Source organism: Bilifractor sp. HCP3S3_D3, assembly GCF_052063915.1.
In the GTDB taxonomy this organism is placed as follows: domain Bacteria; phylum Bacillota; class Clostridia; order Lachnospirales; family Lachnospiraceae; genus Bilifractor.
This window is the reverse complement of the sequence record NZ_JBQHWP010000005.1, coordinates 1-115,343: the sequence shown is the minus strand read 5'-3', so window position 1 is coordinate 115,343 and position 115,343 is coordinate 1. Positions and strand designations below refer to the sequence as shown.

Annotated in this window: 91 protein-coding genes, 3 tRNA genes and 1 riboswitch (1 of these 95 running past the window's edge); of the genes, 10 read left to right on the top strand and 84 right to left on the bottom strand. The window is 49.9% G+C overall.

From position 1 onward, the window contains the following. From ACTNDI_RS04505 to ACTNDI_RS04480, 6 genes are all read right to left on the bottom strand, one after another. On the bottom strand, positions 1-1,590 hold the 5' portion of the coding sequence (locus ACTNDI_RS04505) for a VanW family protein (protein ID WP_441099562.1). It extends 84 nt beyond the left edge of the window; the window shows 1,590 of its 1,674 coding nt (coding positions 1-1,590); the start codon lies at positions 1,588-1,590; its stop codon lies beyond the left edge, outside the window. 63 nt (positions 1,591-1,653) lie between these two features. Next, the gene (locus ACTNDI_RS04500) at positions 1,654-2,619 is read right to left on the bottom strand and encodes a PfkB family carbohydrate kinase (protein ID WP_441099561.1); all 966 of its coding nucleotides are present in this window, start codon (positions 2,617-2,619) and stop codon (positions 1,654-1,656) included. A gap of 348 nt (positions 2,620-2,967) precedes the next feature. Then, a tRNA-Gly gene (locus ACTNDI_RS04495) sits at positions 2,968-3,039 on the bottom strand. A 119-nt stretch (positions 3,040-3,158) separates the two neighbouring features. Beyond that, entirely contained in the window at positions 3,159-3,929 is a 771-nt protein-coding gene (locus ACTNDI_RS04490) for a nitroreductase family protein (RefSeq protein ID WP_441099560.1), read from the bottom strand. Between the two features lie 235 nt (positions 3,930-4,164). Beyond that, a complete protein-coding gene (rlmD, locus tag ACTNDI_RS04485; RefSeq protein ID WP_441099559.1) occupies positions 4,165-5,427 on the bottom strand; it encodes a 23S rRNA (uracil(1939)-C(5))-methyltransferase RlmD in 1,263 nt (420 codons plus the stop codon). 151 nt (positions 5,428-5,578) lie between these two features. After that, positions 5,579-6,445, bottom strand: a complete 867-nt coding sequence (locus ACTNDI_RS04480; protein WP_441099558.1) for a putative manganese transporter — start codon at positions 6,443-6,445, stop codon at positions 5,579-5,581. A gap of 299 nt (positions 6,446-6,744) precedes the next feature. Here ACTNDI_RS04480 and ACTNDI_RS04475 point away from each other — a divergent pair, with 299 nt between their 5' ends. Continuing rightward, positions 6,745-8,073 carry an MBOAT family O-acyltransferase gene (locus tag ACTNDI_RS04475; RefSeq protein ID WP_441099557.1) on the top strand — a complete coding sequence of 443 codons (1,329 nt, stop codon included), beginning with the start codon at positions 6,745-6,747 and terminating at the stop codon, positions 8,071-8,073. A 100-nt stretch (positions 8,074-8,173) separates the two neighbouring features. Further along, entirely contained in the window at positions 8,174-9,661 is a 1,488-nt protein-coding gene (locus ACTNDI_RS04470) for a DHHW family protein (protein WP_441099556.1), read from the top strand. Between the two features lie 171 nt (positions 9,662-9,832). On the opposite strand, the gene sdaAA is transcribed toward ACTNDI_RS04470, so the two are convergent. From sdaAA to ACTNDI_RS04315, 31 genes are all read right to left on the bottom strand, one after another. Then, positions 9,833-10,702 carry an L-serine ammonia-lyase, iron-sulfur-dependent, subunit alpha gene (gene sdaAA / locus ACTNDI_RS04465; protein ID WP_441099555.1) on the bottom strand — a complete coding sequence of 290 codons (870 nt, stop codon included), beginning with the start codon at positions 10,700-10,702 and terminating at the stop codon, positions 9,833-9,835. Between the two features lie 90 nt (positions 10,703-10,792). After that, positions 10,793-11,464 (bottom strand): L-serine ammonia-lyase, iron-sulfur-dependent subunit beta, encoded by a 672-nt coding sequence (sdaAB, locus tag ACTNDI_RS04460; protein WP_441099554.1) that lies wholly within the window; start codon positions 11,462-11,464, stop codon positions 10,793-10,795. Positions 11,465-11,611: 147 nt separating this feature from the next. Then, positions 11,612-12,538 carry a homoserine O-acetyltransferase MetA gene (metA, locus tag ACTNDI_RS04455; protein ID WP_441099553.1) on the bottom strand — a complete coding sequence of 309 codons (927 nt, stop codon included), beginning with the start codon at positions 12,536-12,538 and terminating at the stop codon, positions 11,612-11,614. A 112-nt stretch (positions 12,539-12,650) separates the two neighbouring features. Further along, positions 12,651-14,654 carry an NAD-dependent DNA ligase LigA gene (ligA, locus tag ACTNDI_RS04450; RefSeq protein ID WP_441099552.1) on the bottom strand — a complete coding sequence of 668 codons (2,004 nt, stop codon included), beginning with the start codon at positions 14,652-14,654 and terminating at the stop codon, positions 12,651-12,653. 115 nt (positions 14,655-14,769) lie between these two features. After that, positions 14,770-15,510: a pseudouridine synthase gene (locus ACTNDI_RS04445; protein WP_441099551.1), complete on the bottom strand. Its 741-nt coding sequence runs from the start codon at positions 15,508-15,510 to the stop codon at positions 14,770-14,772. 148 nt (positions 15,511-15,658) lie between these two features. Continuing rightward, positions 15,659-16,516, bottom strand: a complete 858-nt coding sequence (locus tag ACTNDI_RS04440) for a hypothetical protein (protein ID WP_441099550.1) — start codon at positions 16,514-16,516, stop codon at positions 15,659-15,661. A gap of 218 nt (positions 16,517-16,734) precedes the next feature. Further along, positions 16,735-16,807, bottom strand: a tRNA-Arg gene (locus ACTNDI_RS04435). A gap of 552 nt (positions 16,808-17,359) precedes the next feature. Continuing rightward, a complete protein-coding gene (locus ACTNDI_RS04430; protein ID WP_441099549.1) occupies positions 17,360-18,244 on the bottom strand; it encodes a DUF5688 family protein in 885 nt (294 codons plus the stop codon). 336 nt (positions 18,245-18,580) lie between these two features. Then, entirely contained in the window at positions 18,581-19,144 is a 564-nt protein-coding gene (gene efp / locus ACTNDI_RS04425) for an elongation factor P (RefSeq protein ID WP_441099548.1), read from the bottom strand. A gap of 80 nt (positions 19,145-19,224) precedes the next feature. Further along, entirely contained in the window at positions 19,225-19,794 is a 570-nt protein-coding gene (locus tag ACTNDI_RS04420) for a YqeG family HAD IIIA-type phosphatase (protein WP_441099547.1), read from the bottom strand. Positions 19,795-19,798: 4 nt separating this feature from the next. Then, a complete protein-coding gene (locus ACTNDI_RS04415) occupies positions 19,799-21,160 on the bottom strand; it encodes a citrate/2-methylcitrate synthase (protein WP_441099546.1) in 1,362 nt (453 codons plus the stop codon). A 113-nt stretch (positions 21,161-21,273) separates the two neighbouring features. Next, positions 21,274-22,488, bottom strand: a complete 1,215-nt coding sequence (locus tag ACTNDI_RS04410; protein ID WP_441099545.1) for an aminotransferase class I/II-fold pyridoxal phosphate-dependent enzyme — start codon at positions 22,486-22,488, stop codon at positions 21,274-21,276. Between the two features lie 255 nt (positions 22,489-22,743). After that, positions 22,744-23,262 carry a transposase gene (locus tag ACTNDI_RS04405; protein WP_441099544.1) on the bottom strand — a complete coding sequence of 173 codons (519 nt, stop codon included), beginning with the start codon at positions 23,260-23,262 and terminating at the stop codon, positions 22,744-22,746. Between the two features lie 56 nt (positions 23,263-23,318). Then, positions 23,319-23,768 carry a transcriptional regulator NrdR gene (gene nrdR / locus ACTNDI_RS04400; RefSeq protein WP_441099543.1) on the bottom strand — a complete coding sequence of 150 codons (450 nt, stop codon included), beginning with the start codon at positions 23,766-23,768 and terminating at the stop codon, positions 23,319-23,321. Between the two features lie 286 nt (positions 23,769-24,054). Then, the gene (locus ACTNDI_RS04395; protein WP_441099542.1) at positions 24,055-24,534 is read right to left on the bottom strand and encodes a COG2426 family protein; all 480 of its coding nucleotides are present in this window, start codon (positions 24,532-24,534) and stop codon (positions 24,055-24,057) included. Positions 24,535-24,765: 231 nt separating this feature from the next. Beyond that, on the bottom strand, positions 24,766-25,662 hold the full coding sequence (locus ACTNDI_RS04390) for an undecaprenyl-diphosphate phosphatase (RefSeq protein ID WP_441099541.1): 897 nt from the start codon (positions 25,660-25,662) through the stop codon (positions 24,766-24,768). Positions 25,663-25,776: 114 nt separating this feature from the next. After that, on the bottom strand, positions 25,777-29,001 hold the full coding sequence (gene carB, locus ACTNDI_RS04385; RefSeq protein WP_441099540.1) for a carbamoyl-phosphate synthase large subunit: 3,225 nt from the start codon (positions 28,999-29,001) through the stop codon (positions 25,777-25,779). Continuing rightward, positions 29,001-30,158, bottom strand: coding sequence for a carbamoyl phosphate synthase small subunit (locus ACTNDI_RS04380; protein ID WP_441099539.1), 1,158 nt, complete (start codon positions 30,156-30,158; stop codon positions 29,001-29,003). Before ACTNDI_RS04380 ends, carB begins: the two co-directional genes overlap by 1 nt. A gap of 487 nt (positions 30,159-30,645) precedes the next feature. Further along, positions 30,646-30,729, bottom strand: a tRNA-Leu gene (locus ACTNDI_RS04375). A gap of 211 nt (positions 30,730-30,940) precedes the next feature. After that, positions 30,941-31,642 (bottom strand): flavin reductase family protein, encoded by a 702-nt coding sequence (locus tag ACTNDI_RS04370; protein WP_441099538.1) that lies wholly within the window; start codon positions 31,640-31,642, stop codon positions 30,941-30,943. 160 nt (positions 31,643-31,802) lie between these two features. Then, positions 31,803-33,341 (bottom strand): UDP-glucose--hexose-1-phosphate uridylyltransferase, encoded by a 1,539-nt coding sequence (gene galT, locus ACTNDI_RS04365; RefSeq protein WP_441099537.1) that lies wholly within the window; start codon positions 33,339-33,341, stop codon positions 31,803-31,805. Between the two features lie 219 nt (positions 33,342-33,560). Next, complete coding sequence (locus tag ACTNDI_RS04360; RefSeq protein ID WP_441099536.1) at positions 33,561-35,978, bottom strand: alpha-galactosidase; 2,418 nt, start codon at positions 35,976-35,978, stop codon at positions 33,561-33,563. Between the two features lie 181 nt (positions 35,979-36,159). Next, on the bottom strand, positions 36,160-37,536 hold the full coding sequence (locus ACTNDI_RS04355) for a glycoside-pentoside-hexuronide (GPH):cation symporter (protein WP_441099535.1): 1,377 nt from the start codon (positions 37,534-37,536) through the stop codon (positions 36,160-36,162). Positions 37,537-37,556: 20 nt separating this feature from the next. Beyond that, positions 37,557-39,035, bottom strand: coding sequence for a DUF6937 domain-containing protein (locus ACTNDI_RS04350; RefSeq protein ID WP_441099534.1), 1,479 nt, complete (start codon positions 39,033-39,035; stop codon positions 37,557-37,559). A 15-nt stretch (positions 39,036-39,050) separates the two neighbouring features. Then, positions 39,051-39,743: a TetR/AcrR family transcriptional regulator gene (locus ACTNDI_RS04345; protein ID WP_441099533.1), complete on the bottom strand. Its 693-nt coding sequence runs from the start codon at positions 39,741-39,743 to the stop codon at positions 39,051-39,053. Positions 39,744-40,062: 319 nt separating this feature from the next. Beyond that, the gene (locus ACTNDI_RS04340) at positions 40,063-41,160 is read right to left on the bottom strand and encodes a LacI family DNA-binding transcriptional regulator (RefSeq protein ID WP_441099532.1); all 1,098 of its coding nucleotides are present in this window, start codon (positions 41,158-41,160) and stop codon (positions 40,063-40,065) included. A 302-nt stretch (positions 41,161-41,462) separates the two neighbouring features. Further along, positions 41,463-42,269 carry an NAD-dependent protein deacylase gene (locus ACTNDI_RS04335; protein ID WP_441099531.1) on the bottom strand — a complete coding sequence of 269 codons (807 nt, stop codon included), beginning with the start codon at positions 42,267-42,269 and terminating at the stop codon, positions 41,463-41,465. A 259-nt stretch (positions 42,270-42,528) separates the two neighbouring features. Beyond that, on the bottom strand, positions 42,529-43,272 hold the full coding sequence (locus tag ACTNDI_RS04330; RefSeq protein ID WP_441099530.1) for a PrsW family intramembrane metalloprotease: 744 nt from the start codon (positions 43,270-43,272) through the stop codon (positions 42,529-42,531). A gap of 90 nt (positions 43,273-43,362) precedes the next feature. Beyond that, a complete protein-coding gene (locus ACTNDI_RS04325) occupies positions 43,363-43,635 on the bottom strand; it encodes a hypothetical protein (protein ID WP_441099529.1) in 273 nt (90 codons plus the stop codon). A 184-nt stretch (positions 43,636-43,819) separates the two neighbouring features. Next, a complete protein-coding gene (locus ACTNDI_RS04320; protein WP_441099528.1) occupies positions 43,820-45,196 on the bottom strand; it encodes an alanine/glycine:cation symporter family protein in 1,377 nt (458 codons plus the stop codon). A gap of 228 nt (positions 45,197-45,424) precedes the next feature. Further along, a riboswitch (glycine riboswitch) is annotated at positions 45,425-45,524 on the bottom strand. Positions 45,525-45,830: 306 nt separating this feature from the next. After that, on the bottom strand, positions 45,831-46,106 hold the full coding sequence (locus ACTNDI_RS04315) for a GNAT family N-acetyltransferase (protein WP_441099527.1): 276 nt from the start codon (positions 46,104-46,106) through the stop codon (positions 45,831-45,833). Positions 46,107-46,434: 328 nt separating this feature from the next. On the opposite strand from ACTNDI_RS04315, the gene ACTNDI_RS04310 reads away from it, so the two are divergent. Then, positions 46,435-46,776, top strand: coding sequence for a helix-turn-helix domain-containing protein (locus ACTNDI_RS04310; protein WP_441099526.1), 342 nt, complete (start codon positions 46,435-46,437; stop codon positions 46,774-46,776). A 117-nt stretch (positions 46,777-46,893) separates the two neighbouring features. Here the strand turns inward: ACTNDI_RS04310 and ACTNDI_RS04305 are convergent, their stop codons facing one another. The 18 genes from ACTNDI_RS04305 to ACTNDI_RS04220 all read right to left on the bottom strand — a co-directional run bounded on the left by ACTNDI_RS04305 (position 46,894) and on the right by ACTNDI_RS04220 (position 67,768). Then, complete coding sequence (locus ACTNDI_RS04305; RefSeq protein ID WP_441099525.1) at positions 46,894-48,408, bottom strand: sodium-dependent transporter; 1,515 nt, start codon at positions 48,406-48,408, stop codon at positions 46,894-46,896. After that, positions 48,395-50,131 (bottom strand): 4-alpha-glucanotransferase, encoded by a 1,737-nt coding sequence (malQ, locus tag ACTNDI_RS04300; RefSeq protein WP_441099524.1) that lies wholly within the window; start codon positions 50,129-50,131, stop codon positions 48,395-48,397. The genes ACTNDI_RS04305 and malQ overlap by 14 nt, the downstream gene beginning before the upstream one ends. Positions 50,132-50,344: 213 nt before the next feature. Continuing rightward, entirely contained in the window at positions 50,345-50,761 is a 417-nt protein-coding gene (gene atpC / locus ACTNDI_RS04295; protein WP_441099523.1) for an ATP synthase F1 subunit epsilon, read from the bottom strand. 90 nt (positions 50,762-50,851) lie between these two features. Then, positions 50,852-52,240 carry a F0F1 ATP synthase subunit beta gene (gene atpD / locus ACTNDI_RS04290; RefSeq protein ID WP_441099522.1) on the bottom strand — a complete coding sequence of 463 codons (1,389 nt, stop codon included), beginning with the start codon at positions 52,238-52,240 and terminating at the stop codon, positions 50,852-50,854. A gap of 59 nt (positions 52,241-52,299) precedes the next feature. Beyond that, positions 52,300-53,289, bottom strand: a complete 990-nt coding sequence (gene atpG / locus ACTNDI_RS04285) for an ATP synthase F1 subunit gamma (RefSeq protein WP_441099521.1) — start codon at positions 53,287-53,289, stop codon at positions 52,300-52,302. 29 nt (positions 53,290-53,318) lie between these two features. Next, positions 53,319-55,133, bottom strand: coding sequence for a F0F1 ATP synthase subunit alpha (gene atpA / locus ACTNDI_RS04280; protein WP_441099520.1), 1,815 nt, complete (start codon positions 55,131-55,133; stop codon positions 53,319-53,321). Between the two features lie 4 nt (positions 55,134-55,137). Beyond that, a complete protein-coding gene (locus ACTNDI_RS04275; RefSeq protein ID WP_441099519.1) occupies positions 55,138-55,623 on the bottom strand; it encodes an ATP synthase F0 subunit B in 486 nt (161 codons plus the stop codon). A gap of 184 nt (positions 55,624-55,807) precedes the next feature. Next, positions 55,808-56,020 carry an ATP synthase F0 subunit C gene (gene atpE, locus ACTNDI_RS04270; protein WP_441099518.1) on the bottom strand — a complete coding sequence of 71 codons (213 nt, stop codon included), beginning with the start codon at positions 56,018-56,020 and terminating at the stop codon, positions 55,808-55,810. 196 nt (positions 56,021-56,216) lie between these two features. Next, positions 56,217-56,963, bottom strand: coding sequence for a F0F1 ATP synthase subunit A (locus ACTNDI_RS04265; RefSeq protein ID WP_441099626.1), 747 nt, complete (start codon positions 56,961-56,963; stop codon positions 56,217-56,219). Positions 56,964-57,249: 286 nt separating this feature from the next. Continuing rightward, a complete protein-coding gene (locus ACTNDI_RS04260; protein ID WP_441099517.1) occupies positions 57,250-57,927 on the bottom strand; it encodes an endonuclease III domain-containing protein in 678 nt (225 codons plus the stop codon). A 129-nt stretch (positions 57,928-58,056) separates the two neighbouring features. Beyond that, positions 58,057-60,474, bottom strand: coding sequence for a leucine--tRNA ligase (gene leuS, locus ACTNDI_RS04255; protein WP_441099516.1), 2,418 nt, complete (start codon positions 60,472-60,474; stop codon positions 58,057-58,059). 249 nt (positions 60,475-60,723) lie between these two features. Then, complete coding sequence (locus ACTNDI_RS04250; protein ID WP_441099515.1) at positions 60,724-61,428, bottom strand: hypothetical protein; 705 nt, start codon at positions 61,426-61,428, stop codon at positions 60,724-60,726. A 17-nt stretch (positions 61,429-61,445) separates the two neighbouring features. Then, positions 61,446-61,619, bottom strand: a complete 174-nt coding sequence (locus ACTNDI_RS04245; protein ID WP_441099514.1) for a hypothetical protein — start codon at positions 61,617-61,619, stop codon at positions 61,446-61,448. Between the two features lie 137 nt (positions 61,620-61,756). Next, entirely contained in the window at positions 61,757-62,038 is a 282-nt protein-coding gene (locus tag ACTNDI_RS04240) for a hypothetical protein (protein WP_441099513.1), read from the bottom strand. Between the two features lie 105 nt (positions 62,039-62,143). Next, entirely contained in the window at positions 62,144-62,743 is a 600-nt protein-coding gene (locus tag ACTNDI_RS04235; RefSeq protein ID WP_441099512.1) for an AAA family ATPase, read from the bottom strand. Between the two features lie 60 nt (positions 62,744-62,803). After that, the gene (locus ACTNDI_RS04230) at positions 62,804-64,789 is read right to left on the bottom strand and encodes a TRAP transporter permease (protein WP_441099511.1); all 1,986 of its coding nucleotides are present in this window, start codon (positions 64,787-64,789) and stop codon (positions 62,804-62,806) included. Positions 64,790-64,861: 72 nt separating this feature from the next. Continuing rightward, positions 64,862-65,836 carry a TAXI family TRAP transporter solute-binding subunit gene (locus ACTNDI_RS04225; RefSeq protein ID WP_441099510.1) on the bottom strand — a complete coding sequence of 325 codons (975 nt, stop codon included), beginning with the start codon at positions 65,834-65,836 and terminating at the stop codon, positions 64,862-64,864. A 63-nt stretch (positions 65,837-65,899) separates the two neighbouring features. After that, positions 65,900-67,768, bottom strand: a complete 1,869-nt coding sequence (locus tag ACTNDI_RS04220) for a serine hydrolase domain-containing protein (RefSeq protein ID WP_441099509.1) — start codon at positions 67,766-67,768, stop codon at positions 65,900-65,902. Positions 67,769-68,066: 298 nt separating this feature from the next. Between ACTNDI_RS04220 and ACTNDI_RS04215 the strand changes: the two genes are divergently transcribed. Then, positions 68,067-69,047, top strand: coding sequence for an SDR family NAD(P)-dependent oxidoreductase (locus ACTNDI_RS04215; RefSeq protein ID WP_441099508.1), 981 nt, complete (start codon positions 68,067-68,069; stop codon positions 69,045-69,047). A gap of 319 nt (positions 69,048-69,366) precedes the next feature. Here ACTNDI_RS04215 and ACTNDI_RS04210 read toward each other — a convergent pair whose 3' ends face one another. The 14 genes from ACTNDI_RS04210 to ACTNDI_RS04145 form a co-directional block, all read right to left on the bottom strand. Next, entirely contained in the window at positions 69,367-70,968 is a 1,602-nt protein-coding gene (locus ACTNDI_RS04210; protein ID WP_441099507.1) for a xylulokinase, read from the bottom strand. A gap of 111 nt (positions 70,969-71,079) precedes the next feature. Beyond that, entirely contained in the window at positions 71,080-71,781 is a 702-nt protein-coding gene (locus ACTNDI_RS04205; protein ID WP_441099506.1) for an L-ribulose-5-phosphate 4-epimerase, read from the bottom strand. 160 nt (positions 71,782-71,941) lie between these two features. After that, the gene (locus tag ACTNDI_RS04200; RefSeq protein ID WP_441099505.1) at positions 71,942-73,036 is read right to left on the bottom strand and encodes a GntR family transcriptional regulator; all 1,095 of its coding nucleotides are present in this window, start codon (positions 73,034-73,036) and stop codon (positions 71,942-71,944) included. A gap of 150 nt (positions 73,037-73,186) precedes the next feature. Further along, the gene (araA, locus tag ACTNDI_RS04195; protein WP_441099504.1) at positions 73,187-74,623 is read right to left on the bottom strand and encodes an L-arabinose isomerase; all 1,437 of its coding nucleotides are present in this window, start codon (positions 74,621-74,623) and stop codon (positions 73,187-73,189) included. A gap of 829 nt (positions 74,624-75,452) precedes the next feature. Beyond that, positions 75,453-77,156, bottom strand: coding sequence for a diguanylate cyclase (locus ACTNDI_RS04190; RefSeq protein ID WP_441099503.1), 1,704 nt, complete (start codon positions 77,154-77,156; stop codon positions 75,453-75,455). A 6-nt stretch (positions 77,157-77,162) separates the two neighbouring features. Beyond that, positions 77,163-77,336 carry a hypothetical protein gene (locus ACTNDI_RS04185; RefSeq protein ID WP_441099502.1) on the bottom strand — a complete coding sequence of 58 codons (174 nt, stop codon included), beginning with the start codon at positions 77,334-77,336 and terminating at the stop codon, positions 77,163-77,165. A gap of 418 nt (positions 77,337-77,754) precedes the next feature. Further along, complete coding sequence (gene pflB, locus ACTNDI_RS04180; protein WP_441099501.1) at positions 77,755-80,019, bottom strand: formate C-acetyltransferase; 2,265 nt, start codon at positions 80,017-80,019, stop codon at positions 77,755-77,757. Between the two features lie 84 nt (positions 80,020-80,103). Continuing rightward, positions 80,104-80,865, bottom strand: coding sequence for a pyruvate formate-lyase-activating protein (gene pflA / locus ACTNDI_RS04175; protein ID WP_441099500.1), 762 nt, complete (start codon positions 80,863-80,865; stop codon positions 80,104-80,106). A 222-nt stretch (positions 80,866-81,087) separates the two neighbouring features. Continuing rightward, the gene (locus ACTNDI_RS04170) at positions 81,088-81,801 is read right to left on the bottom strand and encodes a Crp/Fnr family transcriptional regulator (RefSeq protein WP_441099499.1); all 714 of its coding nucleotides are present in this window, start codon (positions 81,799-81,801) and stop codon (positions 81,088-81,090) included. A 415-nt stretch (positions 81,802-82,216) separates the two neighbouring features. Continuing rightward, positions 82,217-82,612 (bottom strand): flavodoxin family protein, encoded by a 396-nt coding sequence (locus ACTNDI_RS04165; RefSeq protein WP_441099498.1) that lies wholly within the window; start codon positions 82,610-82,612, stop codon positions 82,217-82,219. A gap of 136 nt (positions 82,613-82,748) precedes the next feature. Then, positions 82,749-84,245: a glycoside hydrolase family 32 protein gene (locus ACTNDI_RS04160; protein WP_441099497.1), complete on the bottom strand. Its 1,497-nt coding sequence runs from the start codon at positions 84,243-84,245 to the stop codon at positions 82,749-82,751. A 240-nt stretch (positions 84,246-84,485) separates the two neighbouring features. Next, complete coding sequence (locus ACTNDI_RS04155) at positions 84,486-86,159, bottom strand: extracellular solute-binding protein (RefSeq protein WP_441099496.1); 1,674 nt, start codon at positions 86,157-86,159, stop codon at positions 84,486-84,488. 43 nt (positions 86,160-86,202) lie between these two features. Beyond that, complete coding sequence (locus ACTNDI_RS04150; RefSeq protein WP_441099625.1) at positions 86,203-87,120, bottom strand: carbohydrate ABC transporter permease; 918 nt, start codon at positions 87,118-87,120, stop codon at positions 86,203-86,205. Positions 87,121-87,133: 13 nt separating this feature from the next. Further along, the gene (locus ACTNDI_RS04145; protein WP_441099495.1) at positions 87,134-88,048 is read right to left on the bottom strand and encodes an ABC transporter permease; all 915 of its coding nucleotides are present in this window, start codon (positions 88,046-88,048) and stop codon (positions 87,134-87,136) included. Positions 88,049-88,832: 784 nt separating this feature from the next. Here ACTNDI_RS04145 and ACTNDI_RS04140 point away from each other — a divergent pair. Genes ACTNDI_RS04140 through ACTNDI_RS04130 form a run of 3 tightly spaced genes read left to right on the top strand, consistent with a single transcriptional unit; the run spans position 88,833 to position 91,290 of the window. Continuing rightward, positions 88,833-89,918 (top strand): LacI family DNA-binding transcriptional regulator, encoded by a 1,086-nt coding sequence (locus ACTNDI_RS04140; RefSeq protein ID WP_441099494.1) that lies wholly within the window; start codon positions 88,833-88,835, stop codon positions 89,916-89,918. Continuing rightward, complete coding sequence (locus ACTNDI_RS04135; RefSeq protein WP_441099493.1) at positions 89,915-90,628, top strand: YesL family protein; 714 nt, start codon at positions 89,915-89,917, stop codon at positions 90,626-90,628. The genes ACTNDI_RS04140 and ACTNDI_RS04135 overlap by 4 nt, the downstream gene beginning before the upstream one ends. Beyond that, positions 90,625-91,290 (top strand): hypothetical protein, encoded by a 666-nt coding sequence (locus tag ACTNDI_RS04130; RefSeq protein ID WP_441099492.1) that lies wholly within the window; start codon positions 90,625-90,627, stop codon positions 91,288-91,290. The genes ACTNDI_RS04135 and ACTNDI_RS04130 overlap by 4 nt, the downstream gene beginning before the upstream one ends. 3 nt (positions 91,291-91,293) lie before the next feature. Here the strand turns inward: ACTNDI_RS04130 and codB are convergent, their stop codons facing one another. Both codB and ACTNDI_RS04120 read right to left on the bottom strand, forming a co-directional pair. Further along, complete coding sequence (gene codB / locus ACTNDI_RS04125; protein ID WP_441099491.1) at positions 91,294-92,559, bottom strand: cytosine permease; 1,266 nt, start codon at positions 92,557-92,559, stop codon at positions 91,294-91,296. A gap of 73 nt (positions 92,560-92,632) precedes the next feature. Continuing rightward, positions 92,633-93,715 carry a hypothetical protein gene (locus ACTNDI_RS04120; protein WP_441099490.1) on the bottom strand — a complete coding sequence of 361 codons (1,083 nt, stop codon included), beginning with the start codon at positions 93,713-93,715 and terminating at the stop codon, positions 92,633-92,635. 580 nt (positions 93,716-94,295) lie between these two features. On the opposite strand from ACTNDI_RS04120, the gene trpS reads away from it, so the two are divergent. Both trpS and ACTNDI_RS04110 read left to right on the top strand, forming a co-directional pair. Continuing rightward, complete coding sequence (gene trpS, locus ACTNDI_RS04115) at positions 94,296-95,429, top strand: tryptophan--tRNA ligase (RefSeq protein ID WP_441099489.1); 1,134 nt, start codon at positions 94,296-94,298, stop codon at positions 95,427-95,429. Between the two features lie 367 nt (positions 95,430-95,796). Then, entirely contained in the window at positions 95,797-97,164 is a 1,368-nt protein-coding gene (locus ACTNDI_RS04110; protein ID WP_441099488.1) for an MATE family efflux transporter, read from the top strand. A gap of 104 nt (positions 97,165-97,268) precedes the next feature. Here ACTNDI_RS04110 and ACTNDI_RS04105 read toward each other — a convergent pair whose 3' ends face one another. From ACTNDI_RS04105 to ACTNDI_RS04055, 11 genes are all read right to left on the bottom strand, one after another. Next, complete coding sequence (locus ACTNDI_RS04105) at positions 97,269-98,186, bottom strand: ketopantoate reductase family protein (RefSeq protein ID WP_441099487.1); 918 nt, start codon at positions 98,184-98,186, stop codon at positions 97,269-97,271. Positions 98,187-98,240: 54 nt separating this feature from the next. Beyond that, complete coding sequence (locus tag ACTNDI_RS04100) at positions 98,241-98,657, bottom strand: EamA family transporter (protein ID WP_441099486.1); 417 nt, start codon at positions 98,655-98,657, stop codon at positions 98,241-98,243. A gap of 291 nt (positions 98,658-98,948) precedes the next feature. Beyond that, a complete protein-coding gene (locus ACTNDI_RS04095) occupies positions 98,949-100,229 on the bottom strand; it encodes a Gfo/Idh/MocA family protein (protein ID WP_441099485.1) in 1,281 nt (426 codons plus the stop codon). A gap of 164 nt (positions 100,230-100,393) precedes the next feature. Further along, positions 100,394-101,233 carry a sugar phosphate isomerase/epimerase family protein gene (locus tag ACTNDI_RS04090; RefSeq protein WP_441099484.1) on the bottom strand — a complete coding sequence of 280 codons (840 nt, stop codon included), beginning with the start codon at positions 101,231-101,233 and terminating at the stop codon, positions 100,394-100,396. 27 nt (positions 101,234-101,260) lie between these two features. Next, on the bottom strand, positions 101,261-102,334 hold the full coding sequence (locus tag ACTNDI_RS04085; protein ID WP_441099483.1) for a Gfo/Idh/MocA family protein: 1,074 nt from the start codon (positions 102,332-102,334) through the stop codon (positions 101,261-101,263). A 265-nt stretch (positions 102,335-102,599) separates the two neighbouring features. Then, complete coding sequence (locus ACTNDI_RS04080; RefSeq protein ID WP_441099482.1) at positions 102,600-103,043, bottom strand: C-glycoside deglycosidase beta subunit domain-containing protein; 444 nt, start codon at positions 103,041-103,043, stop codon at positions 102,600-102,602. A 12-nt stretch (positions 103,044-103,055) separates the two neighbouring features. Beyond that, positions 103,056-103,928 (bottom strand): sugar phosphate isomerase/epimerase family protein, encoded by an 873-nt coding sequence (locus ACTNDI_RS04075; RefSeq protein ID WP_441099481.1) that lies wholly within the window; start codon positions 103,926-103,928, stop codon positions 103,056-103,058. Positions 103,929-104,118: 190 nt separating this feature from the next. Further along, positions 104,119-105,510: an MFS transporter gene (locus tag ACTNDI_RS04070; protein ID WP_441099480.1), complete on the bottom strand. Its 1,392-nt coding sequence runs from the start codon at positions 105,508-105,510 to the stop codon at positions 104,119-104,121. Between the two features lie 280 nt (positions 105,511-105,790). Continuing rightward, entirely contained in the window at positions 105,791-108,181 is a 2,391-nt protein-coding gene (locus ACTNDI_RS04065) for a GH39 family glycosyl hydrolase (protein ID WP_441099479.1), read from the bottom strand. A gap of 6 nt (positions 108,182-108,187) precedes the next feature. Continuing rightward, positions 108,188-109,204 carry a UDP-glucose 4-epimerase GalE gene (gene galE / locus ACTNDI_RS04060; protein ID WP_441099478.1) on the bottom strand — a complete coding sequence of 339 codons (1,017 nt, stop codon included), beginning with the start codon at positions 109,202-109,204 and terminating at the stop codon, positions 108,188-108,190. Positions 109,205-109,501: 297 nt separating this feature from the next. After that, the gene (locus ACTNDI_RS04055) at positions 109,502-110,683 is read right to left on the bottom strand and encodes a galactokinase (protein WP_441099477.1); all 1,182 of its coding nucleotides are present in this window, start codon (positions 110,681-110,683) and stop codon (positions 109,502-109,504) included. 318 nt (positions 110,684-111,001) lie between these two features. Here ACTNDI_RS04055 and ACTNDI_RS04050 point away from each other — a divergent pair, with 318 nt between their 5' ends. Next, positions 111,002-111,862 carry an AraC family transcriptional regulator gene (locus ACTNDI_RS04050; protein WP_441099476.1) on the top strand — a complete coding sequence of 287 codons (861 nt, stop codon included), beginning with the start codon at positions 111,002-111,004 and terminating at the stop codon, positions 111,860-111,862. A 41-nt stretch (positions 111,863-111,903) separates the two neighbouring features. Here the strand turns inward: ACTNDI_RS04050 and ACTNDI_RS04045 are convergent, their stop codons facing one another. Together ACTNDI_RS04045 and ACTNDI_RS04040 are read right to left on the bottom strand one after the other, a co-directional pair. Continuing rightward, positions 111,904-114,543 carry a heavy metal translocating P-type ATPase gene (locus tag ACTNDI_RS04045; protein ID WP_441099475.1) on the bottom strand — a complete coding sequence of 880 codons (2,640 nt, stop codon included), beginning with the start codon at positions 114,541-114,543 and terminating at the stop codon, positions 111,904-111,906. Positions 114,544-114,675: 132 nt separating this feature from the next. After that, positions 114,676-114,987 carry a metal-sensing transcriptional repressor gene (locus tag ACTNDI_RS04040; protein WP_441099624.1) on the bottom strand — a complete coding sequence of 104 codons (312 nt, stop codon included), beginning with the start codon at positions 114,985-114,987 and terminating at the stop codon, positions 114,676-114,678. Positions 114,988-115,343 lie beyond the last annotated feature (356 nt).

The window sequence follows — 115,343 nt, the reverse complement described above, 5'->3', positions numbered from 1 at the left end:
TGCCTGAATAGCCTGCAGCGTCTCACTGTCAGCGTTTTCTGTACCGATTGTATAGGTGAACGGCATCATCGAATAGCTGCTGCGATTTACCAGTTCTTCCGAATCAAGCTGCCCGTTGATGTAGATTTCCTTGTAGAGCTCGGCCTCGACGCCCTGTATACCTCCGGATACCGTAATGCTTCCGTACGGTTCGGAGCTGTCGGTCTCGTATTCCGTCTCCACATCCGTCGTGCTGATCGTCCTGCTCTCGAAAGATATCGTCCGGTCAGCATCTCTCGTCTCCTGACCGTAAATATTGAAGGTCAGATAGCCGTTTTTTGTCACCGCCTGGATATAGATCGGCGCGGATGTATTATTCTCAAAGCGGAAGTCCATCAGTCCCTCGGAAATCGACGCATCCAATCCTGGTTCGACATATGATACCAGATAGGAGTGGTTATGCCGTTCCGTCACCTTGAGCTCAGCTGCCAGAACCGCGTCGTAGAGCGTCGTCGTTGTCTGACACACTCCTCCTCCATAAGACTCTACAACTTTGCCGTTTTCATAGGTGTCACCCGGCAGGAATCCATATTCCTTTGTGGTAGGGCCGATGACCTTCTCCGCGGAAAACTCTTCGCCCGGATACAATACCGTTCCGTTGATATGCTCCGCAGCAAGCCTCACATTGGTATCATGGTTCGTATCCCCGGTCTGAAAACCGGTCGTAGCGCTTCCCAGAAGATCTGTAATCTTCGAAAGCTCTGCGGACTTGTCCGCATATTCGGTTGTGCTGTACTCCAGTGTAATGCCGCCCTCACCGCCGTGCCAGTCGCTGGCAAAATAGTCCATGATTTTCTGAACCGATGCCTTATTGTTCAGTGCTACTCCGGCCTTCCCGGGTGTGAGCGTAAAGGTGTTGTCATCGTTTAAGACAACGCCGTTTGACTGCGGGCTGCAGTTCAGTGCATTGGCATTTTTCGCGAGCACCGTGCTGACATTAGACCGGGACACCGCAAAATCCAGGTCGAGAACAATCGGTCCGTCCTTTTCAAGCTGCCTCTCCGCCAGAAAACGTTTGAAGATGTTGCCCTTTTTACCGATCGACAATGCCTCATCGACGACATCTTTATTCGTATATGTAAGCCCGAGCGCTCCGGCCGTTGTCCGCACCTGATTGTCTCCTGCGTGCAGAACAATGACATCATCCGAGAGCTCCTTCAGCCTTGTCTCGACAGCCTTTTCCATCTGACTTCGCGTCATATTTGTCACATTGATGTTGTCGATATAGATTCCGTATTTCTTCTGATTGCCATTTCCGGAATTGTCATTTCCGGAAGAAACGGACCGGATTGCTGTTCCCGAGGAGGAAGCTGTCACCGCCTCTGTTCCCTGCAGATTTTCAGCCGAAGACGAAGAAACGGCCACCGCATTTAAGGTGTCCGCTCCCGTCTCCCCTGTATTGTCTGTATTCTCCGCAGCCATCGCCGGGAGAACAAGTGTGACAATCATCAGAAGTGCCAGAATGATGGCGATCACGCCGGCAATCAGCCGGCGTTTCCGCTCCATCCTTTCCCTTCTGTCTGTTTTCTTATGTTCGGTTTTTCTACTCATTCGCACACGCAGTCTTCTGAAAATGAAATGTAATTGTCTGCATCAGATGAAAAGGCAGCCGCATTAGAATTTATCCAGCTTCAGGTTAAAGATCTGCAAAACATCTTTCTTTTCGGGCATTGCGGGAATCGCGCCGCGCTTTTCCACGCAGAGACCGGCTACAATGTTCGCAAATCTTATGAACTCTGCCGCCTGCTCCTGATCGAGATCCTCCGGTCTGATCTTGAACTCGGCAAATCTTGAGAGAAGGCCTCCCCAGAAGGAATCTCCCGCGCCTGTCGTATCGACAACCTTTCTGGTCTGAGAAGGTGCCTTTACCACAAAATTCTTCGTGCGGAGCATCGCTCCGTCCTTACCGAGAGTTACCACGACGCACTTCACTCCTTCATCCAGAAGTGCTCCGGCAGCATCATACGGATCCTCGATATCCGTCAGAAGCTTTGTCTCCTCATCAGACAGCTTCATAATATCCACATACTTCACCACGGAACGCATCTGAGCCTTGGCTTCTTCCTCGCTCTTCCACAGCGGCGCACGGTAATTCGGATCATAGGATATGATCGCTCCTGCCTTCTTTGCCTGCTCTACGGCAAAAATTGTCGCGCTCCTTGCAGGTTCATTGGTGAGTGACAGGGACCCGAAATGGAAGATCCGTGTCTGGTTGATAATGTCCATATTGACCTCGTCCGAGCGGATCATGGTGTCAGCTCCGGGCTTTCTGGCAAACGAAAATTCACGGTCACCGTCATGAAGCGTCACAAACGCAAGCGTTGTGAAATAATCAGGGTCAATTCTCAGTCCCTCTGTATTGACATGATTCTCGTCCAGCGTCTTCTTGAGGAGACGTCCGTGCATATCATCTCCGACTTTTCCGATAAAGGCGGTTTTCATGCCAAGCCTGGAAGCCGCAACCAGAACGTTAGCCGGAGCTCCTCCCGGATTCTGCTCAAACAGTGTCCTACCCGCCTCACTGGTGCCGCAAGGCGTAAAATCAATCAGTAATTCACCCATCGCTGTAACGTCGTACATAGAATTCTCTCCTCTCGATATCTGAATTATGAAGCAACATTCATACGATATACCGCACGATAATCTTTCTTGAATAGAATCGACGCGGAAGTGCCTGGTGCGCATTGCTGATAGACAGCACATGCTGTGCCGCTATTCTTTTTTATAATAGCATAAAAAAGAAGAAGCGCATAGACGATTTCGCGCGTTCGCCGTGTTTCACACCGCTTCACGCTCATACCTGTTGTCGTCGCTAATGTTCTTGCCCACTGGTGAGCAAGCTCCCCGTGGGCCAAGAACATTGCGACTGGACTTATACAGTAAAAGAGCTCCGAAGACCTGTATGAAAGGCATCCGGAGCTTTTGAGCAGCGCGAGACGGGATTCGAACCCGCGACCCCAACCTTGGCAAGGTTGTACTCCACCCCTGAGCCACTCGCGCACTTACTTATTTAAATATCAGCTCGTTTCTTCAAAACTGACGATATTGAGGATACAATAACTGTATCCATTTGTCAATAGATAATTTTATTTTTTATCTTCAGGTATTTTATTTTTTCTTCAGGATCTCATGATGGCACTCAGAACATATTGATTGTTCGGAAAGCTCTTCTGTGTGATGTTCTCCAGTCGGATCAGATCTACATCCAGCCAGAGTTCTTCTGCGGTAATCATAATATTGGCGAACATGATTCCGAAGTTTACCTCCTCCCACCGGTACTTCTCCAGATTGTCCGCCTTGTGTTTCTTCGTAAAAACGTGGATCCTGTCGTCGAAAACCACAAATCTCCAGGGCTGAATATTCATCGAGGAGGGAGCATATCTCGCCGCTTCAAGGAGCTGCTTCATCCACGAGCGGGGGACTTCCTTGAACACGCACAGCTCGTCCAGAGGCAGCCTTTTTGCATCCCCCCTGCTTCTGACCGGAGATTCCTTGCTTTTTCCAAAGGCAAGAATTCCGATTAGTTTCATGTTGCCTTTTTGCTGCAGACTGCCCGGAACCGCTGTACTTCCGACGAAGCATGCACCCAGTCCTTTACAGCACAGATACAGATTCATCTGTTCCATGAGGTATCCCATATTCATCTGGCATCGTGCCGTATCCCTCGAATAAAAGAGCATATAGTAAGGCGCCTTTACCCGGTGAAGCTGACGGATATGAAAGGATTTTCTGATGTTTTCACAGATCAGGATATCTGTCTCAAAATCTCCAAGCAGATTGGGCAATTCCGCATAGTGAGAACGGATTTCATTGAGCAGGCCCTCCTGCAGCGGCTCAAATATATATTTATGAACGGATTTTCTTACAAATATTGCTTCGTACAGATTCATGCCCATCACCCTGAACAAATAACCAAAAATATTATATGTAACATAATTGTAACATATTAATTTATAAATTCAAGGGCAGACATGATTTTTTAAATGTCGGGCAGACATCATTATTTTCAATGTCAGTCACCTGTGGCAGCTGCGAGAATTGCCAATACCTTAAAATTGCGGGAGGGCGAAGCACAGGGCTATCCTCAGCCCATACAGGATATTGCGTTGTTTTTAGCATGGTGTTTTACTGCTGCAGTGCCACCACGGTTTCTATTGATCCGCTCCACGCAAACATATCCACCGGATATGCCTCACCTGCACGGTAACCGTGTTTTCTGAAATACCGCAGATCTCTGGCAAGAGTCTCCGGGTTGCACGAGATATACACAATCCGTTCCGGCTTCATGGAGGATACAGCATCTATGAAGGTCTCGGTACTGCCCGATCTGGGAGGATCCATGAACAGGACATCCACCTTCTCTCCTGCCGCTGCCATCCGCTCCAGAAATCTTCCTGCGTCATCCTGGTAGAACCGGATATTCCGGACTCCGTTCATTCGTGCGTTATACCTGGCGTCACGCACGGCATCCGCATTCAGCTCCACGCACGTAACTTCGCTCGCGCTGCCCGACGCCGCGATTCCGATCGTCCCGATCCCGGAGTAGGCGTCAAAAACCTTCTCCCTTCCAGTCAAAGCAGCCAGCTCAATTGCCTTCCTGTAGAGCACCTCTGTCTGAATCGAATTGATCTGATAGAAGGAAGACGGAGAGATCCGGAATTTCTTCCCGCACAGAATGTCCTCGATATATCCCTTTCCATAAAGGACAATATTCCTCTCCCCGAGAACCATGCTCGTATTTTTTTCATTGAGATTCAGCACGATTGATGTAATCTCCGGGTGCTCCTTCCGGAGAGCCTTTACAAAATTATTCTTCGAGGGAAAAATCGGAGATGTCACTACCAGAGTCACCAGAATCTGACCGGTCTTATGTCCGACCCGCACCATTACATGGCGGAGCAGTCCATATCCGGAATTCTCATTGTAGATGGTGATCCGGAAAGAAGGTGCCAGTCTCCGGATCGTCCCGATGATGCGGTCGGCTCTCTGGTCTTCGATCAGGCATCTCTCGACCGGAACGACATGATGTGTTCCCGCCTCATAAACTCCGGATACGATGCTCCCGTCCCTCTTTCTCTGAAATGCAGCATTAACTTTATTTCTGTAAAAATAAGGATAGGACATACCGACAATCTTCTCTGTCCGGGCAAGTCCCTCCAGTTCTTTTCTCACCCGGTTTTCCTTTACTCTCAGCTGCTCTTCATATGTAACACTTCTGAACTCGCAGCCTCCGCATTTCCTGTAAACCGGGCATTTCAGAAAATCCGCCTCGTCTGTCTGCGGTTCTGCATCTTTTTGATTCATCTTTGCAGCCGCCTTCTGGCCTCTCAGATATGGCTTCTGATTCTCTGGATTCCGGTCTTTCTTATTTATTTTCTGATTCTTCATAGCAGCTTCTTTCTGTGTACGATACCATCTCTGCACTTCACTTCAGGCGCAGATGACAACGCAGCCGTTTCCCGGTATTGATGATGTTTTCCGATATTACTAAGGTTTCTCCATGCAACTGACGTTTCTCAAACGGCAGCCGGTTCGCGTCTCAGAAGACGATCCCGAGCCGGTCGATCACAAGCCCCCAGAATACGCCAATGAGATAGAGCGCAATTGTGATTTTGATATTATCCTTCATATGCCTGCGGTCCGAGCGGAACAGAATCAGAAGCCCGACGCCGGCGCCAATCAACAGGCCGGTCATCATCTGACCGGAGGTCAGGATTCCCTTCAGATAGAGCTCGGTAATTGTGACGGAAGCCCCGCAGTTCGGAATCAGACCGATCAGTCCGGAAAGTGCTACACCCAGCAAAGGTTCCCCCGACAGAAAGGCACCGACTCTTTCTTCTCCGATTCCTTCAATTGCAAACCCCGCCAGAAAGGTGATAATCAGGATGAAGATGGTAATCTCTATCGTATGCAGGAAAGCCGATAGAAAAATATTTCCCTCCTCGCAGTGGCAGTTGTCCTGCTCGCAGAGATCATGAATGTGACGGTCCGTCCGCGGATGTTTTCTCCGATAGACCCGGAGAAAGGCATCAACAATCAGACCGGAAATCGCGCCCAGAATGATCTTTGTCCCGATCACAGATACAATCGTCTTGATATTTACCTGCTCCGAGATAAAGATGGGAAGCATTTCATCAGACGTTGAGAGAAAAACGGCGAGCAGCGTTCCAACGGTGATCACCCCGCCGGAGTACATGCTTGCCGCGGCTGCAGAAAATCCGCACTGCGGAATTACTCCGGTGGCAGCGCCGACGATTGGTCCGAGACGACGCGCACGCTGAAGCATGGAGATGGTTTTCTCCTGTGCTCTTTCCTCCAGCCATTCCATCAGGAGATACGTGATATACAGAAATGGAATCAGTTTCAGTGTATCAGTCAATGTATCTTTCAGTACATCCAGCAGCATGATATCCTCCGTTGTCTACTTGACACATATCTGTTTCCATCATAAACTAGCAATGCGGAAAAACCGCCGATGGAAACGCAATTTTCATGCCCTCCAAGAGGGCATCCGCAACTCATATGACACAGCACATGGATTAAGATATGATCAGGTGATTTATGACATTTTCCAGTATGTTTTTTATCCTCGGCTTCCTGCCGGCATTTTTTCTAATTTATAAGATATTTCCGAAGCAGTCAAGTAGAAACGTCATACTGCTTCTTTTTTCTATCCTCTTCTATCTGTTCGGCGGCCTTCGGTTCTTGATTCTTCTGATTGCTGAGGCGTTCATCGGATGGGTCTTCGGTCTCCGGATTGAAAAATCCGCTGGAAAAAAAAGACTGCAAAGCGGTCTTCTGGCGATATCGGTTCTGATTTTTCTTGCGATCCTCGGCGGCTTCAAGTACACGGATTTTGTATTTTCGAATCTCAACGAGGCTTTCGGAGCCAGACTGACTGTGCCCTCTGTCGCTCTTCCGCTCGGCATCTCCTTCTATACATTTAAGCTGATTTCCTACGCTGCAGATGTGTATCATGATAGAGTATCTGCTCAGAAAAGCTTTCCGGTTTTTCTCACCTACGTGATCTGTTTTCATACCATTCTGCAGGGACCGATTGTCCGTTACACGGATATGCGAAAGGAGCTTGATCACCGCATCATGGACCGCCGCACCTTCTCCGAAGGTATGTACCGGTTTTCTCTTGGTCTTGCCAAGAAAACCATTCTGGCGGATCATATGGGAACACTCGCCAATCAGCTTTTTCCGGCCTCACGGGGAATCGCAGCGGTTTCCCCCGCCTCTGCCATCCTCGGCTCAATATGCTTTACCCTTCAGATGTATCTGGATTTCTCCGCGTACTCGGACATGGCGATCGGCCTTGGCAGGGCTGTCGGATTTCACTATAAGGAGAACTTTAACTATCCCTATATTGCCACATCTGTTAAGGATTTCTGGCGCCGCTGGCATATCTCACTGTCTTCATTTTTCCGGGACTACGTCTACATCCCGCTTGGCGGAAACCGCAGAGGCTTTGCCAGACAGACCTTCAATCTCCTGGCAGTCTGGCTTCTCACCGGTCTGTGGCATGGCGCGGACTGGAACTTCATCCTGTGGGGACTCTATTATTTTGTGTTTATTTTTCTCGAAAACCTTGTCGCCCGGCTTCGAAAAGGCAGAGCAGAGAACAGCGATGACACCAGCCATGCCGCGCCGTCGATTCCCGCCAGAATTCTCGGACATCTGTATACGATTCTGGTGTTCAATTTCGGATGGGTTATTTTCCGGTTCACAGACTTCAAACAACTGAAGACAGCGCTATCTCATTTTCTGAACTGGTCCTCGGGCTGGCAGGATGTCTCCATTCTTCTCACGGTGAAGAACAACCTGTTCATCCTGATACTCTGTGTTCTGGTATCAACCCCGCTGTTTTCCACTCTCTCCCATCGGGCAGAGATCCGCATGCAGGAAAAACGTGTGTCCAAAAATGGCTTCTATGCCGTACGGCTTGCCTTCGCCGGTATCTGTTTTGTACTGGCGATCTGCGCACTTGCGGGAGCGACTTATCATCCCTTCCTGTATAACCAGTTCTGAGAGGCTTGCATTCATGACGAATCATCTGAAAGACTTGCATTCATAACGAATCATCTGAGAGACATGCATTCATGACGAATCATCTGAGAGGCTTGCATTCATGAAAAATCAAAAGAAAAAAGGAAAAGAAAAAGATATACATAACTATCTCAAAAAGAACGTCCGCTGTCTCAGGCGCTGGCAGAAGCTGTACTGTGCAGCCTTCTGCGTCGGCTTCGGCGTGTTCGGCATTCTCGGTCTCAATATGGATCTTCGCCCGAAAATCTCTCTTCTGGAAAAAAGAACCCTTGCGAAGTTTCCTCAGGTTTCTTTCTCCGGCATCTGGAACGGAGATTTTTTCGATGAACTCGTGACCTGGTACTCCGACACCTATCCGACACGGGACGCCATGCTGACCGTAGACTCAGAGATTGAGAACTGGTACGGAATCCGCGGAACCGCTCTATACGGAACCGCATCGGGCTCAGCTGCGGATGCGATCCCGGACACATCCTCGGTCAGCCTCGCCCCGATTGTGGAGCAGAGCTCAAACGAGGAAAACATCACCAATGATCATTCCATCTCCTCCGATTCCCTTTCATCAACACAAAGCCGGTCATCTTCCGCTTCTTCCGCAGACGCCGGATCATCCCGTCCAACCGACACTCCTTCCACAGCGGCACAATCCACGGAGAAGGACGGGACCATTCACGAAGTACCGGACGCGGTCGGTCAGGTCTACATCACCGGAGACCGCGGATTTGATATTTACTATTTTAATCAGGAAAATGTGGATGCTTATGCCTCAATGATCAACACGGTAAAATCCCGCGTCGGTCAGCAGGTGAACCTTTACGATATGATTATTCCGACCGGATTCGGTGTGGATCTCAGTGAAGACGTTCAGAAATCTCTCGGAGGATCCAGTCAGAAGGACGCCATCAGTTATGCCTACGACCGGATGGATCCCTCTGTGAAAAAGGTTTCGGTATTTGATACCCTTGTCAGCCACAACTCCGAGTATCTGTATTTCCGGACTGACCACCACTGGACCTCACTCGGCGCATACTATGCGTATCAGGAGTTCTGTAAGGCGAAGGGAATTACTGCACATAAAACCAGTGATCTTCAGGAGAAGGATTTTCCCGGCTTCATCGGCACCTACTATTCTCTGAGCAACCAGTCCTCTGCTCTTGGGAATAATCCTGACACTGTACAGGCATGGATTCCGAACGGAACAAACGAGATGACGTACACCGATCAGAACGGAAACTCATATTCGTATCCGATTGTGGCGGATGCAAGCACCTTTTCATCAGAGAATAAATATCTCGCCTTTATCGCAGGCGATCAGCCCTATGAGGAAATTCATAATCCGGCAATTACCGACGGTTCCTCCTGTCTCATTCTGAAAGAATCCTTTGGAAACTGCTTTGTGCCGTGGCTGGTAGATCATTATCAAAACCTGTATGTCATTGATTACCGCTATTACAACGGCAATCTGACACAGTTCGTACCGGATCATCAGATACAGGATGTCATCTTCCTCAACAATACCGAAGCGGTCACTGCAGACCGGGCAGCGATGATGCTCAATCTGTTCCCGTGAATGCCTGATTTCGTATTTCTGTGCATTCACCGGATCTCGCCATTGTACCATCCTGAAAGAATATAAGCTGTCTGCTTCACCTTTCCTTCGATTTCAAGATTTCATACAGGTGCGTGGCTAACCGGAAAGAATGCAAATTGTCTGCTCCTGCATTTCATATGCACTCAGATCTCAGATACCATGCAGACGTTCTCTGATCTTCTGCCCCTCCGGAGTTGCAGCAAGCCCGCCTCTTCCGGTCTCCCTGAGCTCGGAAGGAAGGCTTCTCCCGATACTCTTCATCGCGTCTATCACCTCATCCGGCGGAATACGGCTTCGGATTCCCGCCATGGCGAGGTCGGCGGATGAAACGGCATTCAATGCTCCGATGACATTCCGCTTCACGCACGGCACCTCTACAAGCCCTGCAACCGGATCACAGACGAGCCCGAGAAGTGAGCTCAGAGCGATTGCGCTTCCATGGATAATTGCCTCTGACGAGCCTTCAAGCAGATATACAGCCGCGCCGGAGGCCATCGCGGAGGCGGATCCGATCTCCGCCTGACAGCCGCCTTCGGCACCGGCAAGGCAGGCTCTCAGTGCGATGACTCCTCCGATTCCCGAAGCTACATACAGAGATTCCACCATTTTTCGATCCGGAAAGTGGTATTTTTCCTGCATCGATATCAGGACTGCCGGTACAACACCGCATGATCCCGCCGTCGGTGCCGCTACAATCCGCTTCATACAGGCATTTGACTCTGCCACCCTCAGCGCCCGTTCCATAACCTTTCCGCAAAAACCTCCGACGATGCTCTCCCCGCCCTCATGATACCGGCGCAGCTTCTGTGCGTCAGTTCCGACCAGGCCGCTCGCGGAATACAGATCCGGATCATAGTTGGTATCCGAATCCCGCATCGCGGTGTAGATTTCCTCCATTTTTTCCATGGATCCCTCTTCTGAAATTCCTTCCTCTCTGCAATCGTCGAGAATGACTGCCTTCCAGAACGGAATCTGCTGTTCACTGCAAACCTTTGCAATCTCTTCTAGTGAATGATACAAACTTCTCCTCCCCTTGCCTATGCACGAATCTGCTGCCCTGCATCCGAGCGTTCTCTGTTCTCTATTTCATCCGGAGACGGGATAACACTCTTAATCCCCCTCCTGCAGACTGTAATAAGTTACCTTCTCGATCCCCTCCAGATGTTCCAGCCATTTCAGCGACTCACGCGGAATTTCCTGGTCGCATTCAATGACCATCACCGCATGGCCGCCTCTTCCCGAGCGATAGAGCTGCATCGTCGCGATATTCACGGACTTATGCTCCAGCATACTGGTCACCTCTGCTACATGGCCGGGCTGATCCAGGTTGTGAACGATCAGTGTCGGAAGATCTCCGCTGAAGTTTGCCTCCAGTCCATCGATCCGGTTAATCATGATCCTTCCGCCACCGATCGAAGACGCCTGAACCTCCAGCTTCCGTCCGCTCTCCGACGTCAGATTCAGAAGAACCGAATTCGGATGTGCGTCTTCTCCCAGATCGATCGCTCCGAAACGGTATCTCAGTCCCTCCTCTTCTGCAATCCGGAAGCTGTCCGGAATCCGGCTGTCATCCACCGCGAAACCCATCAGGCCGGCGACCAATGCCTTGTCGGTTCCGTGTCCCTTACCTGTCGCCAGAAATGATCCGTGCAGCAGAATCTCCGCATCGGTGATTTTCTCTCCGGTCAGCTTCCGGCAGACATTTCCGATCTTCACAGCGCCTGCGGTATGAGAGCTGGAAGGTCCTACCATCACGGGCCCTGTAATATCAAAGATGTTCATTTCCTTCCTCCTGTCTGTGTGATGCTGTGAACATCTGATCCTGTCTCATGTTCTGCGTCATGATAAACAGTAATCCGTTCTTATATATACAAAAAAGCACGGGAAATGATGCAGCAATAGCAATCACTGCATTCCCGTGCTCCTCCGTTATCTGAAATCCGGGGTGCCGTACATATCGTACGGTGTTACCTGATATACATAATAATTGATCCAATTCGCGTAAAGAGCCGCAGACGTCGCCCTCCAGGTCAGCAACGGCTTCTTCTCCGGGTCATCGTCCGGATAATAGTTCTCCGGCATGGCGATATCCATTCCTTTTGCCAGATCCCGCTTATACTCCCGGTCAAGGGTCATACGGTCATACTCCGGATGTCCCTGTACGAAGACCTTCCTTCCGTCGTCTGCCATTCCAAGGAAAAAACCGGCCTCATCCGAATCCGTGAGAACGGTAATCTCCGGGTGATGCTGAAGTTCATCCATCGGAATTTCGGTGTGACGGGAATGCGGGCAAAGGAACACATCATCAAAGCCTCTGACCAGCGGAATCTTGCGCTTATGAATCTGATGCTCGAAGAGGCCGAACATCTTGTGGTCGAGAAGCCTTTTCTGAATCCCGTAGAAATGATACATCGCCGCCTGTGCGCCCCAGCACTGATACATGGTTGAAGTCACATGCTTTTCAGACCAGTCCATGATCTCACAGAGTTCATCCCAGTAATCTACTTCTTCAAACTCCATCAGCTCAACCGGCGCGCCGGTCACAATCATCCCGTCATAATACTCTCTGCAGATATCCTCAAACGTCACATAAAACTTCTGAATATGACTGATCGAAGTATTCTTCACGTGATGAGAGGCAGGAACCATGAAGGTAATATCAATCTGAAGCGGTGAATTTGACAGACAGCGGAGAAGCTGAAGCTCCGTATCTTCCTTCAGCGGCATCAGATTCAAAATCAGGATCTGCAGTGGACGGATGTCCTGGTGTATTGCGCGGTCCTCATCCATGACAAATATATTCTCTTTTTCAAGAACCTCCTTGACGGGAATATCATTCTGAATCTTAATAGGCATATGGAATCCTCTTTTCGTATATACAATTGCTGCATCCTGCGTCCACAGGGCTATAGCGATTACATTTTCTGGCAGTCATATGCGTATATTATACGCTTTCTCCATATAACGTTCAAGACAGCATCGCGAGCAGTCCCGCCTCATCGATGACAGGAACACCGAGCGCCTGTGCCTTCTCCAGTTTGCTTCCCGCGGCTTCTCCGGCTACCAGATAGCTCGTCTTCCTGGATACGGAACCTGTGCATTTTCCGCCGTTTTTCTCAATCAGGGCCTTTGCCTCTGCCCTTCCGAGGGTCGGGAGTGTTCCGGTCACTACGATGGTGAGACCGGCAAGCTTGTCCGTGGTATCTTCTTTCTCCATTTCCATTTTTAGGCCATAGTCCGAAAGTCTGTTCAGGATCTTCTGATTCTCTTCGTTTGAGAAGAAGTTCACAATATCCCGCGCTGTCGTTTCGCCGATATCCGGAATCTGTACAAGGTCATCTTCTGTTGCTACCTCCAGTTCCCTGATGCTCCGGTAATGCTTCATCAGTTCGCGGGCTGTTGACCCGCCTACATTGCGGATTCCGAGTGCGGTCAGAAGTCTGACGGGGCTGTTGGATTTGGATTTTTCTATGGCTGCCAGAACCTTATCCGTATTTTTTTCCTTGCCGATAATTCCCTTTTCGATCAGCTCGTCCCGATGCTGCTTCATGCAGTAGATGTCGGCGTAATTCCTGAGATAGTTCTCCTTCACAAGCTCATCCACCAGTGTCTCTCCGAGACCTGTAATATCCATGCAGTTTCTCGAGGTGAAATACGAAATCGTGCGCGTCAGCTGCGCGGGACAGGAGGGATTCACACATCGGATATCGGCCGTATCCTCCTCACGGATCAGCGGCTGTCCGCAGATCGGACAGAAGCGGGAGGCCTGATAGACCTGTTCCGGTTCTGTGATGCATCCCGTCAGTTTCGGAATAATATCTCCGCTCTTCCGGATCTTGTATACGCCTCCGATTCCGATTTTCATATCACGGATATAATCCTGATTGTGCAGCGTAACCCGTGATACGCTGGTTCCGCACAGCCTTGCCGGCTTTCCCGTTTCCTTGTCATATACATGGCCGATGAAGCCGATCTTTCCGGTTCTTCCCACAGTTTCTTCGATGGATTCCATCACGACGGGCCGCTCTTCCGGCGGATATTTATAGGCAATATGCCCTGCGGAATATTTGCTTCCCGCCGGGAAATCCGACCGGTATGCGATCTGATCAATTTTTACAACCGCGCCGTCAATGTCATAGGGAAGCTCGTCCCGCATCTCACCGATGCGTGTGATCGCCTGAAGCACTTCTTCCGGGCTGCTGCACAGCGTGTGACTGACGGTTTCGATCTTTCTCTCCGAGAGCCAGTCCAGCGCTCTGTCGTGACGCTCCATCAGTTCTGCCGGGCCATCCTGCACATTAAAAATAAACATGCGAAGACCACGCTTCTTCGTAATGGAAGGATCGAGCTGCCGAAGGGTTCCCGCCGCCAGATTCCGTGGATTCGCCGCGATTTTCCTGCCGTTTTTTTCCTGTTCTTCATTAAAGCGTTCGAAATCCTCATGGGTCATATAGACCTCTCCGCGAAGCTCAAGATAGTCATAGGGCGCACGGATGGTTTTCTGTACACTCGGAATCACTATGGCATTTGCCGTTACATCCTCGCCGGTGAATCCGTCGCCGCGGGTCTCCGCGGTCTCCAGACGCATAGTTCCTGCTCCGTTACCCCGGTATCGGAGCGTCATCGACAGGCCGTCGATTTTCTGTTCAACGGAAAACTGGGCGTCCGGATGCACAGTCAGCACCTTCTTCACCCACTCCGTGACATCCTCATAGTGAAAAACATCCTCGATCGAAAGCATCGGTACATTGTGGACAATCTTTACGCCCGCTTCCCTTTTTGCGACTCCGCCGATAATCTGAGACGGCGAATCCGGCGTAATCCATTCCGGATGTTCTTCTTCGGCTGCCTTTAATTTCTGCATTAGCTGATCATATTCATAATCCGTTATCTCAGGCTCGTTGCGGTTGTAATACAGATCCATGTGATGCATGATCGTCGTCTTCAGTTCATTATACTCATCAAAACTCATTTCTCACCTGTTCCTCCGGGATAATCCCTGTCCATACCTGCCGTTCCTGCCTGTTTCTCGGGAATCCTTCCGCCTGTCCATGCATGACGCCCCTTCCCGGTTCTGCGCGATCATTTTACCTGACCATGTCTGCCGTTCCTGCCCGTTTCTCCGGAATAGCCCCATTCAGTGTTGCTTTCAGCTCGCGGATCTCATCCGGCGTCATCTCATCCAGATCACCCGGCTTCATCTCTCCGATCCGCACATTGACGACCCGGATACGCTTTAGGCTTTGAACGCCGTATCCGCAGTACTTGCACATGCGGCGGATCTGCCGGTTCAGCCCCTGGGTCAGAATGATCCGGAAACTGCGCCTTCCCGTCTGTTTCACCCGACACGGTCTTGTCGTAACCCCCAGCTCAGAAAGATAGATGCCCCCGCGCATTCTGTCCAGAAAATCTTCCGTAACATCCCTGCTGACCGTTACTTCGTATTCCTTTTCATGGAAATTCCGCGCTGTCATCATTTCCTGGATCAGGTCTCCGTCATCCGTCAGAATCAGGAGGCCCTCGGAATTCTTGTCCAGCCTTCCGGCATAGGTAACACGCCGCGGATACTTCAGATAATTTCCCAGGTTGTTCTTTTCTCTGGATTCGAAGGTACACACAATTCCCGTCGGTTTATAGAACTTCAAATAGATCTTGTCCATCGGCAGAACAGCTCTTTTCCCGTCGAACATGACACGATCTCCCTCTTCTACCTGTGACCCCGGTGCAGCTTTTTTCCCATTGATAGAAACATGACCGGCTTCCACAAGCCGGTCTGCTTCACGGCGCGAACATATTCCGCACTCACTAAGATATTTGTTGATTCTCATAAATTACTCCAAATACAGCCGGCCCGGAGATGACTCGCAAAAAAATCCGGAACCGGCTGTATGAATATATATACGGGTGCTCCGCAGCCACAGCGCGGAGCACCTGACTTTATATATATTCTGGCGCCCCGACCGCGGGGCATTGTCGTTATTGAGTATCTGTCGTTGTGTCAGTGGCTGTATCTGCTGTGCCACTATTTTCCTCTTCCGTTCCGCTGTTTCCTGTGGAATCCGTGCCATTATCCCCGGAGCTATCCTCCGCTGAAGCTGAACCTGCATCTGAACTGCTGTCTGCCGCACTGGAGCCGAGCGTTGAGATATAGTTCTTGAGGTCTTCATTCGCGTTGACAACTGCGTCATACTTGCTCTGAACATCGGCGATCAGCGCCTTTGCGGATTCTGTGGATGCGGCGTCACTCATCGCCTTCTGAATCTCCTCTGAGGAATCATCCGAGATCACAAGCTTGCCGCTGTCATCAGGTGCCACATAAAATTCGGAAAGGCCGGGAATAGTGTCCGCATAGTCCTTGTACTTGTAACTGTATTCCACAAAAGCAATGTAAGTGCCTTCAGAAGGACCCGGGTACGAATATGTCGTAATATTCGAATACGACTCGATCGTTCCGCTGTTTCCGCTGGAAATCAGATCCCCAAAGTATGTCTGAACTGCGGCGTTTACGTCTCCGGAATCCTTCTTAAGTGTGTCCGTACCGGAAGAAGAAGAACTTACAGAAGCTGATCCCGAGCTGACGGCCGGTGTTACGCTGTTGTTCTCAGAAGATGAATCCGCGTCGGACGCGGTTGATGAGACGGACTGAACTGCCTGTCCCGTGGCATTCTGCGGCTGCTCGTTTCTCTTAAGAATCCCACGTACGAGGAAAACAAGCACGATAATGACGACGACGATCGCCGCAATTAGTTCGATATATCTCAGACGGTCCGAAATCCATTCCAGAACAGGATTATATTTACGTTTTGGTTTTCTGTTTCTATTATTTTCTGACATAAAACAGTACTCCTTCTGTGAATTGCGGGAGTGCGCAGTACAGAGCGATCCGAAGCCTGTATGCCTGTAAAACATTTACAGAACTATTGGTGCCGTTCATAACCCTGCTGGTTCCATAAGCTCTTAAAACCGCGCAGCAGACTGCATATCAGTTATCTCCGTTACAGGTATAAGAAAAGCCGGGTAAATGTCAAGACATCTATCCGGCAGTTCCTTCGCGCGTCTGGAGGGATTCGAACCCCCGCCACACGGTACCGGAAACCGTTGCTCTATCCCCTGAGCTACAAACGCATTTCAAATTTCCGCAACAAAAAGATTTTAGCACATAGAACTGCAAATGTCAAATTACTGTATAAGCTCTTCGAAAACGCAGACAGGATCGTCACGCGCGAAGCGTGTGTAAGAGACTGTATGCGATTTCGAAGGCAACAGGTATGAGCACGAAGTGACGCGCGAGCGGCACGGAAGTGCGAATACCTGTAGGATTGCGGGAGTGCGGAGCACGGAGCAATCCGTAGCTTATACAGTATGTGTCACGACTTACTGTATAAGTCCAGTCGCAATGTTCTTGGCCCACGGGGAGCTTGCTCACCAGTGGGCAAGAACATTAGCGACGACAACAGGTATGAGCATGGAGCGGTGCGAAGCAACGCAGGAATGCTCATACCTGTTAGCGGCACGGAAGCTGCGAAGCAGCGAAGTGACGCGGGGACTTATACAGTTTGTGGCATACTGTATCTCGAAAACGCAGACAGGATCGTCACGCGCGAAGCGTGTGTAAGAGACTGTATGCGATTTCGAAGACAACAGGTATTTTTTACTCTTATGGAAAGCACATTTCCGTCACGCCCGATACATTCTCGCTTCGGGCTTCTTGTACAGATACACATGATCCGACAATACATCCTGTTCTTCGACATTCGTCTGATTGATGTCGCAGACCATCCGGTTCAGCTCTGATGTCCGGTAAATCCCGTCATCCGGCAGAATCAGGCATTCATGAATGCTGCTCGGGATGATAAAGTAGTCGCTGTCCAGTCTTTGAGCAATATGATTCGTCACATCCGGAAGCGCAATACACACCGCTCCATACATCCGGGACTGATTCGTCAGGAGATACAGGGGAGTCTCAGGAACCTCCCCCTCGCTGCACCTCAGATCCTCTTCCAGAATTTTTACCAGCGGCTGAAAAAGGATCTCACTATGTTCTGCCGTCGCAGCCATGGCATCCTTCATGACCTGGTCCGCGCTGATTCCCCAGATCTGCAGATGTTCATTCCGGATCTGAATCATGCAATCCGGGTAATCCGGCACGCTCAGATCATATACACACGTTATTGCCAAATCCATCCAGCGCAGATGGGGCACCTCGCAGAGATGCTCCCGGTTCTTCTTCTCACTGATCAAATGACACCGGAGATTCTTCTGCACCTCGTCATAATTCTGAAAAAATCCCGAGGGCAGCTTCCGGTATACACCACTCATTTTCTCACGTTCCTGAAGGATGAGATTCACGATATGCCGAATGGAAACTCCGGTTTCCCACATGTCGTAATAATCTTCCAGGTACTGCATCGGCTGAGGCCGGTCCGTACTGTCCCGCAGAACAAGCGCTCTCCGCCTGACTCCATTGTTTTTGCGGACTTCACAGACTCTTACATCCGTACTGTCAGCAGAGTCCTCCTTCATCTCGTGTACCAGAAGCTGTTCAAACTCATCGTAGCTCATAAAAATTCCTCCTTAAATAAAATTTATGTGTGGAATGTTCTATCTTTTGGGGATTTGTGAAAAGGGATTCCAATACAAAGGGAATCAGAAATGGAAAGGTAGAAAAAAGGCAGAAACCCGGATACGGAACTGAAAAAGAATGAAGAAAGAAAAAATGAAAAAAGAATACAAATAATTTAAAAATTGAGAATTGGATAAGAGAATAAGAATTAATAATATCAGAAGAGAAGTAATAACATCAGAAGAAAAGATAAGCTCCGCGCAGGCAGCATATCTGCCATGCGCGGACACGACTCCGGCTGTCGTCGGGGCAGCAGCGGAATCTATTTATCTGATTCAGACACGTTTGAGGTATTCGCCGGTTCTGGTATCGATCTGGACTTTGTCGCCCTGGTTTACAAACAGCGGTACATTGATCTGTGCTCCGGTCTCAACAGTGGCCGGCTTTGTAGCGCCCTGAGCAGTGTTTCCGGCAAATCCGGGCTCTGTCTCTGTGATCTCAAGCTCGACAAAGAGCGGTGCCTCTACTGCAAATACATTTCCATTGTAGGAATTCAGCTTTACGACCTCATTCTCTTTTACAAACTTCAGAGAATCACCTACCGTCTCGCTGTTTACTGCAATCTGATCAAAGGTCTCGGGATCCATGAAGTAATACAGATCTCCATCATTGTAAAGATACTGCATGTCATGCCGGTCAATTCTCGCTGCCGGGAATTTCTCGGTCGGACGGAATGTCTTCTCTACAACGCCGCCATTAATCACGTCTTTCAGTTTTGTTCTGACGAAGGCTGCTCCCTTGCCCGGTTTTACATGCTGAAACTCAATTACCTGGCAAACTTTTCCTTCGATTTCAAGGGTCATACCATTTCTAAACTCACCAGCTGCTACATCTGCCATGTGATGTTACCTCCTTATTTACCTGCGTGTCATTTTTTGCAATAGACCGTGATTTATTATATATAATTTTTACCTGATTTTCAACATTTTTTTTGGATGCCGTCTGTTCCCCTGTCACGCGCATACGCCTTCAGAACAGGCTTTTCCAAAAACCGCTTCAGCACGATCTGGATCTCCTCCTTCGGATCGATCGGATTGACAAGAATGCAGTACATCCCCGCTCGTCTGGCTCCCCAGACATCTGTAAAGAGCTGGTCTCCGATGAAGATCGTCTTGTCGGTCGGAACCTGAATGATTTCGCAGGCCCTGCAGTATCCCTTCACGGAAGGCTTGTTCGCCATGCAGAGATAATCCGACTCCACGTCAGCCGCAAAGGGAGCAACTCTTGATTTGCGGTTGTTTGAGATCAGGCAGGTCCGGAATCCCATCTCATGAAGCCTGCGAAACAGATCGATTGCCCTTCTGTCAGCAGGCGCGCCGTGCGGGACAAGGGTATTGTCAATATCGAAGGTCACTCCCCGGTATCCTTTTTCATACCAGGAGGCAAAATTGATATGATACGCGGAATCCAGCCATTCATCCGGATAAAATTTCTTCAAAAATCCATGGTTTTTCATTCTGCGTGCGTACCCTTCTCTCTTTCCCTGCATTTTCTTATTTTCTCTCATCGAGAGGAATGTATTCGCCGTTCGGACAGATGTTCATATAAGCCGGACGGATGATCTTATCTACATTGATCAGCTCCTCCAGGCGGTGCGCACTCCATCCGACAATTCTCGCGCAGGCGAAAATCGGTGTATACAGCTCAAGCGGCAGGTCCAGCATGCTGTAGACGAAACCACTATAGAAATCGACATTTGCGCTGACGCCCTTGTAGATATGGCGTTCCTCCGCGATGACCTCCGGAGCAAGCTTCTCTACCATTGAGTACATGATATAATCCTTGTGTCTGCCCTTCTGATCCGCAAGCTTCTCTACGAAGGATTTCAGGATCTGTGCACGGGGATCGGAGATCGAATACACCGCATGTCCCATTCCGTAAATCAGACCCTTTTTGTCAAACGCTTCCTTATGAAGGAGTTTCTTCAGGTATTCCCTGATCTGATCCTCATCAGTCACATCTCTGACATTCTTCTTCAGATCCGCAAACATCTTCACGACCTTGATATTGGCGCCTCCGTGCTTTGGTCCCTTCAATGACCCCAGAGCCGCCGCGATGGTCGAATACGTGTCTGTACCAGAAGAAGTTACTACATGAGTCGTAAAGGTAGAATTATTTCCGCCGCCATGCTCCATATGAAGAACCAGGGCAAGATCCAGAACCTTTGCCTCCAGCTCAGAATATTTTGTGTCCGGACGAAGCATCAGAAGGATATTCTCCGCCGTCGACAGCTTCGGCGACGGATTGTGAATATAGAAGCTTTTCCCCTTGATATAGTGATTATATGCATGATAGCCATATACCGAAAGCATTGGGAAGACAGCAATCAGATTCAGGCACTGACGCAGAACGTTCGGGAGTGAAATATCGTCTGCGTTCTTGTCGTAATAATAAAGCGTCAGGACACTTCTCGAGAGTGTGTTCATCATGTCCTTTGCAGGCGCCTTCATGATGACATCCCGGACAAAATTCTTCGGAAGTGAGCGCTGATTGGCAAGGAGAACGCAGAAATCATCCAGCTCCTCTTTTTTCGGAAGTCTTCCGAAAAGCAGTAGATACGCCGCCTCCTCGAACCCGAAGCGGTTTTCACGGAGGAAGCCCTCCGTAAGATCATGGATGTTGATTCCCCGGTAATATAATTCTCCGGGACAGGGAACCCGGTTACCGTCAATATTTTTAAAGGATACAATATTTGAAATATTGGTCAGACCTGCGCGGACACCCTGACCGTTCACATCACGCAGTCCTTTCTTAACATCATACTCTGCGTAGAGTCCTTTTGCGATTCCTGTATTCTCCTTGCATTCCTCTGCAAGTTCCACAATCTCCGGCGTGACCTTCGTCTGAAAACTCATCCTTTTTACTCCTGTTCTCTGTTGTCATTGATTCATGGAAAACTTTCCCGCAAACCGTTTACCCGCTCTCTGCCATTCCGGTCCCCGCAGAACTACACTGCTGTCCGGATTTGTTACTGATGATAATACTGAAGGAATTCCTCAAGCTTCGCACACGCAGACCGCAGCGTCCTTCTGTGCGGCAGATATACAATCCGGAAGTGATCCGGCGCGATCCAGTTGAATCCGGTTCCCTGAACGATCAGCACCTGCTTCTGATAGAGGAAATCATAGGCAAACTTCATGTCATCGGTGATGTTGAATTTCTCCGTGTCAATCTTCGGAAAGATGTAGAACGCAGCCTTTGGCTTTACAACGCTGATACCGGGAATATCCTTCAGCAGATTGTACACACACTCTCTCTGTTCGTAAATTCGTCCTCCGGGAACCAGATATTCCTCGACGCTCTGATATCCTCCAAGAGCGGTCTGGACGATCGACTGCGCCGGGACATTAGAACAGAGCCGCATATTGGACAGCATATTAATGCCTTCCAGATAATCTTTTCCCATCTCAAGATTCCCCGAGAAAACCATCCAGCCGACGCGGAAACCCGCGATCATATGGGATTTCGAAAGGCCGGAGAAGGTCACACAAAAAAGATCCGGCGCCAGTGAAGCGATGGAAGTGTGGCCGATGCCGTCCATGACGAGTCGGTCATAGATTTCATCACAGAAAATGATGAGCTGATGCTCACGCGCGACTCTGACAATCTCCTCCAGGACCTCCTTCGGATAAACGGCTCCCGTCGGGTTATTCGGATTGATGATGACAATCGCCTTGGTCTTGTCGGTAACTTTTTTCTCGATATCCTCAATGTCCGGATACCATTCTGACTGCTCGTCACAGATGTAATGGACAACCTTGCCTCCCGCAAGCGTCGCGCAGGCTGTCCACAGCGGATAATCCGGAGCCGGAATCAGAATCTCATCTCCATCCTCCAGAAGTGCCTGAAGAGCCAGATTGATCAGTTCGCTGACACCGTTGCCGGTGTAAATGTTCTTGATTTCAACGTTCGGAATTTTCTTCAGCTGACAGTACTGCATGATCGCTTTTCTCGCGGAAAAAAGGCCTCTTGAGTCAGAATATCCCTCACAGTCTGCGAGGTTGCTCATCATATCGTGGATCACCTCATCCGGAGCTGTAAAGCCGAAGGTCGCCGGGTTGCCGATATTCAGCTTCAGGATCTTCTTTCCGTCCTCCTCCATGCGGGCCGCCTCTGCAACAACCGGGCCGCGGACATCATATAACACATTATCCAGCTTTGATGATTTATTGAACTGTCTCATAACTGTACCTCCCCAGATGAATATGTACGGGCAGTCAGCCACATCCGCTCATACATAGTATGAAACGGTGGGGCAAACGCCGCGACAGACCGGCAAAGCCGGTCACATGTAGCAGCTGCACGGGTTGTGAAGCAACGGAGCAACTGTCTTTATATATCTCATGTCATTCTATATATTGTGGCGCTAATTCCCGTCATTTTCAATTTCAATCAGAATATATTGTAACATTTACACTCAATTCTTGCAACGCGCACCTTATACACGTTGTGGTGCTCCGCCTGCTGCCCGCTTCTTTTCCCGGATCCGTCTCAGAAGTGGATTAAGCCTCGGGTCCGGACTGTTCACCACAAGTGAGATCAGCTCCTTCATATATGTGCCGAGAAGATCCTCACCTGTTTTTTCCGTGTTTGCCTCATTTCTGGCCCGGAACCGCCGGAATGTATTGGTGCTGAACGGCTGGCTGTCATAAACCGTCGTGTGCAGGGCGTACTGAAATCTTATATCAAAATTCAGCGTCTCAATCATCTCATCATCGGTCATGTCCAGCAGTTCCTCCAGCAGCATGCCTCCCAGCACGATATTGACCGGGGTATTCGGTCTCGGGCTCCTGTCACTGTAGAAATCCGCAAATTTTCGTTCATCGATTTTTGGAAAAATATCATCCCCGAACGGTTTTGCCCAGGAACGATCCAGCAGCTTCTTCTCCCGTTCACTCAGATGATTCAGGGAATCGACAAACGAGAGCTGCTGATATGTATTTTGTACAAATGCCATGTCTTCGGGCCTTTCGTTTTCGATCGCAGAGAAACAGGTCCAGAACTGTTCCCGCGTTACTTCAGCAGTTTCTTGAGTTCTTCCATAAAGGTGTTCACATCCTTGAATTCACGATATACGGACGCAAACCTTACATATGCCACAGGATCCAGATTCTTCAGTCTTTCCATGACCATGGTTCCGATCTCGTGGCTTGAGATTTCCTTGTCCTCACGGCTGTAAATCTCATTTTCTACCTGATCTACAATGTCATTCATCTGCTTGACAGAGACCATCCGTTTTCTGCAGGCGAGCATGATGCCGTTGTACAGCTTGTTCCGGTCGTAACGTTCCCGCGTCATGTCCTTCTTGATCACCATGACCGGAATGTTTTCAATTTTTTCATAGGTGGTAAACCGCTTGCCGCAATGATCGCAGACCCTTCTGCGCCGGATGGAATTATCCTCCTCCACTGGTCTGGAATCAATGACTCTTGTGTTATCCTGATTACAATATGGACATTTCATCTGTATTCCCTCAAAAATCCGGGATTGCGAAAGTGCACAGCACAGGCAATCCGAAGCATATCCAATTTGTGACGCAATTTCACCCTGGTTGTTTCACTGTTCCCATTTATCCGCTGCAGGAATGATGCCAATCCGGAAGAACGACAGACAATTACATATCGTTCCCATTTCTTCACATCTGGCACGTCAGAGATAACCTTGTCCTGCCTGACTCATATCATCCCGCAATAAATCCTGCCGCTCCGCGTACGTACGGCCACTCCGCAAGAGTTACGCCCGTCTCATATCATCCCGCGATAAGCCCTGCCGCTCCGAGAACACCTGCCGACGCCAGCCCCATGATGATTCCGGCAAGCAGAACACCGAGCATTACGGCCACAACGCTCTCCTTGAATCCCATGTCCAGAAGGCTCGCAGCCAGTGTGCCGGTCCACGCGCCGGTTCCCGGTAGCGGAATGCCAACGAAGATAAAAAGCGCGGCGAACAGACCCTTTCCTGCTTTTTCCTTCAGCTTTTCACCGCCTTTTTTCCCTTTCTCCAGGCAAAAGGTGAAAAATTTACCGATGTATTTCTTATCCGCGCCCCATTCCAAAATCTTCCTTGCAAAGAAATAAATGAAAGGAACCGGAACCATATTTCCAATCACCGCGATGATATACGCATGAAGGAGCGGAACGCCCATCTTTGCGGCGACGGGGATTGCTCCTCTGAGTTCAACGATCGGAACCATTGAGATGATAAAAGTAATGAGATATTTTCGGAACATTGCTTTCTCCTGTACGCAAAATCTTTCTGCATTCTATACTTTGTCTCTTTTTCCCCGGATCCGGATGAATAAGGATCTTCTTTTTTCCCCTAAATCCGTATTACTGTCTGTGGTACATTTTCCCGATCCGTATGTATAGCTTTGTCTTTTTCCGGACTCCTTATGAGTATCTGTTATTTTTTCCAGAGACGCGCATGGCTATCCGTGTCTCCTTTTAAATTCCTTCAAACATCAGATGACACCTGCAATTCCGAGAAGAATCACTATGGCGCCCAGTACAATCCGATACCAGCCGAACACCTTAAAGTCATGTCTGCGGATGTAATTCATCAGGAATTTGATGACAAAAATCGATACCACAAAGGAAACGACACAGCCGAGCAGGAGCACCGCAGCTTCCATCGCCGTAAAGGCGAGTCCAAACTTCGCGAGCTTCAGCACGGAAGCGCCAAGCATCGTCGGAATGGCCAGATAGAAGGTGTATTCCGCCGCAGTCGTTCTGGACAGTCCGATCAGAATGCCCCCAATGATTGTGGCGCCGGAGCGCGATGTTCCGGGTACCATAGCCAGGCACTGAAAGATTCCGATAAACAGGGCATCTTTGAAAGAAATCCGGCTGATTTTCGATACTCTCGGTTCCTTATTTTTGTTGCGGTTTTCGATGAGGATGAACAGAACACCGTAGATAATCAACATCGCGGATACCACCTGCGGGTTGTACAGATGCTCATCCATCCAGTCATTCAGAGGAAACCCGATGATGATCGCGGGTATTACCGAGACAATGATCTTCAGCCAGAGCACGATCCTGTCCATGTAGATGTACCGATCCGCAAATTTCTGAAAGCTTCCCGCAGCGCCTTCTGTCTGCGGACTGGAAAACTGCGTCTTCGACGGAGCATTCTTCGATGTGTGGAAGGGCCAAAGTTTTTTAAAATAGATTACAACGACAGCCATGATCGCGCCAAGCTGAATGACGACATCGAACATACTGACAAAGGACTTGCTCATTCCGAGATTCAGAATCTTCTGGAAGATAATCAGGTGACCGGTACTGCTGATCGGGAGCCACTCAGTAATTCCCTCCACGATACCCAGTATAATCGTTTTTAACAGTGTAATAAACATTTTTTCCTTTTCCTTACTCTTATTGTATAAATTCGTCGAAAACGCGGACACTGCCATAAGACAAAGGAATCCGGTCTTTACATCTTCAGTAAAAACCGGATTGTCCTCTGACTCTTATTTGTTTCTGTTTCCTCGTTTCAGAATCTTTGCGATATCGATCAGATCGAGCGTCTTGATATCCGTATTCTCCAGAGATGTCGCCAGCGCTCTTGCCGTATCTACTGCGGTGATGACATTTACGCCGGTTTCGATGGCATTTCTGCGGATGACAAATCCGTCTCTGGAGTGCTCCGCGCCCTGTTCCGGTATATCGATGACCAGATCAATCTTATGTCCGAGAATCAGATCCATGAGGTTCGGACTCGGCTGTTCGATTTTATTAACCGGAACTGCATGAACTCCATGTTCTGTCAGGTATTTCGCAGTTCCCCGGGTTGAGAAAATCTTATATCCGAGATTTTCAAATCTCTTGATGATCGGAGTGATCTCTTCCTTCTCGCTGTCGCGGACGGTGACGATCATGTTCTTGTATTTCGGCAGACGGACGCCTGCACCGATGAATGCCTTGTAAAGAGCTTCGTTGAAGGACTTCGCGATGCCCAGACATTCTCCTGTGGATTTCATCTCCGGTCCGAGGCTGATGTCCGCGTCCCGGATTTTTTCGAAGGAGAAGACGGGCATCTTGATTGCCATATAATCCGCCTCCGGCTGAAGACCAGGCTCATATCCGAGCTCCCGGATCTTGTGGCCGAGAATCACCTGCGCCGCGAGCGGTACGATCGGAATACCTGTGACCTTGCTGATATAAGGAACCGTGCGGGAGGATCTCGGATTTACCTCAATCACATATACCTCGTTCTTGTAAACAATAAACTGGATGTTGATCATTCCGAGAACGTGAAGGGCATTCGCGAGCTTCCGGGTGTCGGTTTCAATCTTCTTCTTGATCTCTGCCGAAAGATCTTTTGCCGGATACACAGAGATACTGTCTCCGGAGTGAATGCCTGCCCGCTCGATATGCTGCATGATGCCCGGGATCAGGATATCCTCGCCGTCGCAGACCGCGTCGACCTCGATTTCTGTTCCCGCCAGATATTTATCGACCAGAATCGGATGCTCCTGCGTATAGCGGTTGATAACACCGATGTACTCACGGATATCATCGTCGCTGATCGCAATCTGCATGCCCTGTCCTCCCAGTACATAGGAAGGACGCACAAGAACAGGATAGCCGAGCTCGTTGGCGACCTTGACTCCCTCTTCCGCAGTAAATACCGTGCCGCCCGAAGCTCTCGGAATGCCGGTCTGCCGAAGGATCTGATCGAACCGCTCCCTGTCTTCCGCAGCATCTACATCAGAGGCGGAGGTGCCGAGAATCGGGACTCCCATCTTCATCAGCGCCTCTGTGAGCTTGATGGCCGTTTGACCGCCGAACTGCACAACCGCTCCGTCCGGATGCTCGACGTTTACAACGTTTTCCACATCTTCAGGTGTAAGCGGCTCAAAATAGAGCTTGTCCGCGATATCGAAGTCAGTGGAAACGGTCTCCGGGTTGTTGTTGATGATGATGGTTTCATAGCCTTCCTTTTCAAACGCCCAGGTGGCGTGGACAGAACAGAAATCAAACTCAATTCCCTGGCCGATTCGGATCGGTCCGGAACCGAGTACGAGAACCTTCTTTCTGTCTCCGCTGGAAACCGCCTCATTCTCACCGCCGTAAACGGAGTAGAAGTAAGGAGTCTCCGCGGAAAATTCCGCGGCGCAGGTATCAACCATTTTGTATGCGGCGGTAATTCCCGCCTTTTTGCGCATCTCCTTAACTTCTGCTTCGGAAACAGATCCGTTCAGCTTCGCGATCAGGTAATCCGGGAACTCCATCCGCTTTGCCTCACGCAGGGTCTCCACGTCCAGCCTGCCGCTCTTCAAAGTGTTCTCCATCTCTACGAGTCTGGCAATCTTGTCAATAAACCAGATATCAATCTTTGTAATGGAGTGAATGCGGTCATACGGTACGCCCCGCCTTACTGCCTCCGCGATTCTCCAGATCCGCATATCATCGATGATCGACAGATCGTGGATCAGCTGATCCTCCGAAAGGCCGGTGAAATCGTAACTCATGAGAGAATCCACATGCTGTTCCAGGGAACGGATTGCCTTCATCAGTGCTCCCTCGAAATTCGTGCAGATACTCATGACCTCGCCGGTTGCCTTCATCTGTGTCGTCAGCGTACGCTTTGCCGTGATGAACTTGTCAAACGGAAGCCGCGGGATCTTGACAACGCAGTAGTCAAGCATCGGCTCGAAGCTTGCGAAAGTTTTCTTCGTGATGGCGTTCGGAATTTCATCCAGGGTATAGCCGAGGGCGATCTTCGCCGCGACCTTCGCGATCGGATAGCCGGTTGCCTTTGAAGCAAGCGCGGAGGAACGGCTCACACGTGGATTTACCTCGATGACACAATACTCGAAGCTGTCCGGGTTCAGGGCGTACTGCACGTTGCAGCCTCCGGTGATTCCCAGCTCGGTTATGATGTTCAGCGCAGAGGTACGGAGCATCTGATACTCCTTGTCGCCGAGCGTCTGTGAAGGAGCAACGACAATGGAATCGCCGGTGTGAACACCGACGGGATCAATGTTCTCCATGTTGCAGACCGTGATGACGTTTCCCGCGGAATCGCGCATCACCTCATATTCGATCTCCTTCCATCCGCCGATGTAGCGCTCAACAAGCACCTCGTGCACGCGGGACAGCCGGAGTCCGTTAGCCAGAATCTCACGCAGCTCATTCTCATCGTGAGCAATTCCGCCGCCCGATCCTCCGAGCGTATACGCGGGACGCAGCACTACAGGATAACCGATTTTCTCCGCAAACCGGATGCCATGCTCCAGGCTGTGAACGACCTCTGAGGCCGCTACCGGCTCGCCGATTTTTTCCATCGTGTCCTTAAACATCTGACGGTCTTCCGCCTTCTTGATCGTCAGAGAGGTGGTACCGATCAGACGGACATGGTTTTCCTTCAGAAAGCCACGATCTTCCAGCTCCATGGCAAGGTTCAGTCCTGCCTGGCCTCCCATGGTCGGAAGAACACTGTCCGGTTTTTCCTTCAGGATCAGCTGTTCCACTACCTCAACGGTCAGCGGCTCAATGTACACCTTGTCCGCGATATCTCCGTCCGTCATGATGGTAGCCGGGTTGGAGTTCAGAAGCACAACCTCGACACCCTCCTCCTTCAGAGAACGGCAGCACTGTGTACCCGCATAGTCAAACTCCGCAGCCTGTCCGATAACGATAGGGCCGGAGCCAATTACCAGTACCTTCTTTATACTCATATCCCTGGACATTACTGGTCACCTCCCATCATTCTGATAAACTTGTCAAACAGATACGCGGAATCCTGCGGGCCGGGGCATGCCTCGGGATGGAACTGCGTCGTGAAAATGTTCTTGCCCTTGTAGCGAAGGCCCTCATTCGTTCTGTCATTTACATTCACATAGGCCGGCTCCGCAATCTCCGGATCCACCGTGTCCGTATCGACGACATAGCCGTGGTTCTGCGAGGTAATATAGACCCGCCCGGTTTCCAGATCCTTCACGGGGTGATTTCCTCCCCTGTGTCCGTATTTCATCTTCTTTGTGTTGAAGCCGGCAGCAAGCGCCATCAGCTGATGGCCCATGCAGATCGCGTAGATCGGCACATCCGACTCGTAAAGCTTCCGGACCTCACGGATCTCATCCGGACAGTCCTTGGGATCTCCGGGACCGTTTGTCAGCATAATTCCGTCCGGATGACCGGCCAGAACCTCTTCCGCCTTAGTCCAGGCAGGATACACCGTGACATCACAGCCTCTCTGATTCAGAGAACGGATGATATTGTACTTCACACCGAAATCCATCAGCGCAACCTTATAGGTGCGTCCGGTGCGTTTTCCGCTTACCGGAGCTTCTGGATCCGCGTCCTTATAGGCAGGGCTGGTAATTCCTCCAACAACGGTATCCGTCGCCGGCCAGAACTCCTTTTCTGTACAGGTAACCTCTTCCACCTCATTTCCGGTTCTGTATGCCCGGATCTGTGGAAGAACCTCCTCCGGAACAACATCGGGGTCTGTGGTGATCATTCCATTCATCGTGCCGGACTCACGAAGGATCTTCGTCAGAGCACGGGTATCAATGCCTTCGATCCCGGGGACATTGTAGCGCTTCAGAAATGCCTGAATGGTGTCTTCTTCCCGGAAATTGCTGGGGACCCTTGATAATTCATGAACGATAAATCCATCCATATAGGGTCTCAGAGACTCCTGATCCCGGTAGCAGATCCCGTAATTTCCGATCAGCGGATATGTCATGCAGACAGCCTGTCCCGAGTAAGACGGGTCAGTCAGAACCTCTTCATAACCGGTCATAGATGTATTGAAGACGATCTCGCTTATGACAGTCTTTCTGGATCCTATACTTTTCCCTGTAAATACATGCCCATCTTCTAGAATCAAATAAGCTTTCATTTGCGTGCTCCTTGTTCAATCCGTAGCCTCTACAGTATGTAACGCTCCGCCTGCGGGGCATAAGCCTTTTCCTTACGCGGACAGCCTGCCGCCGATGGCCGCACTGCGGCCTTTTGCGGCGAGCGCAGCGATACGAGAGATCACCGGCATAACGCCTGTTGTCTCGCTGCATAGTTCTTCTGCCCGATTATAGCACAGGTTTCCATATCTTTCCTCTTAAAATTGCGAAATTGAGAAATTCATGGACGTCTGACATTCATCTTGACCGGTCGTACCGGACGCATGGTCCCGGACACATGGTGCCGGACACATGACATTCCTCCAATCTCAAAAAAACGAACCGCAGGGATTTCCGCAAAAGAAAAGCCACGGGAACACGAATATGTGCTCCTGTGGCTCTTCTGTTCATTCTTCTGTGATCAAAGTAACTGGCATCAATTTATGACCGGCCTCATCTTTCATTTCCTGTTTTCGGGCAAAAAGAAAGTGCAGGAAGCGGGACTTGAACCCGCACAGTATTGCTACCACAGGCACCTGAAGCCTGCGCGTCTGCCAATTCCGCCATTCCTGCATCTGCTGATATTCAATGTCGTGTGCGTTTTCTGTCGCTCACAACGATGTTTATCTTATCAGACCTTCTTTCGATTGTCAACTGTATTTTAAAATTTTTTTGTAACTGTATTTTAAAATTTTTTTGTAACTATTCATCACATCTCGAAAAACGCAGGCACCCGGGATTAGAGTGCTGAATCTTTACCATTTTTATCTTTTAACTTTTTACTTTACTGACTGACGTTCCGCTGATTTGCCTTCCGCTGATCTGCCTTCCGCATTTTCTTTGTCCTCTTTCTGACTGTCTTCTTCCTGACCGAGTACCCGAAGCTTCCCAGCTCTCTCCCAAGCTCGTAGTATTTCCCGTGCGAGTAGGCGGTGAGTCCGGTTTTCTCCAGATGGAAACTGCCTTTTTCATCCATATACCGGCTGTCTGCCTGGATACAGACAACTTCAGCGAGGAACATATCATGGGTTCCAAGCTCCAGAACCTGTTTTACCCGGCACTCGATATTGACCGGAGATTCCTCAATGACCGGCGCCTGTACCCGGATTCCTCTGCCCGCAGTAAGGTTGCAGGCTTCGAACTTATTCAAATCTCTCCCGGATCTGACGCCGCAGAAATCAGCCGCCCTTACCAGCCGGTCTGTGGTCAGGTTTACGACAAACTCCCCGTGTTCCTTGAGAAGATGCCAGGAATACCGGCTGCGCCGCACGGATATCGACAGCATCGGAGGGTCGGAACACACGGTTCCGGCCCAGGCGACGGTTATAATATTCGGAATTCCAGCCGCATCGTAAGAGGCTATATCTGATTTATCCCGATAATGCCGGTCTGTTTCTCCCGACACTTCGCCGGCTATACTGATCATGACAGCAGGCACGGGATACAGAAAATTGCCGGGCTTTTCAAATACAATTTTTTCACTCATGACAGATACCTCTTAACTTTTACAGATGCTTCTATCCTTTACAGATGCCTCTTATCCTCTACCGGATTCTCGAAGAGACGCACCCCAGCCAAAACCCTCCTGGATGAGAATGCGGAAACAGCTTCTCGGATCGTCTTGGAATCGTCTGTTTCCCGGCCTCTTACAGCGCCTGAATAAACCGGTCAAATGCCTCCTGTCCTTCCGCTGTTCGCTTGAATACACCGGCATCTTCCAGAACAAGCATGAACACCTTTCCGATTTCTTCCTTCAGAATGTCGTCGATATTCGTCTCATTGACCGTGCTGTGACGCTTCATGATCTGTTCCGCCCAGTCTGCATGCTTTGACAGCTCCTCATCTGCGCGGATATTTCTTCCTTCAAGTATTGCTTTCCTGAGATCTGCCATCTCCTTCTTCAATCTTGCGGGAAGCACAGCGAGACCCATAACCTCGATCAGACCGATATTTTCCTTCTTGATATGATGAAGCTCCGCATGCGGATGGAAGACGCCGAGCGGGTGCTCCTTTGTGGTGATGTTGTTCCGGAGGACCAGATCCAGCTCGTAATCCTCTCCCCGTTTTCTCGCAATCGGCGTGATCGTGTTGTGAGGCGTCCCGTCTGTCTCTGCGTAGATAAAGACTTTTTCATCCGTATATCCTCTCCATGCGGTCAGGATTCTGTCCGCGAGCGCAATGATGCGTTCGGTGTCCGGACCGGAGAGCCGAATACAGGACATCGGCCATTTCACAATTCCCGACTTCACATCCTCAAATCCGGCCACGGAAAAGCTTCGTTCTACCGGTGCCTTCGCCATCGCGAATTCATAATGGCCGCCCTGAAAATGATCATGACTCAGAATGGATCCTCCTACGATCGGAAGATCTGCATTCGAGCCGACAAAGTAGTGCGGGAACATCTTCACAAAATCGAAGAGCTTGCAGAAGGTCGCATGCTCAATCTTCATCGGAATGTGCCGGGAGTTAAATACAATACAGTGTTCATTATAATACACATACGGGGAATACTGGAAGCACCAGTCCGAATTCTGTATGGTTACCGGAATGACCCTGTGATTTTCTCTGGCGGGATGATCCGGTCTTCCGGCGTATCCCTCGTTCTCCCTGCAGAGCTGGCATTTCGGATAGCCTGACTGCTTCGCATTTTTCGCCGCCGCAATCGCCTTCGGATCTTTTTCCGGTTTGGAGAGGTTGATCGTAATATCCAGATCTCCGTACTCCGTTGGAACCTTCCACTTCATATCCTTCGCGATACGATATCTGCGAATGTAATCCGTATTTCTGGAAAAATCATAGCACCAGTCTGTCGCCTTGACCGGTGAATCCTCATACAGCTTCCGGAATCTGCGGATCACTTCAGAAGGTCTCGGCGTCAGGCATCCCATCAGACGGGTATCAAATAGATCGCGATAGACGATGCTGTCCCCTCCGGTAATTCCCCTCGACACCGCGTCGTCGGTCAGCTCCTTCAGCGTCTCCTCGAGCTCTGTTCCCGCTGCAATCCGCTCCTCATTCAGAGTAGACGCATAGGCGATCACCTCTTCCCGGCTGCCCTCATAGCTGTCCCTTTCGAGGTTCATCAGAATCTGATTTACCGTGTAAATGATATCATCCTCTTCAATCAGGCCGGTGTATAATCCATATCCTGCCAGCCGCGTTATTGCATTGTCAACATCACTCATATCTTCCTCCGTTCTGCAGGCATTTCCTGCTGTTCCGATCATTCTTCGTATATATACGCATCTGCTGCCCCGGGCAGACCGAATCGCATACTAACCTCGCCATCATTCTTCACATGTATATGCATCTTCTGCCTGAAACATTGATTCTCGTCTTCCTTCCGGTCACATATATCGACTTTATTCTTAATTGCCACAGATTGTATTTATTTCCGTTTCCGATTATCTGGACGTTTGTTCCTCTTCCATGAAATACATTCTGGAGTTAAAGTCGGCAAAATATCTTGTATTCTCGTTGTATCCGGTTCCGCAGTAGGCGCCCTGAAGCTTCACACCGGCCTTCATCAGTACGGCGCCGTTCGTCTCGATCTCCTCCTGCTCACCGGGCATGGTGACAAATCGGGCGATCATGTTCTGAAGAACCGATCCCTGACGCACGTGCACCGGTGCCGCAGTATTGATCAGATCTCCGAAATCCCGGATATCATGGCGTTTCGCGATATTGTAGAAATGATACCGGCTTCTTTCGTTCAGTCCTCTCGCGCGATACATTTCAAACGGATGATTTGCCTCCGTCAGCTTCTGAAACATCATGCCGACGCCCCGTTTCCGGTCTGCAGAAACGACCGTCCACTCAACGATATTGTCAAACCGTCCGCGGTAAAAATCACCGAACTGAAAGACTTCGCGCCATTCCTTATAAAGCGCGATCTGTTTCCGGATTTCATCCAGTTCCTTCTTCCCCAGGTCATTCAGGTTGAGCTCATATCCGAGTGTACCGAAGGCGGCGACGTTGAACCTGGTGTCGAGCGGAGTCTCGCGCAGTGTCTGATGATTCGGACTTGCGGAAACATGTGCAGTCATCACGGAAGCCGGATATCCATAGCTGTAGCCCTGCTGAATTCTCGTCCGCATGACTGGATCCGTGTCGTCGCTCGCCCAGATCTGCGGGAAGTAACAGAGTGCGCCGAGATCAAACCGGCATCCTCCCGCGGCACATCCCTCGAAGAGAATCTCCGGGAATTTCTCCGTGAGAGCCTTTGCCAGACGGTAAAATCCACAGATATACCGGTGAGCGGTCTCTCCCTGACGCTCCGGCGGAAGAGCGGGTGAATAGACGTCAGACATGATGCGGTTCATGTCCCACTTCACATAGGATATCTTGCCGGAAGAGAATACCTCGCTCATCTTTGCGATCAGATAATCGACCACCTCCGGATTCGCCAGGTCAAGAACCATCTGATTTCTCCCCTCCGAATGCGGCTTTCCCGGTATCTGCATCGCCCAGTCCGGATGTGCCTCGTAGAGCCGGCTCCTGCGGCTGATCATCTCCGGCTCCACCCAGATTCCGAACCGAAGCCCGAGCTCCTCCATTTTTTCCGATATCTGCTTCAGGCCTCCCGGAAGCTTGGATCTGTTCACGTCCCAGTCTCCAAGAGAGCAGTCATCTCCGTTCCTTTCTCCAAACCAGCCGTCATCCATGACAAAAAGCTCGATTCCGACGTCCTTGCCAGCCTTTGCCAGACGAAGCAGACGATTCTCATTGATCTTGAAGTAGGAAGCCTCCCAGCTGTTCAAAAGGACCGGTCTCGCCCTATGCTTCCAAACTCCGCGGCTGATATGTTCGCGGACAAAATGATGCATGGAAAGGCTCATACCTGTGTATCCCTCGTCCGAACAGGTCATCACCGCCTCAGGCGCCTCGAACTCATCTCCCGGTGAGAGGATGAACGAAAAATTCTGCGGATTGATTCCCGACACAAACCGGGTCTTTCCAAAGGAGTTTACTTCCGCCGCTTCATAATGATTGCCGCTGTAAATCAGATTCAGCCCGTAGCACAAACCCGAGGATTCCGTCGTGTCTTCTCTGTGCAGCATCACAAACGGGTTGCTGCGGTTGGAAGAAGAACCGGCATTGGAAGAATTCACGATTTTTCCGGAGACAACCGGCACGTCTGACCGGTACATTTCCCTCGCCCATGCGCCATGGAAAGTGCTCATGATATATCCGCTGTCCTCAAAATCAAGCTGCATGCTCATCAGACGATTCAGAACCACTGCCTCATCGCTGTCGTTAACGATCCGGCTCGATCTCGTGATAACATCACAGTCTTCAAATACATAGTAATGAAGCTCAAGACGCAGATCGTATGACGCATCCTTCAGCGTAAGAATCAGATGGGAATAACGCCTGCCGCAGAAATTCTCCGTACACTTCTGCTCCTGCCCCTCCCGGCTTCCGAACAATGAGCCCGGAAGCGTGTGAAATTCCGGTTTTTCGTCGGTAATCCTCGCTTCCTCAAACAGAAAGTCCGAAGTCACGCTTCCGTCGGCATGCGTGATCTCCAGAAACGGTTCCCGGATATCTCCCTTCCCGAGAGATGACATCTCCAGACGCAGATCCTCCAGGGTGAGATCCATATGCTCCTGATCGTAAGAGATCATATTGCCTGCCGGAAATGCCCTTTTCTCTTCCAGACATTTCGCATCCTGCAGCAGCTCCTCATCTGTCTTCTCTGAAAAATCCCCCAGTGAGGGGCCGTAATACAGATGTTCCAGGTGTCCGCTGGGCAGGGCCTGAAAAACATAAGTTGTCTTTAGTGTTCCGAGCATGAATACGTTCTTTATCTTTCTGATCATCAGCATTTCCTCTCATAAATATACAGACAGGTGCAGGGTCTTTTATCTATTATTATCTATGATCTCAGCATATCCTTCAATGTAATTATGTTGCAAAACGATGTAAAAAAAGACCACCGCCGCACATTCTTATTCGTGCAGGCGGCAGCCCTTTTGTTCCGCTTTTCTGAACGAAACACAGCTATCTTAAATTTTCCTGCTTCTGTTTGCGGAGCGTGCTCATCACCTCCGCCATTTTTTTGTCACTCAGCCTGTAGAAGCCCCGGAACAGCAAAAAGGCAACGACAAGAAGAAGTGCCGATGGAACCGTCATCCACAGCCGGAGCCCTCCGAGGGTCGCTGCGCTCTGCGCGGCTGCCTCCGTGTCAAGTCCGATCCACTCAATGGCCAGCCCTGAAATAAATGCCGCAATACCCGATGCCAGCTTCACCGTGAAGGTCTGCATAGAGAAAATTACGGATTCCTCCCGTTTTCCATTTTTCGCCTCACCGTAGTCTACGGCGTCTGACAGGAAGATGGTCAGCATTACATTCAGCACACCGTAAGATGCATAGACCAGAATGCCCGGAACAAGCAGAACAATCCATGACCCTTTATAAATCCCGCTGAACGCAAAGGCAAGCAGTATCAGGAAGCCGGCGATCTGAAGCACAATCGTAACGGAAAAGAGTTTCAGTTTTTCCATCTTTCTGCGGAAAACCGGAACAAGCATCATGAAAATCACCTGTGCGAGAAAACATCCGGCCGTGAATATACTGTATACATCGGTGTTTCCAAGGTCGAACTGGAAGAAATACAGGATCAGATTTCCAACGATATCGAGTGCCAGATAGACCAGAATCACCGCCGCTACGACACAGAGCGCCTGGTCGTTGCGGAAGAGGGATCCAAACATTTCGCCAATCGAAGCAGATTTCATCTCCTCCGGTTTTTTCTCCGGAACATTTTTCACAAATACGATCTCTGATACCAGAAATACCACTGCGATAATGAGTGCCCAATAGCGGAAGCCGATCCGGTATCCCGCAAGCGCCGTCGTCCCGGACAGCACCGGCACCACGATCATTGTGAGAACGGTAGGAATCGCGTCACCGATTCCTGAGCTTGATCTCGCAAGGGAAGAAAGCTGCTCCCTGTCCTTACCCGGCTCTGTGATCGCCGGAATCATGGACCAGAAAGGAATATCCATCAGTGTGTATGTGACGCCCCAGGCGAGGTAAATCAGCGTCAGCCAGATCTTCATCGAGCCCGGCTTCATGCTGTCCGGCACTGCGAAAAGCGCATAGACGGTCAGCGCGTTCAGTACCGTTCCGGACAGAATCCAGGGGCGGAAACGCCCCCATCTCGTTCTCGTCTTTGCAACCACGATTCCCATGATCGGATCGTTCAGCGCGTCAAAGATTCTGGCGCCCATAAGAACCGCTCCGATGAACGCACTGCTGATCCCGAGCACAACATTGTAATAGTAGAGCAGATAGCTGTTCACCAGCATATATACGATATCCTTGCCAAAAGCGCCGAAGCAGAATGCCGCTTTGTTACGTATCGTCAGTTTCATTTCAAACCCCCATTTCTTTTTCAAATTCCACGCTTCAGATTCACAGCCGTTCTGACTGCCCGGTACGCGCCGTCATAGATCCCCGTCTTCTTATTCGCGATGATATTCGTGCACATATCCTTCAGAAGCACATCATCCTCCAGGAAAAGATCTGTCATCTGAAGAATATGCGGAAGATCCCGGCATTCGAGTGTTCCGTCTCCGATCTCCGCAGAGTGGATGGCGCCCCATTTTTCATGTCCCCCGATTCTGCGGATGAACAGCTTCGGCACCGGATAGAAGGAGAGCTCGCTCGGCTTTGTGACCAGAACATCACAGCTTCTCATCAGAAGGTTGGTACAGTACACCGCCTCAAAAATATTTTCATGCCAGAAAGCGTGGACACCCCCGATCGCATCATCCGAAAGAGCTGTCGACGCAAATTTCTCTGTTTCCTTCCAGTTGTTGAAATGTTCCTCCGAGACCTGCGCGAGCCCGCTCACTTCGCCACACAGCTCCTCCCATACATTCCGGTAGTCTCCGACATTGATAAAAAGCGCCGCCTTCTTCTTTCGGATCACCGGAAGCAGGTGCCGGATGATTCCGGCAAAAATCTCCTTCTGGGCGCCCGCTCCTCCGATTGTCAAAAGGAACCTCATCGGCCTGCCATCGTCCTTTCTGCGGATTCTTGCGGCGCAGTCCTCTTCAATATTCCGTACAAGCTCATCATCCACATAATGTCCGGTGTAGATCAGTGATTCCGGCGGCATGGGATGGAGCACCCGGTTCCCGTCCATACCATTCAAAATCCGGTATCCCTGATATGCCTGATGTGTCTGTATCGTGTGAACGCTGCCCTCCGCCAGATGAAGCGCCATGGGCCAGTTGTCCGGTATGGCATTTACGACATATTTCATGCCTGCGTGAACCGCTGCCTGCGCCGGCCACACATGTGTACCGATCACCGGGATCTCTTTCGGAATATTCCGGAACACCGCCGCCATGATTTCAGCATTTTTCTGATCGGAGGCATTGTAGGAAAGCTTCCGGAAGCCCTCATAATTCAGCGGCTCCCAGATGACCTTATTGAACAGCCTGCTCTTCTGGGACAGCCTGGAGCCCATGGAATACAGGTCGTTCTGCGCACGGATCACCTTTGTGCAGGCTGTCTGCGGATACGAATTCAGATCCATCCAGTATGGCTTGTATCCCATCGCATGCGCGCAGGAAGCCATCGCCATAGAAATCCTGTAGTGTCCGAATCCCATCCGGATATTGCCGACGATGATTCCCTTTCCGGTGTCAAATTCCTCCTCTCCTGCAAGATCGTCCTCCGGCAGACAGATGTCGCTCACGCCGAGCGACTCACCGATGTAACGATTTTTCCGGATAATGGTACGATAAGACGCATTTGCGTCATCTCCATACTTTCTGGCGTACCTTTTCCCGGAAGCTTCCGCTTTCCGATAGTCCCGCTCACGTATCCGGTTTCCAAATATTTCTCTTGATTTGTCTTCCATGACTGCCTCCTCCGATTACGGATCGCGGATCACAATTCCCTTTACCAGAATATCCACGACCTCCTGCAGCGCCGCGTGATAAGTTAACCCGTTCTCAATCAGAATATCTCTTTCAAAAAACTGCTCCAGTGTTGCCTCCATCATTGTCTGAAAAACCGGTATAGAAAATCTCCGGATTCTTCCCTGCCGCATGCCCTCTTTCAAAAGCTCCACAGTCGATTCCCATCCGCTTTCCAGCCGCTCCTTCAGATGCCGGTAAACAGACGGATACTTGTCACGCAAATCATAAAGCTGACGAAAATCCACATTCTGATAACGATCCGGCATGACACCGAGAATCTTCCTCACCCTGTTGACAATGTCCATCTCCCGGTCTTCATACACCTTCTGCTCATCTTCCTTGATCGAATCAAAGATGTAATCCACCATCTCATAAAGCAGATGCTTTTTGTCCGGAAAATAGACGTAAAGGGTTTTCTTGCTGCGATGCAGCTCCTTCGCGAGATCATCCATCGTAAACTTCATTCCCTTCCGGTTAAAAAGCCGCAGCGTTGTCTCCAGAATGTCTTCCCGAATATCCTGATCGGCGCAATTCTCTTCTGACAAAACATCATCCGAAGCTGCAGCATCTGTACTCATCGGTTTCGTCTGCTCTGTCTGCTCTGTCTGCTCTGTCCGCTCTGTCTGTTCCGTCTGAAAATCAATCACGTCCGGGACCTCCATATCTTCGACAAGATGTCGGAAACTAGATTATCTGTTTCAGTTTCCATGGGCTCATTTTACCACTTTACCCGCAAAAAAATAAGAAACTATTTATACAAAAATAGTTTCCTATATTTGTGCGAGTTGCATGCTCCCACAGATGCATTTATTTTGTTTAACGAGATAAAACACGCTGCGCGAGTTTTATCTCGCTATCGCGACGCTCGCCGCACACGAATACTTCGCATTCAGCTGCGGCTCACTGTTCGCGTAAATACCAGCAGACGCTCCTTCCTTACGGCGGGGCGCCTGCTCATTCAGGGAATTAATTTCTGTAACGGATATCCCGGACGGTCTCGCCCACCAGAAGCCTTCCCTTCACTCCGATCTCTTCAATAATGCTTGATTTGCGGTTAACCACCATTTCAATCAGCTTCTGCGCCGCAAGCCTTCCGATGCCCTCCGCATCCTGACGATATGTGGTGAGGGCCGGCTCCATGATCTGCCCGACGTCGATTCCGTCGTAACCCACGGCGCTCACATCCTGCGGGATCCGGTATCCGAGCTCACGCAGCACTCTCCGTCCTCCAATATAAGAAAAATCATCTGAAAACATGATGGCTGTCGGCTTATTCCTGCTGTTCATGATCTCCTTCACAATTTCGTTGTTAAATTTCGGGTCGTTGTATCTCCCGTCATGAACCGAGACTTCATCCTCGTCGACTCCAGACTCCTTCAGTGCCCGGTAAAAACCCGCCAGCCGTTTCTGTGTGACAAGCGTATCTTCTCCGTGAATAAAGGCAATCTTTCTGTGCCCATGGTCGATGAGATACTTCGTAAGCTCATAACCGCCTTCTTCATTATCTGACATCACGCAGCTGTGATTCTTCACCTGATAATCAATAGTGATAAATGGGATCTCGCTTCTCACCAGCTGAATGATCCCCGGCGCGTGAAAATTCACATTTGCGATGAGAATACCGTCGCACTTCCGGTAGCGCACATGCTGAAGAAAGGAGTCCCCGACCATCTTCTGGCTGATGAACGTGATATCATAGCCCAGACGCTCCAGTTCCTTCTTTGCGCTGTTCAGAATCACTGAAAAAAAAGGATGCATGAGTCCGGACGATGTATCATCCTCAAAAACCACACCGATATTATGCGAAATATTCGTCCGAAGCAAAATGGCAGAGGGATCCGGGTGATAATCCATTTCCTCCGCGATTCGGCGGATTCTCCGGGATGTCTCCATGGAAACATCCTTGTAACCGTTCAGCGCCTTACTGACCGTAGCGACGGATACCCCGCACTTCTTTGCGATATCCCGGATCGTCACCGGCCGCTTCGTCGCCGCATCGTCCCTCTCTTCTGTAATATCGGCATTCCCCTGCTGTCCATCTGATGAATACGTTCTGTCTGCCATCTTCTGTACCTGTTCTTTCTGATCCTGTCCCGATGAACCTGAAGTTTCAAGTGAATCCTGTGATTCACACCCTTAAACGTCTGCTGTGATTCACACTCTTACACGTCTGCTGTGATTCTTTCCCACTCCATACCAGCTTTGCAGCGTTCCTGATGCTGTGTAATCACTTACACGACTGGTTTACTTTTTCCATTCCATACCCTTATTATATAGAATATTTTGGAAAAAGCCACATGAATCAGAAATTTTTATCAGATTTTTCTTATGTTTGTCATAAAATCTGCTATAAACAGACGATACAATCAATTTCCGCAGTGACTCAGAACCTTTCCAATACTGTCATGAAAGACCAGATCCGCGTCCCCGTCGCGCACTGTCCTGTCGCGATTGATCAGAACGAGGTATCTGCCGCTGAAATAGTCCAGAAGTGAGGCTGCCGGATATACACTCAGGGAGGTGCCTCCCACAATCATCATGTCCGCCTCCCGGCAGGCTCGCTCCGCATTTCTCCACGCATCCTCCGGCAGCATTTCCCCGTACAGGGTTACATCCGGCCTTACGATCCCCGTGCAGCCCGGCTCGGTGCATCTCGGGACCGGTTCCTTGCTTCGGAAGATGTAATCCGACGGGTATCGCTTATGACACCGATCACAGTAATTTCGAAGTGTTGAGCCGTGAATCTCATACACCTTTTTGCTTCCCGCCTTCTGATGAAGCCCGTCAATGTTCTGCGTGATCACACAGTCAAGTTTCCCCTCCTGCTCCATTTCCGCCAGTTTTCTGTGCGCCGCATTCGGCTCGATCCCTTCGACATTCATCTTCTGCCTGTAAAATTCGTAAAAAACCTCCGGATGCTGATACAGACAATCGCAGCTCAGAAGGTATTCCGGTGTGTAGCTGTCAAATTTCACATCGTGCTGATTATACAGACCATCCTTGCTTCGGAAATCCGGGATTCCGCTCTCGGTCGACACACCCGCGCCGCCGAAAAATACAATGTGCCGGCTTGCGCGGATCATCTCATTGAGCGCGTCATACTTCTGCTCCTCACGAAGTCCCGACAGATAACGGACCCGGTCGGATCTTTTCTCATATTTATCGATATACATATCCACACCCCTTTCTGTAGTGTTAATGATTTTCCTTAGGCTTCAATATCTGATGTCTCTGAAAACGCATTCTATCTGTAAAACGCATCCCGTCTGTGAAAATGCATCCTGTCTGGGAAAACGCAGCCTGCCTGGGAAAACGCATCCTGCCTGGGAAAATGCATCCTGCCTGTGAAAATGCATCCTGTCTGGGAAAACGCATCCTGCCTGGGAAAATGCATCCTATCTGTGAAACGCCGCGCAGTGAATCTGCCCGCTGTCAAAAAAATCTGCGGTGATAATATACGTTCTCGTCACGGGACGACTCTCTGCGTACCAGCAGGAAGCACACCAGATAAATCACGACGACCACAATGCCAAAGACAAGCGTCGAAGCTCCCGTTCCGAGCATCGCGCAGGTATCATAGATGCCATGAAGAAAAACGGCCAGAATGTACCCGGTCACGATGCACAGAACCTGACGGATATGATGTCCCTCCGCCTGCTGAATCTTCGCTCTGCCGTAAAAAATTCCAAACAGAACACCAAAGCTCATATGCCCCGGAATTGCCAGAACCGATCTCCCGACCAAAACACCCGGTCCATACCCCATTTCGTAGATAATATTCTCCATCGCGGCAAAACCCAGCGACGCAAAAACCGAATAGACAATTCCGTCAAATCTGTAGTTAAATGCCGGGTTTTTCCAGGTAACCGCCGCCATCAGGGCATATTTTGTGCCTTCCTCGACAACGGCGACGACCAGAAACGCCATGACCGCAGTGTACGCTATTCCTGACGGATTCAGAGAGGACCGGTCCAGGAAATAGCTGCCGATTCTCTCCAGAAGCATCGACAGAAAGGCAGCAACAATGCCCATGAAGATCAGACGGATCAGAAGCCCGACCGGTTCTTTCTCTACCCTGTCCTGCCGGTACACATAGATCAGAAGAATCAGAGCAGGCAGGACCGCGAGAAAAAGATACAAAAAGAAAACGTACATTGCTGGAAGCAGCAGAAACATAAAAAGCCCCCTTTCAAATGGTATTTTCTATTATTATACCATCCGTCCGGGGGATTTCCATATTCAACTATTTGTGAGGCGCCCGCCCTTTCAGTAGCGATACCCGTCGAGTGTTGTCGTGGTCTGTCTGTCATGATGCTCTGCGTTCTCAATCAGCAGATTCAACTCAACCTCCGTGCCGATAAAATCCTGCACATCGCACTCATAGATGGAATTCTCTGTTCTCATCATGAAAAGGCCGTCATCGTAAGCCATGGAAATCACCGGTGAAGTATGAATAAACGTCCCGTCATCATACTTCCGGCTGCCGCTTACACTGCCAACCAGATCCTTTTGTATCATCTTCCAGCTTCTCAGTCTCATACATATTCCCCTTAAATCATACTCCCTGAATCTCACCAAAAACTTTATAACATTATTCTACACCAATTTCATGACAAAAGTGTGAACCTCTTCGAAAATGCAGACAAGCTGCCTGCCGCGAAGCGAGTGAGGGACTGGATGCGATTCCAAGGGCAACAGGTATGAGCACAGCGCTGAACTTTTCTTACAGATCTTTATGTGTGAGCATCGTTCCGTGTGCCATCTTCGCAACCGCCCCGGAAAGCGCAATCAGCGCGATCAGGTTCGGCAGCGCCATCAGCCCGTTAAACAAATCCGACAGATTCCACACCAGCTCTACCTTCAGGACTGACCCGATCAGGATGAAGATAACGACAATGACAGCGAAGGGCTTCACAGCCTTTGAGCCTATCATGTACCTGATGTTCTGCTGCGCGAAGAAGAACCAGCCGATGATCGTTGAGAACGCGAAGAAAAACAGACAAATTGCCACAAACTTCGAGCCGAACTCTCCGAATCCCGTACTGAACGCAGCCTGTGCAACCGGTGTACCGGTGATATCACCCGCGTACGGAATGGAATTGCCAAGAACACCGGATGAAAGAATAACCAGCGCGGTCATGGTAAGTACGACAAAGGTATCGATGAACACACCTACCATAGCGACTTCGCCCTGATCCTGAGGTTTATCAACCTGTGCCTGCGCATGCGCGTGAGGAGTGGAGCCCATACCTGCCTCATTGGAGAACAGTCCGCGGGCTACACCAAGCCTCAGCGCCTGACGAACTGTGATTCCGGCACCGGCTCCGACAACAGCCTGCGGTGTAAAGGCTCCGACAAAGATCGATCCGAGCGCCGGCAGCAGATTTCTGTGGTTGATAATCAGAACAATCAGGCCGCCGACAAGGTAAAGCGCCGCCATGATCGGAACAATCTTTTCCGTAAAGGACGCAATACGGCTGATTCCGCCGATAAAAATAAATCCAGCTATCACGGCGATGATAATACCCATGATCAGCTTATTGGCACCGAAGGCAGTGTGAAATGCGTCGCTGATGGAGTTGGACTGCACCATATTGCCCATGATGCCGAGCGCAAGGATGATCATGATCGCGAAGAACGATGCGAGGAACTTTCCAAAACCGTTCTTGAATGCCTTACGGATATAATAAACCGGACCTCCGATGATATTGCCCTGATCATCACGGGATCTCGTAACCTGAGCGAGGCAGGCCTCTCCGTAGATCGTTGCCATTCCGAAGAATGCCGCAAGCCACATCCAGAAAATTGCTCCGGGGCCGCCTCCGACAAGTGCCGTCGCACATCCGGCAATATTGCCCGTTCCAACCTGTGCCGCGATTGCCGTCGCAAGTGCCTGGAATGAACTCATGCCATCCTTCCCGGCCTTTTCGCCATGCAGAGAGAAGTTGCCAAAGACACGGTTCCATGCTCTTCCAAAATGACGGACCTGAACAAATCTTGTCCGGAACGAGAAATAGATTCCCGTACCCACAAGCACGAACAGAAGGAGAAACCACACCTTATCATCAATAAGTGCCACAATACTGTTGAGAGCGTCCATTTCAAATCTCCTTTAAGATTAATCTCTTTACCTGCGTATCTGTATCAGAAATAAGGAGACTCCCGGGCAGCACTCATGGCGAAGAAAAAGCCCCAACCACCAGCCGGTACGACCGGCAATGTGAATTGGAGCACTTTTTGCTGAAAAAACTGCCTGGCTGCGGCTTTCATCATCCGATGCGCGGCGACGCACAGATGACGGTATCTGAAAATACAGCCCGGCCGGTTCATCAACAACTCTGTCCTTTTGCCTGAGAGATTCCATATCTGCTTTGCGCAGATACTTTGCACCTTCGGCACCCTTGAAGGGTTTCTCCAGAGTCCACTCCGTTTTTAGTCTTCGTCCACACGACACCTGAGAGTTTTACTCCTTCGGCAGGTCCTCTGACACAGTCTATACTAAAAGAATTCCTGTGCCGGATTCCGCTTTTCCTAAAAACATCTACGTAAGTATTAAATTTGAGTAAACTATAACATGGATATCCGATACCGTCAACAAACCGGTTTATGATTTTTTAAGATTTATCGCGGCCGGTTTATCCGGGCAGTTTTTCCCGGATCATTTAATCCCGGGCGTTTTTTCCCGGATCATTTCATCCCGGGCGGTTTTCCCCGGATCATTTTATCCTGACCGGTCAGACTACAAGATCCGCGTACTCCGGTCTCTGCATTCTTTTCTTTGCGTACGAACAGAGCGGAAGAATTTTCACCCCGATCTTTCTCGCGTTCTGCGCCACCTCATCGACAAGCTTCCCCGCGATCCCATTCCCATTATACAAAGGGTCTACCTCTGTGTGTTCAATCACCCAGCGGTTGTCAGATCGTGTGAACGTGCACTCACCCACCTCGTGATCTCCTTCATATGCCGCCGCACGATTTCTGTAGTTTTCAAATCTGATGGTAAGTTCCATGACTGTCTCCCTTCTTATAAAATAAAAATGCAAATTCTTTGTTTATTCTTCTCTTAAAGATAAACATCCTGCCCCATGATGCACTCTCTTTTCCAACGCTTTTAAAAAAAAGGGTTCTAAAGAGCGCATTTTTTCAATATTATATGAAAATAGTATATTTATTTATCCCTACAACGGTGGTAGAATTAGGTGGTCATTGAATTGTTCGTCAGTTTTTTACATATGGGCAATATTTTATATTTAATACCAGGAAAAGCATTGTATATTTCAAATATATAATGTTTGCCCAAGACATATGCAGCATCCATCATTTACGGAGGAACTTTTTATGAGTAAGGAAACCGAAAATGCTTTTGACTTTGAAGACCTGGGTCGGAAAGTTAAAGAGCTTCGGATTAAAAACGGTCTGACACAAAACCAGGTTGCCTCTGAACTTCACGTAACCCCGGGATACATCAGCAACGTTGAAAACAACCGGACGGCGATGTCCCTTCGCGTATTATCCTACTACGCAAAACTGACCGGAATCACACTGGATTCTCTTGTCGGGAAGATCGAACCCGAATATCGCACCACAGCTCTCGATAACGAACTTCTATCCATTATTTCAAGATATTCCGACGAAAAGAAGCAGAAAATTCTGGACATTCTTAGAATCATTGACCGATAAGACTGACCGAACCGTTGACTCAGAAAAAGCAGTTGCCTGCCTGGCGGCTGCTTTTTCTGTTTTTTCTGTGTCTGATGACCATAGAAGCCGGCGCAACGGAAATCAGCTGTGACCGTTTCAGCCGGCAGTCTTCTTTCTTGAAAACGCGCAGAAGAAAATAAAGAGCAGAAACAGGACGGCGACGCACATCCATCCGGTCAGCACAGCGGTTCCCATCGGCGAGAACATGTCGTAATATCCCTTCAGGTAGATGACGATGATGATCACAGGCACAATAAAGGTGATATATGTTCTGAGTTTTTTCGGGAATTTTCTCCCCTCTCCCGCGTCTGCCTCCTGAATGAAATGATCCCATCCCCATCCGCTTTTCCGGGTGCAGAAAAGCACAAAGGCCAGACTGCCCAGCGGCAGAAGATTATTGGAGACGATGAAATCCTCAAGGTCCAGAATATGTGTTCCCTCGCCGAGCGGCTGAAAGGATGACCATATATTGTAGCCGAATACACACGGCAGGCTGAGAAGCACGACAAGGACAGCGCTGATGATGACGCTCTTCTTTCTCGTCCAGCCGAACAGATCCATATCAAAGGCAATAATATTCTCAAATACCGCAATAACCGTGGTCAGCGCCGCAAACGACAGGAAAACGAAGAAAAGCGCACCCCAAATTCTTCCTCCCGGCATCTGGCTGAACAGATTCGGTATGGTGAGGAAGATGAGACTTGGTCCGGCATCCGGCTCGATCCCATAGGCAAAGCATGCCGGTATGATAATGAATCCCGCCATCAGCGCGACAAAGGTGTCCAGCGCCGTGATCGTGACTGCTTCTCCCGTCAGGCTTCTGTCCTTATTCAGGTAGGAACCGAAGATCAGCATGGCTCCGATTCCGATGGACAAGGTGAAGAACGCCTGACTCATTGCAGCGAAGATGACGTTTCCGACACCGCGCTCCGCCATGTTCCGGAAATCCGGCACGAGGTAGAAGGCGATTCCCTTCGCCGCACCCTTCAGGAATATCGAGTGGACAGCAAGCACTACCATCAGAACCATCAGGCAGGTCATCATGACCTTTGTCACCCGCTCCACCCCGTTTTGAATTCCAAAATAACAGATCACAAAACCGATAAGACACACCAGAATTGTCCAGAAAGCCATGCCAGGCGCGTTGGAAAGCATCGCGGCATAATCGGATTTTATTCTGGCACTGTCCGCGCCGGCAAATGTACCCGTGACATGAAGATAGCAGTAATAAAGCATCCATCCGGCAACGGTTGTATAATACATCATCAGCATATAGCTTCCGATGATACTGATGTATTTCAGCCAGTGGAACCTCGATCCTTTCTGCTCAAGTGTCTCAAAACATCTCGCCGCGCTCTTCCGGCTCGCACGTCCGACCGAAAATTCACAGATCATGACTGGAATTCCGAGGATTAGGAGAAATACCAGATAAATCAGGATAAAAGCTGCTCCGCCGTACTGCCCGCAGAGATAGGGGAATTTCCATACATTTCCGATTCCGATTGCACAGCCTGCAGAAACCAGGATGAAGCCGATTCTGGAGCCGAATTTTTCCCTGTCGGATTTGCTGCTTACATTTGACATACCGTCAATCCCTCTACTTTCTATCATTCTGTCCGTCTGTAATCTTCGGCTCGGTCTTTGGCAGCCGTCCGTAGATCCTTGCGAGGTTGTGGATGCTGACCGCCAGAGCGTCTGACAGATAATTCGGCGCGAGCCTCCACTGCCAGTTGGTTCCCTGCGAGCCGGGTGTATTGATCCTGGCCTCACTTCCCTTCACGAGATAATCCTGAAGCGGAACAATACAGGTGTCTGCCGGCGATCGATATGCCTCGCGGATAAAATCCCACACAAATGCTCCGTAATCGGTATTCTCCGAATGAATAAACTGTCTGGCAAAATCCCGGTCATGATCCGGCGCATGTTCCACCCAGTCCAGAATCGTCGTGTTGTCGTGTGTGCCAGTGTAGACGACGCAGTGGAACGGATGATGGTAGGTCAGATACCAGCTCGACTCTGATCCGTCAAATGCGTACTGAAGGACCTTCATCCCCGGATAGCCGCTGTCCTTCAGAAGCTGTTCATTCTCCGGGGTAATCGTACCAAGATCCTCGGCTATCAGCGGTACCTCTCCGAGAGCCTTCTTCATCTCCCGGAAAAAGCTCATGCCCGGTCCCTTCTTCATGATGCCATTTTCAGCCGTCTCATCTCCGTAAGGGATTTCGTAGTAATTCGAAAAGCCATGAAAATGATCAATCCGCAGGATGTCAAACAGCTCCATATTCGCCCGGATCCTGCGGATCCACCAGGAATAGTGGTCCTTTCGGCCTCTCTCCCAGTCGTATACAGGATTTCCCCACAGCTGGCCTGTCACGGAAAAAGCATCCGGCGGGCATCCCGCAATATATTCCGGTTTCAGATCGCGGTCAAACCGGAATACCTCCGGATGGGCCCACGCATCCGCACTGTCCATCGAAACATAGAACGGGACATCCCCGATAAATTCTATTCCTTGTTTCCGGGCATAACGGTGAAGCCGCTCCCATTGTGTAAAGAACTCGAACTGAACAAAACGGAAGAAAGAGATCTCATCCTGAAGCTCCTTTTTCGCCCGGCTGAGTGTGTCCGCCCTGCGCTCCTTGTAACCGTCGTCCCATTCCAGCCAGCTCTTTCCCTCGAACTTTTCCTTGAGCGCACAGTACAGACAGTAATCGTCCAGCCAGTACGATTCTCTCTCACAGAATTCGGTATACTTTTCATACAGGCTCTTCTCAGGGAGTACCGTATTCTCTGATTTCATATCCACCGCTGAGGCTGCTGCATCCGCAGCTCCTTCTGTCGCAGGTCCTGCTGGATCCGTGATGTTCTCCGCCGCTGCTCCCGCAGTGCCGGCCGACATAACCGTATAAGCTGCAGCCGTTTTGTTCTGAACGTCTTTGATTTCTTCCGTCCGTTTTTTTGAGTCGAGAAGACGCTCACAGAAGGCCGGATACGCCATCCGAAGTGCCCTGCCCCGGTTTGTATAAAGTGCGCCGTAATCAACACGCTCCTGATTCTGTCCAAAATCCAGACAGCGTACATCAGCTTCTCTCAGAAGCCCATCCTCGATCAAAGCTCTCAGATCTACATAATTCTGATTTCCCGCAAACGCTGAAACCGGCTGATAAGGTGAATCTCCGAAGCCGGTCGGGCCCAGCGGCAGCACCTGCCAGTAGCTCTGCCCGGACTTTTTCAGAAAATCCACAAATTCATATGCCTCCCTCGAGAAACAACCGATTCCGAATTCAGACGGTACCGAAAATACAGGAAACAAAATACCACATTGACGCTTCATACCCTACTCCTTCCCCGTTCACATATTGTTTTATTATAATATAAAGACAGGGCAGGTGTACACCTGCGGGACCATTTTTGTTCATTTTTCCGAAAAAATCATAATCATGAAAATACCCCCTGCAAAGCGTTTCCGCTCCTGCAGGGGATATGCGATATCTTATATCTGTTTTGTTTCCCGGTGCCGCACCGGTCTCCCGTCGCGATTCCATGATCAGTTGATATACTTGTCCTTAAATTTCAGACGTGAAAGAGCACGCGCCATGGAAGCCTGTGTCATCTTATATTCACGCAGACTCTGCTTCTGACGCAGACGCTCCTTCGCCCGCTCCAGCGCCTCCTCGGCACGCCGCTTGTCGACCTCATCCGGGGACTCGCAGGTGTCAACCAGGATCGTTGCGCGGTTATTTGCGAAAATCATGGAGCCGTTACCGCAGACAGCCGTTACCTTATTGCCGTCTGCCGTCGTAAAATCAATCTCCCCGGGCACGATCGCAAGCATAATCTGCGAATGGTGCGCAAGGAAACCTTCCCTCCCGTCAATGGTGGGAACCTTCAGACTTGTAACGTAACCGCCGTAAAAGGCCTTATCCGATGCGATGACTCTGAGATAATATTTGGCTTCTGCCATATTACACCTCAATCTTATTCCTGACGCATCAGCGGAGCGGGCGCGGAACTTCCGCCTCCCTCTGCCTGCTGATGCATGTGCCGGATTCTCTTATGCTTCCTTCTTTGCATGCTCCGCGACATCCTCGATGCCGCCGCAGTTGAAGAACGCATTCTCCGGATAATCGTCCATTTCTCCGTTCAGGATTGCCTGGAAGCCCTTGATGGTGTCCTCGAGAGGAACATACTTTCCGGGGATTCCGGTGAACTGCTCCGCTACGTGGAACGGCTGTGACAGGAAGTTTCTGATCTTACGGGCACGATATACGACGGTCTTGTCCTCATCAGAAAGCTCTTCCATACCAAGGATGGCGATGATATCCTGAAGCTCTTTGTACTTCTGCAGATACTGAAGCACGGACTGTGCAGTCTCGTAATGCTCCTTCCCGACAATATCCTCTTCCAGGATTCTGGAGGAAGACTCCAGCGGATCAACGGCAGGATAAATACCCTGCTCTACGATCTTTCGGGAAAGAACGGTCGTTGCATCCAGATGAGCAAAGGTTGTAGCAGGCGCTGGGTCTGTCAAGTCATCAGCAGGTACATATACTGCCTGCACAGATGTGATGGATCCGTTTGTCGTGGAAGCGATTCTCTCCTGAAGCTCACCCATTTCATTTGCCAGGGTCGGCTGATATCCTACAGCGGACGGCATACGTCCAAGCAGAGAAGATACCTCGGAACCGGCCTGTACGAAACGGAAGATGTTATCGATGAACAAAAGAACGTCTTTTTTCTGAACATCACGGAAATACTCGGCCATTGTAAGCCCCGTCTCCGCAACACGCATACGTGCCCCCGGGGGCTCGTTCATCTGTCCGAATACCAGGGCGGTATTCTTGATAACTCCGGACTCTGTCATCTCGCTCCAGAGGTCATTTCCTTCACGGGATCTTTCTCCGACACCGGTGAAGATCGAATAACCGCCGTGCTCCGTCGCGATGTTGCGGATCAGCTCCTGAATCAGGACGGTCTTACCTACTCCGGCACCTCCGAACAGTCCGACCTTACCACCCTTTGCGTAGGGCGCGATCAGGTCAATAACCTTGATTCCGGTCTCCAGGATCTCCTGTACCGGTTTCTGATCTGTAAATTTCGGTGGCTTTCTGTGAATCTCCCACTGTTCAGAATCTCTGAGCTGTTCGCCGCCGTCGATGGTATCGCCAAGCACATTGAACAGACGTCCCAGATTCTTCTCGCCGACCGGAACTTCGATTCCGGTTCCCAGTGAGATCACAGGCATATCTTTCTGTAAGCCTTCACTGGCAGAAAGCATGATACAGCGGACCATATCATCACCGATATGCTGCTGTACCTCCATGATTGCCTTCTCGCCATGGTTGTCAACCTGCAGCGCTGTCTTGATTTTCGGAAGAGGAAGATCCTCAAATGCGACATCGACAACAGGACCCATGACCTGGACAATTTTTCCGATTTGCATGTGTCATGTCCTTTCTATTGTGTCAACGCCCCTGCCCCTTAAGGCAGGGCGTTACAAGCTCAATGAAGCGCGCCGGCCTGGAAAGTATCGAGATCCTCTCCCTGCTGGTTTTCAAACTTCGGCATGTCTTTCTTCTTATGTTTCTTCTGCTGCAGCGCACGTGCCTTCGCGCCTGCGCAAACCTCCGTAATCTCCTGTGTGATCTGAGCCTGACGCTCCCGATTGTACTGAATGCTCAGCTCCTGGACCAGTTCGCTGCCGTTTTTATTGGCCGCGTCCATCGCCTGCATACGGGAGCTGTGCTCCGCACAGTAAGATTCCACAAGTGCACTGTATATATATCCGTTGATAAAGTCCGGGATGATGTTGTTCAGAAGAAGATCCGGCCCCGGTTCCATGTCGAAGGTCTCCTGATACACACCACTCAGTTTTGTCATATTCTGTTTGAAAAACTCCTCATTCAGACGGATCAACGGCAGAAGCTGCCGGATCTCCGTCTCGGTTTCCATGGAGTTCTTCATTCGGGTGTAAATGATATATACCTCATCAACTTCCTTGCGCTCGAACAGATCAAGCATCTGATATGCGATCGACCTTGCCCTGGAAAGAGTCGGTTTCTGGGCGGTATAGTGAAAGGCGCCGTCTACATTTACATTGTGATTTGCAAAATACTGACGGCCGACCTCTCCGACGACATATAGCATGTCATTGTTCGCGGGTCTCAGCTTCTCCTCTGTCAGCTTCAGTACATTATGGTTGTATGCACCTGCAAGTCCCTTATCTGCGGTCACACAGATAATCGCCCTGCGGAGATCGCTTTTGGAAGTGACCTCACGCTCATCCAGATACGGATGGCTGTAACCGTCCGGAAGGTGACGCAGCACCCGTCCGAACATGTCCTGCAGCGCATAAAAATACGGTTCGGTATTTGCCAGCGCTTTCCGCGCGTTATTCATTTTCGTAGAAGAAATCATATACATAGCGTTCGTAATCTTCAGTGTATTATTGACGCTATCAATTCTTTCCTTGATTTCACGTGTTGCTGACATATTTTTCCTTCTTCAATTTCCGGCTGAGCTTATGCGTTCTTTGTCTTATGCGCTTCCGCGTATTCCGCGCCAAACTCATCCGCTGCTGCCAGGATTCTCTCGGTAAGTTCATCCGGAAGCTGTCCCTTTTTGTTGATCTCCTCGACGATATCCGAATACTTATCGGCGAAGAACGCAAGCATCTCCTTCTGGTAAGCTTTCACATTCTTAACCGGAACATTGATCATCTTCTTATGCTCGGCAACGCAGAGAGTAATAACCTGATCTGCGGTTGAAAGCGGATGACCAAGAGGCTGCTTCAGCAGCTCCATCAGAACATTTCCCTGTTTCAGCTGATTCTGCGTTGCTTCATCCAGATCTGAACTGAACTGGGTGAACACCTGCATCTCACGGAACTGTGCCAGATCGATACGCAGGGAACCCGCAGCCTTCTTCATTGCCTTGGTCTGAGCTGCTCCTCCTACACGGGATACGGAAAGTCCGACGTTAACGGCCGGTCTCTGTCCCTCGAAGAACAGATCGGACTCCAGGAAAATCTGTCCGTCTGTGATGGAGATAACATTGGTCGGAATGTATGCGGATACATCGCCGTCCTGTGTCTCAATAATCGGCAGCGCGGTGATGGAACCTCCGCCCAGATTTTCTGACAGCCTTGAGGATCTCTCGAGAAGTCTGGAATGCAGATAGAATACATCACCCGGGTAAGCCTCACGTCCCGGAGATCTTCCGAGAAGCAGTGACAGCGTACGATATGCAACGGCATGCTTGCTCAGATCATCATAGATGATCAGAACATCCTTGCCTCTGTGCATGAAGTATTCGGCAATGGATGTCGCGGCATAAGGCGCGATGTACTGAAGCGGTGCCGGATCTGCAGCGGTGGATGCCACTACAATCGAATAGGACATCGCGTCATTTTTCTTCAGTGTGTTTACAATGCTGGCTACTGTAGATGCCTTCTGTCCGATTGCGACATAGACGCAGTAGCAGTCCTTCCCCTTCTGGTTCAGAACGGCATCCATCGCGATGGATGTCTTACCGGTCTGACGGTCACCGATGATCAGTTCTCGCTGTCCACGGCCGATAGGGAACATGGAGTCAATGGCAAGGATACCGGTCTCCAGAGGAACCGTAACCGGCTGACGGTCAATGATTCCAGGCGCCGGCTGTTCAATCGCGCGGTACTCGTCACCCTTTACCGGTGCACCGCCGTCAATGGGATTGCCCAGCGCGTCAATGACACGGCCGAGATATCCGTCGCCGCATGCAATACCTGCGCGCTTGCCGGTACCGGTCACACGGGTTCCCTCACCGATGCTGCCCTCGGCATCAAACAGAATCGCACCGATTCCGTCCTCACCGATATTCTGAACCATTCCTTTTACGCCGTTTTCAAAGACCAGAATCTCTCCGTACTGCACATGATCCAGACCTGTGATGGTTACAATTCCGTCGCCGGCCGTCAGAACATGACCGACTTCCGACTGTTTCGCTTCAAGATGGAACTGTTCCACGGCAGCACGCATGATCTCCATGATGCCTTCCTGGCTCTTTTCTCTCGCAGCTCTGGCTCTGGCATCATTGATCTGATTTTCGAACTGTCTCTCTCTTCCGCGGGTACTCCAGTCGTACTCATCGCTTCCGATGTCGAGAATGAAACCACCGTGTACATCCGGATCCTGAACGATCTCAAGATTTACCTGATCCGTGTCTTCAAGCTCATACTTGTTTTTCAGAAACTGAACGAATTTCTGTCTCTGCTCTTCGCTCGGCTCGGTTACACAGCGAAGAACCGCATGAAGCTTTCCGTTCTCGTCCAACTTTATTGTTTTGTTCTCACTCATAGTGTCAGTCTTTCTTATCTTTATTCGCTGAGACCTTCTTCAGGAAGGCATCATACATCTTATCGTCATCCTCAGCCTCTGCGATTCTGGCAGCGGCATCCTTAACCATCTCAACAATGTCTTCCTCAGCTTTGTGCTTCTGGTCTGTCGTCTCTGCAGCTGCTTTGGCTCTGGCATCATTAATGATCTTGTCAGCGTCTGCTTTGGCCGAATCGACAATACGGTCGTATTCCACGTTTGCCTTTGCTCTTGCCTCATCAGCAGCTTTCTTTTTCTCATCATCAATGCTCTTGATTGTATCCTCATACTGTGTCTTGAGAGCATTGGCATCATTCTGTGCCTTTTCTGCGTCCGTGTAGGACTTCTCAATGTCTTTTGCTCTCTGATCGAGGATCTTGTGTACTCTTCCAAAAAGGAACTTTTTAAGAAGGAAATACAGAATCAGAAGATCGATGACCGTCCATAAAACATTTAAATCAAAACGTAACATGTCTTCTCCTAAGTTGTTCCGTACTCTGATACGAAATCATTGTCACTGAAATTTATTTACGCGAACAGTGAGCCGCAGCCGAATGCGAAGTATTCGTGTGCGGCGAGCGTCGCGATAGCGGGATAAAACTCGCGCAGCGTGTTTTATCTCGTTTCAGAATAACCGAAGCATTTTCCGATATGGCTTATGCTACAAACAGAATCATCAGACCCAGTACAAAACCGTAAATAGCGGTTGCCTCTGCAAGTGCGGATCCGAGAAGAAGGTTTCTCATGATTTTGTTGTCAGCTTCCGGCTGCTTTGCGATAGCGTCTGTTGCATGTCCGGTTGCGATACCGATTCCAAGTCCTGCGCCGATACAAGCGAGTGCTGCAATTCCTGCTCCAAGTGCTGTCATTTTTTCTTTCCTCCTGTAATCTTCCGGCATAAGACCGGAAATTCTTCTCAATACTCCCCGGAGCATCCCGGGAATTCATACACGGATTCTATCCGTAAAAATAATGGATTGAACGTTGACTTTAAATAATTGACTATGTAAATGATTGTGACCAGTGAATACATCTGACCGCGATCTGCGTTCTCGCCGGAACAGCTTACGCGGCAACGGCAACAGCTTTCTTTTTTCTCTTTCTGGTCTTTTTCTTCTTCGGTTCTTCCGGAGTGATTTCTGCCGCCTCAGCGATAAACAGTGAGGTAAGGAATACGAATACGTATGCCTGAATCATTCCATCGAAGATATCAAAGTAGAAGCTGAAGATAAGTGGAACTCCTACCGGAATCAGATTTTCGATCAATGTCATGATGACATAGGATCCGAGTACGTTACCAAAAAGTCGCATGCAAAGTGAAAGCGGACGGATAAATACCTCCAGGATATTAATCGGTGTAACAATTCCGACCGGCTGTGTGAAACTCTTCAGCCATCCCAGAACGCCCTTCCGCTTAATACCTGCCGCCTCAATCAGCACAATGCTCATTATGGCAAGTGCAGCCGTCACATCCAGATCCTTCGTCGGAGGCTTCATTCCAAGAAGTCCTATAATGTTGGAAAGACCGATAAACATGATGACCGTCATCAGATATTCCGCATACTCTCCCGCGTCGGGACCGAGCATACCCTTGATCGTCTTCTCCAGCCAGGTTACAAATGCTTCAACCGCAACCTGTCTCTTCCCCGGGTTCCGAACTTTCATTCCATGAGTCAGCCAGAGTGCAAGTGCTAAAAGAATACCCATGACGATCCAGGAAACCACAACGGATTCAGCAATATGTATACCCCCGAAGACAGGGATCACAAATGCGTCCTGGACCTTAAGATCTTCCACAAGCTTCTGTGCCATACTCATTCTCACCACCTTCTTTCTAACGTGTTACTGCTGAAGCATTCAGGGTAAACCCAGCGAGGCATTCCGCAGCTGATACATTTTGTTGCTCCCCGTTTCCGGGGTATCGCGCAGTATGCGCGCATAAAAATAATCACCGGCAATTTTACAGTCAAGCAAGATGGCTCTGATTGCAAGTGATTACTTTATTATTTTTTTATCACTTTCATTTACGATAGTCAATAATTACAACAGCTGACTTATAGTCAAATCGACGCTTATTACGGTCAAAAGTAGACAGGTGTCACTGTGCGGCTTCGGTGCTGCCATACCTGCAGATATCCTTCAGACAGCAGATCCCGCACTTCGGGTGCCTTGCGACGCAGACTGCCCGTCCGTGATTGACGAATCTGTGACAGAGATCGCTGCCTTCCTCCGGAGGAATGATTTTCCACAGTTCTCTCTCGACCTTTGCCGGCTCCCTGATATTGTCCACAAGACCGATCAGATTGCAGAGGCGGATGCAGTGTGTATCTGTGACGATGGCAGGCTTTCCGAAGACGTCTCCCATCACCAGATTGGCACTCTTTCTTCCTACACCGGGGAGCTTCAGAAGCTCCCCCATCGTATCCGGGACACGATCATGATATTGTTCGTGCAGCATCCGCATGCAGCCGGAGATATCTCTGGCCTTGCTCGGCCCCAGGCCGCAGGGTCTGACAATCTCTTCGATCTCCGCCGGTTCGGCAGCTGCCAGAGCTGCAACCGACGGAAACTTTGCAAAGAGCTTCGGCGTGATCATATCTACCCGCTTATCTGTACACTGTGCTGCCAGCCGGACACTTACCAACAGCTGCCAGGCATCCTCATATGCCAGCGTGCAATGAGCGTCCGGATATTCTTTCTTCAGACGCCGGATCACCTCCAGCGCCAGCTTTTTCTTCTGTTCAAGCTCCGGACCGTCCGTTTCCTTCTTCACCATACGTTATCTGTCCTGTTCTGAAAAGCGGATGAGACACCTGCTCCCATGATGAGAAGCAATTTTGTGGGATACAAGTTGTCTGTCCTGTTCTGAAAAGCAGGTGAGACACCTGCTTCTGATGATTGCCGGTTATTTGCGGATTACAAAGTTTATGATTCTGCCGGGAACGTATACTTCCTTGACAATTGTGGCGCCCTCCAGGAATTTTGCCACATTCGGCTCAGCCTTGGCGGCCGCAAGAGCGTCCTCCCTGCTGATATCCGCCGCAAGCTGTACGGTTCCTCTCACCTTTCCGTTGACCTGAACGCCAAGCTCGATGACAGAATCCTTCGCCTTCTCCTCGCTGTATTCCGGCCAGGAGGAGAGGGTGATAAAGATTTTGCCGTCCGGGTTCATTCCGATATACTGCCAGATCTCTTCGGCAATGTGCGGCGCGAACGGGGAAAGCAGCTTGATGAAGGTGATCAGGTCATCCTTTGTGATGCTCCCCGCCTTATAGAATTCATTGATCAGCGACATCATCGCCGCAATGGCGGTGTTGAACTTCATGTTGTCAATATCTTCCGTAACCTTACGGATCGTCTTGTGAAGGCTGTTCTCAAGCTTCGGATCTTCCTTTTCCGCGGTCATGATATCCGTAAGTCCCGCCACACGGTCAAGAAATCTTTTACAGCCGCGAACCGCCTCGTCACTCCACGGAGCAGCGCTCTGATAATCTCCCATGAACATGACATAGGTGCGAAGCGTATCCGCCCCGTAAAGCTTTACGATATCCAGCGGATCAATGACATTTCCCTTGGATTTGGACATCTTCTCGCCGTCCGCGCCGAGAATCATTCCCTGATAGGTTCTTTTTGCGTACGGCTCCGGTGTGTTCACCTCACCGATATCATACAGGAATCTGTGCCAGAATCTGGAGTAAAGCAGATGACGCGTCACATGCTCCATACCTCCGTTATACTGATCGACAGGCATCCAATATTCCAGCTTCTTCCGGTCAGCAAATGCCTTGTCATTGTGCGGATCACAGAAACGAAGGAAATACCAGGAAGATCCTGCCCACTGCGGCATCGTATCGGTCTCGCGCTTTGCCGGTCCGCCACACTTCGGGCAGGTGCAGTTTACAAAGCTGTCGATCTTGGCCAGAGGGGACTGCCCGTCGGTACCCGGTTCAAAATTCTTGACCGGCGGAAGCTCCAGAGGAAGCTCATCCTCCGGAACGGCAACGGTGCCGCACTTCGGACAGTGAATCAGCGGGATCGGCTCGCCCCAGTACCGCTGACGATTGAACGCCCAGTCCTTCATCTTGTACTGAACGCCCTTGTGCCCGATTCCCTCTTCCTCGATATGCTTCAGCATCGCTTCAATGGAATCCTTCTTATTGGTAAAGCCGTTCAGGAATCCGGAATTGATCATCTCTCCGTCTCCGGTATAGGCTTCCTTTGAGATGTCTCCTCCCTTGATGACCTGCACAATGTCCATTCCGAACTTCTTTGCGAAATCATAGTCACGCTGATCATGCGCCGGAACAGCCATGATCGCTCCTGTTCCGTATCCCATCATGACATAGTCGGCGATGAAGAGCGGAATTTCCTTGCCGGTAATCGGATTGACTGCCGTCAGTCCGTCGATCTTCACACCTGTCTTGTCCTTTACCAGCTGGGTACGCTCGAATTCCGTCTTCTTTGCGCTTTCTCTGCGATACTCCTCGACCGCGTCCCAGTTGCGGATTCTATCCTTATATTTGTCGAGAACCGGGTGCTCCGGCGCCACCACCATGAAGGTTACGCCGTACAAGGTATCGCACCGCGTAGTATAAATCTCGAGCTTCTCATCGGTTCCGGCAAGACGGAAGTTCACAAACGCTCCTGTGGATTTTCCAATCCAGGCGATCTCCTGCTGCTTGATGCTTTCCGGATAGTCCACATGATTCAGACCTTCCAGAAGCTTGTCAGCATAATCGGTGATCCGGAGGAACCATACATCCTTCGGCAGCTGCACAACATCGCTGTGGCAGATGTCGCATTTACCTCCCTGAGAATCCTCATTGGACAGAACAACCTTACAGTGCGGGCAGTAGTTGACCAGTGTCTTGGAGCGGAATACCAGTCCGTGCTCGAATAATTTTTCGAAGATCCACTGGGTCCATTTATAGTAGTCCTTATGTGAGGTGGCGATCACGCGGCTCCAGTCGAAGGAAAATCCGACCTTGCGGAGCTGATCGGAGAAATGGGCAATGTTTTTCTCTGTGATGTCATGAGGATGCGTGTTCGTCTTTATCGCGTAGTTCTCCGCCGGAAGGCCGAACGAATCGAATCCGATCGGGAAGAGAACATTATAGCCCTGCATTCTCTTCTTCCGGGAGATAACCTCAATGCTGGAGTATGCCTTAATGTGTCCGACATGCATACCTGCTCCTGACGGGTAAGGGAATTCCACCAGCCCGTACCACTTCGGCTTATCAGAAAAATCGACCGCCTTGAAAGCGTCATTTTCCTCCCATGCCTTCTGCCATTTCGGCTCAACGGTATTAAAATCGTATTTCATCTTCTGCACCTTCTTCTCTGATAAAATGCGCGGCCTCATCATACTGCCACGTCTGTTTTACGCGTAATTCTTTTTATTATGTCCCATTTTCCACCTTGGTGTCAACTCTTAACAGGCATTTGTCTGCGCACAGCCGGAAAAACCGGAAAGTCCTGACACAATAGTCAGAAAAAGCTGTACCCCTCTGCTCTTTAAACATTGCTCCAACCATTCTTGAAAGAAACATTGCTCCAACCATTCTTAAAAGCTTCAGCTTCTTTTTTTATAGTTCGAGCGAAGAAGCCACTTCTGATCGATTTTACGCACCGCATCCGGAAAGCGAATGGTCAGACGCACGGACCCCGTCATCTGTTCGAGATCCTCAATCGTTCCGGGGCCGAACTTCGGATGAACCACAGTATCACCCTTCCTGTAGCGGATCGTCCGGTTCCTGCTGTCCTCGGCCTCCCTCTTCCGATGAGCAAGATCGAGGAGCGCGGTGTGCGGATTTTTCCATGGGTTATTCAATGCCTTCTCATAGTCGTGCTTCTCTCTTCCCTTTCCGAACCGGTAGTACTCACTTGGAGCCGCTCCGACCAGAGAGCAGCAGTATTTCCAGGCGCTTCCATGGAGACCGCTCCGGAACCGGTATTCCTTCGGAATATCCATGTGAAACTGCATGTAGTGGGCATACTCATGTCTGTACAAATCCAGTTTGTCTTCCCTGTGCAGGGAATCTCTGCTCAAAAATCCCACAAACACAAGGGAAAAGTAGAAGCTCTCCTCCTGTCCATTCCCGGACGGTGTATAAGCTCCAAGTCTTTCTTCATCGAATCCGAATTCAATCGGTACTTCTGCCGCATGCAGACCAAATTTCCGGTCCAGACTCCGGTAAAGCGCCAGAATCTCCGCCTTTAATGCCGGGATCTCCTTCCGAAGCTGCCTCTTGGCGTTCTCACTAATCGAATCATCCATTTTCTTTCTTCCTTTAATCACAGTTCAAAACCGCCATGCCCCGCAAGCGGGGCGCCAAATACGGTATAAGCTGCGGATTGCTCGTGCTTCGCGCTCCCCGCAATCCTCCAGGTGACCGGCTTCGCCGGTCTGGCGCGGCGTTCGCTCCACAGCTTCCCCATCACCTTGCTGCTCCAAAGCTTCCGTGTCACTTTGCTGCTCCAAAGCTTCCGCGTCACTTTGCTGCTCCAAAGCTTCCGTGCCGATAACCGGTATGAGCATGGAAAAGTGCAAAGCACCGCTCCATGCTCATACCTGTTGACGTTACTAAAGTTCTTGTCCGGCAGATTCAGCCCTGATTCTCCGTCTGGTTTTTCTCTCTGTCCTGTTCGTACATTCTGCCTCTTGCAAAGCCCTCACAAAAGATAATGAAGGAATCCGCGTCCGGCGCTGCAAAATGCTTTGCCATTCGCTCCAGAACCTCCACATCGCGCAGCGTGAGATTATACTTGTTCAGCTTCTGAACGACTGCCGCGCTCTCCGCGACTCTTCCGCATACCAGCTTCGCATGTTCACGGTCCGACTCATTCGCATACTCATTAAAGAAATCATCACTCATTTGAAAATTCATATCTTCTCCTCCCTTCCTCTCCGACTGTAATGTCCGGTGCGCTTCAGATAACAGATGCCTTCATCTCCGGCTCCCATGTCCGGTGCACTTCAGACAACAGACACTTTATTTTCTCAGGATCTCACTGAGGATCTGAATACACTGCCTGACACCGACAGCTCCCGTATCAATACAAATATTATAATTGGAAATGTGTCCCATCTCAACCCCGGTGTAGGTCTTGTAGTAGATTTCACGAAGCTGTTCCTTTCTGAATGCTGCCTTCTTTGCGTCAAGGCCTTTATTCTCCTCAAGTTCCGCGGCTCTGCGGATTCTGTGCTCCTCATCCGCATACAGAAAGACCCGGAAAGCCGGGATACCGGCCTCTGTCAGGATGTGATCTGCGCATCTGCCGACGATGATGCAGGGTTCCTCCGCAAGCTTCAGGACTACCTCTTTCTGCGCCTCAAAGATTCTGTCGTGCGAACTCGGATAGGAGGCAGCATTGTTCAGCAGATCATTCATGAACTTGCCTGCCCTGCTGAGATCCTCTCCCTCGCGCTTGATATCTTCCTCGGAGAAGCCGCTCTGCTCGGCAGTTTTCCGGACCACATCCTTATCATAATACGGGATTCCCAGTTCCTCCGACAATCCCTTCGCCACGGTGCGTCCATATGCGGCATACTGACGGCTGATCGTAATCACAGGATACCTTAACTCAGTCATAATTTTCCTTTCCGCGCGGTCCGGATCCGCCGGCCGCGTCATTCAAAAATGGTGCAGACATCACGAAACCGCTGCACTCTTTCTTCGCTTTCCGTACTGAATCAGCAGACAAATCACAACAATGCACAGACCTGCCACATCGGTAAGCGTTCCGGGGTGAATCAGCAGCAGGCCACCCGCCGCAATGATCACCCGCATCACCGGATGCATACAGGAGAAGCAATATCCCTCGAATGAAGCGGCAATGCCGAAGATACCGATGGCCGCAGTGATCGCAATCCTTACGACAGTCAGCGCGGATGTATCAATCAGCAGCATGGCCGGGTTGTAGCAGAACATATAGGGTACAATAAACACCGCAATCGCTAGCTTCGAGGCATTAAACGCTGTCTTCATCGGATTGCTCTTTGCGATCGCGGATCCCGCGTAGGCAGCAAGCGCAACCGGAGGTGTAATATCCGCTACGATTCCAAAATAGAACACAAAGAAATGCGCCGCGAGAATCGGCACTCCCATCCGGATCAGAATCGGTGCGGTCGTCGCCGCCATGATACAGTAGTTTGCCGTCGTAGGTACACCCATCCCCAGGATGATGCAGCAGACCATGGTCAGAAGAAGCGCGATGATCAGTTTATTCCCGGCCACTCCGACGATCGCGTTAATCAGATCATTCGCCAGTCCCGTCATTGTGATCGATCCCGAAATGATTCCCGCAACTCCGCAGGCAGCCGCCACCGTGATGGTGCTCCGCCCTCCTGCCTCCAGCGCATCAATAATTTTATGGGGAGTGATCCGGTTATCCCTGTCGAACAGGCTGACCACGATGGAAAGAACAATGGCAAGAGAAGCCGCTTTCTGCATGGTCATGAAGTTTCCGGATACCCAGATGACGAGCATCACCAGCGGAAGCAGCAGATAGATCTTCTTCATCAGTTTGCCCGCGCGCGGAAGCTGCTCCTTGGGAATACCATGAAGATTCAGCTTTTTTGCCTCCAGATGAACCGAAATAAAAATTCCCATGAAATACAGAATCGCCGGGAGAACCGCTCTTCCGATGATATCTGAGTATGGAACACCGACGAAGTCGGCCATCAGAAATGCTGCGGCTCCCATGATCGGAGGCATGATCTGTCCTCCGGTAGAGGCCGCGGCCTCTACCGCTCCGGCAAACTCCGGACGGTAACCGGTCTTCTTCATCATTGGAATCGTCACGGAACCGGTGGTCACCGTGTTGCCGACCGATGATCCGGAAACCATGCCGCAGAGCGCCGAGGATATGACCGCTACCTTTGCCGGTCCTCCCGCAAATCTTCCCGCCACACAATTTGCCAGATCAATAAAGAAATTGGAGATTCCGGTCCTCTCCAGAAACGCGCCGAAGATAATGAACACGACGATGTACTTGGAGCAAACGTTGACCGGAGTCGAAAAAATTCCCTCCTTCGTATAAAACAGATTCCGGATCAGATACTTCAGCCGCCCGAAAAAGTCGGGGTTCGTCAGTCCGTAGGTCAGTGCATAGATAACGAAAGCCGCCGCGACAATCAAAATCGGAAGTCCCACGCACCTTCTTGTAATCTCGACGAGTGCGGCAATACCGACAATGCCGATGATGATCTGATACCACTGAAACCGGGTACCCTGATTGATGATGGTGTTCGCGGAAAACGTAAAATAAAAGAATGATGCCGCACCCGCAATCATGAAGATGATATCACCGAGCGGCATGTAATTTTCCTTCTGAATTCCCTTCTTCGAAGGATAGATCAGAAATCCCATCAGGATGACCAGCCCGAGAAAGGATGTCAGACGGATTTCCTCCAGAAAGGTGGCAAACAGGGTCACATAGATGCACCAGATCGAAAAAGCCGCCAGAATTGCTGTGATCATCATCTTCGGTTTCCCGGTCCATATCCTGGTATTGGATTCCCGGTCGTATTTCCGCATCAGCGCGTCGAGATCATCCTTTACGGCGCCCTGACCGTCCCCGTTCGTTACTTCCGCACCGGAAGCTCCCGGCTTTATCTTTTCTTTTGAATCGTTCAATCTTATCTCCTCCTCATTTGAATCGAACAGACAGGCATTCTGCGAGAATATTCGTTCATTTCATGTCTCAGCTTATTCTTCCGTATTCACGGTGTAGCCCTGTTCTTTATAATATCTTGCAGCGCCCTCATGATACGGGACTGTCGTAATACTTGTCGCCGTCTTCAGATTCAGCTCCTCGCCTCTCGCATTCTCCTTCGCGATTTCCTTCGCGTTTGAGAATATTGCCCTGGTCAGATCATAGACCGTGTCCGCGTCCGCGGATGCCGATACGATCACGGTCGCAAGCACGGTAATCGTATCAATATCCTTCTTCTGCCCCGGATAGGTGCCGGCGGGAATAGAATAGGATTCATAATACGGACATTTCTCCATGATGGAATCCCGGACCTCTCCGTCAATATTCACAAAGTTCACTCCGTTGGTCGTTGCGAGCTCGGTGATCGCCGAGGTTGGTGCACCCGCGACGATAAAGGCGGCATCGATCTTGCCGTCTTTGAGAGATTCCTTGGAATCCTCAAAAGACTGGTACTGCGGTTTGATATCGTCGATGTCCAACCCCGCTCCGGCAAGAACGTCAATCGCGTTGAAATATACTCCGGATCCGGCTTCTCCGATAGATACGCTCTTGCCCTTCAGATCCGATACACTTTGAATATCCTTATCCATGGTGATCAGCTGAACCGTCTCCGCGTAGAGCGCACCGAGCACACGGAAGGAATGCGTCCCGCCGTCCTTTTCAAACGCACGCGTACCGTCCCAGCCGTATGACATCACGTCCGACTGCGTGAATCCGAGCTGAAAATCTCCGTCCTGGATGCTCTGGATATTCACCTTGGAACCTCCCGTAGAAACAGCTGTTACACGGACATTCGCGTAATTCTTCATATATTGGGCCAGAACACCGCCGTACGAATAATACGTTCCTGCCGTTCCTCCGGTACCGAACATCATCCTCTCCTTATACTGTGTGCAGCCTGTCATGCTCACCGAGACAGCCAGTACAAGCAGCACACACAGCATTCGGAATCCTTTTTGTTTTCTCATGATATAAATCTCTCCCTCAAATTATTTGTTCACTTGTCTGGCCATGACATTGACCGTGAAACGTCAAATTCCCTCCCTGGAATTCTCATCTGCAGCCGACATGACATGACCGATATCCCTGGGATGGATCGCCGCCTGCAGGGACTCATCAAGAAGATCCCGTCCTCCCTGCTCCACAAACTGGCGTATAAACGGAAGCTTCAGGAAATCCGGATCTTCGCCGGAGTAACGGATGGCATCCGCGATAACCGCGTCGCCCGGCGTCTCCGAGAAGCGTGCCAGAACATCCTCCCCGTCAAAGTAAAGATTGATTTTTCGTGTGCAGGCTTCTTCCAGAAAAGCGATTTCCAGAAGCAGAACCACGTGATCGTACTCATCCGTCGCAATCCGCCCGGTGGTTCCGATATAATACGGTTCTCCATGCAGTACAATCTCACTGATCTCGGGTCTCTCAAATCCCACATTGACATGATGAACGTCATCTCCCTCGTATAGAAGAACGACCATCGTATCCTCAACCCTCTGAAATCCGATCTTTTGAATGCCGTCCGTGTAGTTATTGTGCGTTACCTGGCACACCAGTGGAAAAATACCTGCTCTGCCTTTTTCCATCACGTAGGTGTGTGCGTCCAGAACGTCCAGCATCTCAGAAGGAGACATCACGGTGGATTTTTTCGACCACAAACCCCAGCCCTTTCTTCTCCTCCGCTTCTTATGATACACCGGTATCTCTGCCAGATTCTGCTTCGCTGCCTCTGAAAGAACCGCGCTTCCGACACCGGAACCACCGAAGGTATCATATCCGCTGTACTCGGCAATGGTACTCATCAGCTTGCGAAGAGCCGTAGGATTCTCCGCCAGGGGACCATCCGAAGCCACAAAAGATGCGCCCCAGTACCGCCTCATAATTTCAGTCAGATTGCCCTCCTGGAACAGTTCTCTGTTGCCCGCGTTAACCATGAGGATCATATCCAGATCCGGGTAGCAGATGACATCCTGCCCGAACAGCCCGTTCATGGCATATCCACCCGGACGCTCCTCCATCCATAGCTGATAGCCATAGCCGAACTTGCCGTTATCCACGTGAGATCTGGTCATCTCCTCTACCCAATGCTTCGGCACAAGCTGTTTTCCATTCCACTCGCCCTTGTTCAACAAAAGCTGACCAATCTTGCAGGCATCCTCCGGCCGGATGAAACAGCCCCATCCGCCCTTCGTGTATCCCATCGGACTTTTCTCCCAGAAAATCTCCCGGATTCCCATCGGGTCAAAGATCCTGTCCTTCAGGAAATCAAACATAGTCTGTCCGCTTTTCACTTGGATAGCCGCAGAAAGCATGAAGGAATTCATCGAATTATAATCAAACTTTGTTCCGGGATCCGACTTGAATCCCGCTGACATGAAATTCGTACACCAGTCGCTGCCATCCAATGCGCCAGACTCCGAATAATCCACCCCGCTTGTCATCTGAAGAAGATCCCGCACCGTGACCCGCTTGCGGCTGAACCGGCTAAGGAGCTTAATATTGGAAGGAAAAATCTCATCCAGTCCCTCGTTCAGAGTCAGCAGTCCCTCATGGATCGCCAATCCCGTCGCAATGCCGGTGAAGGTCTTGCACATGGAATAAGTCACGTGCCACATGCCACGCTGATAAGGCGCGAAGCTGCATTCACAGATCACCTTCCCGTGACGGATAACCATGGCCTGCTGAATAGCCGCCTCCGGATCATCATGAAGAGAAATCAAATACTCCCTGATATGATTCGAAGAAATCCCCTGCGATTCCGGAGTCGCCCGCTCAAAAGGCTGCTCCACAGGCTTACCCTCAAAATGCGGCTTCTGCGGCACAAAATCAATCTTGCCGATCTGCCCCGTCTGCCTCGCCAGAATCCGAAATAAAAGTTGAATAAAAGAAAACCTGAACTCTGCCATATCTCTCCCCATGATGTATACTGTACTGTATAAAGTCGTCGTCAAGCGGGCAGTTTTGGGCATGCGAAGCATGCACAGAAAACTGCATGCTTGAACGACGCTAACATGTATGAGCATGGAGCGGTGTGAAACACCGCGAAAATGCGAATACATGTGGCAGCTGCGAGAGTTGCGAAGCAACGAAGCAGCTGGCTTTATACAGTATGTGGTGATTTCAAATATCTGCCAGCGGCACGGAAGCTGCGAAGCAGCATTCAACCCGACACATATAGTAATGATAGCATAAACGGAGAACTATATGAATATTTTTACATGGATCCAGAAAATCTGGCACACCCTTTCCAGTATCTCAGGCAACGTTGTGACAGCCGCCTTCCTGATCTCCCTGATTGTCTTCCTTATTGAAAAATACAGATATCATTATAAAAGAGCGGCTTATAAAAAGGAAGAGAAATCTTTTTCCACAGATGGACGTATGCCGGAAGGCTCCGCTGTCCGCAAGGCAGCTGTCATAACTGGAGCCTCCAGCGGCCTCGGCCGGAAATACGCTCTGGCCATTGACCGAAATCCCGCGAAATACGATGTCACAGAATTCTGGCTGATTGCGAGGCGCAGAGACCGCCTTGAGGCTCTGGCAGCCGGGCTTCATCTCCCGGTGAAGGTTCTCTGCCTAGACCTGACAGATTCTGAAAACATCGACTTCCTTGAAAAATGTCTGGAACAGGAATCTGCATCCGCTGGAGGTTCCTCTGCCTTCACGGTTTCCATGCTTCTGAACTGTGCCGGCTATGGGAAATACGGTTCCTCGAGAGACATCGGAAGGCAGGAGGAATGCCGGATGATCGATACAAACGACAAGGCGTCGATCAGTGTCACTGCCGCCGTCATCCCGTATATGAATGCCGGAAGCCGGATCCTCGAAGTCTGTTCGGTCGCCGGTTTTCAGCCAATCCCGTTCTTTAACTGTTATGCCGCGTCCAAGTCTCTGCTCTATTCCTACAGCCGCGCGCTCCGGATCGAGCTTCTCAATTCAGGGATCAGTGTCACTGCCGTCTGCCCTTACTGGATCAAGGATACGGAATTTATAGCAAAGGCAGCCGGTAAGCAGAAAAACCTCTTTCTCGCTTCAACCGCCTCCCGTGTGGTCCGGATCTCTCTGTTCGATGTGCAGCACCACCACGCGCTCTCCACGCCAGGTCTTCTCTGCACGCTTGACCGCATCTTCGCAGGATGGATACCGGACGAGGTTCTTGCGTATATCATGACATTTTTCCTTTGACACTGTCTGACCGGAATATTCCCAGCCTCCTCTTTGTATCTGACATAAGGGGTTGTTCCCTCACACCAGAGATTCAATATCTGATCCATAGCGGCGATATGATATTCAGGACGAACGAGATAAAACACGCTGTGCGAGTTTTATCTCGCTATCGCGACGCTCGCCGCACACGAATACTTCGCATTCGGCTGCGGCTCACTGTTCGCGTAAATAAGGAAATGCCCGGTCCGCATTCCTCTCGAAATTCAGACCGGGCATTTCCCGCAAGTTCTCTTTTTATTGTTTTATCACACGTTTTTCTCTACTTATGAAAAATAAATCACCAGGAAAGATGATCAATAGCGGCCTTCTCCACCGCAATTCCCGCGCGGTAGTGTTCCGCGAACGTCTCGTATCCCGCCTCGTCCGCAGGATCCGGATCGATCGTAATTCCCTCCTGTCCGTCAAAAATCTTCTGTGACAGGTAATCGCCCAGTGAATCGTATTCGTTCGCGCCGCTGATCCGGTACGCTGCCAGTACAGCCATTCCCCATGGGCCACCCTCGCTGGCGGTCTTCATGACCGTCACCGGCACATGAATGGCGGCAGCCAGATACTTCTGCGCCACTCCTTCCGTTTTAAACAGCCCACCGTGACCGGTGATGCGGTCGATGTGCACATTCTCCTCCTTCAGGATATCCATCCCTAGCTTAACCGCAGCCAAAGAAGTATACAGATTCGCGCGCATCAGATTTGCCAGATTGAACCTGCTGTCCGGCATTCTGACATACAGCGGCCGTCCCTCGTTCAGCATGGTTACATTTTCACCCGAGTAATAGCCGTATGCCAGAAGTCCGCCGCAGTCCGGATCTCCCTTCAGCGAATTGGTGTAGAGCTTCTGATACAGTTCTCCCATATCCGTCTGAATTCCCATCAGTTCGCAGAACTCATGGAAAATTCCGACCCAGGCATTGAGGTCTGTTGTGCCGTTGTTCGCGTGAGACATCGCGCAGGGCGCGCCGTCCGGCGTCGTGACCATGTCAATTTCCCGGTGAAGCTTCTTCAGCGTCTGTCCCTTCTCCAGCACAATCATCGCAAACGTGCTGGTCCCCGCAGAAATATTACCGGTTCCCGGTGCGACGGAATTCGTGGAGACCATTCCGGTTCCCGCATCCCCTTCCGGCGGAGCCATCGGCACGCCCGGCTCCAGATTTCCGCTCTCATCCAGAAGGGCCGCCCCCTCCGCTGTCAGAGTCCCGGCATCCTCTCCCGCACACAGGACCTTCGGGAACAGATCTTCCGCGCGGAAGGAGTACCCGTGCTTCTGAAGGAGTCCGTCAAAAAGCTCCATCATGTGCGCGTCATAGTCCATTTTTGAGGTATCCATCGGGAAGATTCCAGACGCGTCTCCTGCGCCGGTCACCTTCCGACCCGTCAGCCGATAGTGCATATAAGAAGCAAGTGTGGTGACAAAATCCACCTTATCCAGATGTTTCTCATGATCCAGAACACACTGATACAGATGCGCTGATGTCCAGCGGAGCGGAATGTTGAAGTCAAACAATTCCGTCATCTCATCCGCTGCCGCCTGCGTATTTGTATTCCGCCATGTCTGGAACGGAGCAATCGTATGATCCTCCTGATCCAGCGCGATGTATCCATGCATCATGGCACTGATACCCAGCGCACCAAGCTTTCGGATCACAACGCCATACTTCTGTCTGACATTCTCCCGCAGCGAGGTATAACACCCCCGAAGGCCCCTGTCAATTTCCTCATAGCTGTAGGTCCAGATACCATCCCGCAGTTTATTTTCCCAGTCATACACACCTGTGCCGAGCACATTGCCGTCAAGGTCAATCAGAACCGCCTTGATTCTCGTCGAGCCGAACTCAATGCCAAGCGCCGTCTGTCCGGCAGCGATTTGTTCTCCTGCTCCCATATTCTCTCCCTTCTCCTTTCACACACAGCTCTTTTCTCTGTCTCAGACAGCTATTTCTCACCCAATCCCTGCAACTTACGGGGCTGCCATATAACCCCGGGGATCCCGGAGTCATTCCTCCTTCTGACCGTAGTACGCGCCTGCTCCGTGCTTGCGGAAATAATGCTTGTCCTGAAGCTCCTGCGGTGCCGGCTGCACCTTGGGATTGATGCATTCACAAAGCGCCGCCATTTTCGCCACTTCCTCTACGACAACAGCGTTGTGAACCGCTTCCTTTGCGTCCTTTCCCCAGGTAAATACCCCGTGATTCTTGCAGAGAACTCCCGGCACAGCGGCGGGATCTCTGTGATTTTCCTCAAAATCATCCGCGATCAGCACACCGGTATTGGTCTCGTAGGCCTCCTCGATTTCTTCTTTTGTCAGGTTTCTCACGCAGGGAATGTCCCCGTAAAAATAATCCGCGTGTGTTGTTCCATAGCAGGGGATTCCACGCCCTGCCTGTGCCCAGCTGGTCGCCCAGGTAGAATGCGTGTGAACAATTCCTCCGATTTCCGGAAAACGATTATACAGAACGGTATGTGTCGGCGTATCAGAGGAAGGGTTATAACGTCCTTCCACCTTCTCGCCCTTCAGATTTACCACAACCATATCCTCCGGCTTCAACTTCTGATAATCCACCCCGCTCGGCTTGATGACAAACAGGCCGCTCTCACGGTCAATCGCGCTGACATTTCCCCAAGTAAAGGTGACAAGATGATATTCCGGCAGAAGCAGATTCGCTTCCCAGACTTTCTTCTTTAATTCTTCCAGCATGATAAATTCTCCCGTATGTTATTCTTCTTTATTATTTGTATCGTCTGCAATCCCGCATAATTGTTCTGCGTTTTCACTGCAAAATTCTTCCGCGTTATTGTTCTGCGTTTTTCTCCTGCAAAAATTCTTCCGCGTTATTGCTCTGCGTTTTTCTTCTGTGTTACTGTTCTGATTTTTCGATCTTCCTCACGGATTCCCGGATCACCGGCTCAGCGTCATACAGATAATTCCCGTCGAAATCCGGATTTTCAATCATTTTCAAAAGATTTTCGGCGACGCGGATTCCGAGCTTTTCCTTCGGATGCGGAAACGAGGTAAAGGGAACACGACAGATCGACGCGAGATTGGAATCATCGATGGCGACCACAGAGATGTCCTCCGGTACCTTCACTCCGTGCGACAGCAGGATGTTGATCACCTCCATCGCCACCTCATCATTATAGCAGACAACCGCCGTACAGCCGGAAAGCCGGTACAACAGATAATCCTCCAGCCGGTGGATGTTCTGCTGCATGGAAGTATCATACCAGATTACGGAAAAACGCTCAAAAGGAATGTTGTTTCGCATAATTGCGTCGACATACCCCTGATAACGGAGCGGTCCCTGACCGTCGTCGGACTTGAATATTCCGGCTATTTTCCTGTGGCCGTTCCGGATCAGAAGTTCGGCCGCGTGGTCCGCGATCTTCCGGTCATCAATTCTGACGCACGGTACCTTCAGATCGGGATAAAAGGTATTGAAGAACAGAATCGGAATATGTCTGCTCAGAATCTCCTGATAATATGGAAGATTCGGATTCGGAAGTGCGCTCTGCGTAGCCTCCACAATAAATCCGTCAATATCACTTTTTTCAAGGATCGACTCCAGATTTCTTCTCTCAATATCCGGCCGGTTGTCTGTGAATGCCACCTGCGTCGTATAACCGGCATTCTGCAGAACGGAGACGATCCCTCTCAGAATCGGCGGGAAAATATAGCTTTCATTAAACGTGCTGAGCACGGCGATGTTCATGTACCGCTCTCTGCGAACCGGCTGGAAGGACGCGCCGATATAGGTGCCGCTTCCCTGGACACGGGTCAGAATATGTTCCTTCTCAAGCTCTCCCGTCGCGTGACGGATCGTCTGCCGGCTTAAACCGAACTTCTGACTGAGCTCCTTTTCAGACATCAGCTTGTCACCGTACCGGAGACTTCCATCCCGGATTCCCTCCTTGATCCATCGGATCACTGTCTGATATTTAGGCTGCTCTGTCATACTTTTTCCTCATTTCTCTGAATGTCAGGCTGCGGCTGTTCTGTGTATTCATGCGCAGAAAATTATACTGTCACAAATTATACACCCGACGCACAGATTATTCACAGCATGAAAATAAAATTTTCTCTTTTTTCAGGAAAACGCATCCGTTCAACACGAAAAGCGTCTGAGATCCTCCCGGGTTGTATCATCTCCGATGGTGATCAGCTCGGTTCCGGTCAGCCTTGCGAACATCTCAATATCCGCGCGATCAAGTGCAGTTGATATTACGCTGTGATGTGCGCCTCCCGCATAGCACCATGCCGCGGTTCCGGTCTGAAAATCCGGTTTATGACGGTACATAATTCTCGCGACCGGGAGCTTCGGCATCTGCTCCGGCTGTTTCACAAGCTCAACATCGGCGCAGATCATCCGGAAATGATCTCCCATATCCACCAGGGTCACCTGTATTCCATCTCCGGTTACGCCGTCAAATACCAGCCGGGCAGGATCATCCTTTCCTCCAATGCCAAGCGGATGTACCTGAATCTCCGGCTTATTCGCGGCGAAGGATGCCGGAACCTCAAGCATATGCGACGCAAGCTCCAGTTCTTTTCCAGGCAGGAGATCATATGTGTAATCCTCAATGAATCCTGTCGCTCCCTCTCTTCCCTCAGCCATCTTCATCAGAACCGCAGAAAGAGCGGCGATCTTGTAATCCCCCTCCGGTCCGAATCCGACGCCTTTCGCCATCAGATCCTGGGCAGCAAGTCCTGGAAGCTGACGAAGGCCGAACAGGTCCTGGAATGTATCGGTAAACGCAGAGCACCCGTTCTCACGGATGAACTTCTCGAAAGCCACCTCGTATCGTGCCTGCTCACGAACCGCATCGAGATTATCAGTCGCCATGGTGTACTTCTCGCTGTATTCCTCCATCTTTGCGTTGATCTCATCATCCGTCACTTTCACAGAGCGGTCCGCAATTTCTCCGATTCCCCAGTACTTGATCTCCCATCCATACCGGATCTCTGCCTCGAGACGGTTGCCATCGGTCACCGCGACATCACGCATGTTGTTGCCGAACGTTGCGACGCGCAGGTTGTGAGAAAATCTCACCGCCTTCGCTACCTGAGCGAAGCGCCGGATTCCGTCCAGCACATCCTCGTGTCTGTAATATCCCACAACAACCTCATGCGGGATGTGCAGTCTTGCAAGGATATATCCAAATTCTCTGTCTCCATGCGCAGACTGATTCAGATTCATAAAGTCCATATCAATTGCGTCGTAGGGAAGTCTCTCGTTTGCCTGTGTATGCAGATGAAGCAGAGGCTTTCTCAGTTCCTGAAGGCCCTTGATCCACATCTTGGCCGGTGAAAACGTATGCATCCATGTGATCACGCCGGCACAGTCATCATCATCCATTACTTTACGAATATCCTTCACGCAGGTTTCCGAGGTGATGACTGTCGGCAGAAGCTCGATGCGGATTGTGTCCGATAATTGGCTGTTCAGAAACGCTGTCATTTCTCCGGCATCCGCAGCGACCTGGCGAAGGCACTCCTCACCGTAGAGATCCTGGCTGCCAACAATGAAATATAATTTTTCCATTTTATTTTCTCCTAAATAAATCAGTTAATATGCGCTTTTACAGTATGTGGCACGATGTATCGTATGGGAGTTATTTAATAACCTGAATGGATTGTCTGTCCGCAAAGATCAGTACAAACACCAGGAAGATAACACTCTCAATCATCTGCATCGTCTGTGTGGACATTCCAAGCATCTGCAGTCCTGAATTATCTTTACATCTTGCAGCACCTTGTTAATATATACAAATTACCTTGTAATTGTTAATGTACCATTCATGTATTTTACTGTCAATATGTATGGTATATCTTCGTTGTCTTTACTAATATGTACGTTTAATTTTTGGGAAATTTTCTTCTCTGAAGCATTAAGTTGTACACCTTGTATATCTCAGGTCTAATGTCAGCGCACACACCGCCACCGGAATTCTGCTCTTTGTCTGATGGACATTACAGGTTCTTCTGTTCCACACACTTTTACTTTAAATTTTTCTCCCGCATAGCATTGTCCTGCGTATTTTTCGCCACAGAACGAGATAAAACACGCTGCGCGAGTTTTATCTCGCTATCGCGACGCTCGCCGCACACGAATGCTTCGCATTCGGCTGCGGCTCACCGTTCGCGTAAACGAGATAAAACACGCTGCGCGAGTTTTATCTCGCTATCGCGACGCTCGCCGCACACGAATACTTCGCATTCGGCTGCGGCTCACTGTTCGCGTAAATAACGGGGCTGCTCCCGCAGATCAGAGAATATATATCCGACCCGCGGGAGCAGCCCCGTTTCACTGCATGCCCTCCTCCAATTGCCAGACGATTCGGCACCGTCCCTTCGATGAATCACGCAGTTTATCATTCATGTTTTTTCAATTTTTCTTTATCCTGAATGAATACATAAAAAATGTCGCCGAAATGCTCATCATGGACCATTCTTCCTATGTCGATTACATTTCGGACATTTCCGTTCTTTGTCAGGATCCGATATTCCACATAGTCATCAAACGTTGATTTCAGCGGATCCGACAAGTTTTTCTCGTGCAGAATCTGATCTCGTATGGACTGTTCCACTTTTATATAATCATCCGGATGAACAATGTGACGGAAACTGGAGTGTGTGTATTCCAGAAATTCTCTGTGATTTTTGCATTCGAACAGCCGGACAAGATCATCATTTGCAAATAGAATCCGCTCATCTCCTTCAACCTGATAGATGAGAACAGCCCCCGGGAGCCCTGTAACCATGCTTCTGACATTAAATCCCATGTAATCCCGGCTGATATTCATCATATCCGATTTGAAATGCAAGACTGTATGTTTTCCTGCGGTTTTCGCAGCGTAGAGCGCACTGTCCATCTGCTTCATCAGCGTTTCACGATCTGAAGCCTGTGACGGAAAATCAGCATATCCGCCGGAAATTGTGTAGCGAATCATCTTCCCGTCAAATTCGAATTTTCTATCCTCTGTGAGTGCATCCAGAATGATCTTCGCACAGTCCTCCGGAGACTTATTTCGAATAATCACGCAGAACTCATCTCCTCCGGTTCTTCCGATCAGACATCCCGGAAAAGCAAAAACGAGGTATTCCGCCAGATCACGCAAAGCAGCATCACCTGCCGCATGACCGTACAGATCATTAATCAGCTTAAAATCATCCAGATCGATAAACACACCTGTCATCTCATTCCTGTCATACGAACTGCAGTAATCATCCAGATGTGCAATCAGACCGCCCCGGTTGTACAGACCCGTCAGATGATCGCGGTATACAAGCATCCCGAGTTCCCGGTTCTTTTCAACAAGTATGGAATTATATTTTCTGCTGAATAAACCCACCGTTATCATCGTGACAATCAGCGCGACAATCATCATGATTAAATTTGTACGAAACACATAGGGCAGGAGATACCTTCGCTGAATTGTTTCGTATTCCCGGATACTGGAAAGATTTTCGCCTTCACAGATGACCCAGTTATATTCCCTGTACAATCGACAGTAAGACATCTTCTCGGTCACCTTGTCGCTGTGCAGTTCTTTAAAAAAATACCGGTAAAATCCACTTCCGGATCGGTTCACCAGATCAAGTTCCTCCTGGTAAGGCTTATTGCCATGTTCGTCTGTGGTATTCGTCGAAAGCTTTTCTCCCTCGGTATCCGGAAGATTCGGATGCATCAGACGAATCGCATATCCGTCACCGCCGTTGTAATCAATGATCTCATTGACCCATATATATCTTCCGTTTTCATATTCATTTAAATGTACTTTCGCATATAATCGCTCCCGGATCACGTTCTTTATCTCTGAATCTGACTTTCCTTCTTTTTTCAGAAGTTCTTTGGTATTTTCAATATCCCGGATAAGGTTATCGACCGAATTCTTCAGCACTTTCTCATCCGAAGCAAGCATGATATTGGAAATAACCTCTGAATTCTTGCTCAAAAGCAGTCTGGTGCTGACCGTGAAAATCACGATAAGCTCAACTGCAACGAGCATAAACATAATCAGATTGATTCTCAGAGCAAAATTACTCTTCCCCGAGTGATATGAATTCTTCTTCATGATAAATCACCAGTGCAGATAATCGATCGCAGCCTTCTCTGCCACGATTTCCCTATAGAAACACGCATATATGCAATCGTATAACCGATTCTCCCCGTCACGCTTCATAATCAGATGACCATTTTCACGGTCTATGGTGTTGACATTTTTCTCCGGATTCCGTTTGAATCTTTTTTTCAAACAGACAAAACGCTTTTCAATTATACAACAGACTCGTAAATCTTTCAGCAAAAATATTTCAGTCCCGAAATATTCAATAAGCCACAGATGATAAAGCCCTAAAATCTTCAGCTTTCACATTTTACACACTGCAACGCACATAAAACAGGGGCTGTCGCATAATCTTGCAACAACCCCGTTTTTACGATTTTGAAAATGTAATGGATCAACATTACCAGTCAGGGAAGAACCTGAGGATGTCTTTGTATTTGAAAATAACTCTTTATATCTCTGATCTTTAACGAAATATGTATATTTCTGTCAAAATGACCTGCATTCTAAGATATATATTTCTGTCAAATGACCTGCATTCTAAGATATATATTTCTGTCGAAATGGCTGGAATGCATTCCTTTGATTGAAAAATTTATTTCCGATTTTACATTTTCTCGTGAATGCATCTGGAGATGACATCCAGCTGCTGTTCTCTCGTAAGGTCGATGAACTTTACCGCATAACCGCTGACACGGATTGTGAAGTTTGCGTATTCCGGCTTCTCCGGATGCTCCATCGCGTCCTTAAGCTTCTCCAGACCAAAGACATTGACATTGAGATGATGCGCGCCCTGATCGAAGTATCCGTCAAGTACCCGGACCAGATTCTCTTTTCTTGAATTATCATCATGGCCGAGTGCTCCTGGATTGATAGTCTGCGTATTTGAAATGCCGTCAAGGGCATACTCATACGGAAGCTTTGCCACAGAATTCAGAGACGCCAGAAGACCGCTCTGTTCCGCTCCATAGGCCGGATTTGCTCCGGGAGCAAACGGCTTGTAAGCTTCTCTTCCATCCGGAAGTGCTCCGGTTGCCTTTCCGTATACCACATTGGATGTGATGGTGAGGATCGAAGTAGTCGGCTCAGAATTCCGGTAGGTGTGATGCTTTCTGATCTTCTTCATAAAGGTCTTGAGCAGCCATACGGCGATATCGTCGGCTCTGCTGTCATCATTTCCGTAGCGCGGGAAATCTCCTTCGATCTCATAATCGATCACAAGTCCGGACTCGTCGCGGACGGTTTTTACCTTTGCGTATTTGATCGCGCTCAGGGAATCGACGACATGTGAGAATCCTGCGATTCCGGTCGCAAAGGTTCTGCGGACATCAGTATCGATCAATGCCATCTCTGCCGATTCATAATAATATTTATCATGCATATACTGAATCAGATTCAGGATATTCACATAAAGATCTGCAAGCCAGTCCATCATGATATCGAATTTGTGAAGAACCTCGTCGTAGTCGAGATATTCAGAGGTGATCGGCGCGTACTCCGGCCCTACCTGCATGTGATTTCCCTGCTTGTCCAGGAATTTTTCATCCTTTCCTCCATTGATTGCGTACAGGAGGCACTTCGCGAGGTTTGCTCTCGCGCCGAAGAACTGCATTTCCTTTCCGGTCTGTGTCGCGCTGACGCAGCAGCAGATGCTGTAGTCGTCTCCCCAGACCGGTTTCATCACATCATCGTTCTCGTACTGAATGGATGAAGTCCGGATTGAAATGGAAGCCGCGTATTTCTTGAAGCTCTCCGGAAGTGCGGAGCTGTAAAGCACCGTCAGATTCGGCTCCGGAGACGGTCCCATGTTCTCCAGGGTGTGAAGGAAACGATAGTCATTTTTTGTGACCATGGAACGGCCGTCCATGCCGATTCCCGCGACCTCAAGTGTTGCCCAGACGGGATCCCCGGAAAACAGCTCATTGTAGCTTGGAATACGCGCAAATTTTACCATGCGGAACTTCATGGTCAGATGATCGATCAGCTCCTGCGCCTCTTTCTCCGTGAGAGTTCCCTCTTTCAGATCACGCTCAATGTAGATGTCCAGGAAGGTTGAGATTCTTCCGACAGACATTGCCGCTCCGTTCTGCGTCTTGATTGCGGCAAGGTAACCGAAATACAGCCACTGAACCGCCTCCTTCGCATTCTTTGCCGGTGCGGAAATATCGTATCCATATGCCTCCGCCATCTTTTTCATGCCCTTGAGCGCACGGATCTGCTCACTGATTTCCTCTCTCAGACGGATGACATCATCGGTCATCGTTCCGTCTCCGCAGTTCGCGAAATCTTCCTGTTTCTTCGCGATCAGATGATCGATTCCGTAGAGAGCAACTCTCCGGTAATCACCGACGATTCGGCCTCTGCCGTATGTGTCCGGAAGACCCGTTACAATATGGGAATGTCTTGCCTTCCGCATCTCAGGAGTATAAGCGTCAAAAACGGCCTGGTTATGGGTCTTGTGATATTCTGTAAAGATCTTATGGAACTTGTCATTGATATGATATCCGTACGTCTCGGCAGCCTCTTCAGCCATCTTGATTCCGCCGTAAGGCATAAACGCTCTCTTCAGCGGTTTGTCTGTCTGAAGTCCGACGATTTTCTCAAGATCCTTTGTGGATTCATCGATGTATCCTGCGCCGTAAGCGGTCAGTCCGGAAACGACCTCTGTTTCACAGTCAAGCACGCCTCCCTTTGCGCGCTCCTGTTTCTGCAGCTCCTGTACCTTACCCCACAGAATATCGGTTGCCTCTGTCGGTCCTTCGAGGAAGCTCTCGTCGCCGTCATAAGGAGTGTAATTCTTCTGGATGAAATCACGGACATCGATATCGTCCGTCCATTTACTACCCTTAAAGTCTCTCCACTCGTTTCTCATAGCTCTGTCTCATTTCTTTCTTGTTGTCTGCTATCATCAGTCTTTACAACTGTTAACTGTGCTGCTGAAAATCCTTCCTGCGCCTTACGCGCTCTTTTCACCGGAAGTCTGCGGATGTTCACCGGCGCCGAGAATGTTTTCCGCTACTCTCACCTGCTGCGCCGTGGGACTCTTAACCCCCTCCAACGCATACGGAATACCGAGCAGTTTCCACTTGTAGGCGCCCATCGTGTGATACGGCAGTACCTCTACCTTCTGAACATTACTCAGTCCGTTCAGGAACTCCCGCTCCTTTTTCAGATCCTCCGTCGCGTCGGTCCAGCCGGGGACAAGTACCTGGCGGATCCACACGGGCTTCCCGATTTCATTCAGATAGCGGATCATGGACAGAATGTTCTCATTCCTGACGCCTGTCAGCTTCCGGTGTTTTTCCGGATCCATCTCCTTGATATCCACAAGAAGCAGATCTGTATATTGCATCAGATTTCTGAATTTTTCGAACCATTCTCCCTCGCTCGTGAATGGCTGTCCCGCTGTGTCAATGACCGTGTGAATTCCTTTTTCCTTTGCCTTCCGGAACAGCTCCGTGACGAAGTCAATCTGGAGAAGAGGTTCTCCGCCGGACACCGTGATGCCGCCTTCATCACCCCAGTAAGGACGATATCTTAACGCCTGATCAATCAGCTCATCCGCGCTTCTCAGATCATCGGACTGAAGCTTCCAGGTATCCGCGTTGTGACAGAATTTACACCGCATCGCACATCCCTGCAGAAAAATTACGAAACGGACGCCGGGCCCGTCTACCGAGCCAAATGTCTCTATCGAATGAATTCTTCCCCTGATCATGTTCTGCCTCCTTTGAAAACGCAAAAGAAAAACCGCCTGTCACAGAGGCTGTCACGAACGGCTCCGTATTCCTCCGTTCCTCAGCTTTCCGTGTCAGACGGTTCTGTGATCTGCCATCTGTCAGCTCCCTGTGACAAGCTGATCGTAACAGAATATGGCAGACAACTCCTTGATTATAATCAAATTTAAGTTATTTTTTTAACACATTTTTGGGCCTGATTTTCAACCTGTTTTTTCGGTATATTCCCGCAGTTTCTTATGATCTATCACCTTCAGACACCCGCGGCCCAGCCTTTTCACCATTCCTTCCTTCTCCAGAAACGAAATGTTCCGGCTGACCGTTTCCGGCCGCAGATTGACCGAGGACGCAATGTCATCCAGCTTCAAATTGATCACATCTCCAAGGCATTTTCGCTCCCTTCGCAGCAGAAAAGCAGCTACCCTCTGACGAGGCTCACGAATGGAAAGGACGAAGATCTTATCCTCCGCGTCAGTGATATCACTGGCAAGAACCTCAATCATATTGAACGATATCTGAGGATTTTCGGTGATCATCCGCATAATGACCGATCGGGGAATCTCACAGGTCTTCACCTCTTCCAGAGCTACCACATCATAATTATACCGGTGCTCCTTCAAAAAGATGCCGTGCCACACGCTCTGGCCGTCATGAAGAACATCCAGGATATGTTCCTCTCCCATGACATCCGTCCTCGATATTTTCACCTTTCCCCTGCGTATGATGATGATGGAATCAATGCTGTCGTTCTCGGACACGATACGCACGTCTGCAGGATAGGTATGATGGACCGAATGATTAACCAGCCTTTTCTGAATTTCCGGAGGCAGTCCCCGAAACAGCCGCACCTCGGAAATACAGAATTTGTTCTGTTCCCGAAATTCACAGTTCTCTCTGTTGCATCCCTCTTTTTCCATAGAATTCCTCCACTGTTCCGGACAATCAATCATGCAGCGCGCCTGGCTGTCAATCATGCCTGTTCCATCGCCCGGAAAACGAGATAATACACGCTGCGCGAGTTTTATCTCGCTATCGCGACGCTCGCCGCACACAAATACTTCGCATTCGGCTGCGGCTCACCGTTCGCGTAAACGAGATAATACACGCTGCGCGAGTTTTATCTCGCTATCGCGACGCTCGCCGCACACGAATACTTCGTATTCGGCTGTGGCTCACTGTTCGCGTAAACGAGATAATACACGCTGCGCGAGTTTTATCTCGCTATCGCGACGCTCGCCGCACACGAATACTTCGTATTCGGCTGCGGCTCACTGTTCGCGTAAATTACGGACGGCGCATGAAGTCATCATGCGCCGTCTGTTCATCGCTGCCTCAGGCAAGAAACTGCTTTGCGAAAGTCTCCGCCTCTCTCAGCTGCTTTTCTCCGGGCTTGCCGCGGAAATAAAATGTCCGATCCTCTACGGGAATTCCCTTTGCCTCCAGTTCCTTCCGAATGAGTTCGATTGCATGCTTTGATACCCAGGAAGTGGAGAAGATAACCGCTTTTCTGACCTCTTCCTTCTTCAGGCTGCGCAGATATTCCGTCAGTTTTCTGTCAATGCCGTAGGCATAGAGTGCGCCGCCGACAAACAGGATATCCACTGTTCCTGGAAGTGCCGCATCCGGTGCGTCTGCCGAAACCGCCTCCGTCCCTGCGGCCTTTGCGATTGCCTCCGCCGCAGCCCTTGTGTTGCCCGATCTTGAATAATATCTCACCGCAATATTCATGCTCAACCTCCTGAATTGTGCTCAACCCCCTGAATTGATAAATGTCACCAAATTCAGAATAGGTTCCATTTTCGCAGCTGTCAAGAAGCTCCTTAAATATCGACGGCTTCCATTTCTGCAGCGGTCAGGAAGGCCATTACATATTCAGAAGATACCTTGTGATATCCACAGCCGCTTCTCCGCGCGCACGAACCGAAATCCCCTCTGCCTCCGGATCCGAGTAATGCGTCATGCTCATCACCGTTTCTCCGTCATTCACAAAGATTTCCGCACTGTACCGGTCCAGAATCATCCTCAGCTTCAGACTTCCGTCTGCCGCGGATACCTTCGCCGTTCTCGCATGAAGTACATCACGGATAACCCCGGAATGAGACCGGTCTATTGTGAGGGTCTGATCCTGCGGATGGTAGATGACAGCGCAGTAATGACTGCCTCCTTCCGCGAAACGGATTTCTACCTCCCGGCAATCCTCCTCCGGACAGATCTCAAAAATCAGGTCCGCTATTCTTCCCGAAAGCGCAGGATCTGTGAACACCCGGCTGTCGTCAACCGCAACATTCCGTCTCTCGACCTTGTCCGTCCTGTACTGTTCCAGCTCACGGACAGGTTTCTGAATCAGACGTCCGTCACAGATCGTCAGTTCTCTCGGGAGAGATACCTGGCCAAACCACTTCGCGTTGTCCACGCGATAAGGCACAGTATCCCAGCTCTGCATCCAGCCGGTGAGAATCCTCCTCCCGTCCGGCGAGAGCACCGTCTGGGTCGCGTAAAAATCGATTCCATCATCAACCGGATGAACAAATTCCTCCCGGAAACACCCGTTCTCATCTTCCTCATCGAGATGGCCGATCATGCAGAGCACATTGTTGCCTGCATGGAATCCAAGGCTGTCCGGCTCCATATCCTGCGGGCTCATCAGAATCACGCTCTTGCCATCAAGTACAAAATAATCCGGGCATTCCCACATTCTTCCGAACCGTCCGTGATTTACTGCCAGCTTTGACAGATAGGACCAGTGAAACGCGTCCGGGCTTGTGAAGAGCAGAAGCTGCCCTGTCTCATCCTCCGCCCGGTTCGCGACTACACACCTCCAGGACCCGTCGGACTCCCGCCAGATTTTCGGATCACGAAAATCAATACGACTCGCGCCTTCCGGCAAATCCAGCTCGGAAAGAACCGGATTGCCGGGATATTTCTGATAATCCACGCCGTCACCGATGGCAAGATTCTGTGTCTGCACATCACAGATGGTTCCATCGAGATGCTTCTCCCGGCGGCATCCGGTATACATCAGAAGATGCCTCCCGTCCGGCAGTTCTGCAGCGCCTCCTGAAAAGCATCCCGCTTCCCGGTCCGGAAATGTGTCCGGCGCAAGCGCACAGGGTCTGTTCTCCCAGCGGATCAGATCCTTTGTCACCGCATGTCCCCAGTGCATCGGGCCCCACTGTGTATCATAAGGATTGTACTGATAAAACATGTGGTATTCACCCTGATACCATGAAAATCCGTTCGGGTCATTCATCCACCCGACTCTTGGAGTGAGATGAAACGCCGGTCTCTCCTCCGGACGGATCTTCTTTTCATATAACTGTTCGGTAATTCTTGCCTTAAGAAGTTCGTCTGATCTGTACATCAATCTGCTTCCTTTCATACTCTGTTTCGTTTCTCCGGTGATTCCCGGATTTCATTTTCATGATAACGATATGGTTTTCTGATGTTCATCACCATTATAACAATATGATTTCCTGATGTTCATCACCATAATAACGATACCATTCTCCGATTCTCATTTGATGAAGTTCCACCCGGATTCTCAATACTGCTTCTCTGCGCCTGTGTTCGCGGTCATACATTCTGCCATTATCTGTCCTGCTTACTGATCCAGATCATAGCGATCCAGATACTTCTGGAAAATTCCCAGATACTGCTTTAAACCGTAGGCATCCAGCTTCTTCAGATACGAATTCCACTCGCTGTCAGTCACACCGTTCATGATCCAGTCGGACCTCCTTGCATTGATCTCCGTAGTGATGTCCGCCGTAAGATTCGAAAGCTGCTCGGTATCCTCCTGATTCATGAACAGGTTCGGGTATACGTACTTTCCGTGCATATCCGGTGTATAGATGTTCTTGATCCAGTCCAGACGGTACTGCGCGTCCGCAGGGCAGGTTACATACTTGCCGTAGTAATCATTCAGCACCGCAAGCGGTCCGCCGACACATTCTGCCTCTCTGACCTCTACCGGAGAATGATCGCCGAGATCCATGTGCTTCAGCATCGGCTGTCCGTCTGCATTCTTCGACATCTCAAAAATGTGGAACTCACCCTTCTTGCCGTAGGTTCCCCAGTTGTTCTGCGGAGACTGCATCGGCGCATACATCTGGTCCAGCCAGCTGCAGACAAGAGCAGGCTTCTTCGCCAGAGCGGTAACCACACATCTTCCGCGGTCAAATCCACTTGTATACGATCCGTTCTGCGGTGTGATATTTCTGGTGTCCGCAGTCAGAGCCGGCAGCGGCTCCCAGTCCTCCAGATTATCGATGTTGGCAATATCCCAGGAGAAGCATACACCGTATCTTCCGGATTTTCCCTTGGATACATAAGTGGACCATTCCTGCGTGAAGCACTCCGGATCGATCAGTCCCTCTTTATAAAGATTATGCAGCCATTCGATTCCCTTGCGATAACCGGACTGCGTCGCGGAGCAGATCACCTTCTTGTCGTCCGTGACCGCAATATGGCGTCCTCTGTCTCCATCGCCGTATCCCTCTCCAAAACCGTTAATCAGAATCGCCGGATCCTGATCACTGTCATTAATGATAAATGACATGGGAATGATACTTCCCTTGATCTTGAAATGTTCCTGAAGATCCTTGGAATGGTCACGGAACGCTTTCAGAACCTCTTCGAATTCATCTACCGTCGTCGGCATCTTCAGCCCGAGGTAATCCAGCCATTTCTTGTTGATAAAGCTCATATCACCAACAGTCTGAATGGCTTCCTTGCCCTCTCCGAGCTGCTCGATCCAGGGAAGCGCCCAGATATGACCGTTCTCGTCGGTGCACATCGAACGGTATTCCGGATATTCGTCGAAAACCTTTTTCAGGTTCGGCATATACTTGTCGATATAATCCTCCAGCGGAATGATAACGCCCTGCGTTCCGTATCGAAGAAGATCACTGTCTGAAAATCCCGCTGTAAAAATGAAATCCGGAAGCGTAGAATAGTTGCTCATCTGAAGGGAAATCTTATCCGACCACTGATCGGATGAAATCGCCTTCCAGTTCACATGCACGTTTGTCTGTTTCTCCAGTCTCTCAAAGATTGCCCTCTTGTTCGGATCTGATTCCGTGGCACTCGGATAGCTGGTCATACCGCTGATTGTTTCCTTCTCCTTGAGCGGGAAGGTATAGGAAGCCGGCTCTTCCGCCTTATTTCTTGCCTCTTTATATCCAAAAAACAATTCACCGCAGCCGGTCAGCGATGTCGCCGCGATGGCCGCAGCAAGTGATGCGGCACATATTTTTTTCATCCACTTTCTAAACATTTCTCAGCCTTTCCGCAGATTCTGCTGTAACCCTATCTCAATATCAGCCCTTTACCGAACCGACCATGATACCCGCATCAAAATATTTCTGGAAGAACGGATACATGACGATCAGCGGTAGCGACGAAATAATAATGGTTGCATATTTTAACAGTTCTCCAAGCTGTGCTCTTGCCGCGGTGCTCTGAATATCCGCGATCATTCCCGACTGCGGCTGGTTCTGAATCAGGATCGCGCGAAGCACAAGCTGCAGCGGCTGCTTGGATGCCGTATTGATATAAATCATTGCGTCAAAATAGCTGTTCCACATGGCGACAAACTGCCAGAGAACCAGGACGGCAATCAGCGGCTTGCAGACCGGAAGAAGAATCCGGAAGAAATACTGCACCTCATTGGCACCGTCCACAGCAGAGGCTTCTCTCAGCTCCTTCGGAATGCCCTGATAATAGGTTCTGGCAATGATCATGTTCCATACGGAAAACGCACCCGGAAGAATGACCGCCCAGATCGTGTCCAGAAGTCCGAGGTCGCTGATTACCAGGTAGGTAGGAATCAGTCCGCCTCCAAAGAACATCGTGATGACAAAGATCACGTTGAAGAATCCTCTTCCCTTCAGATCCTTCCGGGACATCGGGTATGCCGCAAGCATGGTGACCGCAACCGAGATCACGGTGAACGCCACGGAATAGATGACCGCGTTCAGGAAACCGATCCAGATCTGCTTATTGGTCAGCACCCTCTGATACGCTGTCACCGTCCACTTCTTGAAGTTGAAGGTGATGCCCTGATTCTGAAGGGTCACCGGATCCATAAAGGACGCAATCACAATGTAGATCATCGGTACGATAATCGCAATTACAAAAATTGCAAGAAACAGTCTGCTTATAATGATAAAGGCTTTGTCAGATTTCCCGTATCTGGAAAACGGATGTTTTCTGACCGCTGCGTTGATTTCCGCCATTGCTTTTTCCTCCTCATATTCCCTGTCCGTCATTCATCTTCTCCACGATCTTATTGACCGCGATCAGAAGTATGACATTAATGATCGTATTAAACAGACCTACTGCTGTAGAGAAGCTGTAGTCTCCGTCGAGAAGTCCCTTCTTGTACACATAGGTTGCGATGATCTCCGCAGATTTCAGGTTCATATCCGTCTGCAGCGCATAAGCCTTCTCAAATCCGATGCTCATGATATTTCCTGCCTGAAGAATGAACTGAATCACAACCATATCCTTGATTGCCGGCCAGTCTACCACGCGAATCTGCTGCCAGATATTTGCTCCATCCAGAGCCGCTGCCTCACGCAGCTCCTGACTTGCGTTGGACAATGCCGCGGTGTACATGATGGAAGCCCATCCGGCTCCCTGCCATATTCCGGAAATGATGTAGATCGGACGGAACGCCTCGGGTATTGTCATGAAATTGATGCTGGTGTGGAGCAGGCCGTTTACCGGTCCCGTTACAGAAAGAAGGATACGAACCATACCACAAAGTACGATGACCGATACGAAGTTCGGCATATACAGAACCGTCTGAATCTTCTTCCGGATACCCGTGCGTTTGATCTGATTCAGGAATAACGCCAGGATGATCGGAATAGGGAATCCCCAGAGCAATCCGTATACACTCAGCTTCAGTGTATTTACCAGATAGCGGATGAAGTCCGGCGACTCCAGGAATCTCTTGAAATACTTCATGCCCACCCACTGGCTTCCAAAGATTCCCTTGATCGGATTGAAATTCTGAAACGCGATCAGTATGCCTCCCATGGGCGCATACTTGAAAATCAGTGTAAGCAGAAACGCCGGTCCGAGAAAAATTACATAAAGCTGCCAGTGCTGCCTGAAATACAGGAGTCCTCTTCCTTTTCTTCTTGCTTTTTCCTCCATGCTTCCATACCTCCTCATAAATCATTGCATGTCAGATGCCTTGCTGATCTGTCACCCTGGTGTCTCGCCACTCTGTTGTCTGATTGCTTTGTTGACGGGTTACTCTGTTGTTCCGTTGTCCGATTGTTCTGTTGTCCGGTTATTCTGTTGTCCGGTTGTTCTGTTGCTCTGGTGTCCGGTTACTCTATATTGCTTTATTACCCTGTCTTCGTTGTTCAATATAATTCCCGGGTTGTCATTTGTCAATTAAAAAATGTGCATTTGCACCACTTTTGCGCCCGGAATTGAGTTTTTTGTAAAATTTATACAAGAATGGGCAGGCAAAACTGTGAACTTTTCCAGATGCTTTCCTCAGAATCCGGAAGAGCGATAAAAAAAACGTTTAAAGTCTCAGGATTAACCAATATGACAGGCCGCCGGAGGGGTGAGCCTTTCTGTTTTCCCGCGCATAATGTTGAGTTGTTTTGGTCTGCTTTTTCAGACATCTTTAATACCCATTATGTAAAATTTACACTTTTACATTTGACAAATCATGATAAGGGCATTATATTATATTGTAGTAAGACTGAAATAGTGCATGTAAAACAGAAACACAGAATGCAGCTATAGACAGAACGCAACTATTGACAGAGCTCAGGAACAAAGCTGCAGACAGAAATTAAGAACAACGCTGTAGAAACGCAGGGCCAGATCTCATAACGGAAGGAAGATAATACTTGAAGCTGTGAAAAAGCAGAGATTGTAAATGGAACTGCAGCCAGATAAAAAATGGAGTTGATAATATATGGAAAACAGAGTCACAATTCAGGACATTGCGGATTCGCTTGGATTATCAAGGAATACCGTCTCCAAGGCAATCAATAACACCGGAGTCCTCGCGGACAGCACCCGTCAGAAGATTCTCGCGCGGGCAATTGAAATGGGATATAAGCAGTTTTCCTACCTTGATCTCGACGCGGTGCAGAACAGTCTTACCCCGCCCGCTCCCGCGAAAAATGAAATTGCGCTGATCACCACCTGGTTCTTGAACGGCTCTCACTTCTCCGCGATGATGCTCGATAAATTTCAGATGGAAATATCCAAGCGCGGATACTCCATGACTATGCATTTCGCCAGAGCAGAAGATATTGCAGCCCAGAGGCTGCCCGCCTCTCTGCGCCTTGAAAACTGCGCGGCAATTATATGTATTGAAGTCTTTGACCCATCCTACGCGAGATTTATCTGCCAGTCCGGTGTCCCGGTTCTTTTCGTAGACGCCCCTGCCGACCCCGGCGCAGATCCCCTTCCCGCCGACATTCTTACTATGAATAATGATGAAGGCATCTGTCAGTTCATTCACCTGATGAAGGCGCGCGGAATCCGTGACATAGGATTTGCGGGAGAAGCCATGCATTGCCGTTCTTTTTTCGAACGATTCATGGCATACCGCAACAGCATGTACCTGTGTTCCCTTCCGATCCATGAAGAATGGTGCATCACAGAGAAGCCGGATCCCGCCTCCGCTTCCGCGGGAATGAGTCCTGCGGAAGGTTACTTCTACAGCAAGCTGAAGGAATTCCGGAAAATACCGCGCGTTTTTATCTGCGCCAATGACTTTGTGGCAATTGATCTGATGCACGCGCTGAATCATCTGGATCTCAGCGTCCCGGAGGATGTCATGATCCTTGGCTTCGACGACTCCGCAGAGTCCCTTCTGGTGACGCCGAAGCTTTCGACCGTGCATATACACAGTCAGATCATGGGATTTTCCGCCACTGACCTGATTCTGTCCCGGATCCAGAACCCGGCACTGAATTACCGCACCTGTGCCTGCGAGACCAATCTGATACTCAGAGAATCAACAGAGGGAAGACAGGAGGATCACAAATGAATCATTTCATCAATCCATATAACCCGGTCATGAATTTTCTCGGCAAGCTGCTTGACTGCATACTTCTGAACCTGTTATGGATTCTGTGCAGTCTGCCGCTCTTCACGCTTGGAGCCTCTACCAGCGCGCTCTACTACTGCACACTTAAGCTTGCTAACGACTCCGGAATCTCTCTGCTGCAGGATTTCTTTCACTCATTCCGCCAGAATTTTCGTGAGGGAACCAAATTGTCCTGTCTGATCATTCCGATTGCGATCGCGTTCTTCTTCTCCGGCCGTTTCTATCGCCAGCGCGCGATAAGCTCTCCTCTCTTCATGATCGGCTTCGGTCTGTATATTGTATTTCTGATTGTGTTCGCGATTATCGTTCTGTACGCGTTTCCGCTCCTTTCGCGCTATGACAATTCCTGGAAGGGCACCCTGAAGAACGCGTTTATGATCGGAATCCGCTATCCCGTCTGCACGATCGTAATGGCTGCCATTCATTTTGCGATTTACTTTATCGCCATCCGTTATTTTACACCGGTCATCTTTCTCGGCGAGGGCTTTGCCGCCTTTCTTTGTTCTTATCTTCTGAAACCGGTATTCCGAAAGCTCGAAAATCCGGAAGGGGCCCCAGACAGCGAAGATACAGAAAACGCCCCCGGAAACAGATCCGGGGACGCCGACACCACACGTCAGGATAATTTCTTACACCGGGAGGAAAAATGAAACTCAGAGAAACATTGCGCGGTATGGATCGCAGACAGAGAATCACTTACCTCTGGGATTATTACAAATGGTTTTTTATCCTCCTGATCATCGCGGGAGGAATTCTGATCTATTCACTTTCGTCAGCCCTTACCAGGAAGAAAACCGTGCTCTCCGTCGCGCTTGTGAATGTTCAGGCAGCCGACAGCATCCTCGACTCGCTCACCGATCAGTTCCTGCAGATGGAACCGGAGGATTTTTCCGGCGGAACGGTAAAGTATGAACGTAATCTTCTGATCGCTGCCGATCCGGAGGACAGCACGCAGGACGGAGGCACAGGTTCCGTCACGGATAGCGAAGTGTCTTACACAGCTTCCGGCACGGATAGCGGAGCGTCTTACACAGCTTCCGGCACGGATGGCGGAGCGTCTTATGAATACTCCTACGCATCCCAGATGAAGCTCCTGGCCATGATCACAGATAAAAAGCTGGACGTCGTCCTCATGGATCAGCACACCCGTGATATTTTTCAGCGTCAGGATTATATGTCTGCGTGTGTCTCACTGGAAGGCACTTCCCTGTACCGGAAGGCGGGCTTTTCCGAACCTGTATACGCCGGGATCATTAGAAATACACAGCGGCCGGAATCAGCAGAAAAATATCTGGAAATGCTTCAGCAATAATGCCTATGCCCTGTTCTTACCCGAGGTAAAGTATCCGATCAGATAGATAATCGCCGCAACCGCCATTCCGGTGATCGACGGAATACCCGCGGTGATGATATTTGCTCCCAGCGCTCCCGCGACAACACCGATGACGGAGAACCAGTTAACGGTCTGGAAATCCCGGAAATCATCGGTGTAGTTTTTTCTGTGCAGGAAATAGTCCAGAATCAGGATCACTCCGATCGGCGGAAGGGTGCAGTTCAGGATATTGAGCCAGTGCGTAAAATTCCAGTAGAGCCATACGGCGGTCACCGTTCCGATGACGCCGGAGATCAGAACCATCGTTTTTTTCTTCTGGCCGAAGATGTTCGCGAGGCCAAGGCCGGCGGAGTAAAGCGCATTGTCATTCGTTGTCCAGATATTCAGTCCAAGGACAAGAACAGCAAGATAAAACAGATTCAGGTTGATCATTACTTCGAAGATATCATTTCCTCCCACATAAATGGAAGAAACCGCGCCGAAGAAGAACATCAGTGAGTTCCCGATGAAGAAGGCGACAACCGTAGTAACGACACCCTGCCGGGCATTTCTGGCGAACCTTGAGAAGTTCGGCGTAGCTGTTCCACCGGATACAAAGGATCCGATCACCATCCCCGCTCCTCCGATCACTGTGAGCGTACCGCTTGACTTTGCGAACTGGCTGATCAAAGTCCCGTCGCCTCTCTGAACCGCGAGAATCATAGCCACTGTTCCGAGAATTGCCACAAGCGGAACCGCGATATAGCTGACGATTGTCAGAGACTTTATTCCGAAATACGCCGAAGAAGTCATGCACGCCCCGGCCACGAGCACTAGAATCCACTCCGCAAGTCTGCTCCCGCCAAGCAGCTCATTTGCCACCGGGATCGCAAACATCGCGACACCCACACCGAACCAGCCGATCTGGGTGAAGCTGATCATCGCGGATGGAAGATAACTTCCCTTCAGTCCGAAGGCACGGCGGCTCATCAGATCCAGACTCATTCCGGTCTTTGCACCGACGTATCCCAGAAGGCCCGTATACACGGCAAGGATAGCACCTCCGAGAAACAGCGAACCGAGAAAGCCGTAAAAATCCAGCCCTTTCGCCATCTCCTGCCCGACCCACATGCTCGCCGAGAAAAAAGTAAAACCGAGCATAATCATGAACATTGTAATAAAGCTCTGTCTGCGATCAACCGGCACCGACTGCTCGGCATAGTCGATATCCACCGTAGTTTCCCGCTGCTTCTGATTCTTCCCTCTCATTCTCTCTCCCTCATGAACGCAAAAATAAAAAAATAAATCCAGATGAAATTCCAGATGATATTCCCGGATACGCCTACAGAATGTATTTTCTTAAGGAATCTGTAAAATCGCGGATTCTCTCATCTGCGATTTCCCTGAGATCTGTCCTCTTCAGGCTCTCTATATACCCCAGTTCCTGCTGGTAGAGCCAATGTGTCACGCTCGGATTCAGGTGCCCGTAGTGACAGTCCAGAACCCAGTCCTCATAAGTGATCGGTGTCCCGTGGCCCAGCTTTTCTTCGAGAAGATCCTTCATCTGAATCCGATCTGCCCGATCCCGAATATCTCTCCAGAAGCCGAGCACCTCGTTCACGTGCTCATGAATCTCGTAACGGCGGGCTCCTCCGTCGTAGATGATACATTTTTCAAAAAGAGGGTCCCGCATGGAAAGCGTCACCCTGCGGAATTCCGGCGAAATAATGCCGTCCTTCCAGTAGAAATCAACATCAGGGATATTGACTCCGGATACGCCTCTGTCCTGATAGGTGCTGAAGATTCCCTCGTAGAAGACGCAGTAGAACCCCTCGAACGCAGGCCAGAACTCCCGGAATTTCTCCGTGAGCCTTTCCAGAATTTCGACAGCCTTCGTTCCACCGATCGTAAAGATGATGATATTTCGAAGCGCCGCACCGCTCGCCCTGTAAAAATCCGTCACATATTCCAGGCACTGAATCAGCGTCTCCCCTGAAGCTATGATATCTCCGATCAGCAGTGTGCTGTCCGGCACCATGGTCAGCTTGGAATACTTGATCTTCAGGCCGGCAAGCTCTTCTTCATTGAAGACACGCTCACTCGACAAAAAGCTGATGTCATGAATCCTCACATGTTCCCGATAGCATGCCTCTTCGAGCGGGTAATTCAAGGCTCCCCGCAGAATCGATAGTATATTCGCGCAGGAAACCTTCCCGTTTTCTTTAAAATAATACATCATCTGCGATGTGGCAGGGAGCATGCACCTGTATACCTCATAGCCGACAATCTCCGGCGTATTCATCAGCTTCCTGGTCTCCGACTCTGAGACAATGTAATAATGATTCAGGTAATCCTTGCCCTTCAGCTTATAGCAATCGACTCCCTGTTCCGAGAATTCCTTTTCGATATATAACCTGCTCTCCACGATAACAATTCCCCCTCAATCACTTTCCGTATGCAACGGTTTGTGTGCAGCTCGCGGTAAGCATCTCTCCGCATCCAACGGTTTGTATGCAACTCGCGGTAAGCATCTCTCCGTATGCATCTCTCCGTATGCATCTCTCTGTATCATCTGCTTCATCCAGACAAAAACCGGACAAATTCTTTTCAATACTACCACAGAACAGACCGGAATTCATCAACTTTAAAAAAATAAAACAGAATCGCAAAAACAAAATCGCCCTCACGCAAATCCCCTGTGAATTCTCCTCTGCCTGTTGACCAGAACCGGAACGCTGTCCGGATTTCGCCTGATCGCCTCCGGAACGAACAATTCATTTCAAATTTCCTTTTTTTATGCTATAGTTGTATAAGTCGGGCAAGAAGGTTGCCCGGGTCTGCGCAGTGAAATCCAGCCTGCAATTCCGACTGTATTTCAGCCTGCGTTTTAGGCTGTATTTTAGTCTGCATTTCGGACTGTATTTCAGCCTGCATTTCGGATCGCGTTTCAGACTGCACTTTATTTTGCAATTTAAATTTTTTCTGATAAATATATGGGAGGAAATATGGAAGCAAAAGACTGTAAAAGGAAAGTAATTCTGACCGGAGATCGCCCGACAGGCCGTCTTCATCTCGGTCATTACGTGGGGTCACTGAAGAGAAGGGTACAGCTGCAGAACTCCGGGAAGTTTGATGAAATTAATATTCTGATCGCCGATGATCAGGCACTCACCGACAACTGGAACAACCCACAGAAGATCCGCGACAACATCATTGAGGTTGCTCTGGACTATCTGTCCGTCGGCATTGATCCTGAAAAATCCACCATCTGCATTCAGTCCGGTATCCCGGCTCTCCATGCGCTGACTTTCTACTACATGAATCTTGTAACCACCCAGAGACTGAGCCGCAATCCCACGGTAAAGAACGAAATGACCCTGAGAGGCTTCTCCAGTTCCGAAGGCGTAAACAACAATGAGGCGGGACTTCCCGCCGGCTTCTTCACCTATCCTGTATCTCAGGCCGCGGACATCACTGCCTTCAAGGCAACCACTGTTCCTGCCGGAGAAGACCAGGAGCCGATGCTGGAGCAGACACGCGAGATTGTCCGCAAGTTCAATACGACATATAGCCGGGATGTTCTGGTGGAGCCTGACATTCTTCTGCCGGAAAATGAAACCCAGAGACGGCTTCCCGGTACCGACGGCACCGCCAAAATGTCGAAATCGCTCGGTAACTGCATCTATCTGTCTGATGATCCGAAGACGGTCAAGACAAAGGTCATGGGGATGTATACCGACCCGCAGCACCTGAACATCGCCGATCCCGGACATGTAGAGGGCAACGCTGTGTTTACCTATCTGGACGCATTCTGCACAGATGAGCAGTTTGCCGAATACCTTCCGGAGTACGCAAATCTGGAAGAGATGAAAGATCATTACAGAAGAGGCGGCCTCGGTGACGTGAAATGCAAGAAGTTCCTGATCAAGGTACTGGAAGAAATGCTCACACCGATCCGCGCGGAAAGAGCCAAATGGGCAGCCGATATTCCCGAGGTGTACAACATACTCCGGAAAGGAACGGAGCATGCCGCGGAAGAGACAAACCGGACACTCGAAGAGGTTCGCGACGCGATGCGGATCAATTATTTTGATGATGATGCCATAATCGGTGACTGGGAATCCTGGATCAATCACTGAACCACGGGACATGTCATAGAATCCCGGGTTAATCACTGAACCGGGGCATAAAGCATAGAATCCCGGGTTAGTCACTGAACCGGGGCATAAGTCACAGAATTCTGATTCGTCCGGACCAGACGCCAGGTGCGCCAGGGGGCCGGACGAATTTTTATTTACGCGAACAGTGAGCCGCAGCCGAATGCGAAGTATTCGTGTGCGGCGAGCGTCGCGATAGCGAGATAAAACTCGCGCAGCGTGTTTTATCTCGTTCTGCGTTTCTGATGAACGCGAGCTGTGCAGCGAAGAACCGGGAAAAAAACTGAGGAAAAAAGAACGGAAGAAAAGAACCGGAAAAAGACTGAGAAAGATAAAGAGGTAATATGAAATGCCATCGCCGTCGATGAAAGAGGGTCTGTTCTCTGACCCGTTATTTAACCGGAAGCTGGTGTCTCTCGCTGTCCCGATTGCTCTGCAGAGCCTTATGCTGGCAGCGGTTGCGGCTGCGGACGCCATTATGCTGGGCAGGCTGAATCAGAACTCCATGGCAGCGGTATCGCTTGCAACACAGATTCAGTTCGTAATGAACATGTTTCTAAGCTCTGTGGTATCGGCAGGATCCATTCTCGGTTCCCAGTACTGGGGCAAACAGGACCTCCTGAGTCTGCACGATATCTTCAATCTCATGCTCCGGCTCTCTTTTCTGATTGATCTTCTGTTCGGTCTGCTCTGCATCCTGACTCCAGGTTTTCTGATGGCCTTTTTCACCAACGACCCGACACTTTCGGAGATCGGTGTCTCCTATCTCAGGATCGCCGGCTGGTCTTACCTGCTGACCGGTATCTCGCAGTGCTACCTGACCATCATGAAGCTCACAGGCCACGCGAACCGGACAGCGCTCATCTCATCAAGTGCCGTTATCCTGAATATTGTCCTGAACACGATATTCATCTTCGGCCTGATCGGGTTCCCGGAGATGGGTGCAAGGGGAGCCGCGCTCGCCACGCTGATCTCCAGAATCGTCGAGCTGGCATGGGCTGCGGGGTCCTCGCTTCAGAAGGGCTTTGTCCGCCCGGATCTTACGAGGCTTTTTCACCGCAACCGCCTGCTGGGATCGGATTTCCGGAAAATCAGCCTGCCGCTTCTCGGAGCCTCTCTTCTGTGGGGAATCGGTTTTACCTCCTATTCCGCCATTATGGGGCATCTCGGTCAGAATGCCGCTGCCGCCAACTCCGTTGCCGCAGTGGTACGGGATCTTACCTGCTGTATGTGCAACGGTATCGCGAATGCCGGATCCATCCTTCTCGGGAATCAACTCGGTCAGGGGAATCTGGACATGGCGAAAATCTATGGACAACGGCTGATGAAGCTTTCCTTCCTCATTGGATTTATCACGACCGCGGTCGTTCTTGCAGTGATTCATCCGGTATTGCTTTTCTACCGGCTGACTCCCAATGCAAGAACATTATGTGCCGGCATGCTTGCTATTACCTCATTTTATATGATCGGCCGATGTGTGAACACGGTCGTAATCAATGGTATCTTCGACGCAGGAGGAGATACGAAATTCGATGTCTACTCCCTCATTGTCGTCATGTGGGGAATTGCCATTCCGGTCGCGCTGTGCGGAGCCTTCTTGTTTCACTGGCCGGTTCTTCTGGTCTACGCCTGCACCTGCCTCGATGAAGTTGGAAAAATTCCATGGGTCATTCACCACTTTCACAAATACCGCTGGCTGCGCAATCTCACCCGCTAACGGCTCCGGAAATCTTTTTCCGCCACTATTTCATATACTGCCGCCGGAAAGCTTTTCCGCCACTACTTCATATACTGCCACCGGAAAGCCTTTCCATCGCTTCTTCATGTGTCGGCACTGGATAGCTTTTCCGCCACTTTTTCATATGCCGGAGCGTCCACCTTGAGGCGACGGGCGTTCCGGACGACCTCAAAGATCAATCCGTCGATTTCAGAAGCCTTTCCGCAGGCGACATCTTTCTGAAGCGATGTTGTCATATCCGGTTTCAGGCTGTCCAGAATATGCAGATTTCTTTTCACGATGTCTTCCGTAAAGACAATTCCCTCTTTTTCCGCGATCCTTCCGATTTCGCGGACAAGCTCACAGAAGAAGTCACGATATATCCCCTCTTTCTGCATCGCCCCCGCGCTGACTCCGAAATAAAGGCCGCATGCTCCCTGCGGTGAGACATAGGAAAACTTCAGCAGCGCGTCTCTTTGGATGTTGTCGCTGAGTCCGCCCCCGATTCCGCATTTTGCAAGATCTTTTTCTATCTCACGAAGATCCGTCCGGAACTCCGCGGGATCCCGCACACCAAAGACAACCCGCAGGATATCACCGCTCATCAGTATTACACCAGGACTGCGGAGCTGGGAGGCGACATAAATACAGCCATCCGTTACCAGAATGCCGGGAAGCTGATTCTGCATGACTGCCCCGGTTCCATAGATATTCAGGATCGGGATGACGATACTGTCCTTGCCGGCAATTCTCCGCAGAAACGGATACAGAGATTCCAGAGAATATCCCTTCACACAGACAAAAATCACGTCCGGATGATCCGTATACTCCTCCATTGTGCAGGCCTTTACTGGTTTCAGTGTGAATTCGTCGTCCGTCCGGATCACACGAAGACCATTATCCTTCATTGCTCGCAGATGTGCGCCTCTGGCAATGAAGGTCACATCCATTCCTCCGCGAGCCAGATACGCGCCCAGTGCGCCTCCGGTGCCTCCCGCTCCGATTACAAGATATTTTCTCATTTCCTCCTCCTTCTGATTCAAACCTCTGGCTGTCATTCTCCTACTGTCTTCTGTTTATGCGATGACCATGAGCAGTGTGCCGGCGCCGATCAGCACACATCCGATCACGGATTTCACGGTAACCTGCTCGTGAAGAAACAGAAACGCCATGACAAGGGTAATCACAACGCTCAGCTTATCAACCGGCACTACCTTTGAAGCATCTCCGATCTGGAGCGCTCTGTAATAGCACAGCCAGGATGCTCCTGTCGCAAGACCGGACAGAATCAGAAAGATCCAGCTTCTTCTGCTGATGGAGGCGACACCGCCCTGCACATTTGTCAGAAAGACCATACCCCAGGACATGATGACGACCACAACCGTTCGAATTGCCGTAGCCAGCGTTGAATTCACGCCCTCGATACCGACCTTGGCAAGTATTGAGGTCAATGCCGCGAAGATCGACGAACCAATTGCAAACAATAGCCACATACTATTCTCCTTTCCCCTCATTTAAGGGTAAAACAAAATCCACGCCTTTTTTATTATACCATATTGAGAAACCCCAATACGATAAGTCGTGCCACAAACTGTATAAATCCCCGCGTCACTTCGCTGCTTCGCAGCTTCCGTGCCGCTAACTGTATAAGCTACGGATTGCTTCGTGCTTCGCACTCTCGCAATCCTACCGTACAAAAATCCCCGGCGGATAAATCCGCCGGGGATTTGGTATACATATTTCATGCCTGAAAATGACAGTTTCTGTCTTCAGCACCTTCCATTTTATTCTGGTTTATAGTCGTCAAAATCATACCTGATTGTTCCAAAAGGTGTCTCCTGCTCGCGAAGCGCGATGGATTTTGACATTGCCTTGATTTCATCTGCAGTCACGCTGCGTCCGAGCTCGCTGGAGAGCACAACGCCTTCGGAAAGAAAGGCAGTCTGCATTGCGATATACGGAGAGTCAACACGTGTCTTGTCCGTAAGCTCGCCGCGAAGATAAGAATACCACTGCAGCTGGTTATCATTGTACTTCTCCATCTCAGGATTCAGAGCGACCTCCTGCATGCCCGAGATATCACCGATCGCACATTCGATTTTATTGTCGAATAACACGCCATCCCCATCTACGCCGAACCACTCAAGCCTCGGCTTCTGGAGAGCGCCTCCTCCTACGATGGATCCTCCTTCCGGAACCGCCAGCGGCCCTCCGGTGGTATCAACATCCGTAAATTTCAGTCCGCCAAGAGAACCCGCAATGAAGCTTGTGCCGATTTCATCCATGTGTATCGCCCAGTCCTCATAGATATCCATTGAAATTCCGCCCTTGAACCGCGCCATTCCAACGCCAAGATCCTCGATCGGGGTATGGCAGTTTACCGCATTGTCAATGCGCGCATCTCTCCAGTAGGAACAGCTCTGTACACCGTACACGCTCTCCAGTTCCGGCATTCCAAGCACGTACAGCATCTGTGCCAGATGATAGATTCCCAGATCAAACAGAGGTCCATGAACACCGATCTTCGGATCAATAAAGTCATGACTGAAAAACGGCATGTCATAACCGGGCCTGCCCTGTCTCCTGTGACCAACGCTTCTTACATGGTATACATCTCCCAGTTTGCCCTCCGCAATCATTTTTTTTGCGATACGGGTCTGCGGGTTGTAGATAGAGCTGATCTGAACAGCGAGCTTCTGTCCGTACTTTTTCTGCGCATCGTAAAGAATTTTTGCGTCAGCATAGCTTGCTGCCATCGGTTTCTCCGAATAGCAGGGATAACCCGCCGCCATGACTGCTGTCGCAACAGATGTGTGCAGATTGTTGTGTACACAGACCTCAACCTCATCAATGTCGTCTCTCTTCAGCATCTCCCGGAAATCCGTATAAAGCCGGTCTTCCGGAAGGCCATATTTCCTGCCGAAGGCTTCCACCTTCTCCTTTACAATATCACATGCTGCAACTACGGTGAGGTTCTGCCCTCTGTTCTTCAGATTATTGATCACGGTCATATGCCTGTCGGAGATCATTCCGGTTCCGATGATGGCAATTCTGATTTCCTTCATGTCTTGTCCTTTCATTTGTATAATTACTTCTTTCAGGATTGTCCTGCCAGTTATTTGTATGCTTATTCCCTTCAGGATTATCCTGTGCAATTATTTGTATGCTTATTTCTCTCAGAGTTATCCTGTGCAGCTATCGTCTTTTGCCCGAAGTTCACCCAAGCTGCTTACCAGCCGAGAATTCTGAGGTATTCACGGCTTCTTCTCGCGCACTCCAGGGGATCCATGTCATAATGCTCATCCTGTTCTACAACAGCCCATCCTGTATTTGCACGGAGCGCAGCATCCAGAATCGGCTCCCAGATCATCTGGCCAAATCCGACCGGACGGAACCCGAAGTAACCTTCATCCTCTCCGGACTCCTCCTGATCGATCCCGATCAGCTTGTACATATTTTTCACTTCGCCGCGCTTGATGTAATCCTTCAGATGAATGACCGGCAGACGGTCGGTGTATTTCTGAATAAACTCTGTGACCTTGCCGGTCGCGACGTCACACCAGCAGGTATCAAGCTCACTCATCAGATGATCATGCGGAATTGCCTCGAACATCGCGTCATATCCCCATCTTCCATCCGGAAGTTTCACAAACTCGAAATCATGATTGTGATACAGGAAAGTCATACCCGCCTGATGGATTCTCTCCCCTACCTTATTCAGCAGAGGGAGAAACTTCTGAAATCCCTCCGGATTTACCGGCCGATATTCCTCCGCCATATAAGGCATCACCAGATATTTTACTCCGATTTCCGAATAATCCGCGATCACACGATCCAGGTCTTCTACCATGTCCGCGAATGGTACGTGCGCTGAAATAGGAACCAGACCCACCTCTTTCAGGATTTCTCTGACCTCCGCAGGCTTCAGTCCGTAAAGTCCGGCCAGTTCTACTCCGTCATAACCATAATCTTTGATCTTCTGCATTACATTCTTGAAATTTTCCGGATGCTCCTCCAGAAGATCTCTCAATCCATAAACCTGTACAGCAACAGGAATCTTTCTGTCCATCGTATCTACCTCACTTAACCTTAACTTTTATTCAAAATCAACGGACTTTCCGGTGCGTCCGGATTCTCTGACCGCATCCATGAGTTTCAGCACGCGGCGCACCTCCGGTATTTTTACAAATGCTTCTTCCTCGCCATGATAGTAACGGATGTAATGCTCAAAATAATTTCTGTGGCTCGTATGCACCTCCGGAAGCGGCTCCGTTACAATGGTTCCTTCCGGTGCAGGTCCGAACGATCTTGTCGGCCCTGCGGCAGTCATCGTTCTCTTTCCTCCGACATTTGTCAGAAGATGGGTGGTGCGCACAATCTTTCCCTCCGGGAAGAATCCGTCCACATACGCGGTACCCTTGTTTCCGGCGACAAACCAGTGCCGCTCAAACCATTTATCCGCGGTCTTATCCGCCAGGTAATATGTCCCCAGTTCAACCGTTGCCGTTACTCCGTTATCAAAGCGCAGCATGATCTGAAAATAATCATCCACCTCTTTATTGATGACATTCCTGATATCCGCAAACACAGATTTCAGCTTTGCGCCAGGGAACATCCAGCAGACCTGATCAAGAAGATGAACACCCCAGTCATACAGCATTCCGCCGCCTTCACTTTTAAATACGTGCCAGTCATGCATATTCCCATTAAAGCCGTACAGCTGATTCTTGATCGCATACACATTTCCAAGTGTGCCGGAATCGTACACTTCTTTTGCCGTGCGGAAATCCGGATCAAACCTTCTCTGCTGATGAACCGTGAACCGGACACCATTTTCCTTAACTGCCGCTTCCATGTCATCCAGCTCCGCCAGACTCATTGCCACCGGTTTTTCACAAATAATATCTTTGTGCGCTTTAGCTGCCTGAATGACAAGATCGTGATGCTGATTATTATTTGCCGCAATAATAACCACATCTACTTCCGGATCTGCCAGCAATTCTTCATTGCTGCTGTATCTCTTCAATCCTTCTCCGACATCTTTCAGCTGCTCCGGATCCTTGTCCGCGAATCCAACAAGACGGATCCCCGGAAAGTTTGTCAGCATTTTCTCATGCTCATGCCCCATAAAGCCATGGCCGATAATTGCTATTCTGATGTCCTCTGACATATCTTCCTCCTATCTGATCTGATTTACGCGAACAGTGAGCCGCAGCCGAATGCGAAGAATTCGTGTGCGGCGAGCGTCGCGATAGCGAGATAAAACTTGCGCAGCGTGTTTTATCTCGTTGATCTCACACCCTGTCAGATCTGTGTACTTTCTTTCTCTATCGTATCTGATTGGTCTGTCTGTTCTGAAAAATCTGTTCCCTCTCATTTATCTGATCTGAGAATCTATTGCCTCTCATTTATCTGATCTGAGAATCTGCTGCGTCTCATACAATCAGAAGATGCCGTTCATTCACATGATGTCCGAACTCGGGCATATATACCATGCTTTCCTGATCCGGATCCAGATTGGACTGTATGATCGGCGGCATATAAGAAGAGGTAAAGCAGAAGCCATACTTCAGATCATGATAGCCCTGTGCGAGGCCCCCTTCCTTCTTTACCTTCAGTACTGCCGGCTTTGTCACCGACCAGTGCACCTGAAAATTTGTCCGCATCTCCTCATTTGTATACTCTTCTCCGTTGATCACCCAAGTGATACGATCCTTTTCGATCTTCTCCCCATCAATAAACAAGGTTCCCGGCCGGATCTGAGAGAGAAAAATTCCTCTGTAATACGGAAGCCGAACCTTAAACTGAAAACCTGTCGTCTTGCCTTCTGCATCTTTAATATTTCTGAATCCAACGGACTGAATTACCTGCTTTTCCATCTCTGCACCTCCTTAGTCTCCGAGAAGATTTTTCAACATGATGTGCTGTTTTCTCAGTGTCTGTCCAACCTCATATCCCTCTTCGTATTTATCAGCGCCTTCATATTCGCTCAGAAGATATCCGTCATATCCATTTTCGGTCATCACCTTGATGATCTCCGGATACGGAATCGTTGTCTCCTCAAAATCATCGCTCATATGAATAAACTTTGCATGGCAGCAGTAGATATATGGGAGCAGCGGAATAATGTCCTCCGGTTTGTTCGGCGTGTAATTTGGATCTCTCCATTCTCCCTCCGCAAATGTAGTGCGGAAAACCGAGAAATCAATGTTGAGTCCGAAATTCTTTGTTCCCGTCTCCTTGATGAAATCTACAAAATCCGTCACAAGCTTTCCCTTCAGATTCGATGGATTATGTATCTCCGGGCACATTTTAATATTCAGTTCCTCTGCCAGAGGAAGTGCTCCCTTGATGATTTCTCTCCAGTTCAGAACAGGCTCCAGAAGATCATTGATTACCGGCATCTTGGTACGCATTACCGTAAAACCAAGGCGGTGTGCCAGACGGATGTCACGCTTGAGCATTTCCACGGCTTCTTCTGTGGTAAGATCTCTGTCTCCCAGGACATGCGAATCAATCCAGTTTCCATACTCAACCGGAATGATTTCGTACTTATCGCAAAGCCGGAACCAGTTTTCCACCCACTCATCCGTCGGATAGGGATAATTCTCAATATGTGTATTTGCCAGAATTTCGATACCATGCGCACCCATGTCATGCACATCCTCGAAGCAATCTTCCAGTGTCTTTGTAAGACCGAATTCCGCCGAATAGCTGTATAGTGCCACTCCACGTTTTGGCCCTTTTTTATTATATGTATACATAATTGTCCTCCTTCATCCAATTAATTATATCTGCAATAATTCTATGTGTATTGTTAGTATTGCGGTCTCTGCCCCGCAAGCGGGGCAGGCTGATTTACGCGAACAGTGAGCCGCAGCCGAATGCGAAGTATTCGTGTGCGGCGAGCGTCGCGATAGCGAGATAAAACTCGCGCAGCGTGTTTTATCTCGTTCACTGCATCGTCTTGCCGCTATCCTCTGCTGCATGTCTTGCCATCAATCTCTCGCGAATGCCGTCCGCATCCTTATCGCTCATGTTCCAGAGCAGGCAGAGCAGACATGCGACAATATAAAGAATGGCAGGGATCAGATTCACTGTAATGTTAATACCTCTCTGTGCTGCCGGTGTCTGCTGTGTATTTGCCACATATCCGAACGCACCCATGATCACGACTCCCGCAGCTCCGCCGATTGCGTTACCGATTTTTGTTGCCAGTCCATAGGTCGCGTAGGCGGTTCCGTCTGTGCGGACTCCGGTTTTTTCCTCCATATAGTCGACAGAATCCGCTACCATAGACAGCGACATCGGCATTCCGACATTAAACAGGCCGAAGATCACATCGCCAAGGATAACCATCGGCATATTGTTGTATGGTGCAAAGAACATAACCAGAAGTCCGATTACCTGTACCGCCATCGAATACATCAGAACATTTCTCTTTCCAATCTTCTTTGCGATGGGAGGCACAAACAGGGAGCCGACGATTCCCAGCAGTGTCGGGAGAGTCATGATCAGAGAAATCATCGTGAATGAACCGAGATCATAGATAACCCAGAAGGCGCATACAGCGATTCGGCCCATGAAAGCGGTCATCTGGACAACCATGACGGCGCTGATGATCATCAGATATTTGTTGGTCACAAGATTACGGATGGTTTCCTTAAACGTAATCTTCCGATTCATTGTGGATGCCAGCGGCTTTACATTCTCTCTCGAGGTGAAAAATACAATCAGGAACAGGGGTACAGAAATAATACCGTAGACAATTACCGTTCCAAGGTAACCTCTCGCATCCGCAACCTCAGCCCCCTTTGCAGAGAATGCCAGAAGCAGGACCGGTGAGAGAGCGTTGACGATTGCCATTCCCGCGTTCATTCCGATATTTCTCGATGTATTAATCTGGTTACGCTGATTGGAATCCTCGGACATAACGGCAGCAAGCGCGCCATAAGGAATATTGGTCAGCGTGTAAATCATACCAGCAGCGATATACATGGCCGCGGCCCAGATAACGCCTGCCTTGCTAGATCCTCCAAACGGATTTGTGAATGTCAGGATAGAGAAAATCGCCAGGAACGGGCATCCAAAGGCGATATACGGCCGGAATCTTCCCCATTTCGACTTTGTGCGCTCTGCGATTGCTCCCATCATCGGGTCATTTACCGCATCCCAGATTCTTGCGATTATCATAATTGCAGAGACCGCCAACGGAGTCAGCCCCACGATATCCGTATAAAAAATTGTCAGATATGAACCGACAAACGTCCACACAAACTGTGACGCCAGATCGCCAAACCCATAACAGATTACAGCGGCCTTTGAGGCTCTGAGTTTATTTTCCATATTATTATCCTCACTTACTTCATCGAATAATCTGATTTCTGAATACCTCAGAAAAAAGTTGCACTGCGAATGAATCATCTGAAAAAGGCCGGTCTTCCTCGCTGATGTTTTTTCCTGCGCATCAGCTTTTATGATTACAGTATACTGGAATCTCTGTCTGGAATCTTTCCTGATCCTCACATTTTTCATGCATTTACTTGCATCAATCACGCACAGAAAAAAGGCCGTGCAAGAAATGATCATCATCTCTTGCACGGCCTTTTTATCGGCAAACCGCATCTCAGTTTTTTCTTCTGCGATAGATATGCATCAGAACAACCTCCTGAGCATCCAGTTCTACCGTAATTTTCAGAGTACCCTCCGTGTCCGTACGCCCTCTTTCCAGTTCTATCTCCGGAACGCTCACTGCCTGAAGATATTTGACTTCCTCTCTCGTCAGATCACTCTCAAATCCCAGATGCCTCCACTTATCCAGGAGACTGCCGCTGCTTGTATTCAGACGGCGGTTTTTGATTGCATACACTCCGGATGGGTCCATGTGCAGCAGGTTCAGTTCAATCTTCAGAGGTTTCTCATCCTCAAAACGAATCTTCCGGACCTCATCAAGATCCACCTGTTCATCTCCGGGGATCATTTCCTTTCGAAACCATGAAAAATGATGAAACAGGACAATCAGTTCATTTTTCTCATTTCTGGTGATGATATAATTCTTTCCTCGTGAAAGAAACTGAGAACCCAGTTCGTTTAAGAAGGCAAGCACAAAGAAAGCCGGCTTCCGGATTGTATCTTTTGTGAGAAGCCCGACACCTCCGTTAATCACTCTGTTTGTATCAAAATAACTGCTGACCCAATCCGTTCCTCCCATGACACACAGCAAGTCCGTTTTACCCCACAAATCGATAACCCCCGCTGCGAGATACGCTGAACGAAAGCAGGAATCATTGAGAAAATTGCGATTCGCGATCGTGTTATTCCATTCCGTTATATAAAGCTTCCGGTCACTGATTCCGCAATCCTGCATCATCTGCCGTATCCGGAGTACCTGCTCCACTTCCATATCCGGGTTTGCAGTCAGATAAGGCACACTTTCCTTATTCTCATAAGGGAAAAGAAGAAATGACGCGAAATCGGGAACGCAATGACCCTCCACACATTTTCCGTAAAATTCTGTATTAAACGCGATATCGTTGTCAATGACCGAGGAAATACCTCCGATCTCAGCCTCCGGTATGGATGATCTGATGAGCCCATACAGGGTTTTCCATGCCTCGAAAAAATCATAATGCAAATCCTGATACAGCGCAGATCTTTCCTGATGAAAACCATCGTATGAAAGCTCAAAAATCCACTTTGAAACCTCCTGCTGGCCGTACCGGTTTACAATATTATCGATAAATGAGGACAGAATATCCTCCCAGATCTCTCTCGATTCAAAAAGAATATATTCCTCATTATAATAGACCGTTTCTCCGCCGGTTCGGATAGCGGTATCCGGTCTTCTGCCAAAATCCAGAAACGGACGCAGATGGTTCTTTACCAGAAAATCCAGGGCCTGATTGATGATATCAAAATTATACTGTCCAAGACTTTTTCCGTCAGACACCTGTGTCTTTACCGAGAAAATATTCCACAGCCGTATGATCGAAAAGTGAAGATGTTCCTGAAGATGCAGGACATGAAACTGGATATTCGCATTTGTCATGCTGTACAGGGATCCTATGTTGACAGCCTTATCCCATACCCGTTCATACTCTTCCGGAATCACCTCCGTCTGGTCCAACGAAATATGGCACTTCCGTTCCCCGCTGCTCTCCTGATATCCCTTTTCCAGAAGCTCCTGCCGGATTTCCTGTTCTTCCTCTATCTGATGCTTTTCATCTTTTCTGGCGTTCTCTCTGTTTCTGTCACGATATTCCGAAGGTGACATATGCATGGTCTTTCGAAATGCCCTGCTGAAGGACGCAGAATTTGAAAAACCGCAGTTCATGGCAATCTGCGTCAGATTCTGATCGGAATAATTCAGCAGTCTCAGAGACGACCTCACCCGCAGCTGCATAACATAATCCGCAAAATAAACACCCGTCTTTTTCCTGAATATTCTCGACAGGGTCGATGCTGAAACATACATCTGCTCTGCAAGCGCGGACAGGTTAACCTCCTCATTGATGTGGCTGATGATATACTGCATCATCTGCTGCATCCTTACATCTGACTCTCCTTCCTTCAGACCGTCATTGCTCTGGCGGACAGAATAGTTCTCAATCAGATGATCCAGCAGCTTAAGCAGAAGGCTTGCCTTCCGGGCATCTGTCTGATGCCTCCGGTAAGTATAATCAGCCGTAAGGTCAATCAGAATCTCACGAATGTCCTGGTAGGAATGAAGGGTGTCATTGACCGAATCCGCGTACAGGCTCAGTGTTCTGCCTCCCATGATCTGTGCGGTAAGAGAAGCAGAGTAGGAAGCCACACCGTACAGCGCGCTGTGCGCATGATCCATTACATATTCTGTGCCGGGATTTATCAGCAGAATATCATCCCGGCACATGTGAATTTCCTCTCCATAATACCGTACCGTCATTTCCCCCTCCAGGAGAAACAGGATCAGCAGATCCGTCTGAAGATCCCCCTCTCCCTCCCGGGCTTTCCGTACAGTATAATCAAGATAGTTCAATTGATCTTATTCTCCATATCCGTCGGGATTTTTCACCTGCCAGTTCCAGGAATCCCGGCACATATCCTCAATGTTCTTCTCGGCTGTCCATCCGAGAATTTCCTTTGCCTTTGTCGGATCCGAATAACAGGTCGCGATATCTCCGGGACGTCTCGGATCAATGACATACGGGATTTCCTTGCCGCAAGCCTTGGAAAACGCTTTGATGATATCGAGAACAGAATACCCCACACCGGTACCAAGATTAAAGATCTGAACATCATCAAGCTTCCGGAATCCTTCGATAGCCTTCACATGTCCCTTCGCCAGATCTACGACATGGATATAATCACGAACGCCGGTACCATCCGGTGTATCGTAATCGTTGCCGAAGACATGAACCTTCTCAAGCTTTCCCGAAGCGACCTGTGCGACATAGGGCAGAAGGTTGTTCGGAATTCCCTTCGGATCCTCTCCGATAAGACCGCTTTCGTGCGCGCCGATCGGATTGAAATAACGAAGCAGCATGATCTTCCAGCTGTGATCCGCCTTCCAGATATCGGTCAGGATTCTCTCCTGCATGGCTTTCGTCTCTCCGTACGGATTCGTCGTAGTACCGAGCGGGCACTTCTCCGTGATCGGAATTTCGGCCGGGTCTCCGTACACCGTGGCGGAGGATGAGAAAACAAACTGTTTGCAGCCGTGATTTCTCATAACATCGGTAAGCGTAAGCGTACTCAGCAGATTGTTTGTATAATATTCAATCGGTTTTCTCGTGGACTCTCCGACCGCCTTGTAACCGGCAAAATGAATCACCGCATCAATCTTCTCGGCGTCAAACAGAGCATCCAGTGCCTTGCGGTCACATACGTCAATCTTGTAGAACTTCGGTCTTTTTCCGGTGATCGTCTCGATCCGGTCCACCACAAGTTCCTTTGAATTGTAAAGATTGTCTGCAATCACCACATCATAGCCTGCGTTCAGAAGCTCCACACAGGTATGACTTCCGATAAATCCGGTTCCGCCTGTAACTAAAATCTGCATTGCTTTCTCCTTCCTGTCATCCTGAAGATGATGCATGACGCAACCCGCCCGCGGGTCACGCGATCTCCTGATTCTGTCTCATTTTCATTCTTCGAAGCCTGTTTCTTCGAAATCTGTATCCCGCACTTTGTCTGTGCTGCGCGGTCACCATCCTGTGCTGTCTCAATTCTGTGTTCTTTCTGCAGCGGGCAATCTCTGCCCTGCGCGGTTCCTCTGCTGCGGCGTCTCAAAACGGTGCTTTCCCTCTGCAACGGCATCTCTATGCTCCGACGCTTCCGAGCCACGCTGCTCCTGAATTCAGCATATCTCCGACGGGCCGTCTCCGATGGATACAATATAGAAGGATGGCACAAGACCGGTCCTGTCCGTATAATTTCTGCCGACCTGCTCGACAAATGTGTCGATGGCATCATCCTTCACAATATTAACCGTACATCCGCCGAATCCGCCTCCTGTCATCCGGGCGCCAATCACCCCCGGAATCTTCCAGGCTTCTTCCGCCAGCACGTCCAGTTCTTTGCAGGAAACCTCGAAATCATCCCGGAGAGAGACATGAGATGCATTCATCAGCTTTCCGAAAGCCTGAATGTCTCCCTGATTGAGCTTTTCCACCGCCTCCGTGGTGCGGGCGTCTTCATAGACCGCGTGTTTCGCACGTTTCCTGCACACAGGATCCGCAATCGCGTTGCTCAGCTCCTCAAACTCTGCGGGCTTGAGCTCACAAAGTGCCTTGAGTTCCGGACGAACCTTCTGCAGATCCTCCAGCGCCGTTTCACACTCCCGGCGGCGGTCGTTGTACGCGGAATTTGCCAGCTCATGCGGCTTATTCGTATTCACAATCACAAGCTTCGCATCGCCGATCGGAAGGGGCGCGTACTGATATTCCAGCGTCGCCGCATTCAGGAAAATAGCCATATCCTTCCGTCCCATAGCGGAAGCGAACTGATCCATGATCCCGCAGTTCATTCCGACAAAGCGATTCTCGGCGATCTGCCCGAGCTTTGCGTTTCGGATCTGATCCTCCTCAAAACCGTAAAGCCGCATCAGTGCCTCCCCGGTAAGCACCTCAAGAGACGCGCTTGAGGAGAGCCCGGACTTCGGCGGAATGGTTCCGCTGCATACGAAGTCAAATCCTGTCGGTATATCCATACCCGCCTGACGGTAAGCCCACACGACGCCCTTGGCATAGTTCGTCCATCCGTCTTCCTTTTTGTAGGTGAGATCGTCCAGATCCGCCTCAATCACGCCGTCCTCTGCGAGGTTCACGGAATAAAACCTCAGCTTCCGGTCATCTCTCTTCCGGACAGCCGCATAGGTGCCGAGAGTGAGCGCGCACGGAAATACGTGCCCGCCATTATAATCGATATGCTCCCCGATCAGGTTCACACGCCCCGGCGCAAAAAATACCCGTTCTCCGCTTCCGCCGAACTTTTCTTCAAATGTTTTTCTCAATTCTTCGATTACTTTCTGATCTGTCATACTTACCTTCCCCTGTATAATCCGTAGCTTGTACAGTAAACCTCATACGTTAAGTCGTGCCACAAACTGTATAAGTCCCCGCGTCACTGTCTCTATTGTGCACCATTCCCCGGAACAGTACAATAGCTTTTCGTACTATCCATATGTAATTTTGTTGCAGAAAAGTTTTATCCGGCATATACTGAACTCAGCCGTCGCGGCAGCTGCATTGCAGTGCCATCTCCCGCAGAGACCTGCGGCCAGTCTGAACGGAACGCATCAGAATCTGATACATTTTAACATATATTCGATGATTTTCCAAAAAGAGGTGCGGAAGAAATGAGCGAGCTTCCCATGGGATTCAAGCAGAGCAACAAGGTATCGGAAAAACAGAACATGATTTCTCTGTCCGTCTACAACGTCGGCAGACAGAAGTGCACACCCGGGTATAAATGGGGCCCCGGTGTCCGGGATCATTTTCTGATCCACTACATCAGCTCCGGTTCCGGGACGTACACCGCCGCCGGTCATACCTTCCGCCTTCATTCCGGAGATATGTTTCTGGCTATGCCGGAGACGGAGATTTTCTATCAGGCAGATGAACGGGATCCCTGGACTTATGAATGGGTTGGCTTTGCCGGTACAGATGCTGCCGCTCTCGTGAGCAGAACGGATTTTTCCAGCAATCAGCTCGTCCTTCGCCAACTTCCATACGGAGTTGATGTGCAAAAGCACCTCCGGCGGATTGACGAAGCCTTCGGGAATACATTCTGTGACGCGGTGCGAATGACCGGGGAGCTCTACCTGCTGCTCGGAATTCTGATCTCCAACGCGACACGTCAAGTACGTCTTCCCGGAACCGCAGAAGACAATGTCTCCCGCGCCATCGAATATATTGCCTCACGTTATTCCTACTCCCTTACCATCAGCGACATTGCATCCTATGTAGGCGTAAGCCGGAGCACTCTGTTCCGGGAATTCCGGGAGGGCATGAACATCTCTCCAAAGGAATACCTCGACCGCTACCGCATCCGCCGCGCCTGTCTTCTGCTGAAAGACACCAATCTTACGATCGCTTCTGTTGCGGCTTCCGTCGGTTACGACAATGGGCTTTATTTTTCGAAGGCATTCCGTCGTATGACAGGAATGACGCCCTCCGATTTCAGAAATCAGAGGGCGCCAGCGCATGGTTCCGGCTGAACGCCGGAACCGGATTCTAATTACATCTCATTGCATCTCATTCATTCGATTCCCACGAATTCGTATCCGGCATCCTTGACAGCTTTCCGGATCTCATCCTCAGGCACTTCCCGGCTGAGCTTGAGAATAGCCTGTTTCTTCTCATGGGACGCCTCCGCGCTCTCCACCCCGTCGAGTGCCTCAAGTGCCTTCTTTACATGCATTTCACAGTGATTGCACATCATTCCATCAATTTTTACAGTTTCTGTCATCCTTTTGTCCTCCTTATTCATCTCATTGGTATCATTCTTATCTTCAGCTGCATTGCAGCAGAGATTCGTACCGGCAGCCGCAGCCATCCCTGTCGCTGACGTTTCGGCAGGCCCTGCCGTATGTGCCTCGGGCAGCGCTCTCTTCTTCATCGCTCTGTCGCGGGATGCGTTATGCACCTTGAACAGATTCAGCCGGAGCGCATTCATGCATACCGTGAAGCTTGAGAGAGACATGGCAGCCGCTCCCCACATCGGGTTCATCTCAATGCCCGGGTAGAGTCCCGCCGCCATGGGAATCAGCAGCGCGTTATAAGCAAACGCCCAGAAGAGGTTTTCATGTATATTGCGAAGAGTCGCGCGGCTCAGACGAACCGCCGCGGATACATCGGTCAGACGGGAGTTCATCAGCACAATATCTGCCGAATCGATAGCAACGTCCGTGCCTGCTCCGATCGCGATTCCCGTATCAGCTCTTGTGAGCGCCGGTGCATCATTGATGCCGTCTCCGACCATTGCCACCTTGCCGCGCTTCTGGAGCTCACGGATCACTGCCTCCTTGCCGTCCGGAAGAACGCCCGCGATCACACGGTCCACGCCCGCCTGCGCGCCGATCGCCTTTGCGGTCGCTTCATTATCTCCGGTAAGCATAACAACCTCAATCCCCATATTCCGCAGTTCCTGTACGGCCTGTGCGGAATCCGCCTTAATAATATCCGCTACGGCAATAATCCCGAGAAGCTTCCCCTCCCGTTCAAAATAAAGCGGGGTTTTTCCATCCTTCGCAAGGGAATCTGCCCTTTTCAGCAGATCCTCAGGGACCGCGGCAAGCGTGGAGATAAAGCTTCCGGAACCTCCGTGAAGAACCTGCCCGTCTATCCGTCCGGTCAGACCGCTTCCGGTCAGTGCAGCAAAATCTGTCACTTCAGCCGCCTGCAGTCCCTCCTTCTCTCCCTCGGCCACAATTGCTCTTGCGAGAGGATGCTCACTCTTCTGCTCGAGCGCGTAAGCCACGCTCATCAGCTCAGTCTTTCCGATCCCGTCGGCAGGAATGATATCGGTAACCGCAGGTTTGCCTTCGGTGATGGTTCCGGTCTTATCAAGAGCCACAATCTGTACTCTTCCCGCGTTCTCAAGGGCCTCCGAAGTCTTGAACAGTACGCCGTTTCTCGCGCCCATCCCGTTTCCGACCATGATCGCCACAGGAGTGGCAAGTCCAAGTGCGCAGGGGCAGGAAATGACGAGAACGCTGATGGCCCGCTCAAGGGCAAATGCCGGTGTCTGTCCGAGAAGCAGCCAGATCACCATCACCGCAACAGCGATCAAAATAACCGCCGGCACAAAAATTCCGGAAACTCTGTCGGCGATTCTGGCAATCGGAGCCTTCGTCGACGCAGCGTCGCTGACCATCTGAATGATCTGTGAGAACGTGGTGTCCTCTCCTATCCTCGTCGTCCTCGCACGAATATATCCGGAACGGTTTATCGTTGCGGCGCTGACCGGATCATCTACTCCCTTATCGACCGGAACGGACTCGCCGGTGAGCGCAGATTCATCCACAGCTGTTGTGCCTTCGATGATCACGCCGTCAACCGGAATGGATTCGCCGGGTTTCACGACAAAAATGTCCCCGGGATGCACCTCGTCAATCGATAATTCGACCTGCTGTCCGTCCCGCTCCACAACCGCCGTCTTCGGAGCCATCTTCATCAGATTTTTCAGAGCATCTGTCGTTCTTCCCTTGGAGAGAGACTCCAGTGTCTTTCCCACAGTGATCAGTGCCGGTATCATCGCCGCGGACTCAAAATACAGCTGGTTATGATACAGCGGCATCAGGTCCATGTTCGATGTACCGGTTGTCAGCAGATATGTCATCCGAAACAGGATAAACAGAGACCAGCCGAAGGATACACCGGACCCCAGAGCCACCAGTGTATCCATATTGGGAGAGCCGTGAAAGAGCGACTTGAAACCGGAGATAAAAAATGCCCGGTTGATGATCATCACCACGATCGTAAGCAGCATCTGAAGAATCGCAAGACCGATGTGGTTATGTACCAGAAATTCCGGTACCGGCCAGTTCCACATATTGTGCCCCATTGTGATATACATCAGCGCGATCAGAAATCCGACAGACAGAATCAGCCGCCGGACAAGCTTCGGCGTCTCGCGGTCCTTCAGTGCGTCCTCCTCTGCCGCAAGCTTTGCGGCAGAACTCTGCTTCTGAGCGGCAGCATCCTTCGGCTCGGCACCGTATCCGGCATCCTCCACCGCTTTTATGATTTCAGCCGGTCCGGCTGTACCGTCAACAGCCATCGAATTGGTCAGAAGAGAAACCGATACCGATTTCACTCCCGGAACCTTTGAAACTGCTTTTTCCACATGGGCCTGGCATGAAGCACATGTCATACCTGTTACAATATACTGATTCATTGTGACTTTGACCTTCTTTCCTCATGTTAAATAATTCTGTTTCCACATTTCACGCCCGAAACCCTTTCCTTTCCGTATTCTTTTCTAAATACTTCCAGTTCCGTATCTCACTCCTGAAACGCTTTCCGTAATTCATTTCATAAGCTTCTGAAGCACACTGCACAGCTCATCAATCGTCTCATCATTGCCCTGGCGGATATCATTTGCCACGCAGCCGCGGATATGACAGCCGAGAAGCACCTTGTTGAAGCTGTTCAGCGCACTTGTCGCGGCTGAAACCTGAATCAGAATGTCCGGACAGTAGGCATTATTCTCCACCATCTTTTCAATGCCGCGGATCTGCCCCTCCACCCTTTTCAGACGGGTCAGCAAAGCCTTCTGCTCCTCCGGCGTCCTCGCCTTATGCTTCCCCGATCCGCATCCGCAGGTCTTTTCTCCCGCCAGTACTGCTTCTTCGAGTGTTTCAGTGTCCTTGTCCGCCTGCCAGTCTTCACCGTCCGAAGCATGATCCAAACAACATGCAGGTATCTTTGTTTTCTTCTCTTCTAAATCTTTCATAACCGCCTCCCGTAATACCCCGGCCGGGTATTTCATCTGCTGTTAGAATATACCCTTATGGGGTATATGTCAACCATCTTTTATAATTGATGACTGGCAACATAGTTTATCCTTTTTGACATACTCCCACAGCTGAAGCCGTGGGATTCTTTAGATTCTCTTAACATCACCACAGTCGTATAGGAGGGATATAGTTAAGTCTTTCAAGATTTATCGTCTATAGGATTTCGATACCTGTGTAC

Coding starts and splice junctions, on each gene's coding strand:
- ACTNDI_RS04430 (WP_441099549.1), bottom strand. CDS start 18,244: ATGAGCTACGATGAGTTTGAACAGCTTCTGGTACACGAGATGAAGGAG.
- ACTNDI_RS04380 (WP_441099539.1), bottom strand. CDS start 30,158: ATGAAAGCTTATTTGATTCTAGAAGATGGGCATGTATTTACAGGGAAA.
- leuS (WP_441099516.1), bottom strand. CDS start 60,474: ATGAAATACGATTTTAATACCGTTGAGCCGAAATGGCAGAAGGCATGG.
- ACTNDI_RS04155 (WP_441099496.1), bottom strand. CDS start 86,159: ATGTTTAGAAAGTGGATGAAAAAAATATGTGCCGCATCACTTGCTGCG.
- ACTNDI_RS04360 (WP_441099536.1), bottom strand. CDS start 35,978: ATGATCAGAAAGATAAAGAACGTATTCATGCTCGGAACACTAAAGACA.
- ACTNDI_RS04100 (WP_441099486.1), bottom strand. CDS start 98,657: ATGTGGCTATTGTTTGCAATTGGTTCGTCGATCTTCGCGGCATTGACC.
- ACTNDI_RS04330 (WP_441099530.1), bottom strand. CDS start 43,272: ATGTTTCTGCTGCTTCCAGCAATGTACGTTTTCTTTTTGTATCTTTTT.
- ACTNDI_RS04265 (WP_441099626.1), bottom strand. CDS start 56,963: ATGGCACAGAAGCTTGTGGAAGATCTTAAGGTCCAGGACGCATTTGTG.
- ACTNDI_RS04090 (WP_441099484.1), bottom strand. CDS start 101,233: ATGGACAGAAAGATTCCTGTTGCTGTACAGGTTTATGGATTGAGAGAT.
- ACTNDI_RS04440 (WP_441099550.1), bottom strand. CDS start 16,516: ATGTCAGAAAATAATAGAAACAGAAAACCAAAACGTAAATATAATCCT.
- pflB (WP_441099501.1), bottom strand. CDS start 80,019: ATGAGAAACGAGTGGAGAGACTTTAAGGGTAGTAAATGGACGGACGAT.
- ACTNDI_RS04260 (WP_441099517.1), bottom strand. CDS start 57,927: ATGGTGAAGAAGGAAACGGACGGTCCGGAGCTTGAACAGAAGAAAAAG.
- ACTNDI_RS04390 (WP_441099541.1), bottom strand. CDS start 25,662: ATGTTTATTACACTGTTAAAAACGATTATACTGGGTATCGTGGAGGGA.
- metA (WP_441099553.1), bottom strand. CDS start 12,538: ATGCCTATTAAGATTCAGAATGATATTCCCGTCAAGGAGGTTCTTGAA.
- ACTNDI_RS04105 (WP_441099487.1), bottom strand. CDS start 98,186: ATGAGAAAATATCTTGTAATCGGAGCGGGAGGCACCGGAGGCGCACTG.
- ACTNDI_RS04085 (WP_441099483.1), bottom strand. CDS start 102,334: ATGTCAGAGGACATCAGAATAGCAATTATCGGCCATGGCTTTATGGGG.
- ACTNDI_RS04405 (WP_441099544.1), bottom strand. CDS start 23,262: ATGGCATTTGTACAAAATACATATCAGCAGCTCTCGTTTGTCGATTCC.
- rlmD (WP_441099559.1), bottom strand. CDS start 5,427: ATGAAGAATCAGAAAATAAATAAGAAAGACCGGAATCCAGAGAATCAG.
- ACTNDI_RS04355 (WP_441099535.1), bottom strand. CDS start 37,536: ATGAAACTGACGATACGTAACAAAGCGGCATTCTGCTTCGGCGCTTTT.
- ACTNDI_RS04320 (WP_441099528.1), bottom strand. CDS start 45,196: ATGGACGCTCTCAACAGTATTGTGGCACTTATTGATGATAAGGTGTGG.
- ACTNDI_RS04205 (WP_441099506.1), bottom strand. CDS start 71,781: ATGCTGGAAGAATTAAAGAAGAAAGTCTGGGAAGCGAATCTGCTTCTG.
- ACTNDI_RS04335 (WP_441099531.1), bottom strand. CDS start 42,269: ATGTATATCGATAAATATGAGAAAAGATCCGACCGGGTCCGTTATCTG.
- carB (WP_441099540.1), bottom strand. CDS start 29,001: ATGTCCAGGGATATGAGTATAAAGAAGGTACTGGTAATTGGCTCCGGC.
- ACTNDI_RS04420 (WP_441099547.1), bottom strand. CDS start 19,794: ATGCAGGGAAAGAGAGAAGGGTACGCACGCAGAATGAAAAACCATGGA.
- atpD (WP_441099522.1), bottom strand. CDS start 52,240: ATGCAAATCGGAAAAATTGTCCAGGTCATGGGTCCTGTTGTCGATGTC.
- galT (WP_441099537.1), bottom strand. CDS start 33,341: ATGAGTGATGTTGACAATGCAATAACGCGGCTGGCAGGATATGGATTA.
- ACTNDI_RS04215 (WP_441099508.1), top strand. CDS start 68,067: ATGAATATTTTTACATGGATCCAGAAAATCTGGCACACCCTTTCCAGT.
- ACTNDI_RS04095 (WP_441099485.1), bottom strand. CDS start 100,229: ATGAAGGAAATCAGAATTGCCATCATCGGAACCGGAATGATCTCCGAC.
- ACTNDI_RS04350 (WP_441099534.1), bottom strand. CDS start 39,035: ATGGAAGACAAATCAAGAGAAATATTTGGAAACCGGATACGTGAGCGG.
- ACTNDI_RS04470 (WP_441099556.1), top strand. CDS start 8,174: ATGAAAAATCAAAAGAAAAAAGGAAAAGAAAAAGATATACATAACTAT.
- efp (WP_441099548.1), bottom strand. CDS start 19,144: ATGGCAGATGTAGCAGCTGGTGAGTTTAGAAATGGTATGACCCTTGAA.
- ACTNDI_RS04445 (WP_441099551.1), bottom strand. CDS start 15,510: ATGAGAATCAACAAATATCTTAGTGAGTGCGGAATATGTTCGCGCCGT.
- ACTNDI_RS04160 (WP_441099497.1), bottom strand. CDS start 84,245: ATGTACAGATCAGACGAACTTCTTAAGGCAAGAATTACCGAACAGTTA.
- atpG (WP_441099521.1), bottom strand. CDS start 53,289: ATGTCAGCAACACGTGAAATCAAGGAAAGAATTGATAGCGTCAATAAT.
- ACTNDI_RS04135 (WP_441099493.1), top strand. CDS start 89,915: ATGAATCATTTCATCAATCCATATAACCCGGTCATGAATTTTCTCGGC.
- ACTNDI_RS04325 (WP_441099529.1), bottom strand. CDS start 43,635: ATGAGACTGAGAAGCTGGAAGATGATACAAAAGGATCTGGTTGGCAGT.
- malQ (WP_441099524.1), bottom strand. CDS start 50,131: ATGAAGCGTCAATGTGGTATTTTGTTTCCTGTATTTTCGGTACCGTCT.
- ACTNDI_RS04340 (WP_441099532.1), bottom strand. CDS start 41,160: ATGGCAGACAGAACGTATTCATCAGATGGACAGCAGGGGAATGCCGAT.
- ACTNDI_RS04050 (WP_441099476.1), top strand. CDS start 111,002: ATGAGCGAGCTTCCCATGGGATTCAAGCAGAGCAACAAGGTATCGGAA.
- ACTNDI_RS04110 (WP_441099488.1), top strand. CDS start 95,797: ATGCCATCGCCGTCGATGAAAGAGGGTCTGTTCTCTGACCCGTTATTT.
- atpE (WP_441099518.1), bottom strand. CDS start 56,020: ATGACAGCACTTGGAGCAGGAATTGCAGCACTCGCTTGTATCGGCGCA.
- ACTNDI_RS04075 (WP_441099481.1), bottom strand. CDS start 103,928: ATGTATACATATAATAAAAAAGGGCCAAAACGTGGAGTGGCACTATAC.
- ACTNDI_RS04235 (WP_441099512.1), bottom strand. CDS start 62,743: ATGACTGAGTTAAGGTATCCTGTGATTACGATCAGCCGTCAGTATGCC.
- atpC (WP_441099523.1), bottom strand. CDS start 50,761: ATGGCAGAAGCCAAATATTATCTCAGAGTCATCGCATCGGATAAGGCC.
- ACTNDI_RS04150 (WP_441099625.1), bottom strand. CDS start 87,120: ATGGCGGAAATCAACGCAGCGGTCAGAAAACATCCGTTTTCCAGATAC.
- ACTNDI_RS04250 (WP_441099515.1), bottom strand. CDS start 61,428: ATGGATGATTCGATTAGTGAGAACGCCAAGAGGCAGCTTCGGAAGGAG.
- atpA (WP_441099520.1), bottom strand. CDS start 55,133: ATGAGTGAGAACAAAACAATAAAGTTGGACGAGAACGGAAAGCTTCAT.
- codB (WP_441099491.1), bottom strand. CDS start 92,559: ATGAGAGGGAAGAATCAGAAGCAGCGGGAAACTACGGTGGATATCGAC.
- ACTNDI_RS04225 (WP_441099510.1), bottom strand. CDS start 65,836: ATGAGAAAACAAAAAGGATTCCGAATGCTGTGTGTGCTGCTTGTACTG.
- ACTNDI_RS04410 (WP_441099545.1), bottom strand. CDS start 22,488: ATGAGACAGTTCAATAAATCATCAAAGCTGGATAATGTGTTATATGAT.
- ACTNDI_RS04080 (WP_441099482.1), bottom strand. CDS start 103,043: ATGGAAAAGCAGGTAATTCAGTCCGTTGGATTCAGAAATATTAAAGAT.
- ACTNDI_RS04070 (WP_441099480.1), bottom strand. CDS start 105,510: ATGGAAAATAAACTCAGAGCCTCAAAGGCCGCTGTAATCTGTTATGGG.
- pflA (WP_441099500.1), bottom strand. CDS start 80,865: ATGATCAGGGGAAGAATTCATTCGATAGAGACATTTGGCTCGGTAGAC.
- ACTNDI_RS04145 (WP_441099495.1), bottom strand. CDS start 88,048: ATGGAGGAAAAAGCAAGAAGAAAAGGAAGAGGACTCCTGTATTTCAGG.
- ACTNDI_RS04310 (WP_441099526.1), top strand. CDS start 46,435: ATGAGTAAGGAAACCGAAAATGCTTTTGACTTTGAAGACCTGGGTCGG.
- ACTNDI_RS04200 (WP_441099505.1), bottom strand. CDS start 73,036: ATGACAGAGCAGCCTAAATATCAGACAGTGATCCGATGGATCAAGGAG.
- ACTNDI_RS04210 (WP_441099507.1), bottom strand. CDS start 70,968: ATGGGAGCAGGAGAACAAATCGCTGCCGGACAGACGGCGCTTGGCATT.
- ligA (WP_441099552.1), bottom strand. CDS start 14,654: ATGAGTTTTGATGAGTATAATGAACTGAAGACGACGATCATGCATCAC.
- ACTNDI_RS04055 (WP_441099477.1), bottom strand. CDS start 110,683: ATGACAGATCAGAAAGTAATCGAAGAATTGAGAAAAACATTTGAAGAA.
- ACTNDI_RS04395 (WP_441099542.1), bottom strand. CDS start 24,534: ATGTTCCGAAAATATCTCATTACTTTTATCATCTCAATGGTTCCGATC.
- sdaAB (WP_441099554.1), bottom strand. CDS start 11,464: ATGAACATCTTTGATATTACAGGGCCCGTGATGGTAGGACCTTCCAGC.
- ACTNDI_RS04190 (WP_441099503.1), bottom strand. CDS start 77,156: ATGAAGAAGAATTCATATCACTCGGGGAAGAGTAATTTTGCTCTGAGA.
- ACTNDI_RS04130 (WP_441099492.1), top strand. CDS start 90,625: ATGAAACTCAGAGAAACATTGCGCGGTATGGATCGCAGACAGAGAATC.
- trpS (WP_441099489.1), top strand. CDS start 94,296: ATGGAAGCAAAAGACTGTAAAAGGAAAGTAATTCTGACCGGAGATCGC.
- ACTNDI_RS04220 (WP_441099509.1), bottom strand. CDS start 67,768: ATGGCAGAGTTCAGGTTTTCTTTTATTCAACTTTTATTTCGGATTCTG.
- galE (WP_441099478.1), bottom strand. CDS start 109,204: ATGCAGATTTTAGTTACAGGCGGAACCGGATTTATCGGAAGTCATACC.
- ACTNDI_RS04490 (WP_441099560.1), bottom strand. CDS start 3,929: ATGAATCTGTACGAAGCAATATTTGTAAGAAAATCCGTTCATAAATAT.
- ACTNDI_RS04140 (WP_441099494.1), top strand. CDS start 88,833: ATGGAAAACAGAGTCACAATTCAGGACATTGCGGATTCGCTTGGATTA.
- nrdR (WP_441099543.1), bottom strand. CDS start 23,768: ATGAAATGTCCATATTGTAATCAGGATAACACAAGAGTCATTGATTCC.
- ACTNDI_RS04415 (WP_441099546.1), bottom strand. CDS start 21,160: ATGAGTTTTCAGACGAAGGTCACGCCGGAGATTGTGGAACTTGCAGAG.
- ACTNDI_RS04480 (WP_441099558.1), bottom strand. CDS start 6,445: ATGCTGCTGGATGTACTGAAAGATACATTGACTGATACACTGAAACTG.
- ACTNDI_RS04045 (WP_441099475.1), bottom strand. CDS start 114,543: ATGAATCAGTATATTGTAACAGGTATGACATGTGCTTCATGCCAGGCC.
- ACTNDI_RS04305 (WP_441099525.1), bottom strand. CDS start 48,408: ATGATAGAAAGTAGAGGGATTGACGGTATGTCAAATGTAAGCAGCAAA.
- ACTNDI_RS04315 (WP_441099527.1), bottom strand. CDS start 46,106: ATGGAACTTACCATCAGATTTGAAAACTACAGAAATCGTGCGGCGGCA.
- ACTNDI_RS04165 (WP_441099498.1), bottom strand. CDS start 82,612: ATGAATATTGCGGTGAGATATTATTCAAGATCGGGCAACACAAGGGCT.
- ACTNDI_RS04170 (WP_441099499.1), bottom strand. CDS start 81,801: ATGGAAAAAGAGGGATGCAACAGAGAGAACTGTGAATTTCGGGAACAG.
- ACTNDI_RS04240 (WP_441099513.1), bottom strand. CDS start 62,038: ATGAATTTTCAAATGAGTGATGATTTCTTTAATGAGTATGCGAATGAG.
- ACTNDI_RS04500 (WP_441099561.1), bottom strand. CDS start 2,619: ATGTACGACGTTACAGCGATGGGTGAATTACTGATTGATTTTACGCCT.
- ACTNDI_RS04275 (WP_441099519.1), bottom strand. CDS start 55,623: ATGTTACGTTTTGATTTAAATGTTTTATGGACGGTCATCGATCTTCTG.
- araA (WP_441099504.1), bottom strand. CDS start 74,623: ATGGAAAAATTATATTTCATTGTTGGCAGCCAGGATCTCTACGGTGAG.
- ACTNDI_RS04370 (WP_441099538.1), bottom strand. CDS start 31,642: ATGAGTGAAAAAATTGTATTTGAAAAGCCCGGCAATTTTCTGTATCCC.